104 protein-coding genes, 6 tRNA genes, 3 rRNA genes and 3 pseudogenes (2 of these 116 running past the window's edge) are annotated in these 115,343 nt (G+C 40.4%); 68 read left to right on the forward strand and 48 right to left on the reverse strand.

The genetic code is table 11. The annotated features are described in order from the left end of the window. The 7 genes from ASU1_RS10180 to ASU1_RS10210 all read left to right on the forward strand — a co-directional run. Positions 1–1,812: ribosomal RNA gene (locus ASU1_RS10180) — 23S ribosomal RNA — on the forward strand (it extends 1,088 nt beyond the left edge of the window). 65 nt (positions 1,813–1,877) lie between these two features. Then, positions 1,878–1,993: ribosomal RNA gene (rrf, locus tag ASU1_RS10185) — 5S ribosomal RNA — on the forward strand. Between the two features lie 56 nt (positions 1,994–2,049). After that, positions 2,050–2,165, forward strand: a 5S ribosomal RNA gene (gene rrf / locus ASU1_RS10190). 12 nt (positions 2,166–2,177) lie between these two features. Beyond that, positions 2,178–2,254, forward strand: a tRNA-Asp gene (locus ASU1_RS10195). A 50-nt stretch (positions 2,255–2,304) separates the two neighbouring features. After that, positions 2,305–2,380 (forward strand) — tRNA-Trp (locus ASU1_RS10200). 112 nt (positions 2,381–2,492) lie between these two features. Beyond that, a complete protein-coding gene (gene xerD, locus ASU1_RS10205; protein WP_015674282.1) occupies positions 2,493–3,386 on the forward strand; it encodes a site-specific tyrosine recombinase XerD in 894 nt (297 codons plus the stop codon). Between the two features lies 1 nt (position 3,387). Then, positions 3,388–3,678, forward strand: coding sequence for a DUF5389 family protein (locus tag ASU1_RS10210; protein ID WP_015674283.1), 291 nt, complete (start codon positions 3,388–3,390; stop codon positions 3,676–3,678). Positions 3,679–3,811: 133 nt separating this feature from the next. Here ASU1_RS10210 and tnpA read toward each other — a convergent pair whose 3' ends face one another. The 3 genes from tnpA to ompA (ASU1_RS10225) all read right to left on the reverse strand — a co-directional run bounded on the left by tnpA (position 3,812) and on the right by ompA (ASU1_RS10225) (position 6,961). Next, positions 3,812–4,276, reverse strand: coding sequence for an IS200/IS605 family transposase (gene tnpA / locus ASU1_RS10215; protein ID WP_014990946.1), 465 nt, complete (start codon positions 4,274–4,276; stop codon positions 3,812–3,814). 195 nt (positions 4,277–4,471) lie between these two features. After that, positions 4,472–5,554 (reverse strand): porin OmpA, encoded by a 1,083-nt coding sequence (ompA, locus tag ASU1_RS10220; protein WP_015674284.1) that lies wholly within the window; start codon positions 5,552–5,554, stop codon positions 4,472–4,474. A 285-nt stretch (positions 5,555–5,839) separates the two neighbouring features. Further along, entirely contained in the window at positions 5,840–6,961 is a 1,122-nt protein-coding gene (gene ompA / locus ASU1_RS10225; RefSeq protein WP_015674285.1) for a porin OmpA, read from the reverse strand. 418 nt (positions 6,962–7,379) lie between these two features. On the opposite strand from ompA (ASU1_RS10225), the gene ydiJ reads away from it, so the two are divergent. Next, positions 7,380–10,469, forward strand: a complete 3,090-nt coding sequence (gene ydiJ, locus ASU1_RS10230; protein ID WP_015674286.1) for a D-2-hydroxyglutarate dehydrogenase YdiJ — start codon at positions 7,380–7,382, stop codon at positions 10,467–10,469. 242 nt (positions 10,470–10,711) lie between these two features. Beyond that, a complete protein-coding gene (locus tag ASU1_RS10235; RefSeq protein WP_015674287.1) occupies positions 10,712–11,137 on the forward strand; it encodes a hotdog fold thioesterase in 426 nt (141 codons plus the stop codon). An 83-nt stretch (positions 11,138–11,220) separates the two neighbouring features. On the opposite strand, the gene ASU1_RS10240 is transcribed toward ASU1_RS10235, so the two are convergent. Together ASU1_RS10240 and ASU1_RS10245 are read right to left on the reverse strand one after the other, a co-directional pair. Further along, a complete protein-coding gene (locus tag ASU1_RS10240) occupies positions 11,221–11,673 on the reverse strand; it encodes a DMT family transporter (protein ID WP_015674288.1) in 453 nt (150 codons plus the stop codon). Continuing rightward, positions 11,673–12,113 carry a DMT family transporter gene (locus tag ASU1_RS10245; RefSeq protein ID WP_015674289.1) on the reverse strand — a complete coding sequence of 147 codons (441 nt, stop codon included), beginning with the start codon at positions 12,111–12,113 and terminating at the stop codon, positions 11,673–11,675. Before ASU1_RS10245 ends, ASU1_RS10240 begins: the two co-directional genes overlap by 1 nt. A gap of 100 nt (positions 12,114–12,213) precedes the next feature. Between ASU1_RS10245 and ASU1_RS10250 the strand changes: the two genes are divergently transcribed. The 4 genes from ASU1_RS10250 to mioC all read left to right on the forward strand — a co-directional run bounded on the left by ASU1_RS10250 (position 12,214) and on the right by mioC (position 16,915). Next, positions 12,214–13,089, forward strand: coding sequence for a LysR substrate-binding domain-containing protein (locus tag ASU1_RS10250; RefSeq protein ID WP_015674290.1), 876 nt, complete (start codon positions 12,214–12,216; stop codon positions 13,087–13,089). Between the two features lie 136 nt (positions 13,090–13,225). Then, positions 13,226–14,854 carry a membrane protein insertase YidC gene (gene yidC, locus ASU1_RS10255; protein ID WP_015674291.1) on the forward strand — a complete coding sequence of 543 codons (1,629 nt, stop codon included), beginning with the start codon at positions 13,226–13,228 and terminating at the stop codon, positions 14,852–14,854. Between the two features lie 138 nt (positions 14,855–14,992). After that, complete coding sequence (mnmE, locus tag ASU1_RS10260; RefSeq protein ID WP_039195550.1) at positions 14,993–16,351, forward strand: tRNA uridine-5-carboxymethylaminomethyl(34) synthesis GTPase MnmE; 1,359 nt, start codon at positions 14,993–14,995, stop codon at positions 16,349–16,351. Positions 16,352–16,471: 120 nt separating this feature from the next. After that, positions 16,472–16,915, forward strand: coding sequence for an FMN-binding protein MioC (gene mioC / locus ASU1_RS10265; protein ID WP_015674293.1), 444 nt, complete (start codon positions 16,472–16,474; stop codon positions 16,913–16,915). A 70-nt stretch (positions 16,916–16,985) separates the two neighbouring features. Here mioC and ASU1_RS10270 read toward each other — a convergent pair. The 11 genes and pseudogenes from ASU1_RS10270 to yiaK all read right to left on the reverse strand — a co-directional run bounded on the left by ASU1_RS10270 (position 16,986) and on the right by yiaK (position 28,120). Further along, positions 16,986–18,443: pseudogene (locus ASU1_RS10270) on the reverse strand (FGGY-family carbohydrate kinase). An 83-nt stretch (positions 18,444–18,526) separates the two neighbouring features. Further along, positions 18,527–18,901, reverse strand: a pseudogene (locus ASU1_RS10275) (SMP-30/gluconolactonase/LRE family protein); the annotation flags it as partial. Between the two features lie 374 nt (positions 18,902–19,275). Further along, positions 19,276–19,458, reverse strand: a complete 183-nt coding sequence (locus ASU1_RS10280; protein WP_005598897.1) for a hypothetical protein — start codon at positions 19,456–19,458, stop codon at positions 19,276–19,278. A 254-nt stretch (positions 19,459–19,712) separates the two neighbouring features. Continuing rightward, positions 19,713–19,787 carry a hypothetical protein gene (locus ASU1_RS12130; protein WP_414973569.1) on the reverse strand — a complete coding sequence of 25 codons (75 nt, stop codon included), beginning with the start codon at positions 19,785–19,787 and terminating at the stop codon, positions 19,713–19,715. 164 nt (positions 19,788–19,951) lie between these two features. Then, the gene (locus ASU1_RS10285) at positions 19,952–22,759 is read right to left on the reverse strand and encodes a lactoferrin/transferrin family TonB-dependent receptor (protein ID WP_015674295.1); all 2,808 of its coding nucleotides are present in this window, start codon (positions 22,757–22,759) and stop codon (positions 19,952–19,954) included. A gap of 13 nt (positions 22,760–22,772) precedes the next feature. Beyond that, a complete protein-coding gene (locus tag ASU1_RS10290; protein ID WP_015674296.1) occupies positions 22,773–24,563 on the reverse strand; it encodes a transferrin-binding protein-like solute binding protein in 1,791 nt (596 codons plus the stop codon). A gap of 27 nt (positions 24,564–24,590) precedes the next feature. Further along, positions 24,591–25,001 carry an ExbD/TolR family protein gene (locus tag ASU1_RS10295; RefSeq protein ID WP_005598906.1) on the reverse strand — a complete coding sequence of 137 codons (411 nt, stop codon included), beginning with the start codon at positions 24,999–25,001 and terminating at the stop codon, positions 24,591–24,593. Then, positions 25,001–25,669, reverse strand: coding sequence for a MotA/TolQ/ExbB proton channel family protein (locus ASU1_RS10300; RefSeq protein WP_005602270.1), 669 nt, complete (start codon positions 25,667–25,669; stop codon positions 25,001–25,003). Before ASU1_RS10300 ends, ASU1_RS10295 begins: the two co-directional genes overlap by 1 nt. Before the next feature lie 21 nt (positions 25,670–25,690). After that, complete coding sequence (locus ASU1_RS10305; RefSeq protein WP_005598910.1) at positions 25,691–26,431, reverse strand: energy transducer TonB; 741 nt, start codon at positions 26,429–26,431, stop codon at positions 25,691–25,693. A gap of 275 nt (positions 26,432–26,706) precedes the next feature. Beyond that, positions 26,707–27,051, reverse strand: a pseudogene (locus ASU1_RS10310) (LysO family transporter); the annotation flags it as partial. Between the two features lie 70 nt (positions 27,052–27,121). After that, positions 27,122–28,120: a 3-dehydro-L-gulonate 2-dehydrogenase gene (yiaK, locus tag ASU1_RS10315; RefSeq protein ID WP_015674298.1), complete on the reverse strand. Its 999-nt coding sequence runs from the start codon at positions 28,118–28,120 to the stop codon at positions 27,122–27,124. 229 nt (positions 28,121–28,349) lie between these two features. On the opposite strand from yiaK, the gene ASU1_RS10320 reads away from it, so the two are divergent. Beyond that, positions 28,350–28,892, forward strand: coding sequence for an RBBP9/YdeN family alpha/beta hydrolase (locus tag ASU1_RS10320; RefSeq protein WP_015674299.1), 543 nt, complete (start codon positions 28,350–28,352; stop codon positions 28,890–28,892). A 42-nt stretch (positions 28,893–28,934) separates the two neighbouring features. Here the strand turns inward: ASU1_RS10320 and ASU1_RS10325 are convergent, their stop codons facing one another. From ASU1_RS10325 to lptM, 5 genes are all read right to left on the reverse strand, one after another. Continuing rightward, on the reverse strand, positions 28,935–29,534 hold the full coding sequence (locus ASU1_RS10325) for an NAD(P)-dependent oxidoreductase (protein WP_015674300.1): 600 nt from the start codon (positions 29,532–29,534) through the stop codon (positions 28,935–28,937). Beyond that, positions 29,534–31,351 (reverse strand): heme anaerobic degradation radical SAM methyltransferase ChuW/HutW, encoded by a 1,818-nt coding sequence (hutW, locus tag ASU1_RS10330; protein ID WP_015674301.1) that lies wholly within the window; start codon positions 31,349–31,351, stop codon positions 29,534–29,536. Before hutW ends, ASU1_RS10325 begins: the two co-directional genes overlap by 1 nt. Before the next feature lie 157 nt (positions 31,352–31,508). Beyond that, a complete protein-coding gene (locus ASU1_RS10335; RefSeq protein WP_015674302.1) occupies positions 31,509–32,126 on the reverse strand; it encodes a glutathione S-transferase family protein in 618 nt (205 codons plus the stop codon). Between the two features lie 54 nt (positions 32,127–32,180). After that, entirely contained in the window at positions 32,181–33,431 is a 1,251-nt protein-coding gene (gene lysA, locus ASU1_RS10340; RefSeq protein ID WP_015674303.1) for a diaminopimelate decarboxylase, read from the reverse strand. 126 nt (positions 33,432–33,557) lie between these two features. Further along, entirely contained in the window at positions 33,558–33,671 is a 114-nt protein-coding gene (gene lptM, locus ASU1_RS11840; protein WP_015674304.1) for an LPS translocon maturation chaperone LptM, read from the reverse strand. 641 nt (positions 33,672–34,312) lie between these two features. Here lptM and ASU1_RS10350 point away from each other — a divergent pair. Beyond that, on the forward strand, positions 34,313–34,492 hold the full coding sequence (locus tag ASU1_RS10350; protein ID WP_039195556.1) for a hypothetical protein: 180 nt from the start codon (positions 34,313–34,315) through the stop codon (positions 34,490–34,492). 119 nt (positions 34,493–34,611) lie between these two features. On the opposite strand, the gene ASU1_RS10355 is transcribed toward ASU1_RS10350, so the two are convergent. The 7 genes from ASU1_RS10355 to ASU1_RS10385 all read right to left on the reverse strand — a co-directional run bounded on the left by ASU1_RS10355 (position 34,612) and on the right by ASU1_RS10385 (position 44,704). Beyond that, the gene (locus ASU1_RS10355) at positions 34,612–36,171 is read right to left on the reverse strand and encodes an aminoglycoside phosphotransferase family protein (RefSeq protein WP_015674305.1); all 1,560 of its coding nucleotides are present in this window, start codon (positions 36,169–36,171) and stop codon (positions 34,612–34,614) included. Next, a complete protein-coding gene (locus ASU1_RS10360) occupies positions 36,158–36,529 on the reverse strand; it encodes an HAD-IIIC family phosphatase (RefSeq protein WP_343205480.1) in 372 nt (123 codons plus the stop codon). Before ASU1_RS10360 ends, ASU1_RS10355 begins: the two co-directional genes overlap by 14 nt. Before the next feature lie 11 nt (positions 36,530–36,540). After that, positions 36,541–37,257, reverse strand: coding sequence for a glycosyltransferase family 2 protein (locus ASU1_RS10365; protein WP_015674307.1), 717 nt, complete (start codon positions 37,255–37,257; stop codon positions 36,541–36,543). 61 nt (positions 37,258–37,318) lie between these two features. Continuing rightward, complete coding sequence (locus ASU1_RS10370; protein WP_015674308.1) at positions 37,319–38,968, reverse strand: hypothetical protein; 1,650 nt, start codon at positions 38,966–38,968, stop codon at positions 37,319–37,321. Between the two features lie 13 nt (positions 38,969–38,981). Beyond that, entirely contained in the window at positions 38,982–40,214 is a 1,233-nt protein-coding gene (locus ASU1_RS10375; RefSeq protein ID WP_015674309.1) for an accessory Sec system protein Asp2, read from the reverse strand. 64 nt (positions 40,215–40,278) lie between these two features. Further along, entirely contained in the window at positions 40,279–43,581 is a 3,303-nt protein-coding gene (locus ASU1_RS10380) for a CDP-glycerol glycerophosphotransferase family protein (protein ID WP_039195559.1), read from the reverse strand. A 10-nt stretch (positions 43,582–43,591) separates the two neighbouring features. Then, positions 43,592–44,704 (reverse strand): stealth family protein, encoded by a 1,113-nt coding sequence (locus ASU1_RS10385; RefSeq protein ID WP_039195563.1) that lies wholly within the window; start codon positions 44,702–44,704, stop codon positions 43,592–43,594. Between the two features lie 235 nt (positions 44,705–44,939). Here ASU1_RS10385 and ASU1_RS10390 point away from each other — a divergent pair, with 235 nt between their 5' ends. The 4 genes from ASU1_RS10390 to ASU1_RS10405 are packed head-to-tail and all read left to right on the forward strand — an operon-like array spanning position 44,940 to position 48,754. Continuing rightward, positions 44,940–46,121, forward strand: a complete 1,182-nt coding sequence (locus ASU1_RS10390) for a polysaccharide biosynthesis/export family protein (protein WP_015674312.1) — start codon at positions 44,940–44,942, stop codon at positions 46,119–46,121. Between the two features lie 49 nt (positions 46,122–46,170). Beyond that, entirely contained in the window at positions 46,171–47,310 is a 1,140-nt protein-coding gene (locus ASU1_RS10395) for a capsule polysaccharide transporter (RefSeq protein ID WP_015674313.1), read from the forward strand. Continuing rightward, positions 47,310–48,107: an ABC transporter permease gene (locus ASU1_RS10400; protein ID WP_015674314.1), complete on the forward strand. Its 798-nt coding sequence runs from the start codon at positions 47,310–47,312 to the stop codon at positions 48,105–48,107. Before ASU1_RS10395 ends, ASU1_RS10400 begins: the two co-directional genes overlap by 1 nt. Beyond that, positions 48,104–48,754, forward strand: a complete 651-nt coding sequence (locus ASU1_RS10405; protein WP_015674315.1) for an ABC transporter ATP-binding protein — start codon at positions 48,104–48,106, stop codon at positions 48,752–48,754. Before ASU1_RS10400 ends, ASU1_RS10405 begins: the two co-directional genes overlap by 4 nt. 209 nt (positions 48,755–48,963) lie before the next feature. On the opposite strand, the gene modF is transcribed toward ASU1_RS10405, so the two are convergent. The 3 genes from modF to ASU1_RS10420 form a co-directional block, all read right to left on the reverse strand. Continuing rightward, entirely contained in the window at positions 48,964–50,421 is a 1,458-nt protein-coding gene (gene modF, locus ASU1_RS10410) for a molybdate ABC transporter ATP-binding protein ModF (protein ID WP_015674316.1), read from the reverse strand. Between the two features lie 96 nt (positions 50,422–50,517). Continuing rightward, positions 50,518–51,468 carry a methionyl-tRNA formyltransferase gene (gene fmt / locus ASU1_RS10415; protein ID WP_015674317.1) on the reverse strand — a complete coding sequence of 317 codons (951 nt, stop codon included), beginning with the start codon at positions 51,466–51,468 and terminating at the stop codon, positions 50,518–50,520. 313 nt (positions 51,469–51,781) lie between these two features. Further along, complete coding sequence (locus ASU1_RS10420) at positions 51,782–52,732, reverse strand: TAXI family TRAP transporter solute-binding subunit (protein WP_015674318.1); 951 nt, start codon at positions 52,730–52,732, stop codon at positions 51,782–51,784. A 161-nt stretch (positions 52,733–52,893) separates the two neighbouring features. Between ASU1_RS10420 and ASU1_RS10425 the strand changes: the two genes are divergently transcribed. The 4 genes from ASU1_RS10425 (at position 52,894) to mscL (ending at position 56,098) form a co-directional block, all read left to right on the forward strand. Further along, on the forward strand, positions 52,894–53,502 hold the full coding sequence (locus tag ASU1_RS10425; protein WP_015674319.1) for a YigZ family protein: 609 nt from the start codon (positions 52,894–52,896) through the stop codon (positions 53,500–53,502). 71 nt (positions 53,503–53,573) lie between these two features. Beyond that, a complete protein-coding gene (locus tag ASU1_RS10430; protein WP_015674320.1) occupies positions 53,574–55,052 on the forward strand; it encodes a TrkH family potassium uptake protein in 1,479 nt (492 codons plus the stop codon). A gap of 21 nt (positions 55,053–55,073) precedes the next feature. Then, positions 55,074–55,601 (forward strand): menaquinone-dependent protoporphyrinogen IX dehydrogenase, encoded by a 528-nt coding sequence (gene hemG / locus ASU1_RS10435; RefSeq protein WP_015674321.1) that lies wholly within the window; start codon positions 55,074–55,076, stop codon positions 55,599–55,601. 107 nt (positions 55,602–55,708) lie between these two features. Further along, positions 55,709–56,098, forward strand: coding sequence for a large-conductance mechanosensitive channel protein MscL (gene mscL / locus ASU1_RS10440; RefSeq protein ID WP_015674322.1), 390 nt, complete (start codon positions 55,709–55,711; stop codon positions 56,096–56,098). An 83-nt stretch (positions 56,099–56,181) separates the two neighbouring features. Here the strand turns inward: mscL and ASU1_RS10445 are convergent, their stop codons facing one another. From ASU1_RS10445 to gloA2, 5 genes are all read right to left on the reverse strand, one after another. Continuing rightward, complete coding sequence (locus ASU1_RS10445) at positions 56,182–56,598, reverse strand: DUF417 family protein (RefSeq protein ID WP_015674323.1); 417 nt, start codon at positions 56,596–56,598, stop codon at positions 56,182–56,184. Positions 56,599–56,954: 356 nt separating this feature from the next. Further along, the gene (hslU, locus tag ASU1_RS10450; RefSeq protein WP_015674324.1) at positions 56,955–58,277 is read right to left on the reverse strand and encodes an HslU--HslV peptidase ATPase subunit; all 1,323 of its coding nucleotides are present in this window, start codon (positions 58,275–58,277) and stop codon (positions 56,955–56,957) included. Positions 58,278–58,422: 145 nt separating this feature from the next. Then, complete coding sequence (hslV, locus tag ASU1_RS10455) at positions 58,423–58,944, reverse strand: ATP-dependent protease subunit HslV (protein ID WP_005613306.1); 522 nt, start codon at positions 58,942–58,944, stop codon at positions 58,423–58,425. 78 nt (positions 58,945–59,022) lie between these two features. Continuing rightward, positions 59,023–59,736, reverse strand: coding sequence for a DNA/RNA nuclease SfsA (sfsA, locus tag ASU1_RS10460; RefSeq protein ID WP_015674325.1), 714 nt, complete (start codon positions 59,734–59,736; stop codon positions 59,023–59,025). Positions 59,737–60,042: 306 nt separating this feature from the next. Continuing rightward, entirely contained in the window at positions 60,043–60,435 is a 393-nt protein-coding gene (gene gloA2 / locus ASU1_RS10465; protein WP_015674326.1) for an SMU1112c/YaeR family gloxylase I-like metalloprotein, read from the reverse strand. Positions 60,436–60,532: 97 nt separating this feature from the next. Here gloA2 and mutY point away from each other — a divergent pair, with 97 nt between their 5' ends. The 8 genes from mutY (at position 60,533) to ffh (ending at position 65,448) form a co-directional block, all read left to right on the forward strand. Further along, the gene (mutY, locus tag ASU1_RS10470) at positions 60,533–61,678 is read left to right on the forward strand and encodes an A/G-specific adenine glycosylase (protein ID WP_015674327.1); all 1,146 of its coding nucleotides are present in this window, start codon (positions 60,533–60,535) and stop codon (positions 61,676–61,678) included. A gap of 3 nt (positions 61,679–61,681) precedes the next feature. Continuing rightward, on the forward strand, positions 61,682–61,957 hold the full coding sequence (locus tag ASU1_RS10475) for an oxidative damage protection protein (RefSeq protein ID WP_015674328.1): 276 nt from the start codon (positions 61,682–61,684) through the stop codon (positions 61,955–61,957). A 17-nt stretch (positions 61,958–61,974) separates the two neighbouring features. Continuing rightward, positions 61,975–63,066 (forward strand): membrane-bound lytic murein transglycosylase MltC, encoded by a 1,092-nt coding sequence (gene mltC / locus ASU1_RS10480; protein WP_015674329.1) that lies wholly within the window; start codon positions 61,975–61,977, stop codon positions 63,064–63,066. A gap of 124 nt (positions 63,067–63,190) precedes the next feature. After that, positions 63,191–63,266: transfer RNA gene (locus ASU1_RS10485), tRNA-Phe, on the forward strand. Between the two features lie 5 nt (positions 63,267–63,271). Then, positions 63,272–63,347, forward strand: a tRNA-Asn gene (locus tag ASU1_RS10490). A 139-nt stretch (positions 63,348–63,486) separates the two neighbouring features. After that, a tRNA-Phe gene (locus ASU1_RS10495) sits at positions 63,487–63,562 on the forward strand. Positions 63,563–63,581: 19 nt separating this feature from the next. Continuing rightward, a tRNA-Asn gene (locus tag ASU1_RS10500) sits at positions 63,582–63,657 on the forward strand. 393 nt (positions 63,658–64,050) lie between these two features. Continuing rightward, a complete protein-coding gene (gene ffh / locus ASU1_RS10505; protein ID WP_015674330.1) occupies positions 64,051–65,448 on the forward strand; it encodes a signal recognition particle protein in 1,398 nt (465 codons plus the stop codon). 65 nt (positions 65,449–65,513) lie between these two features. Here the strand turns inward: ffh and murQ are convergent, their stop codons facing one another. Beyond that, positions 65,514–66,428 (reverse strand): N-acetylmuramic acid 6-phosphate etherase, encoded by a 915-nt coding sequence (gene murQ / locus ASU1_RS10510; RefSeq protein ID WP_015674331.1) that lies wholly within the window; start codon positions 66,426–66,428, stop codon positions 65,514–65,516. A gap of 53 nt (positions 66,429–66,481) precedes the next feature. Beyond that, positions 66,482–67,591, reverse strand: a complete 1,110-nt coding sequence (locus ASU1_RS10515; protein WP_015674332.1) for an anhydro-N-acetylmuramic acid kinase — start codon at positions 67,589–67,591, stop codon at positions 66,482–66,484. Between the two features lie 94 nt (positions 67,592–67,685). Between ASU1_RS10515 and ASU1_RS10520 the strand changes: the two genes are divergently transcribed. Next, complete coding sequence (locus tag ASU1_RS10520; RefSeq protein ID WP_015674333.1) at positions 67,686–68,750, forward strand: MFS transporter; 1,065 nt, start codon at positions 67,686–67,688, stop codon at positions 68,748–68,750. A gap of 2 nt (positions 68,751–68,752) precedes the next feature. After that, positions 68,753–69,124: a fluoride efflux transporter FluC gene (locus ASU1_RS10525; RefSeq protein WP_015674334.1), complete on the forward strand. Its 372-nt coding sequence runs from the start codon at positions 68,753–68,755 to the stop codon at positions 69,122–69,124. 59 nt (positions 69,125–69,183) lie between these two features. Here ASU1_RS10525 and ASU1_RS10530 read toward each other — a convergent pair whose 3' ends face one another. Continuing rightward, positions 69,184–70,506: an anaerobic C4-dicarboxylate transporter gene (locus ASU1_RS10530; protein ID WP_015674335.1), complete on the reverse strand. Its 1,323-nt coding sequence runs from the start codon at positions 70,504–70,506 to the stop codon at positions 69,184–69,186. A 178-nt stretch (positions 70,507–70,684) separates the two neighbouring features. Here ASU1_RS10530 and dapF point away from each other — a divergent pair, with 178 nt between their 5' ends. Further along, complete coding sequence (gene dapF, locus ASU1_RS10535; protein ID WP_015674336.1) at positions 70,685–71,509, forward strand: diaminopimelate epimerase; 825 nt, start codon at positions 70,685–70,687, stop codon at positions 71,507–71,509. Positions 71,510–71,698: 189 nt separating this feature from the next. Here the strand turns inward: dapF and epmA are convergent, their stop codons facing one another. Next, complete coding sequence (gene epmA / locus ASU1_RS10540; RefSeq protein WP_015674337.1) at positions 71,699–72,682, reverse strand: elongation factor P--(R)-beta-lysine ligase; 984 nt, start codon at positions 72,680–72,682, stop codon at positions 71,699–71,701. Positions 72,683–73,028: 346 nt separating this feature from the next. On the opposite strand from epmA, the gene frdA reads away from it, so the two are divergent. Genes frdA through frdD form a run of 4 tightly spaced genes read left to right on the forward strand, consistent with a single transcriptional unit; the run spans position 73,029 to position 76,334 of the window. After that, a complete protein-coding gene (gene frdA, locus ASU1_RS10545; protein WP_015674338.1) occupies positions 73,029–74,828 on the forward strand; it encodes a fumarate reductase (quinol) flavoprotein subunit in 1,800 nt (599 codons plus the stop codon). A gap of 12 nt (positions 74,829–74,840) precedes the next feature. Further along, entirely contained in the window at positions 74,841–75,575 is a 735-nt protein-coding gene (locus tag ASU1_RS10550; protein ID WP_015674339.1) for a succinate dehydrogenase/fumarate reductase iron-sulfur subunit, read from the forward strand. A gap of 8 nt (positions 75,576–75,583) precedes the next feature. Further along, on the forward strand, positions 75,584–75,976 hold the full coding sequence (gene frdC / locus ASU1_RS10555; RefSeq protein ID WP_015674340.1) for a fumarate reductase subunit FrdC: 393 nt from the start codon (positions 75,584–75,586) through the stop codon (positions 75,974–75,976). A 13-nt stretch (positions 75,977–75,989) separates the two neighbouring features. Next, on the forward strand, positions 75,990–76,334 hold the full coding sequence (frdD, locus tag ASU1_RS10560) for a fumarate reductase subunit FrdD (protein WP_015674341.1): 345 nt from the start codon (positions 75,990–75,992) through the stop codon (positions 76,332–76,334). A 107-nt stretch (positions 76,335–76,441) separates the two neighbouring features. Here frdD and ASU1_RS10565 read toward each other — a convergent pair whose 3' ends face one another. Beyond that, positions 76,442–77,017, reverse strand: coding sequence for an NAD(P)H-dependent oxidoreductase (locus ASU1_RS10565; RefSeq protein WP_015674342.1), 576 nt, complete (start codon positions 77,015–77,017; stop codon positions 76,442–76,444). A 199-nt stretch (positions 77,018–77,216) separates the two neighbouring features. On the opposite strand from ASU1_RS10565, the gene napF reads away from it, so the two are divergent. The 11 genes from napF to ASU1_RS10620 all read left to right on the forward strand — a co-directional run bounded on the left by napF (position 77,217) and on the right by ASU1_RS10620 (position 87,193). Beyond that, entirely contained in the window at positions 77,217–77,750 is a 534-nt protein-coding gene (gene napF, locus ASU1_RS10570; protein WP_015674343.1) for a ferredoxin-type protein NapF, read from the forward strand. After that, positions 77,743–78,003, forward strand: a complete 261-nt coding sequence (locus tag ASU1_RS10575; protein ID WP_015674344.1) for a chaperone NapD — start codon at positions 77,743–77,745, stop codon at positions 78,001–78,003. Before napF ends, ASU1_RS10575 begins: the two co-directional genes overlap by 8 nt. A 33-nt stretch (positions 78,004–78,036) precedes the next feature. After that, entirely contained in the window at positions 78,037–80,520 is a 2,484-nt protein-coding gene (napA, locus tag ASU1_RS10580; RefSeq protein ID WP_015674345.1) for a nitrate reductase catalytic subunit NapA, read from the forward strand. 186 nt (positions 80,521–80,706) lie between these two features. Then, a complete protein-coding gene (gene napG, locus ASU1_RS10585; protein ID WP_015674346.1) occupies positions 80,707–81,612 on the forward strand; it encodes a ferredoxin-type protein NapG in 906 nt (301 codons plus the stop codon). Beyond that, the gene (napH, locus tag ASU1_RS10590; RefSeq protein ID WP_015674347.1) at positions 81,612–82,505 is read left to right on the forward strand and encodes a quinol dehydrogenase ferredoxin subunit NapH; all 894 of its coding nucleotides are present in this window, start codon (positions 81,612–81,614) and stop codon (positions 82,503–82,505) included. Before napG ends, napH begins: the two co-directional genes overlap by 1 nt. Positions 82,506–82,667: 162 nt before the next feature. Next, on the forward strand, positions 82,668–83,093 hold the full coding sequence (locus tag ASU1_RS10595) for a nitrate reductase cytochrome c-type subunit (protein WP_005625247.1): 426 nt from the start codon (positions 82,668–82,670) through the stop codon (positions 83,091–83,093). 11 nt (positions 83,094–83,104) lie between these two features. After that, positions 83,105–83,719 (forward strand): cytochrome c3 family protein, encoded by a 615-nt coding sequence (locus tag ASU1_RS10600; RefSeq protein WP_015674348.1) that lies wholly within the window; start codon positions 83,105–83,107, stop codon positions 83,717–83,719. Positions 83,720–83,830: 111 nt separating this feature from the next. Then, positions 83,831–84,859 (forward strand): UDP-N-acetylmuramate dehydrogenase, encoded by a 1,029-nt coding sequence (gene murB, locus ASU1_RS10605; protein WP_015674349.1) that lies wholly within the window; start codon positions 83,831–83,833, stop codon positions 84,857–84,859. Positions 84,860–84,867: 8 nt separating this feature from the next. Further along, a complete protein-coding gene (locus ASU1_RS10610) occupies positions 84,868–85,638 on the forward strand; it encodes a biotin--[acetyl-CoA-carboxylase] ligase (protein ID WP_015674350.1) in 771 nt (256 codons plus the stop codon). A 102-nt stretch (positions 85,639–85,740) separates the two neighbouring features. After that, positions 85,741–86,880, forward strand: coding sequence for an NADH-dependent flavin oxidoreductase (locus ASU1_RS10615; RefSeq protein WP_015674351.1), 1,140 nt, complete (start codon positions 85,741–85,743; stop codon positions 86,878–86,880). A 19-nt stretch (positions 86,881–86,899) separates the two neighbouring features. Further along, the gene (locus tag ASU1_RS10620; protein WP_015674352.1) at positions 86,900–87,193 is read left to right on the forward strand and encodes a YfcZ/YiiS family protein; all 294 of its coding nucleotides are present in this window, start codon (positions 86,900–86,902) and stop codon (positions 87,191–87,193) included. Between the two features lie 47 nt (positions 87,194–87,240). Here the strand turns inward: ASU1_RS10620 and ASU1_RS10625 are convergent, their stop codons facing one another. Then, positions 87,241–88,443 carry an aromatic amino acid transporter gene (locus ASU1_RS10625; RefSeq protein WP_015674353.1) on the reverse strand — a complete coding sequence of 401 codons (1,203 nt, stop codon included), beginning with the start codon at positions 88,441–88,443 and terminating at the stop codon, positions 87,241–87,243. Between the two features lie 199 nt (positions 88,444–88,642). Between ASU1_RS10625 and ASU1_RS10630 the strand changes: the two genes are divergently transcribed. Then, positions 88,643–89,263, forward strand: coding sequence for a MerR family transcriptional regulator (locus tag ASU1_RS10630; RefSeq protein WP_015674354.1), 621 nt, complete (start codon positions 88,643–88,645; stop codon positions 89,261–89,263). Between the two features lie 91 nt (positions 89,264–89,354). Here ASU1_RS10630 and gshAB read toward each other — a convergent pair whose 3' ends face one another. From gshAB to ASU1_RS10645, 3 genes are all read right to left on the reverse strand, one after another. Continuing rightward, entirely contained in the window at positions 89,355–91,628 is a 2,274-nt protein-coding gene (gene gshAB, locus ASU1_RS10635) for a bifunctional glutamate--cysteine ligase GshA/glutathione synthetase GshB (protein WP_015674355.1), read from the reverse strand. Between the two features lie 150 nt (positions 91,629–91,778). Further along, positions 91,779–92,672, reverse strand: coding sequence for an archaetidylserine decarboxylase (gene asd / locus ASU1_RS10640; protein WP_015674356.1), 894 nt, complete (start codon positions 92,670–92,672; stop codon positions 91,779–91,781). 178 nt (positions 92,673–92,850) lie between these two features. Next, positions 92,851–93,216 (reverse strand): ComEA family DNA-binding protein, encoded by a 366-nt coding sequence (locus ASU1_RS10645; protein WP_015674357.1) that lies wholly within the window; start codon positions 93,214–93,216, stop codon positions 92,851–92,853. Between the two features lie 338 nt (positions 93,217–93,554). On the opposite strand from ASU1_RS10645, the gene ASU1_RS10650 reads away from it, so the two are divergent. From ASU1_RS10650 to tuf, 8 genes are all read left to right on the forward strand, one after another. Beyond that, positions 93,555–94,940, forward strand: a complete 1,386-nt coding sequence (locus ASU1_RS10650; RefSeq protein WP_015674358.1) for a LysM-like peptidoglycan-binding domain-containing protein — start codon at positions 93,555–93,557, stop codon at positions 94,938–94,940. A 73-nt stretch (positions 94,941–95,013) separates the two neighbouring features. Next, positions 95,014–95,469, forward strand: coding sequence for an MliC family protein (locus tag ASU1_RS10655; protein WP_081541476.1), 456 nt, complete (start codon positions 95,014–95,016; stop codon positions 95,467–95,469). Positions 95,470–95,551: 82 nt separating this feature from the next. Continuing rightward, positions 95,552–96,589: a lipopolysaccharide heptosyltransferase II gene (gene waaF, locus ASU1_RS10660; protein ID WP_015674360.1), complete on the forward strand. Its 1,038-nt coding sequence runs from the start codon at positions 95,552–95,554 to the stop codon at positions 96,587–96,589. A gap of 75 nt (positions 96,590–96,664) precedes the next feature. Beyond that, entirely contained in the window at positions 96,665–97,624 is a 960-nt protein-coding gene (rfaC, locus tag ASU1_RS10665; RefSeq protein WP_015674361.1) for a lipopolysaccharide heptosyltransferase RfaC, read from the forward strand. A gap of 123 nt (positions 97,625–97,747) precedes the next feature. Continuing rightward, positions 97,748–98,122 carry a 30S ribosomal protein S12 gene (gene rpsL / locus ASU1_RS10670; protein WP_005543325.1) on the forward strand — a complete coding sequence of 125 codons (375 nt, stop codon included), beginning with the start codon at positions 97,748–97,750 and terminating at the stop codon, positions 98,120–98,122. Positions 98,123–98,259: 137 nt separating this feature from the next. Next, the gene (gene rpsG, locus ASU1_RS10675; protein ID WP_015674362.1) at positions 98,260–98,730 is read left to right on the forward strand and encodes a 30S ribosomal protein S7; all 471 of its coding nucleotides are present in this window, start codon (positions 98,260–98,262) and stop codon (positions 98,728–98,730) included. A 101-nt stretch (positions 98,731–98,831) separates the two neighbouring features. Further along, entirely contained in the window at positions 98,832–100,937 is a 2,106-nt protein-coding gene (gene fusA / locus ASU1_RS10680) for an elongation factor G (RefSeq protein WP_015674363.1), read from the forward strand. 62 nt (positions 100,938–100,999) lie between these two features. Continuing rightward, positions 101,000–102,184, forward strand: coding sequence for an elongation factor Tu (tuf, locus tag ASU1_RS10685; RefSeq protein ID WP_015674055.1), 1,185 nt, complete (start codon positions 101,000–101,002; stop codon positions 102,182–102,184). A gap of 245 nt (positions 102,185–102,429) precedes the next feature. On the opposite strand, the gene ASU1_RS10690 is transcribed toward tuf, so the two are convergent. Both ASU1_RS10690 and ASU1_RS10695 read right to left on the reverse strand, forming a co-directional pair. After that, the gene (locus tag ASU1_RS10690) at positions 102,430–103,338 is read right to left on the reverse strand and encodes a 1,4-dihydroxy-2-naphthoate polyprenyltransferase (RefSeq protein ID WP_015674364.1); all 909 of its coding nucleotides are present in this window, start codon (positions 103,336–103,338) and stop codon (positions 102,430–102,432) included. Continuing rightward, positions 103,338–104,354 (reverse strand): PDDEXK nuclease domain-containing protein, encoded by a 1,017-nt coding sequence (locus ASU1_RS10695; protein WP_015674365.1) that lies wholly within the window; start codon positions 104,352–104,354, stop codon positions 103,338–103,340. Before ASU1_RS10695 ends, ASU1_RS10690 begins: the two co-directional genes overlap by 1 nt. A 47-nt stretch (positions 104,355–104,401) precedes the next feature. On the opposite strand from ASU1_RS10695, the gene tsaA reads away from it, so the two are divergent. From tsaA to serA, 9 genes are all read left to right on the forward strand, one after another. Beyond that, the gene (tsaA, locus tag ASU1_RS10700) at positions 104,402–105,157 is read left to right on the forward strand and encodes a tRNA (N6-threonylcarbamoyladenosine(37)-N6)-methyltransferase TrmO (protein ID WP_015674366.1); all 756 of its coding nucleotides are present in this window, start codon (positions 104,402–104,404) and stop codon (positions 105,155–105,157) included. 42 nt (positions 105,158–105,199) lie between these two features. After that, positions 105,200–105,910, forward strand: a complete 711-nt coding sequence (locus ASU1_RS10705; protein ID WP_015674367.1) for an SIMPL domain-containing protein — start codon at positions 105,200–105,202, stop codon at positions 105,908–105,910. 142 nt (positions 105,911–106,052) lie between these two features. Further along, complete coding sequence (aqpZ, locus tag ASU1_RS10710) at positions 106,053–106,739, forward strand: aquaporin Z (protein WP_015674368.1); 687 nt, start codon at positions 106,053–106,055, stop codon at positions 106,737–106,739. A gap of 78 nt (positions 106,740–106,817) precedes the next feature. Continuing rightward, positions 106,818–106,958, forward strand: a complete 141-nt coding sequence (locus ASU1_RS11950) for a hypothetical protein (protein ID WP_162859657.1) — start codon at positions 106,818–106,820, stop codon at positions 106,956–106,958. Between the two features lie 145 nt (positions 106,959–107,103). Beyond that, complete coding sequence (gene slyD / locus ASU1_RS10715; protein ID WP_015674369.1) at positions 107,104–107,697, forward strand: peptidylprolyl isomerase; 594 nt, start codon at positions 107,104–107,106, stop codon at positions 107,695–107,697. A 131-nt stretch (positions 107,698–107,828) separates the two neighbouring features. Continuing rightward, the gene (gene ilvA, locus ASU1_RS10720) at positions 107,829–109,355 is read left to right on the forward strand and encodes a threonine ammonia-lyase, biosynthetic (RefSeq protein WP_015674370.1); all 1,527 of its coding nucleotides are present in this window, start codon (positions 107,829–107,831) and stop codon (positions 109,353–109,355) included. A 101-nt stretch (positions 109,356–109,456) separates the two neighbouring features. After that, a complete protein-coding gene (gene glmM / locus ASU1_RS10725; protein ID WP_015674371.1) occupies positions 109,457–110,791 on the forward strand; it encodes a phosphoglucosamine mutase in 1,335 nt (444 codons plus the stop codon). Positions 110,792–110,934: 143 nt separating this feature from the next. Continuing rightward, positions 110,935–111,594 (forward strand): ribose-5-phosphate isomerase RpiA, encoded by a 660-nt coding sequence (gene rpiA, locus ASU1_RS10730; protein WP_015674372.1) that lies wholly within the window; start codon positions 110,935–110,937, stop codon positions 111,592–111,594. Positions 111,595–111,727: 133 nt separating this feature from the next. Then, the gene (serA, locus tag ASU1_RS10735; protein WP_015674373.1) at positions 111,728–112,957 is read left to right on the forward strand and encodes a phosphoglycerate dehydrogenase; all 1,230 of its coding nucleotides are present in this window, start codon (positions 111,728–111,730) and stop codon (positions 112,955–112,957) included. 75 nt (positions 112,958–113,032) lie between these two features. Here the strand turns inward: serA and znuA are convergent, their stop codons facing one another. Further along, positions 113,033–114,040, reverse strand: coding sequence for a zinc ABC transporter substrate-binding protein ZnuA (znuA, locus tag ASU1_RS10740; protein WP_015674374.1), 1,008 nt, complete (start codon positions 114,038–114,040; stop codon positions 113,033–113,035). A gap of 145 nt (positions 114,041–114,185) precedes the next feature. Here znuA and ubiD point away from each other — a divergent pair, with 145 nt between their 5' ends. After that, positions 114,186–115,343, forward strand: partial view of a 4-hydroxy-3-polyprenylbenzoate decarboxylase gene (gene ubiD, locus ASU1_RS10745; protein ID WP_015674375.1) — the 5' portion only. It continues 306 nt past the right edge of the window; the window shows 1,158 of its 1,464 coding nt (coding positions 1–1,158); it begins with the start codon at positions 114,186–114,188; the stop codon falls past the right edge of the window.

Genomic DNA, 115,343 nt, shown 5'->3' on the forward strand with positions numbered 1-115,343 from the left:
AAAGCGTAATAGCTCACTAGTCGAGTCGGCCTGCGCGGAAGATGTAACGGGGCTAAAACTAGTCACCGAAGCTGCGGCATCAGTCGAAAGACTGTTGGGTAGGGGAGCGTTCTGTAAGCGGATGAAGCTGAATTGAGAAGTTTGGTGGACGTATCAGAAGTGCGAATGCTGACATAAGTAACGACAAAACGAGTGAAAAACTCGTTCGCCGGAAGACCAAGGGTTCCTGTCCAACGTTAATCGGGGCAGGGTGAGTCGGCCCCTAAGGCGAGGCTGAAAAGCGTAGTCGATGGGAAACGGGTTAATATTCCCGTACTTGGTATAACTGCGATGTGGGGACGGAGAAGGTTAGGTTATCAGACTGTTGGATGTCTGTTTAAGCCGGTAGGTGGGAATTTTAGGCAAATCCGGAATTCCGTTAACACCGAGAAGTGATGACGAGTCTCTACGGAGATGAAGTAACCGATACCACGCTTCCAGGAAAAGCCACTAAGCTTCAGGTTATACTAAACCGTACTATAAACCGACACAGGTGGTCAGGTAGAGAATACTCAGGCGCTTGAGAGAACTCGGGTGAAGGAACTAGGCAAAATAGCACCGTAACTTCGGGAGAAGGTGCGCCGGCGTAGATTGTAGAGATTTACTCTCGAAGGTTGAACCGGTCGAAGATACCAGCTGGCTGCAACTGTTTATTAAAAACACAGCACTCTGCAAACACGAAAGTGGACGTATAGGGTGTGATGCCTGCCCGGTGCTGGAAGGTTAATTGATGGTGTTATCGAAAGAGAAGCTCCTGATCGAAGCCCCAGTAAACGGCGGCCGTAACTATAACGGTCCTAAGGTAGCGAAATTCCTTGTCGGGTAAGTTCCGACCTGCACGAATGGCATAATGATGGCCAGGCTGTCTCCACCCGAGACTCAGTGAAATTGAAATCGCCGTGAAGATGCGGTGTACCCGCGGCTAGACGGAAAGACCCCGTGAACCTTTACTATAGCTTGACACTGAACATTGAATTTTGATGTGTAGGATAGGTGGGAGCCTTTGAAGATGACACGCCAGTGTTGTTGGAGGCGTCCTTGAAATACCACCCTTTAACGTTTGATGTTCTAACGAAGATTGCGGAACGCGGTCTCGGACAGTGTCTGGTGGGTAGTTTGACTGGGGCGGTCTCCTCCCAAAGAGTAACGGAGGAGCACGAAGGTTTGCTAATCACGGTCGGACATCGTGAGGTTAGTGCAATGGTATAAGCAAGCTTAACTGCGAGACAGACAAGTCAAGCAGGTGCGAAAGCAGGTCATAGTGATCCGGTGGTTCTGAATGGAAGGGCCATCGCTCAACGGATAAAAGGTACTCCGGGGATAACAGGCTGATACCGCCCAAGAGTTCATATCGACGGCGGTGTTTGGCACCTCGATGTCGGCTCATCACATCCTGGGGCTGAAGTAGGTCCCAAGGGTATGGCTGTTCGCCATTTAAAGTGGTACGCGAGCTGGGTTTAGAACGTCGTGAGACAGTTCGGTCCCTATCTGCCGTGGGCGTTGGAGAATTGAGAGGGGCTGCTCCTAGTACGAGAGGACCGGAGTGGACGCATCACTGGTGTTCCAGTTGTCTCGCCAGAGGCATTGCTGGGTAGCTACATGCGGAAGAGATAAGTGCTGAAAGCATCTAAGCACGAAACTTGCCTCAAGATGAGTTCTCCCCGACTATAAGTCGGTAAGGGTTGTTGGAGACTACGACGTAGATAGGTCTGGTGTGTAAGTGGTGTGAGCCATTGAGCTAACAGATACTAATTGCCCGAGAGGCTTAACTATACAACGCTCAAGTGTTTTTGAGCACTACACTCAGTAGCAGCTTGTTTCGAATTTAAACCGAATTTCCCGACGACAATAGTGCGGTTGTCCCACCTGAATCCATTCCGAACTCAGAAGTGAAAAGCCGTTACGTCGATGGTAGTGTGGGGCTTCCCCATGTGAGAGTAGAGCATCGTCGGGTTTTATTACCTTAGCTTATTTTAACTAAGTGAGTTAAGTTAATAAGTACAGAATTTGATTAACAGCCATAGTGCCGTGGCTCTACCTGACTCCATTCCGAACTCAGAAGTAAAACGCGGTAACGCCGATGGTAGTGTGGGGCTTCCCCATGTGAGAGTAGGGCACTGTTAATCTACTAAATTTGCGGAGCGGTAGTTCAGCTGGTTAGAATACCTGCCTGTCACGCAGGGGGTCGCGGGTTCGAGTCCCGTCCGTTCCGCCACTTATCTAAAAGCGAGTTAGTTACTCGCTTTATCTATATATGATATCAATAGGGGCGTAGTTCAATTGGTAGAGCACCGGTCTCCAAAACCGGGTGTTGGGAGTTCGAGCCTCTCCGCCCCTGCCATATTTAAGAAGCCGATTAGTTTATACTAATCGGCTTTTTGCATATTTATACTTTTTTTTGAAGTTATATTTTCTGTTAAAATAATAAAATATTCCGAAACAAAAGTAGCTTTATGAAGAGTTTAGATCCTATTATTGAACAATTTCTAGATACCTTATGGCAAGAACATGGGTTATCTGAAAATACCTCAGCTTCATATCGTTTAGATTTAGAACGTTTTTCTGAATGGTTACCTACGCCCAAAGCATTTCTTACTTTAGATCATTTTGATTTACAGTCTTTTCTTGGTGAAAGACTAGAGCAGGGCTATAAGGCAACAAGTTCAGCTCGAATGTTAAGTTGTCTACGTAAGTTTTTTCGCTTTTTATATATAGAGAATTATCGACAAGATGATCCTACCCTAACTTTAACTTCTCCACGTAAGCCGACGAATTTACCTAAATCTTTAAGTGAAGAGCAAGTAATGGATTTATTGGATTGTCCTAATCCATTAGATCCTATCGAATTACGGGATAAAGCAATGTTAGAATTACTTTATGCAACAGGATTACGTGTTACCGAGCTCGTTTCTCTTACGACAGATAACTTGAATTTACGGCAAGGTGTTGTGCGTATTGTAGGTAAGGGTGATAAAGAAAGATTAGTTCCAATCGGCGAAGAAGCAAGTTATTGGATTCAAGAATTTTTTCAATATGGGCGTGCAATATTATTGAATAATATACAATCAGATGTTGTATTTCCAAGCCGTAGAGGATTACAAATGACTCGTCAGACATTCTGGCATAGAATCAAACATTATGCTGTTTTAGCTGGTATTGATAGTGAGAAATTGTCTCCACACGTATTGCGCCATGCTTTTGCAACGCATTTAGTCAATCATGGTGCTGATTTAAGAGTGGTACAAATGCTTCTGGGGCATAGTGATCTTTCTACTACTCAAATTTATACTCATATTGCTAAAGCACGTTTAAAATCACTACATCAACGATTTCACCCAAGAGGATAATATGCAAAAATCATCATCTAAATTTAATTGGGCATTGGCATTCTTTTGCTTGCCTTGTGCATTATGGCCACTTGCATTATTGGTTTCACCAAGATTTTCCAGTTTAGCGTTAAGTCCAGCACAGATTAATTGGTTTTCCACAGCATTTTGGATCTATCCGCTTGTTTTATTTGCAATTACATTAATTTTATATAAGTTGCATCAGTCACAGAAAGTATTAGCTAGAGGTCTATTAATGGTTGCCTTTATTGGATTTTATGTATTACTTGGTTATATTCTTCAATCTCTATAGTAAACTTGTTATCTACTAATAACAATCCGCCCGTAAAACGGGCGGTTTTTAGGCTCCCCTATAAGGGCCTAGGACTTCACAAGCCCCTCAAGGGGCATGTGAAAGACTGACAACAGCACAATGACACTATAGCTTACCCCTTAAAGGGGTCTATATATTCTTTCTTCGATAAACTATCCGAAACCATATCCTCCTTCTCTTGATTCCTGATATATTCTTCAACAACTTTTGTATTTAAACCTACCGTACTGACATAGTATCCTTTCGCCCAAAAGTTTCTGTTCCCATACTTATATTTCAAATTCGCATGCCTTTCAAATATCATCAGTGAAGATTTTCCTTTCAGATAGCCCATAAAACTTGATACGGCTAATTTGGGCGGTATTTTTACTAGCATATGAATATGATCTTTCATCGCGTGAGCTTCGAGGATTTCTACATTTTTGTAGTTACATAATTGCCTTAATATGCCGCCTATATCTATACGTAACTTTCCATAAATTGTCTTTCTCCTGTATTTCGGGATAAAAACAATATGATACTTACAGTTCCACTTTGTGTGTGATAGACTTGAATCGTCATTGGATTTACTTGCCATGACTTCTCCTCCTATATGTTGAATTTTGGTTGCCAGCCTGATTCATTATAGGAGGATTTTTTATTCTGCTCGCCGCTTAAGCTCTTTGATTCCATACGCATAGCGTATGGTTTTTATAGCTAGACGTTGTCTAGCTATAAATAAAAAAGCCACCTTCTCTGAAGGTGGCTTTTGCTATTTAGTCTAAAATAACTATTACATAGTTACTTCTTTAGAACCTTGAACTTGAACTTCAACACGACGGTCTGGTGCTAAACAAGCGATTAACGCTTTACGACCTTTAACTGCATCACATGTTGCGCCAGTTACTGGATTTGCTTCACCGTAACCTACCGCTGTTACGTTAGCTGCTGGAGCGCCTTTAGAAACGATGTAGTTAGCTACAGTTTCTGCACGGCGTTGTGAAAGTTTTAAGTTTGAAGCTTCTTTACCGATACGGTCTGTATAGCCATTAACTTGGATCGCAGCATTTGCTAGACCAGCGTTATTGATTTCAGCTTGCATTGCATCTAAAGCTTGAGCTGCAGCTGGTTTTAAGTTTGATTTGCCGAATGCGAATAATACATCAGAGCTGAATGCAAAGTTTTTAGTTTCGATTGCTGGAGCTGCAACAGGCGCTGCACCTTGACCGAAACGATATGATAAGCCTGCCGATACAGAGCTGATATCTGGGCGATAATCAGTTGCACCCATACGGTTTAATGTTGAGTAGCTTGCTTTACCAGCGTTATTTAACCATTGGTATTCTACGCGAGCTGCTAATTCCGGAAGAATTGCATATTCAACACCAGCACCTAAAATTAAAGAGCTTTGGAAACGACGAGTTTTTACTTTCTCTTGTGCTGCGTTAAATGTTTTATATGTATTATTTACTAATGCGATACCCGCTTTACCGTAAATATCTAAATTAGGCAATACTTCGTAGCTTGGTTTTAATGCGATTGTTGCACCGTGAGCTGCGTGACGGAAAGTTTTCTTGTCCGCTTTGCCGTTAGGTTTTTCTGTACCGCGTACACGACCAAAATAGTCATAGCCAACTTCTGCGGCTAAACCTAATTTATCTTGGTTTAAGATTTGATAACCACCGAATACACCGTAAGTTACAGAGTTTCTGTTGATACCATATTTACCACCTTTAGCTGCATCTAATTGTTCGATGCCATCGTGGAATGATGCCCAGCCTGCTTTTGCACCTGCATAGAAAGTATTTGCTTGTGGTGCTGCTTGAGCTACTGCTGCAGCTGATAATACTGCTAAAGCAACTAATGATTTTTTCATATTGATGTCCTCTAAATTTTATCGTCATCCATTAAATACCCCCGTCATGGGGACAATGAATACCAGTTTTGGATACTTTCTTGCGCGCTATGTAAGAAAGAAAACTGCTATTACTATTCTATTTTATCAAATTATGAGCTAAAAATACAATAAAACCGCTATATCCTGTAGATAAGCAAAGGTTTGTGATAAATATTTGTGATTTGTTGATACGATTAGATAATAAAAAACGCCCACATTATTGCGGGCGTTTTTTTATTCTTTAGTTACAAAGAACGCGCTAAATTACATAGTTACGTTTTTAGAACCTTGAACTTGAACTTCAACACGACGGTCAGGTGCTAAGCAAGCGATTAATGCTTTACGACCTTTAACAGCGTCACATGTAGCGCCAGTTACAGGGTTTGCTTCACCGTAACCTACAGCAGTTACGTTAGCAGGGTTTTGACCTTTAGAAACTAAGTAGTTAGCTACAGTTTCTGCACGGCGTTGTGAAAGTTTTAAGTTTGAAGCTTCTTTACCGATACGGTCTGTATAACCGTTAACTTGGATAGCTGGAGTCGCTAAACCTAAGTTAGCGATTTCAGTGTTAGCTGCATCTAAAGCTGTTGCTGCTGCTGGTTTTAAGCTTGATTTACCGAAATCAAATAAAACGTCTGAGCTGAATGCGAAGTTTTTAGTTACAACTTCTGGCTCAACAACTGGTGCTACAGCGCCTTGACCGAAACGGTATGATAAACCTGCTGTTACAGAGTGGATATCAGGAGCATATTGGAAGTCCACATCTTGTGTGCCTGAACGAACTAATGCTTTATTGAAGTTACCCGCTTTGTTTAAGTATTGGTATTCGATACGTGCTGCTAATTCAGGAAGAATTGCGTATTCAACACCTGCACCTAAGATTGTAGATGCTTTTAATTTGTGGAATTTCTCTGTTGGTTCGTTAGTGTTTTCTGCACCGTAGAATTTGTAGTCGTTACGAACAACTGCAACACCTACTTTACCGTAAACGTCTAAGTTAGGTAATACTTCGTAGCTTGGTTTTAACGCAAAGTTTAAACCGTGAGCAGAATGTTTGAATTCACGGAAATCACCAACGTTACCACGAACACGACCGTAGTAATCGTAACCTAATTCAGCTGCTAAACCAAAGTTATTTTGGTTTAAGATTTGGTAACCACCGAATACACCGTAAGTTACTGAGTTACGGTTGATACCGTAAGCTGTTGTATCTGAGTTATAACGAGCATCGTTTGAATATTTGTCATTAAATTGACGAACGCCTTCGTGGAATGACGCCCAACCTACTTTAGCACCTGCGTATGCAGTGTTTTGCTGTGGAGCTGCTTGAGCTACTGAAGCTAATGCTAAGCCAGATACTGCTAATGCAATTACTGTTTTTTTCATTTTGATGATCCTCTAGATTGTCATCGATTAAAAAAATAAATAACTTCAATACCACTTGGTACTAAAGCTTAACTTATATGCTTCCGCCTCATTAGAGAAGAAAGATAGTTAATTTTCTAGGATACTGAGCAAAAGTACAACAAAAATTTGTGATTTTGCTAAAAAAAGTTGCAATATCCCTATACAACATATTCTTGTTCTCTAATCAAATGAGCAAGAATATATTTATTATCGGAGTTCAAATTCACAAAATCAATAACCCACCCCTCCTAAAAGTGTAAGAAAGTGTATAGAACTGTTGATTTAATAAGCTATGTGTAATAATTTCAATCATTCAAGTTGTTTTCTTCACTTTCATTTTCAATATTCACAAATCTTGTTAATATCGTTTTACCTCGAATTTATACCTATAATTAATATGCTTCCACAATTGTCGACAACGCCAGAACTGAATAAAACAGTTATACAGTTTTTAGCAGAACTCAAACAGCAACATTTTAGTGGCGATATCGCTTCTCATTATGCGGATCGCCTTTCTTTAGCCACCGATAACAGCGTTTACCAACAGTTACCGCAGGCGATTTTATTTCCTAAATCGGTTTCGGATGTGGTTATTCTCACTAAGCTGGCACAACGCCCTCACTTCCAATATCTGACATTTACCCCTCGGGGCGGTGGCACGGGTACGAACGGGCAATCGTTGAATAACAATATTATTGTCGATCTCTCTCGCCATCTAAATCAAATCCTCGAATTAAATGTAGAAGAACGTTGGGTGCGAGTGCAAGCCGGTGTGGTTAAAGATCAGCTTAACCAATTTCTAAAACCGCATGGTTTGTTTTTCTCACCGGAGCTCTCCACCAGTAACCGCGCGACCTTAGGCGGTATGATTAACACCGATGCTTCCGGGCAAGGCTCACTGCAATACGGCAAAACCTCCGATCATGTTTTAGCGATTAAATCGGTATTGATGAACGGCGAAGTGTTGGAAACACAAGCGGTTAAATCTTGCGATTTTTTTGCAGAAATCGGCCGCTTGGGCTTAACTGCTACCGGTAAACAGCTCCACCGTGAAATTTTTAGCCGTTGTCGTGAGTTACGTCCGACCGTTCTTGCCGAGTTGCCGCAACTCAATCGCTTTTTAACCGGTTACGATTTAAAAAATGTATTCAACGCAGACGAGAGCGAATTCAATCTGACTCGCATTTTAACCGGCTCGGAAGGGTCACTTGCTTTTATTTGTGAGGCGAAGCTCAATTTACTGCCGCTGCCGAAATTCCGCACCTTAATAAACATTAAATATAATTCATTTGATGCGGCATTGCGTTCTGCGCCGTTTATGCTGAAAGCCAATGCGCTGTCGGTTGAAACAGTCGATTCTAAAGTGCTGAACTTGGCTAAACAGGACATTATTTGGCATTCGGTGTCCGATTTATTAACCGAAGATCCGAATAACCCGATTCTCGGTATTAATATTGTGGAATATGCTGGCAGCGATCAGACACTAATAGAACAACAAGTCGCAGACCTCATTAAAGCGTTAGATAAAAAACTGGCAGATTCAACCAGCGGTATTATTGGCTATCAAATTTGCAACGATATTGCCTCCATCGAAAAAATTTATGCAATGCGTAAAAAAGCGGTCGGTCTATTGGGAAATGCCAAAGGTTGGGCGAAGCCGATTGCGTTTGTGGAAGACACCTGTGTGCCGCCGGAGCATCTTGCCGATTACATCGCTGAGTTCCGCCAATTATTAGATGATCACGGTTTGGAATACGGTATGTTCGGTCATGTGGATGCCGGTGTGCTACACGTGCGCCCAGCATTAGATTTAACCGACCGTACACAAGTGCAAAAATTTAAAGTGATTTCCGATCAAGTGGTTGAACTTACCGCAAAATATGGCGGTTTGATTTGGGGAGAACACGGCAAAGGTATGCGTTCGGTGTATGGCGAGAAATTCTTTGGCGAAACATTATGGCGAGAATTACGTTATATCAAACAGTTGTTTGACCCGCAAAACCGCTTGAATCCGGGCAAAATTTGTACACCGCTTAACAGCAATGCGGCGCTTTACCCGATCGACTCATCAATGCGTGCCGATTTTGATCGCCAAATTCCAATTCAAGTGCGTGAAGAATTTAAAGGCGCAATGAACTGTAACGGCAACGGGCTATGCTTTAACTTTGATGTACATAGTACGATGTGTCCGTCAATGAAAGTATCGGGTAACCGCCTTTATTCGCCGAAAGGGCGTGCGACTTTGATTCGAGAATGGCTCAGATTGCTTGCCGAACAAAACGTATCACCGGACGATTTGATCTTCAAACCGCGTAAACAAGCGGTCAAATTAACCGATTTTGTTGCAAAAATTCGCAACACGCTGAATAAACAGAAAGAATACGATTTTTCGCACGAAGTGAAAGCGGCAATGGATACTTGCCTTGCATGTAAAGCCTGTGCCAGCCAATGTCCGATCAAAATTGACGTGCCGACGTTTAGATCGCAATTTAATGAGCTGTACCATAGCCGTTATTTGCGTCCGGCAAAAGATTATCTGGTTTCCAATCTTGAATTTGTTGCGCCGATGATGGCGAAAGCCCCGAAGTTTTTTAACTTTTTCAGTCGTTCAAAATTAGCGGAAACTGTGGCGAACAAAACGATCGGCATGACTTATTTACCTGCGCTTTCCGTGCCGAACTTGCAGCAACAGTTGGTCGAGATTGGTTATCAGGGGGTGACCTTAGAGGCTTTGGAAACACAAGCAAGCGGTCAAAAATCAGCGGAATTTTGCAAAACCGTGCTGGTAGTGCAAGACCCGTTCACTTCGTTCTATGATGCGAAAGTAGTGGCGGATTTTGTTCGATTGCTGCAAAAACTTGGTTTCCGCCCAGTGGTGCTACCGTTTAAACCGAGCGGTAAGGCGCAACATATTAAGGGTTTTTTAAACAAGTTTGCTAAAACTGCACGCAATCAGGCGGAATTTCTCAATCGTGTCGCCCAACTCGGCTTACCGATGGTGGCAGTTGATCCTGCTCTGACCTTAGTTTACCGTGACGAATATCGTGATATCTTAAAAGCCGCGCGTGGCGATTTCAAAGTGCAACTGGCTCACGAATGGCTACGAGATGTGATTCAAGCCGGTGAGTTGGAGCATTGCAAAAAATCACCGAATTCTGACCGCTTGAGCTGGCATTTATTCGCACACTGTACCGAAGCGACCGAATTGCCAAATGCACCGAAAGAGTGGCAAGCGATTTTTGCCCATTTCGGTGAACAGTTGGTAAATGAAAATGTCGGTTGTTGCGGTATGGCGGGCACGTTCGGACACGAAACCAAACACCTTGAAATGTCGACAGCGATTTATCAGCAATCATGGCAAATTAAATTGAAAAATAAACCGCTTGAGCGTTGCCTCGCTACCGGCTATTCCTGCCGTTCGCAAGTAAAACGTTTTGAGCATTATTCGGTTAAACACCCGATTCAGGCGTTGCTTGAGGTGGTGTAGATTTTAAATCCTCCGTATATCCCTCACCCCTTGTGGGAGAGGGATAGATTTTTCTTCGTTCAGAAGAAAAATCAGGGAGAGGAGGAATCGTGGAAAAACTAGGCGTATTTTCCCCTCTCTCTGCAAAAAATTACCTAACGTAATTTTTCGCTGTCTCTCTCCCGCAAGGGGAGAGAGTGATATTTAACAAACTTTTTCTTCTATAAAGAGCACTTGGAAAGATTTTTCATAAAGGAAACATAATGACTATTTGGAAGCAAACTGCAACTTGTGAACAATTAAACGCACTTAGCCAAAAATCGGCGGTAGCGCATTTAGGTATCGAATTTACCGCAATCGGTGAAGATTGGATTGAAGCACAACTTATGGTGGACGAGCGTACTCAACAGCCGTTCGGTGTATTGCATGGCGGCGTGTCGGCTGCTTTAGCGGAAACCACCGCCAATGCCGGTGCGTTAATGGTGTGTGAAGCGCATCAAATTGCGGTCGGAATGGAACTGAATATCAGCCATTTAAAATCAGTACCAGCAGGTACAAAGGCAATTGCCCGTGCGAATCCGCTTAAATTAGGACGTGAAGTGCAGGTGTGGAATATCGAGATTAAAGACGAACAAGGTAATCTATGTGCGGTGGCTCGTCTTTCGACTAAAACCTTAGATAAACGTTAGTTTCTTATCAACGACAAGCGGTCAAATTCTCCGAAAATTTTGCAAAAAATCCGGAAAATTTGACTGCTTGTTCATTTAGGCATTTATTCAGCCGTTTGGCGGTTGCTTTGGTAGATAAAATAGAGTGCAATACCTAAACAAATTACCGCTAATAAGCGAGGGATTGAAAACGCAATCGCTTCATTATGAAACCAACCGAAGGTATCAATCAGTAAGCTCATTGCTAATTGCCCGAAAATCACGGCGACTGTTGCTACCGCCGTGCCGATTTTTCCCACTGCAAGTACCATAATCACGATATAAGGTACGCCAAGCAATGCGCCCATGAGCTGCCATTTTGGCACGTCAAATAGGGTTAATTCGTGCTTTGGCTCGAAGAAAAATACCAATAAACCGGTGACTAATGCCCCGACCGAGAAAGTCAAAAACGCACTTTTAAATACACCTACCTGTGCGCCTAATTTGCCGTTTACGCTCGCTTGAATGGCTAATGCAACACCACCGAGTAAGGCTAAACATAACATGATGAAAATCATTACATCTCTCCCCAAATAATAAAGCCCAACGCCAATACGATAAAACCGAGCGCAATTAAACGGTGTTTATTGATCTTATGATGTTGTGATCCGAACAGCGCAAAATGGTCATTTAATAAACTTTGAAAAATTTGTCCGACCAAGACACCAATCATCGTCATTGCCACACCGATGACTGGTGTCGCGAGAGTTAAGATCACCACATAAACTGGTCCTAGGATACCGCCGGTCAGTTGCCAACCGGGTAGTGAAAAATAAGATGGCGTATTGCGTGGTGAGAAAAATAGCATCAGTAAAAAGGTTAAACAGGCTCCGACACCGAAAATACTCAAAGTTGCCCAAAGTTTGCCGACTTGTTGCCCTAACGGCCCAAGTAAACCGGCTTCCACCGACAACCCGGCACCGGCAAGAATGGTCGCTAAAATTAAAATGATTTGCATAATGTTCTCAGTTGATAAAAAAAGAGAGCATTATATTTGTACAAATTACCTTATCAATAGGTAAAATATGGCAATACTATCCATAAAATGGAATAATCAAATGAATCATATTCAAGCAATGCAGGCTTTTGTACGAGTGGTTGAAAGCCTTTCTTTCCATAAATCCGCCGAACAACTTGGGATTCCTCGTTCTACATTAAGTAAATGGATCAGCGATTTAGAACAGCATTATGCAGTGAAATTGCTACATCGCTCCACCAGAACCGTGATGCCGACCGCCGAAGGGCAGGCGTATTATTTGCAAGCGGTCAGATTATTGGCGGAATTTGATGAATTGGAACAACAGATGCACGATAAACATCGTGTTGTAAAAGGACACTTACGGGTGGATATGCCGATGCTGTTTGCCGAGCAACTTTTTATTCCCAAATTACCTGATTTTTATCAGCGTTATCCGCAAATTAAGCTGACATTAGGCATTAGCGATCGGGCGGTGAATATTGCTCAAGACGGGGTGGATTGTGTGATTCGGATTGGTGAAGTTCATGATCAAACATTAATTGGACGAAAATTTGCTAATTTTGACTTTGTCACTTGCGCTTCGCCGGCCTATCTAACCGAATACGGCATACCGCAAACACCGAGTGAATTGGAAAATCATCGCTTAATCGGGTATTTTTCCGATATAAACGGCACGCGGCCGTTATGTTTTCCACAAATGGAAATAAATCAATTTCACTATTCGGCAAATGGGGCGAACGGGATTGTCGCGATGTTAAAAGCCGGTTTAGGTATCGGGCAACCGTTGCGTGCTTTGGTACAAACTTGGCTGGATACTGGAGAACTGGTAGAAATTTTAGCTGATTATCCACGCCCGAGTTTGCCGGCTTATTTGCTGACGCACGAACGCAAACAAAGCGCAAGATTACGTGCGTTTAGCGATTGGGTATGGGAACAGTTTGCTCACTCATCATAAGCGGTCGACTTTGATCAACTTTTTGCAAAATTCTTGCTAAATCCGACCGCTATTCGCAAAAGGCGGTTGGATCTAGTGCCAACCTATTATAAAATGCCTTTCTTTTTATCTGTCCTTAACCCAAGAGAAACTCAACATGAATTCAAATCGTAGTTTACTGGTACTGGGGCTGTTATTGGTGTCTTTCCTTGTGTTCACTCAGTGGCAACAAGATTTTAACCCTGAAATTCAGGCGCAAAAACAAGCACAACAACAAGCTCAAGTTGCATCACAATCAGGCGATGTGCCTGCTGCATCTAACGCAAATACCGTTATTGCGGAGAATGCAACCCAAGGTAAAACCATCACTATCCAAAGTGATGTATTACGTTTAACCATCGACACTTTAGGTGGCGATGTGATTGCTTCGGATTTATTAGCGCATAATGCGGAATTAAATTCTGAAACACCATTTAAATTATTACAAACCGGTGCAACAACTTATGTTGCTCAGAGTGGTTTAGTGGGTAAAAACGGTATTGATACCAATACAGGTCGTCCGCAATACCAAGTTGCGCAAGACGCATTTGTATTAGCTGAAGGTCAAAATGAAATCAGTGTACCAATGACATTTGAAAAAGACGGTGTGCTTTACACCAAAACTTTCGTGTTAAAACGTGGTAGCTATGATGTTGCAGTGAACTTCAATGTGAAAAACCAATCTGCGCAAGCAATCGAAGTTCAGCCTTACGGTCAGTTAAAACATACTTTAGTAGAAAGTTCTGGCAGTTTAACTATGCCAACTTATACCGGCGGTGCGTATTCTTCATCGGAAACCAACTATAAAAAATATAGTTTTGATGAAATGGCAAAAGCGAATTTAAACATTGATACGAAAGCCGGTTGGGTTGCAGTATTACAACACTACTTCGTTTCTGCTTGGGTACCGAATCAAGATGCACAAAACTCACTTTACTCTCGTACGAACAACGGTATTGCGACTATTGGCTACCGTGGTCCGGTAACAGAAGTGGCGCCAAACAGCGAAGCGACGATTACCAGCCAATTATGGACCGGTCCGAAAGACCAAAAAGAGATGGAAGCGACTGCGGCAAACCTTGATTTAACCGTAGATTACGGTTGGGCGTGGTTTATCGCAAAACCGTTATTTGCGTTACTCACTTTCATTCAAAGCATCGTGACTAACTGGGGCTTAGCGATTATCGGTGTAACGCTTGTGGTTAAAACGATTCTTTATCCGTTAACCAAAGCGCAATACACTTCTATGGCGAAAATGCGTATGTTACAGCCGAAAATCCAAGAAATGCGTGAGCGTTTCGGTGATGATCGTCAACGTATGAGCCAAGAAATGATGAAGCTCTATAAAGATGAGAAAGTAAACCCGATGGGCGGCTGTTTACCGATTCTTATCCAAATGCCAATTTTCATCGCATTATATTGGACGTTTATGGAAGCGGTAGAACTTCGTCACGCACCGTTCTTCGGTTGGATTCAAGACTTATCGGCACAAGACCCGTACTACATTCTTCCATTATTAATGGGTGGTTCGATGTTCTTGTTACAAAAAATGTCGCCGACACCAGTGGCAGATCCGGTACAACAAAAAGTGATGACTTTTATGCCGGTTTTATTCACGGTATTCTTCCTCTGGTTCCCATCAGGCTTAGTGCTTTACTGGTTAACTTCAAACTTAATCACGATTGCACAACAATGGTTGATTTACCGTAACCTTGAGAAAAAAGGCTTACACTCTCGTAAAAAATAAACGAGCGTTTTAACTAAAAAAGCACTGTTCGCCAACGGTGCTTTTTTGTTTTTATGGTATGATAAAGCAACGACAAGCGGTCCGATTTGCAAATTTTTTTGCAAAAACGACCGCTTCTTTAATAGAAAAGGATACCAAATGAAAGATACGATTGTCGCCCAGGCAACCCCGATTGGTCGTGGGGGTGTGGGCATTTTACGCATCTCGGGGCCATTGGCTCAAGAGGTGGCAAAAGAAGTGCTGGGCAAAGAGCTAAAACCCCGCCTTGCCAACTATTTGCCGTTTAAAGATCAAGACGGCACGGTGTTAGACCAAGGCATTGCATTGTTCTTTAAAGCGCCGAATTCGTTTACCGGCGAAGACGTGTTAGAGCTGCAAGGGCATGGCGGTCAAGTGATCTTAGATATTTTACTGAAACGTATTTTAGCGGTTAAAGGCGTGCGTATTGCCCGTGCCGGTGAGTTTTCCGAGCAAGCGTTTTTAAACGATAAACTCGACCTTGCACAAGCGGAAGCGATTGCCGATTTAATTGATGCGACCAGCGAACAGGCAGCACGTTCGGCATTAAAATCGCTACAAGGTGAATTTTCCAATAAAATTAATCAGTTAGTTGATTCGGTTATTTATCTACGTACTTATGTGGAAGCGGCGATTGATTTCCCCGATGAAGAAATCGACTTTTTAGCGGACGGCAAAATCGAAGGGCATTTAAACGATATTATTCGCCAACTGAACGGCGTACGCAAAGAAGCGAAACAAGGTGCGATTTTGCGTGAAGGGATGAAAGTGGTGATTGCCGGTCGCCCGAATGCCGGTAAATCGAGCCTGTTAAACGCTTTAGCGGGCAGAGAAGCGGCGATTGTAACAAATATCGCCGGTACTACCCGTGACGTATTGCGTGAGCATATTCACATTGACGGTATGCCGCTGCATATTATTGATACCGCCGGTTTACGTGAAGCGAGCGATGAGGTGGAGAAAATCGGGATCCAACGTGCGTGGGACGAGATCGAACAGGCGGATCACGTATTATTGATGATCGACAGCACCGAACAAACGGCGGAAGCATTTAAGACCGAATGGGCGGACTTTTTAGCCAAATTACCGCAAAACATTCCGGTTACCGTGATTCGTAACAAAGTGGATTTATCCGGCGAGGCTGAAGGCTTACAAGAGTTGGACGGTTTTACTTTGATTCGTTTATCGGCACAAACCAAAGTGGGCGTGGACTTACTGCGTGAGCACCTTAAAAAATCAATGGGTTATCAAAGCTCGACCGAGGGCGGCTTCTTAGCTCGCCGCCGTCACTTACAGGCGTTGGAAACCGCCGCAGAGCATTTAGAACGCGGTCATATCCAATTAACCCAATTTTTCGCCGGCGAATTACTCGCAGAAGAATTGCGTATGGTACAAAATGCGTTAAGCGAAATTACCGGTCAATTTACCTCGGATGATCTGCTAGGCAATATCTTCAGTTCATTCTGTATCGGTAAATAATCATGAAACAAGCGGTCGATTTTCGCCAAAATTTTGCAAAAAATTTCAAGAAAATGACCGCTTGCTCTCCATTCAATATTGGTTACAATGGCTTAATTTTCATTCTTACTCGAGAACATTATGACTAAATCAATTTGCATTATTACAGGTAGTACATTAGGCGGTGCGGAATACGTTGCCGATCACCTCGAAAGCTGTTTAAAAGCGCAAGATTTTGAAGTGGAATTATTCAACCAAGCAACCTTGGCGGATATTCAGCAGCAAGCGCATTTAATTGTGGTGACTTCAACCCATGGCGCAGGCGAATTGCCGGATAACATCAAACCGTTATTTGACGAACTGACGGCAAGCGATTTAGATCTCAGCGGTATGAAATTCGGTGTGGTCGGTTTAGGCAGTACCGATTACGACACATTCTGCCATTCGGTGGATATCGTTGAAAACAGCTTGACCGCCAAAGGTGCGAAGCTGGTATGTGAATCGGTTCGCATTGATGTGGCAAACAATTTTGACCACGACGGCACCGCAGAAGAATGGCTGCCAAGTTTTGTTGAGCAGTTATAACGAACAATTTGAAATGACAAGCGGTCGAAATTTGTAAAAAATTTGCAGATTCCGACCGCTTTTTTTACGCTTAAAGCATCGCTTTTAACGCTTCGGTGAGTTGTTGATAACGCTGATATTTTTGTTGGTAAGCGGCAAAATTTGCCGGATTCGGTTGTACTTTTAACATTTCTATTTTCAATACTTGTACTTGTGAAATCTCTGCGCCGGTACCTTGCATTGCCATTAATGCCGCGCCTAAACAGCCGGTTTCTTCCACTTGCGGAATTTCCAATTGCATACCGGTTAAATCGGCAAGCATTTGTAGCCAAATCGGAGATTTGGTCGGTCCGCCGGTCACACGTAATACGTTTGCATTCGGGAAACGTTGCTTCATACGGTTGAGGTGGTGCATAAGGCTAAACAGCACGCCTTCATAAATCGCCTGTAATAAATGCGCTTGGCTATGATGCGCTTGCAAGCCGTAGAAGCCCGCTTGCATAACTAAGCCGGCATTCGAGCCGTATAAAAACGGCACAAATAACACGGAACTGGCTGCCGGCGGTAAACTCGCTACTTGTTGATTAATTTCCGCATAATCCAATTTCCATTGTTTCACAAACCATTCCAAATTTCCGGCGGAAGTCGGGCTGGCTTCATGAATGATAAATTTGCCTTCATCCGTATAACGACCATAGACAAACGGTAAGGTTTGAGTCAAGTCGATATTATCAGTGATACCGCTGACAACCGACCACGTGCCTAATACCGCACTCAGTTTGCTTTCGTCATCTAAGTCAGCACAACGTGCAGTTGAAACCACATCAAATAAACCACCGACCACCGGCGTTCCCGCCGCTAAGCCGGTTAGTTCGGCTGCCGCTTCGGTAACATAGCCGGCAATTTGATTCGGCTTAATCACAGGCGGTAGCTTTTCTAAAATATTTTGCAAACCGAGTAAATCGGCAAGCGTCTGGTCGTATTCGCCGGTTGCCATATTGTAGAGATTGCTTTCGGAAATATTGGTTTCTTCGGCAAATAATTCGCCGGTTAGACAGAATCGTAAATAGTCGTGCGATATCAGCACCGAGCCGATTTGCGCATAGCGTTCCGGCTCGTTGTCTTGTACCCAACGCAAAATCGAAACAGGGTGTCCGGTCCATAACGTCTGGCGGGTAATCGGATAAAGTTGTTCCGGAATACCGTCCGCCTGCCACTGTTTCACAATTGAAAGCGAACGTTGATCGGAAGATAAAATCGCTCTGCCAAGCGGTTGGTTTTGCTGATCAAGTAAAAATGCGCCTTTACCCTGTGCCGAAATGCCGACCCCTTTGATAGCGTTCGGATTTACCCCGCTTTTTGCAATGGTTTGACGTACTACCTCGGCACACACCTGCCAGAGTTGTTGCATATCACGCTCAGCATAGCCTGCGGTTTCGCTGATTACCGATACATTTTCTCAATGTAACGCCTTAATATTGCCTTGATTATCAAAAAGTGCGGCTTTAATAAAAGTGCCACCGCAGTCAATGCCAAGAGTATAGTTCATTTTATTTCCCATAATTATGAGGACGAAGTTCGTCCGTTTTTGTAAAAAATTTCGAAAAAATAACCGCTTGTAGGACGAAATGGTTTGCCTTCGTTGTCGGACAAAATGCCGTACGGCGGATCGGTAAACCAGATTGTGCCGTCCGATTTGACCACCACATCATTCGGCGAGTTAAGCCGGTTACCGTGCTCGCAGGTAATCAGGTTGTCGTTGGCATCAAAGGCATTGCCGTTGGAAAAGTGCGACGGCTGGCGGAAAATTTGCGTGCCGGTTTCGGCTGTCCAGCGGTACATCGTGCAGCCTTTCACATCGCTGAAATAGAGTGCCTGTTGAGCCTTGCTCCAAGCTGGGCTTTCTGCCCAGATGGCTTTATCAAAAAGTTCTTCGATTTCAAAAGTGTTGCCGACCAACTCTGCAAAACGTGGGTCGGAGATTTGGGGGATAAATTTCTTGCTCATTTTTTATACTGAACTCCGTTTTTGATTCTGCCAAATCGAAGAAATTATTTCATTTTTCATTACAAGCGGTCAGATCTTGCAAAAAATTGCAGTATTATGTAGCAATTGCACAAAACCCAAAATGCAATCTTAACCGCAGTAAAATTTTTGATGCTCTTAACTCTAAAAACAGAGCTAAATCGTTATTGGCGACATTACAAAAGAAATCCTAATTGCAAATAATCAACCGAATACCCCAGTAAATCGGACTTATGTCAAGAATGTTCATGCTGCAATGGATAGGCTACTCAAGAAAGGTATTGTAGAACGACAATCAGATAAAGCACATAAAGAGGCTTTATGGCGATTAAAAACCGAAAAATAGTGGCTATGCTCTACGCAACAATCTCTTTTAAGCGCCACTGAATTACCTTAACTAACGGTTTTTCTTGCAATTTCTGCCACTCAACAATTCCTTTCCCTTGCAACCGTCTTAATGCATGTGAAAAGCCAGTCGCAATCGAATGATGTTGAGATTTATGTGCAATTCTCCCTTCAATTTCAAATGCCTTAAACATTATCTCTTTTACAGACATCCATTGATTTGGGTAATGCTTAGCCTTTTTCACGAAGTATGTTCAATGCGAGTTTATAATAGAGGTCTTTTTCTGTTTTGATGACACGGTGATAAACGACTTTTTAGATAGGTTTGTTGTAAAAGAATAAATTCAGCTTTAGGGGATTTTTTAATATAACATTGAATAGTTCTGATTGAAAATTGACATTTTTCAGCTAATTGTTTATAGGTTTGTTTTCCTATTGTGTAATCAATTCAAATATTTATTGGATTTAATTTCTTTGTGGAAGAAAAGGTTTTATTGCAGGGCGAACAAAGGTATCTCTGAATATTATTTTTCTTTCCATGCTTTTAGATATTGCTCTTAAAGCAAAAAGGACAGTTTTTTGTGCATATTTCAAAAAGCGGGCTTAAAGCCTTGTGCCATAAGGCTCTAGCTCACTTTTTACAACACTTTTGTCTACTATGCCTTTTAGAAACTAAGGTACTCTAAATTAGAATTTCATTTCGAATGAAACAACATAATTTCTACCCGGAGCCGCATATCTTGCGTAATCTTTCACATTAGTGTGCTGGTGAATAGCGTTAAGCGAAGATTGACGTACGGATTCCCAAGTGGTGTAACGGTAATTCATCAGATTATATACACCAGCTCGTACCGTTGTATGTTTCCAAGGGGTGATATATCCCGTTAAGTCAAAGGTATGCCAAGAACGTGTTCTTTTCTTCGTGGCAGTTCGCTCATAATTGGCAAAACCGACTTGTTCATTACCTCTTAACTCATCTGGATTTTTTCCACTGGAGTGTGTCATTGTTAGATTCACGCCCCATTTTTCATCTGGCTGATCGTACCCCACTCCTACAACATAGCGAGCAGGCTGAATGGTATCTAACAATGGAGAACGAATATTCATATACCCTTGATAGTTTTTCACCTCTTTTACTCGCATTTTGCTATAAGCCAATGTTGTGTAAATGCCCTCAGGAATTTTATCAAATACCCCATTCCAATCTAGCTTACCAATAAGATTAATGCCGTCCAATTTAATATCTTGCACATTAAAATAGTTAATCATTGATTGAGTTTGATGCATTCTTTCTGCTGGAGCAATTAACTGCTTATAGTCATTTTTGAAATAACTGACTTCAACGACACCAAAATCACCTTTGAAAGTCGCAGCAACCTCTTGGTTTAAGGATTTTTCAGGAGATAACTTCTCTGTTTTTTGGTAAGCATCGCTGGAGCCTTTCATTGCACCATCATAACGTAAGCCAAATAGCTCTTGGAAACTTGGCACTCTAAAGCCAGATGATGCTCGATAAGAGAGCGATAGGAATGACGTTGGTTTTGCGACTATGCCAATATTCCACGCACTGTTTTTATAATCGCCTTGATTTGCCCAGCGATGAGTGCTACGGAATTTATGCTTATCGAAACGGTAACCCAAACCAATATCCAAATACTTGGTTATGGCAAAATTATCTCTCAGAGCGATGTAGTGATTATGCCCTTTGATTTTACTTGTAGCACAATCAGCCCTACCTGCAATAGTGCCACTATAATCACATTCATTTTTACTATAAATTGCCTGATCTTTTAGCTCATACACATAAGGATTATTGTAAGATCCATTTCGATAGCCAATGTCTCTAACAAGCCCCCAACTCCCTACAGAAAATTCACTCAAAATTTCGTGGCGTTTTAAGGTGGAATTGAAACGGTCTGAACCTAATAACATATTTAATTGATGTTTACCCAATCCCGTTTGTACGGTTTTATCTAACGAGAGCTGAATAGTGTCGTGTTTTTCTTCATAAGAACTTTGCTCATTTTTAGTAGAAGACCAAAGTTTATCAAGAGTTGCACGGCAATTCTTATCTATGGTTGGATATTCCGAACAGTTGTTTTCTCTCAAGCGGGTAGATAAATTAATTTTTTGCTGATCGAAACTCAAGGATAGTCTATCAATCAGACGATTTCCATCTTGATTAGTATAACGATATAAAGCACCTAAGCGATCACGAGTGTGCCACTCGTCAATAAAACGAGCTTTTGCCCAACGTAAACCTTTTGAGGATTTCACACCATCTTCCGTAAAGTAGTCAATAGCAACACCATCTAAAGCATTATCACGATATAATCCTTTAGCATTATTCATTGGATACCAATTTCTACCAGTTCTAAGTAAATCCGATGGTTGCCAATAAGCGGTATAGGTCATATCTCGGGTGTCGTAACGCTGTTTGCTATGTTCATAAGTACCAGCGACATAATGTTTCGGAGAGAATGTGTATCCCAATTTAACCAGCCAAGAATCAGATTTATATTTAAGCGGATCAGGTAAAGCTCTATATTCACCAGTGTAATCCTGAGCATTTAGACGCTCTGTAATATGTTTTTGGTTCTCATAAGCCTGTTTTTCCTCAGGAGTATATTCAGGGTAAGAACGGAAAGATGGCGTATCTTTTGTCACCCTAGCCATCTGTTTCGGCGTACAATCTAACGTTGGACATTCATCTTTAATCAAAAACCAGCCATAAGTATGTTGATTATTCGTCGTCGCAGTATATCTATTTGAGGTATCAAGCTCGTTGGTTTCCACTCCTACTCGGGTGATATTCTGAGAACGACTCTCTGCATCTTTATGAGCTTTCGTTTCCTTACCATCACGGTGAGTGTAAATCACAAGAGCATCAAAGCCATTGTGAGTACCCGCAAAAGCAAGTGAGTTTAACCATTGTTGATTTTTGCTACTGTAGGCACTTTTGGTATCTAATCCCCAAGATTGCCCTGGCTTAATAATGTCGCTTACCTCTTTGGTACGGAATTGCACCGAACCGCCTAGTGAGCCACTACCAAACTCAGAAGAACTAGCCCCTTTACTAATTTGGATCGAACGCAGATTTTCGTATTCTATTTCATTAATGGCACCGCTTGAGGAACGTGAATATTGGCTTACATAGGATTGAATCTGTGGCAAACCGTCTAATGCCAAGCCCACACGATTACGATCTACCCCGCGAATTGAGTAGCCTGTCGTTGCACCTCTCCCTTGTTCTACGACAGAAATACCGGGGTCGTAACGAGTCAGATCTCGTATTCCTAACACTTGCTCCTTACTAAGAGTATCTGGTGTTTTAACTACTTTCCCTAAGCCTGTGACTTCGTTCTCTTTTTTATGTGCTTTCTTTTTGGTACCTGTGACATAAACATCATTTAATTGTACCGCTTGTTCTGCATAGCTTTGTACGGCAAATAGGCTAAGAAGAGCAAGGCTAATCAGATTTAATTTATTTTTCATAGCAAATTCCTTATTATTTTTCTATTTGTCGTTTTGCACCAAAGACAGCGCCAACACTGCCATTGTCTGATTTATGATGGAATTGTCCGCCAAGTTCTCCAGCGGTTGGACCATAGAAGCCACCATTGACTTTTATATCACTAAATACCGCATTTCCGTGTTGGCTAGAGCCTGCATCTAAAGCAAAGCCACTATCAGAGGTTTTCGCACTGCCGATAAAGCCATTACCATTAATTGTCGCATCTACGGTAAATACAGGATTTACACCGCCTTTATCAAATAACTTACCGTTTACTTTTTTATCACTAAAATTAACATCAAATTCAGTGCGATAGCCCGATTCTCGATTATTATCTGCTTCCGCTATCCAGTTCGTCCCTTTAGATACGAGTGCATCCCAAGTTCCAACATACTTATAGTTACCTCCTGCGGGCATTTTATCCGTTGCAGTACGTTCACCTTGTAGGAATAAACTATTATCTTTAACTTGTTGTTTGCCCTCTTTTTGCCACAATTGACCAAATTTCATATATTCCAGATTACTACAGCAAGCTACGGCTACCATTGTTTTGCCGTTGATTTCAACCGTTTTACTATTTTTAAAATTGACACCTGCTAGATCTATTTTTTGTCCATCAATAATTAAAACAGAGGCATCACCAAAATTGTTGAGTTCTTTAGCATTAAATTGGGTTAAATCAATTTTAGTTGCATCAATGATTCGTTCTGTGGTCGTCTCGCCGTTTTCACTTTTAGCTGCAAATACTGCAAAGAGAGATTTATTATTTGTGAAAAATTTCCCTGCCATTTCTTCAGCTTTAGGACCATAGAATCCCCCTTCAAGATAATTTGAATCAGTAAAGATCGGATCACCTGCTTTTTCTGCTTTGGCTTTTCCTCTAAAACGGTTGCCTGTTATATCAGCTTCAATGCTATAGCGTTTCGTTACTTCTTGCGCTTTATTTCTGTTGATATAACCATTACGATATAAACTACCTGTCAATTTTTTGTTATCAAAATCTACTGCAAATTCACTAGAATGAGCTACCCCTTTAACTTCATTATCACCTAGTTTTTCACCAACTTTATGATCTCGATTGACATTATCCGAAATAGATGTAGCTGCAACATTTTTACCATTACCAGCATCACTAAATCCACTTAACTCGTAGCTTGTTTTAACATCGCTGGTGAAATCCCAAGTACCTTTATAGGTAACTTTATTTCCTTTAGGGAGTTCTTTTGACGGGCTTGTCCCTAAATAGTAAATGTAACCATCGATCCCATTTTTAAAAATATAGGGTACACCATTCTTATTTTTTACTATTTCACTATAAGATTCATCGAAAACATAGCCTGAACGCACATATTGTAAATTTCGTTTTTTGTCCTCCTGTTTACCATCGTGAGAGTGATAAATTAAACCACTCGTTGTTTTATCGTTTAACTCTTTCAAGTGAGGAATTTCATCTATATTTTCATTCCAAATCGCCATAATTTGTGCTTCAGATAATTCATCAGTTGTATCAGGTGTTGCTTTTCGATTTCCTTCTTTATCAAATAAAGCTCTATTCCGGCGAGGTATCTTTGCCTCAACTCCCAAAGTAGGCTCCATCAACTTATCTAATTCTTCCTTTGTCTTTTTCTTCGTTTCCTCATCTTGATAAGAGGTTGTTGCTTTTTCTGCTTTTGCAGTTTGATTTGGCCGAACATCTTCTAAATCAAAACCTCCTTTTCCGCCAGAACAAGCGACAAGAAACAGCGAAGTAAACGCTAACGCATAGGGATTAAGTTTAAAATGCATATTGCCTCCAATATAAAATTTCTGCTTTTATTTACTAGGTTGAGTCACAAAGCCTATTTTCGTTAGCCCGACGTTTTGAGCTAATTCAAGGACTTTCACGATATGTTGATATTCCACGGAAATATCCGCAGAAATAGCAATAACGGTATTTTTATTTTCCTGAAATTTTGTCAGAAAAGATTGTTTTAATTCTTCTTCATTCACTAGCTTCTCGCCTAAATAAATGCCCGTAGGATTAATCGCCACTCTGAAGATATCTTTTGGCTCATCTTTTTTCTCAATACTGGAGGTTGGTAATTCAAGTGGAATAGATTGGGTTAATATTGGCATTGTGATCATAAAAACAATTAATAACACCAACATTACATCAACTAATGGCGTAACATTAATTTCTGACATTACCGAATTTTCATTTTTATCAAAACTTCCAAATGCCATTATTTATTTTCTCCATAGTGATGTAATAAATAGATAAATAACTCGTTTGCGTAATGATCTAAATCTTGAGAAAGATTACGGTTAAGGCGAGCAATTAAGTTATAAGCAAGTACTGCCGGAATTGCGACAAATAGTCCCATTGCTGTTGCAACTAATGCTTCTCCTATAGGTGCAGATACAGTTGCGATACTGACTTGTCCTTGCTGACTGATGTCCATAAGTGCATTAAAAATTCCCCAGACCGTTCCAAATAACCCAATGAACGGTGCAACCGCACCAATAGAAGCAAGTGCAACTAAACCACCATCATATTTACGAAGGGACTGTGTTATTGCATTTCGTAAATGTAAGGTTAAAAAATCTTTAAAAGGAAGTTGATGAGATAAATTATATTTCCCATTTAATTGATAAAGTTCGCATTGTTTAAAAGTGGTTTGCAAAATTTCAGAAATATCAGACCGCTTATTTTGAGTGTATTTCTTTGCTTGATTCATATTTTCATCAGATTTAATAAGATTAAATGTTACCTGATTGTTTTTCTTTACTCCGATTATTTTAATTAATCTTATTAAAATAATACTCCAAGATAAAATACTCATAAAAACTAATATGAAGAAAGATACCGAGAGTACAATATCTTGTTGTTTGATAAGTTCTGTTAAATTCATAAATTAATTTCCTCAAATAATTTAGGCTGCTGCACCACATTTAAAATGAATATTGAAAGTTACACTGCCTACAATAGTATTCCCATTAATTTTTGCCGGTTGATACGTATGTCCTGTTGCCATTCTGCTAGCTTGGTTATCTAGGCGTTTGATGCCTGAAGAAGATAAAATTTCAACATTGATTGCTTTGCCGTTTGCTCCAATAGTAACTTTCAATTTCACACTACCGACATCATCAGATTCATCTGAAATATCAGAGCAACGCCCTCGCATTGCATTGCCATAACCAGCACCAAGGGAGGCATCGACTTTGGCATTTCCATAGGTTGATTTGCTTCCATTTATACCATTTGGATTTCCTTGTTGGATCGGCTGCTGAGTACGACTGCTTTTGTTTGTTGGAGAAACATCTTTCTTTGTCTCATGTTTTTTCATGATCTTTTCAGGCGCTTTTTTTACTTCCTTTGAGGGAGGCTTTTTTTTAGGAACTGCTAATTTGGGGGCTAAGTTTGACTGAGTTACATCTTTTACTGTAGTATTTAAAAATTCTTCAGGTGGTTCTGCTATTTTAGGTTTTAAGGGTGTATTTACCGTAAGGGACTCTTCAACACCTAAATTAACTTCTATCATGTGTAAATTTTTTAGTCCTCCAAAGAGAGCAAGATTTTTGTCCCAGGAAAATCGTGAGATTGAATATGCTACTCCTAGATGGATCAGACTTACAGCCAAGATGATAAAAAAATGATAAAAACTTCTTTTCATATCTCTATTTTTACTTGCATCTTAAGTTAATGAAAATCATTATCGTTTATTTTAAATTGAAAATTGTAAGATTTGCAAATGTTTTTTGCTTTTTATGTAAATAATGTTTGTTCGGGCTAGATTTGAGGTATTGTGAGCTGTGTGATTAATGGCTATAGCGAAGAGTATCAGTTAGGTTAGTTAGGGTTTTATGATCTAATTACGTTAGCGTAAGATTCAATAAGCAGTCTGTTTTTGTAAAATTTCCACAAAAACAGATCGCTTGAGCGTATTTGTTATGTTAATCCAATAAAAAATGCTAATAAAATTGGCACGACTAAGTTGATGATAAAGCCAAAGCTGATGGCTAATGGCACAACTTGAATACTACCTGACTTTTGGATAATCGGCAACGTTGCATCTAATGCGGTTGCGCCACCGAGTCCAACAGCGGTCGATGGAAAGTAGCGCATAAAAAATGGGATGGCAAATAAACAGAAAATTTCACGAGACAGTTCGTTAAAAAATGCAATGCTGCCGTACATTGGTCCTCAGGCATCATAAACTAATACGCTTGAAAGAGAGTACCAACCAAAGCCAGAGGCAAAGGTTTTAATTATCGACAAATCTAATACACAAGCACAAACGTTGTCCCCCATACGAGCCATGTGGGGTTTACGCATTCCTCAGAGGCTCCGCCTCTGTCCTAAATTATAGCGACTGTAATTTAGCCCATACGGTGTCATCTACCGGAATACCATTTGCTTTGTTATCCGCCAGAATTTGGGTAAATTCGTGGCCCGGTAAACGTACAGCCACTTCTGGGTCTGCACGCTCTGCGGTGCGAACGTAATCCATAATACGGTTAAGTTTTTCGTCTTTGGTTTTGCCGTCAATCAGTCTATCGACTTCAATTGCAATAAACACCTGGGAAACGCAGTATTCGTCATCTTTATCTTCGGTAACCGCAGCGGTGGATTCACCGTTAGAAAGCAGGGTTGCGATCATATCTAACACAATCGATAAGCCCGAACCTTTCCAGAAGCCCATTGGCATTAAGTGGCGGTTTTTCTCCACGGTTGCCGGATCACGAGTTGGGTTACCGTCATCATCAAAACCCGCATCAACAAAGGTTTGGCGACCGGCTAAGCGGTGCACTTCGAGCATTCCGTAGGAGTACATTGAGCAAGACATATCGACCATGGTAATTGGCGTAGTTGGCACTGCAACAATTAACGGGTTAGTTCCGATACGGTACTCTTTCTCCCCCCAAGGTGGCATAACGGCTAAAGCGTTTGTCCAACAGATACCGATATAGCCTTTTTCCGCTGCTTGCCAGCCGTAAGAACCACCACGCATCCAGTGGTTTGCATTACGCAACGCCACCGCACCGATACCGTTTTGTGAAGCGAGTTCCATCGCTCTGTCCATCATTTTTTTCGCAGTGAGGTTACCGATGGCTTGATGAGCGTCCCATTGTTCGATTGCACCCAATGAAAGCACTTTAGTCGGAACGGCTTCCGGTACAATATCACCGTTTTCCAACTGCTGAATAAAACGTGGGAAGCGGTTTACCCCGTGTGAATACGCACCCGCCTGAGTGGTATCGGCAAATACGGTTGCACATTCTTCTGCAATTTCTTCACGTACGTTACGAGCCAATAAAACACGTTTAAATTCAGCTTTTAAATCTTGATAAGAAACTCTCATTGGACACCTCTAATTTATGTCGTTTCAAATAGTAAAATGGTGTTTCATAAGTTACGCTTCGCCACTAAGGAAGTCAATTAAATGAGAAAAATAAAAGTTCTTTATAATCAAGCAGTTATAAAATTTTTTGTCAATTTGTGACAGAGATCTCACTTTCCAAAGTCAATTTTTTGGGCTAAATTAAGTACAAAGCAAACGTTTTCGCAATGACAAGTAAAAAGGATAAATAATGAAAAAAGTATATGTAACTCATGGTTATACGGCGAATCCGAGCCGAAATTGGTTTCCGTGGTTAAAACAAGCATTGGAAAAATTGGGGGTTGAGTGTGAGTGTTTGACAATGCCGGATGCCAATAACCCGAATCCGCAAGCGTGGTTGGAGCATCATAAAAATACGCTTAAATTAAATGAAGAGACGGTGTTGATCGGGCATAGTTTGGGTTGTATTGCGTTACTGAATTATCTGGCGGTAACGCAACAAAAAGTGAATACCGCAATTTTTGTTTCCGGCTTTTATGAAAAATTACCAACTTTGCCGGAGCTGGATACATTTGCAACTTTTTACGCAAATCAGACCGCTTGTTTGCCGACAAAATCTTATGTGATTTCTGCTTTAGATGATGAGATTGTGCCGCATTTATTCAGCGACAGATTGGCGCAATATTTACAAGCGGATTATATTCGTTTGGCGCAGGGCGGGCATTTTATTGATCGAGACGGAATAACCGAATTACCGGTTTTATTAGAACTCTTAAAACAAATTTTGAAATAGGCACAAGCGGGCGGCTTGTGCCAAAGTGAGGAGAGTACGAAGTTAGGCACAGACTGAGAAGATTTTATGGTTTGTGTTTTCACTGTTAAGCACGGACAAGACCGCATTGGCTAATGCTTTACGGCTCATATAACTGCCGGGCAGTTCAGCCGCATTTTCAATTAAACGGAAGGTTTCGCCTTCCGTGGTATTTAGCCCGCACGGACGTAAAATCGTCCAGTTTAGCGAGCTTTCACGCAGTAAGTTTTCCGCCTGTGTTTTTTCTTGTAGCGCTTCACCCAACACTTGTTTTACCGGCTCAGGTAAAAATGCCCATTGTTCACCGCAACCCATACTGGTAATAAAAATAAAACGAGCGGCAGGTGCATATTTCAGCATGGCACGAATAATATTGATATTGCCAGCAGCATCGCTACGTACACCGTCTTTTTTGCCACCGATATAGCTGATCACCACTTTTGGCGAATATTGCTGCATCACAGCTTCACAAGCTTCTAAAGACATCACATCGGCAACCGCTGTTTGGCGATCCGTAAAAAACGGATCTGCCGAAGGTTGGCGCAACACCGAGACGATTGGCTGATCAGCCGCCGCCAGTAATGCGCGTCCGGCTAGGCCGTTGGCTCCAAATAATAAAATCATTATTCACCCTTGATTAATTGACGCATAAAGTCGATTTGGTTTTGACGTAAGTTACGTGCTTCATCACGTCCGACAAAGATTTTAAACATTGCGCCGCCTTGATGGTTAATAAAGTTAAGCGATACGGTATGTTTGCCCATAAACGGACGCTCAAGTAAATAAATCGCCGCACAGTTTTCATAACGTAGGTGGCCGTGTACGCCGCCTTCCTGAGCGTGATCAAAATTGTAAAAACCTCTGCCGATTTGACCGCTTGGTAGCTTGCCGGTGACCTCAACCACCGCATCCGGCGTATGTGCAATAAAGGTCACCGCATCTTCTAGAGTCGCTAATGCTTGCATGATTTCCACAAAACGTGCGCCGTCCGTTTTTGTAACCATTTCCGCCGGTAAGCAACTAATTACTTCTTCTAAGCTGCATTGTTTCATACCGGCAACCATTTCTAAAATTTGTCCCGGATTTTCGGCAAGTGATTGACGTAATTCGCTTAATTGTTCTTCACTTAATTTAACCATGCTGTTCTCCTTTTTATCTTCTGTGGGTAGCGTGAGCATTAATTTGCGGATCAAGGTCGGTGACCAGTATCGACCGCTAATATTCAAGCGAGCGATGCCTTCTTGATCAATGTTTAATAAGGATAATTGCTGCCATTGCATCAGCAATTTCATTGCTTTTGGGTTATGTCTAAATAACTTAATATCCAGATAACCCAGTTCTAAATCGTGTTGCACGACACCAAGCAACGGCTTATTTGCACCGTGTTTACTTAAAAACGATAGTGCTTTCTTATCTGCCGGTGTGTCTAAATAAGTTTGTAGTGTGGAATGTACTTGGAAACTATAACCGCCGAAATTACCGCCTGCACCGGAGCCGAAAGCCAGACACGGCATATTGGATTTAACTAACGTGTTATAACGGTTTCGTTCCCCTCGATTCGGGAAAGCAAAGTGGTTATTACTTACTTGTTGCCAACCGGCTTTTTGTAAATTCTCTACCGCATAGGCGTAATGTTGCGCTTGTACCTCAAAACTTGCGGCAGCAGGCAGAGAACCGTGTTCAATCATTTTATTAATCGGTAAAAACGGATAGTTATTAAACGCATAAATATCCAAACCGGATAACGGCAGGCTACTTGCCACTTGAATATCATTCGCCCAAACTTCATCCGTTTGATTCGGTAAACCGAAAATCAAATCGGCAACGACAACCGCATCCAATTCACACAAGGCTTTGAGGTATTCGTAAGCTTCCTCGCCGCTATGTTTACGTCCTAAACGTTTACGAATTTTTGAGTTAAAGGTTTGAATACCGATTGAAATACGATTCACGCCGGCGGCTACGCAAGCACAAGCCTTTTCAATATCAAAATGACTAATACGACCTTCAATCGTAAATTCGCAATCGTCCGCTAACGGTAAATATTGATAGCACGCTTTGATTAAGCGGACTAAATCTTCGGTATCCAGTGCGGTCGGTGTTCCGCCGCCAAAATAAACCGCTTTGATTTTACCGTTACCTTGGCGGATACTTGCTTCGTACGCTAACTCTTCAATCAGTTTATCGGTATAGATTTTGCTATAGTCTTGTTTCCACGCATTGCGGTAAAAACCACAGAAAATACAATGACTGGCACAAAAAGGAATATGGAAATACGCTAAACCGTCTTCTTTGAGTGCATGAATAGCAGCTTGTCCCCATACGTTCTGCCATTCTTCTTGCGGCACAGCTTCACCACCCCAGATCGGCATTAATGCCTGACGTTCAGGGAATGCTTTTGGAGCAGCTTGGGTTGTCCGCCAATTTGTTGTTGTAATCATAATCACTCTCTCGATCAGTAATAGAAGAAGGGGAGAGTTATACCGAATCTAGTTGTAAATGATATTGATTTTTATCAACTTTTGTCAAGTTAACAGGAATTATTCGCATAAAAAAAGCAGAGTATTTTGCTCTGCTTTTTCACTTACTTATAAAGAGTTAGCCTTTTAAACCTTCGGCAATACGTACCGCATCTACGCCGGCATTTGCTTCTACACGTTGCATAAACGGAGAAAGTTGCTCAAGGTGTGAGAAATCCAATCCTAACAGGCGACACCAATTTAACATGATGTAAAGATACACATCTGCGACCGAAATATTTTCACCGAAGAAAATATGGCTTTCTAAATGCTCATTGGCGGTCGCTAGCTGATTTAAAATCTGTTCTGCCGCTTGCTGACGAATAATACGAGTTAACTCTTCATTACCTTCCGCATAGCTCGGTAAACGGAATAACGGTACAAATGATTTATGTACATCACTATTAAAAAAGGCTAACCAACGAGCCGCTTTCGCTTTATCACGTAAGGTTTTGCTACCGAATAATTTCGCTTCCGGATATTTCTCATCTAAATAGTGCAAAATCGCTTGGTTTTGTGAAAGCGCTAAATCGCCGTCCACTAATAACGGTACTGCACCACGTGGATTCAACGCTAAAAATTCCGCTGATTTAATAAAATCACGGCTCACTAGCTCCGCTTGATATTCCGCACCCGTCCATTCTAATGCAACGTGGGGAACAAATGAGCAAGCACCTTTTAAACAATAAAGTTTCATATCTTTCTCCAAATCAAATATCCTCGACCATGACTAGCCGAGGAAGTAGAAATCTTATGGCAATAATTTCTCTAAACGCCATAAATCCGCAAAACTTGCACGTGCTTTAATTAGGTGTGCTTGATCGCCGTCAACCATAATTTCGACCGCTTGCGGACGTGAATTATAGGTTGAAGACATCGCTGCTCCGTAAGCACCTGCCGAACGCATTGCAATCAGATCACCTTGTTCAATCGCCAATTCTCTACCTTTACCTAAAAAGTCTGAGGTTTCACAAATCGGACCAACTACGTCATAAACCGCTTTTTCACGTACAAGTGATTGATCTACCTCGGTAATTTGCATATAAGCTTCATAAAGCGCCGGACGAATCATATCGTTCATACCGGTATCAACAATCGCGAAATTACGATCTTCATTCGCTTTAAGGTATTCCACTTTAGTGACTAAGATCCCCGCATTTGCCGTGATCGCACGACCCGGCTCTAAAATGATCTCAAGATCTGCATAGCCTTTTAATTTTTCGAGTAATGCTTTGGCATATTCGGTTGGGTGCGGCGGCTCTTCACCGTTATACGGCACGCCTAAACCACCGCCTAAATCCAAGTGATGCAACTCAATACCGTCTTCTTTTAATTGTTCCATTAACACAATCAGGCGATCAGTGGCATCTAAAAACGGTTGTAATTCGGTTAATTGCGAACCGATATGGCAATCCATACCGGTAATTTTCACGTTTGGTAAGCTTTTCGCTAAACGATACACCTCACGTGCTTGAGTTACGCTTACCCCAAATTTATTTTCTTTTAAACCGGTGGAAATATAAGGGTGAGTATGTGCATCCACATCTGGATTTACACGCAATGAAATCGGTGCGATTTTACCTAATTGACCGGCAACTTCATTAATGCGGTGTAGCTCGGCGATTGATTCGATATTAAAGCAACGAATGCCAACTTCTAACGCACGCTGAATTTCACTATGTGACTTTGCCACACCGGAAAATACCACTTTGCTCGGCTCGCCACCTGCAGCAAGCACACGTTCAAGTTCACCTTGCGACACAATATCAAAGCCCGAACCCAGGCGTGCCATTACATTTAATAAAGCAATATTGGAATTGGATTTCACCGCAAAACAAATTAAGTGCGGGTGTGAGCCAAACGCTTTATCAAAAGCGTGCCAGTGGCGCTCAAGTGTGGCACGAGAGTAGATATAAGCCGGTGTACCGTATTGATTAATGATGTCGGAGACAGAAACATCTTCCGCAAAAAGCTGTTGGTTTTTATAGTCGAAATGATTCATTTATTTACTTGTCCGTTGTGTTTGAAAAATAAAACCACGGCAAAATAGCTACACTCGTATTTGCAAAAAATCGGATAAATTTAACCGCTTGTTACACAGGTGCTTCTCAATTGCCGTGGTTAGAAATTATTTTGTTTGCTGTTGAGCCGGTTGCTGCTCAGGAAAATAAAGCGGGCCTTTTACACCACAAGCAGCCAACCCGAACGAAGCAACCAAAGCCACTAAAAGTAATTTTTTCATGATAAATCCTTGAGAGTGAATTGTCTGCTGATTCTAAAACAAATTGCGGTAATGAAAAAGTAAAAAAGCCGTTTCGCCTGTTTTTAAATAATCACCCAATAGCCACGCACGGCAAGCCGTACGTGGTTACGATCAGCCTACGGCTGAGTGAGCCACGCTGTGGCTCCAAATTTCTCTAAGATGGCGCTCGTCTTTGACGAATGTTTTTATTTTCCTTATATATCGACCATTTACCTGAATCTATTGAGAGACCAAAGCTATTCGAAAAATCATAGCTTGTTAATATCTAAAGGAAATCCCCCTCTTTAGTAAAGAGGGGATAGGGGAGATTTGGCAGAATTAAATAACGAAGAAAATAACAGTTTAATATTTAAAAAACGAAAAAATAAATTTGATTAAGATAATGTTAAATTGAGTGGAGTATATAAATATTGAATGGATTTTAAATAAGATTAAATATAAAAGGCTTATTTTAAACAGACAATTTAGACATAATTTCTTATTCTTTGTTCATTAAAAATAGTAATAATGTGGTCTAATTTCAATTATACAAATTAATAATAAAATGAAGTTGCATATTACTTAATCTAAAGTTGTGTGCATTTTAGTCATTGTTGTATTGCTACATTAAGGAGCATTTTATGAAGAAAACATTTTTATCAAAAGCACTTATCGCAATTGCTGCGTGTTCAGTCTTTTTCTCTGCTACTGCTGCAAATGCAGAAGCAGGTAAGTGGAGAAAAACAGGCTTCCACTTTCTCGGATTATATCAATATTGCTATACCGCATATCCTTATGATTGTATGTGGTTACGCCCATAATAAACCCTAATTTTATATAAGAGTATGAATAAAATAAGCGGTCTTATTTTTCCTAAACTTTGCAAGTTTTAAGAAAAATTTGACCGCTTGTTCTAGAAAGATAAATAAATATTAAATTATTATAACCATTCAGAATATAAGCGTAATGCATTAGCTAACATTGCTTCTTGCCTATGTGGTTTATCGAAATGCAATGGGATCATTGACAAGAAAAGAAGTATTGTTGGAGCAATAATATCTTTATTACTAATATTTGGTAATAAAGTTTTTCTCATAAATACATCTTGAATTGCTTCTAAGCGAGAATCAATATTAAAGTGTAATTTCACTCCTAATGATTCTGATTTTTCTAATTTAAATGAATCCGCAATAATGAAATCATATAAACCAATAAATGAGTGGCAAAGTTTTGCTAAATCATAACTTTGGTTTCCATAGATTGTTAATTCTTGCTGAATATTTAATCCTCTCGGATCAATAACTTTAATATTATTGCTACGAGAGTCATACATTACATTACTGAAGCATAAATCCCCGTGTACTATAGCTGGGATTTCAGGTAGTTTTAATGTTCTTGTTACACACTCAGTTGCGATTTCTCTCAAAGATGGTAAATCAATGCCGTTATAGCGAGTCGATTGATCTAGATCTATACCGCTTTGTTCAGCATATTTTTCTAATCGTTCATAAGTCTTATCTGAATAGAGTGATAAAGAATCTACGTGTATTTTCTCCAATAGATCTTTATTTTCTTTAGGTAAATGTGCTCGAGATTCACTCATATAAAATGTAATTAAATTGAGTACCTTTTCCCAAAAAGCAACAGGGTTTTTCCCATGAACGAAAATCTCATTTAGAGGAAGAATTGGGAGATATTCTGTCTCATAAAATGGATTTCCCTTAAGTACACCAGCATTGATTAATTGAGGAGTAAAGCGTTTTAGTTGTGCGGGCAAATTGGCAAACCAATGTGCTTCAGCTTCAATTTTTCTAGCAGGTGTACCAGATTTCCAAACAACGCCATTTCCAATTTTTAATGAATTGAATGCTCTTTGTGTCGTAATAGAAGAACGAGATCTAAAATAAGTATTAATATGACCTAAGTCATACCATTCATTAACCTCTTTATGAATGGTATTTGGTTCTTCCTTAGCATACATATGCACAGATTGGACAAAATCCCCCTGGGTTGTAGCAAGAGCCTTAATAAATTTTTGGCTTGATGTAAAAGAGAAGTAACCACACCAAACGAGTGGAATATTTGTATTTGAATCCACTTCCCATTCGTAATCTTCTTGTGTACTAACAAGTGCAATGCAGTCATTTTCGAGAGGAATATTATTTAGGAGAGTATCTCCATGAAGTAATCTTAGTACTTCTTCATTATGACCAACAGTGTTCAATACATAGAGAACAGCCATACCTAATGATATTCCTTCAGGTATAAAAACAGGCTGAATATTTAAATTCTGAATTAATTCTTTCTCATCAATGCTTAGTGAATAATTCATAGGTAAAGAAACCACGATATGTTGGTCATTACCTAGGTTTTCTCGTAAAGCATTAACTTGAAAGGTTAATAGTTTACGATTACCAATTGGTAAAAAACATGGGGGAATAGCGCCAAACTCATTACGAAATTCAGCATTCACGTATGCAGCGGAGTTAATTAGAATCATATTCACCATCCATTTTTGTTAGTTTTCGAATTTCTTCGTAACTCATTGTAGCAAATTCATCTGGTCTGATAGCTCTATCATCAACATAAAAGCCATCATGTCCACACCAAGGTTTACCAACATAGATTTCATCATATGGCACATTATGGCGATTTAGCCAATCTATAATAATTGGTAATGTGTTAACATTAATTTTTCCCACATTTCCTTCATAAGTACGCATATTACGACTTGAACTAATAATAATTTCAAAGCCTTGTTTCTTATATTCTCGTAATTTCTCAATTACATCTAAAATTGGTTTAGCATTACGATAATCACCATTCTCTGTTAGAGTAATTGTATTATCTAAATCCATTATTAAGCGCTTCATTTTTCATTTCCTAATAAAGTAATATATTCATCTGGTGTGCCACAAAATAAAATATCTTCTTTTTCAATAAGATCATAAAGAACCAATCCATTTTGTTTTATGAGATCATTATAAAGAGGGGCTATATAATATTCATTCTTTGATGTTATATTATTTTTTCTTGCATTTAAAAATAATGATTCAAAAATTGATTTCTTTTTAAAATAATATAATCCATCACTACAGAGTTCAGATATTCTTTCTTTTTCTGTTGTGCGAATTACACGTTTAGAATTATTTTCAGCAAGAGCAAATGACCAGTGATCACCTTCTCCCTTAAAGACTTCTAAATAGCCATCGCATTCATTTACCCATTCTGGTTTTATAAATTCAATAATTTTAGAATCAATATTAAATATATAAATTTCCTCATCACTAGGTAAATGGTTAATACCTTGATACACAGTATCTGCCTGCCCTAAAGTTTCTTCTGGTAAACAGATTAATTCATAATCTGAGATACCTAATTTTTCGATTTCTTGCTTTAGGAAGTCTTGCGTTTCATATACATCACGATAGATAAAGATAAATTTATCTGTTGTAAAGTAACGTTCAAAAGATCGCACAGACCATGAAAATACTGTTTCATTACCAATTTCTAATTGGTATTTTGGTTTTGTATAACCGGCCTTAAAAAAGCGGGAACTTAATCCTGCCATGGGAATAATAAACATATTGTATCCTTTTATTAAAAATTAAAACCAAAAGGCGAGAAGTGATCTCGCCTTTTATTTATTATTTAGCTTTATCTTTGAGAAACTCCATTAACCATTTAGTTTCCTCAGGGAATTTGTTTCGATTCTCTTGAGTATTATCTTTTTCTAGGGCTGCTAATAGACCTGGTACTTTTAAAGTTTCACCACCAAAAATAGTTCCACAAGAGAATTTACAAGGTACAGGTCTTATATCATTTTTTAGCAACCATAACCCTAATAATTTATGCGCATCCCAATCTCTGAATTCTTCAAAAGGACTTAATCTATTAGCTATTTTCATTTTTTTCCATAAGGATATAACTCGCTCATATACGCTTCTATTTGCATAAAAGAAACCATCAGATATACCCCATCCAGCACCTGCTGGAACAGCTAAAGAGCTATTATCTAAGGCATATAGATGTTCTGGAGATATAGAGTTAGAATTTACAATAGTATCTGCTCGTAAGCGTATAAAATAATCATATCTAAATCCTTCTATATCTTCTTTCCTCTTAGCTAACTCAAAGCATTTATATAGCCCATAGAACATTTTTATCTGATTGAATGTTTCTCTAGATTTGAAATTATCATTTATATGATGTTCTCGCATAAAATTATTTTCATTTTCAATCAATATACTTTTAGAAATTATATTATTTTTAACCTGATTAATATCGAGTGATGAAAATACAGAAGATAAGAGACATGAGTATACATTGCTGTAGTTTTTTTCTAAAAAAGATAAATTTTGGATATTTTTAGGCACTAACGAATTACTTATATTAAATACTCTAGGCCAAAAGTTATATCTACGAACATCTCCCATCCAATCTTGCTGTCGATCCCAAGTATGGATAAAAACATCAGCATTTAGAGGGATTGCTAGTTTAGTTTGAATAGTTTTTAAGTTGGTCAAATCTGACTTAAACATACCACTAATACAGATAGCTATTCTTGGTTTTTCTGTATTTAGCATATTCAAATTATTATTATCTTGAATTAATGAATATACTTTAGACATTAATGATTTTGCACCATTTTCATTATTTGAGATGGCATAAATTAAAGGAATAAGCCTAATATGAATAGTATAGATATGCTTTAAATCAAATAGCTCCTTAGATAGATCATGATTTTTGGCAATGAAATCTATCATGGATTTTAGTAAATATTTTTTTCTTTGATTATTTATTTTGTTTGAATTTGCAAGATGGATAATAATTTCTCTTGATATATCTACATCTAACCTGTTCTTCTCAATAAGCTTATTTAACGCAAAGTTAATAATCATATTATTTTCTGCAGAGGTAGAAGAGTTTATATGTCCACCTCTATAAGTGGTTAATAGTGAAAATACTTTATCAATATTTCCAGTAAGAGAAAACATATATAGTTTACAAAAGTAATCTGGATTGTTTGCGTATTCATTTAGTTTCTTATTAAAGAAAGAATTCAAATTACGGCAGACAGAAAAATTTTCATCATTTGATAATTTTTTATATAGCACAGGATTGGATTTTATACTATCTATTAATGATTTAGCTATATCTAAATGTCCCGTGTCTGCTAAATACCTACAATAGTTTGGTATTTGATCCGAATTATTATCAGAGATATATCTATGCCATTCTAGAGCAGCATCAAAATCCCAATTTTCTAAACAGTTCTCTATTTGATAGTGAGTCATATCATATTCCTTATTATAAGATTTCTAAGTATAAAATATTATTTTCTGATAATAGTTTATATTTATTTTCTGTATCTGTTCTAACAATATTTCTACTATCTTTTAGCACAGAAACTTTACTAAGCCCTTTACTTAATTGAATACCGAGTGATAATTGATATTTCCCTTTAGGTAATACAGATATATCTATTCCCTTATATTGATAAGTTGTAAACCAAGCTTTATCATATATAGTTAATGATTTTCCATTGAAAAATTCTCTTGTCAATGCTGGTCTGTGAGCTTTAGCTAAATCTAATTTAATATTAGATTCTCCTAATTTTAATACTAAATAGTAATTAACATCAGAATATTCAATGAGATCATTTCCTTGCAAAAAAGATACTCCTTCTAAAAATAAATGACTATTAATAATTTTAGCTACACGTAAATCTATGACCATTTCATTTGTAGGATTTTTATCACTAAATAATAAACGTCCAAAGAAATTCACCTCTCCACCACTATAAGTAGGGATAGCATCGGTTGCTAATGCATAATAAATACTTAATAACAATGGAACATGATGACTAGTAACCTGATTATGTTCTCTAACAAAAGCTGAATGTGTTTTTAATAAATTAAAGTTAGTATATTTTTGGAAAAAGCTTAAATATGGAACAATTTCCGTTGAATACTGTACATCTTTTTCAGATGTTAGTAGATAGATATTACGTGAAAGAAAAGTATCCTGACATAATAGTTTATATAGGATATTATCTAAATAATTCTTATCTACTATTGTATAGTTTTTGCCCATCATATGGGATGCTACTTGTTTCCAATTGTTTTCAATATAACTACCAATTTTCATTTGAGGAACACTAACTACAATATTAGAAAAATTTAATTTAAGCCCATAATATAAAGCAGCACTCCCTCCTTTGGAAAATCCTGTTAGAGTAGCCTGATTCTTATTCAATCCTAACTCAGATATTTTGCTATATATAAATTCGGTGATCGCTTCTTCCACTTTAAAATCCATATTAATACACATGTAATATGTGTACATTTTTTCAAACTCATCATTTATCCAAATGATATCGCAAGGGCAATCATTTAATGCATTAGAAAAATCATAGTTTCCAGGTGATGCGTTTAAGAAACCTGAAAATACAAAAATGACGTGATTGAAATCATATTTGGATTTTTTATGCTTATATTTAACTACTATATTATTTGTAGCATTAAAGTTCATTTCTTTCATTTAATTAATGTCCTATTTTGATTAAATTATTATTAATAATTTATTTTTGTAATTTATTCTTTGATTAGATATATTTTCTTTTGCTTTCTTCTGGAAGATATTCTAAAGAAAATTTAAAGACCTTATTTAACTGATCGATACATTTTTTATAATCTGCGCGTTCATATGCTAAGTGAGAAATTTCTATCCTACATCTAGAGCAATCTTTAGTATGTTTTTCAAAAGCAACTAGCATATTATGGGCTTCATTATATCTTTTTAAATGCCTATATGATTTAGCTAATAATAGTTGTGGCTCATATTTTTTTAGTTCCTCTTTAGTAAACATGGATATTTTTTTACTTAATAAGAATATTACATTTTCCCAATTTTTTTGACTCGCAGATACATAGGCTAAAATAATTGGGTATAAATTTTCATTGACCTTATTAAGCATCTTAATAGATATTTTTTTTGCGTTGAAAAAGTCATATAAATTAGAATAAGAGTATAAAAGCATGAATAAATCAGGTTCAGGGCTTTGACTTAATAATTCTAAGGCCTTCTCATGTTGATGAGTTTCATAGTAAAGCGATAGGATTATATCGCTATATTTATTATTAGGTATAAATTTTTCTATCTCATTAAAATGCCTAATTTTTATTATTGATGCTAGATAAATTCTAGTTACCCATTCTTTATCTTCTTCTCTAATTAAATTTAATTTAGATAAATAATTTACTCTATTATAGATTACACCCCAAGCTTCATTCTGGTATGCTTTTTTTATGGATTCCAATATAATTTCGTAACAAAACTTTTGCTCATCTGGTATATTTGAATCTAGCTTAACTATAGCTTCATAGACTCTTTTGCAATTATCTTGATCTCTATGAATAAAGGTGTTTCTAATTCTAGAGGAGTAGATATAATCAAAATTATCAGATTTATTAATTAAGAATCTTTCTAAAATAGCATTTAGTTCATCTTCTGTTCTTGCTACAGGTCCAAAACCATGCTTGTCATATTCAAAATATCCTTTTCTATATGTATGCGAGCCAGAAAAAACTTCTTTCTCGTCAAATTGATAATAAATGGTATATTTTTCTAGGTAAGCCATATCAAATGCAACTGATGAATAATCAGTAATTAGCATCATTCCTTCTTGGAATAATTTTTGAATATTTCCTTCTGAATAACGCCATGTATTAATGTATTTGGGAATAGTAAATACATCCAAATATTCTTGAATATTAGGATGAGGAGCAAATATTATATTATATCCATATTGATTAACTAGTTTTTTTACCATATCTCCATTTAAGAAATTATGCCAATGCTTAGCATAATTTGTTTCCATAAAATCTGAATTGAAGTTTCGTTTAGAACCATTTACTGAATTACCTATAATATTTTGTCGCCAAGTTGGCATAACTAAAATATTTTTAGTATTGAAAGTATTTTTAGATAATAAGGAATCATATCTTGGAAAACCTAAGAATTTTACTTCTTTTTTTGTAAATCGATATGGAGAACCATCTTCACTAATAGAGTTATATTCATCTTTTGTTGTTGTAATAAAAATAGATATATTTTCTTTCGTATTTAACCAAGGGGACATATCATCTTTTGTTACTCCATGTTGTAGAAATATATAATCTTTATCTAATAAACTATTGTCACCAAAGTAATGAGTAATATACCCATCTATATGGCTACTAATAATTTTACTGCAATTTTTTAATTTATTTTCAAATTCTTTAGATTTAAATTCTAGTAATTTGAACCCTTCTTTATTTAATCTATCCCAGTCTTTTGAGTTTTTATTTAAAGCAAAATATATATCTTTTTCAGGATGGTTATTCATCACATATCTATATAAATGTTCTGCATTATCATCAGCTTGATTATCTCTGTCTATAAAGATCCAACTATTTTCTTTTTTAGTTGATTTACTCTGATAAAACTCTCGCACAACTTTCATCGATAAAGTGTTATACCATTTTCCATTAAAAGATAATTTTGCTATTTTACCATTTAGTAAAATAGAAAGATTTCCTAGCTCTTGAACATTTAGCCAAATTCTATATTCATTTGTAAAGCGTTCGTTTAAAAAGTTATAATGAATATCTTTTTTAAAGCTAGGCATTCTATCTTCTCCGTTAATAAGTAGCGAATAGTTTGCGTCCTGGTACGAGAAGAAGCTAATTAGTACTTGATTTTTTATTAAATCAAATTTTTTGATATAGGCAATCTGGAAACTAGGTTCAGCTTTTTTGAATAGCCCTAAAAATCCCACTTTATGATAAAACCAAGCCCCTCCTAAGTTAAATTTTTCTATAGTACTTTTGTCTATTTTATTAAATATTCTATGAACAATTTGTGAGAATTCTAGTTTTTCATATTCTGTTAAATGAGATAGAGCATTCTCATTGTTAACGATTCTCCCAAAATACCAATATAAATGATAAAGTACTGATCGTTGAATATATGTCGGAATTTTACCAAATTGCTGTTCTGCTGATTCTAGAATAGAGAGGCAGCCATGCTTTAATACCTTACTAAATAGATTTTTATTTTGCCACGCGCCATCTAGGGTTGAGCTACCATCTTCTCGTTTACGGTAAAAATACTGAATATCAGAAATAAATCCTACTTTCCCAATAATTCTATTTGTTATTAGATAATCCATTACAAATTTAGCGTCTTCAAATGAGGGTTTCATTTCCTCATCGAATTTAATATTATTTATTAATCTAGTTTTAAATAGAGCAGTGCTGGCAGATAGCTGAATGAAATTCTCTAGATCATTTGTTGGAAAAATTTTATTACCATTAGAGAATCTGTATTTTAATGGATGAGTATCTTTATAGATTTTTTTATCTTCAAAATAAAATATTAACGGAATTCCAACTAAGACTAACTCGTTATTCATGCTTAAGAAATTATCTAGCTCTCTAAAGTAGTTGTTGCTAATAAAATCATCCGGATCAATAAAGGTAACCCATTCTGTTTGTACGTATTTTAGTCCTAAATTACGAGCAGAGGCTTGCCCACCATTTTCTTTATAATAATAGTGGATATTATTTGGATATTTTTTTTGCCATTTTTTGATGATGTTTGCTGATGAATCTTTTGAGCCGTCATCAACTAAGATAATCTGTATGTGTTTTTTAAATGATAAATTTTGTTTAACGATACTATCAAAGAAATCATCAAGATATTTTTCTACATTATATACAGCGGAAACAATCGTAAATTGATGTTTTCCTTCATATTTAACAGGTAAATGTTTTTTTATTTTTATAGAATGTTTGAAATACATATCACTAAAAAACAACTTAGGATCACGTAGTAATTTTCTAAATTTACGTTTTACTTTATTCATTATATTATCCTTAACTGTAATAGGAGTTTAAAAAAGAAAACAATTGATTTTGATAGTTGTTAATACTTTTTTGACTATTAAAATCATTTGCGCAAAATGAATTAGGCTGTTCGCCTATGTTTTTTTTATTTAAAAGTTTTTTATATTGTGTAAGTGCATTTGGAGATCTAATATTAAAATAATAACAAATATCTATTTTAGGCATTGCTTTCCCTTCGAAATACATTAACCAAGGAATAAGAAAGTTTGCAAAATTTAAATCGTGATTTGTTCTTAATTTATTGGGTAAAAATCCAAGAATTTCTTTCTCATAACGCTGCCATGCCAATTCATACATACTTTTTTTCAATGGGATATAAGTGTGTACGAGTGGTGAGTCAATATTTGTGTTGTAATATTTGTTTAGTAAGCGAATACTATATTCCGAAGCAGAAAGAGTCGGTGTAATAGTGCCTCTATCACGCATTTGAGTGAGGCTTTTTTCCGACATAAATATAGAGGCAATGCCATTTGCTTGGAAAAAGTGTTCAGCTTGTAGTTCTCGTGCAATAAAGACATCATCATTAAAATAGATAAAATTCTCGCTTAAATTAGGAATTTTATGTAGAAATGCTTCAATTACATGTGAATTAAATGTAGGAAGATATTCTTTATCTATAATATCCTGATGGCTAATTAACGTAATTTTTTCTTGGTAAGCCTCATCCAACCACTTTGGCTTTTGATTATCTGTTACAATAAATATATGTCTGACCCAAGGCATAAATTTAAGTACAGCATGTACTGAATAATATAATTCATTATGATCTTCAAATCGGGCGATATCTGTTGCATACAGAGCAGAATTTGCTTGGTAATTTGGAGCATACTGATGATATTTGGATTGCCATAGTGGATCAGATCCATCTACCCAAGTAAATACCACGTCAATATCAGACTGACGGAGAGTATTCTTTTGAATAATCTTATCTAGCTTTTGATGTGCTTCGATTAGATTCGCTTCTTCAGACTCCGCAAATGGTAGTTCTGTATTTTTTATAGGGTATTTTTTGTTTAGAAAATCCCTAAAAAAAATATGTGGATTTTTTAGTAACTTAGAAAATTTTCTATTCATTTTGTTCATTATATTATCGATTATATTTTATATAAATTTTGGATTATAATGCTTATCTGCAGGGCTCTCCTCTTAATTTACTTTCTTTGCAAATGATTTGTTTTTATACATCTTGGTTCTTTTATGTAAATTTTTTATATTTAATTTCTCTTGATTAGGTAACTTATTAAAATCAATATTTATGTAGATTTTAAGGTGTACCCTATTATGGGTATTTTTCCTTAATATATTGAAGAGATATTAGATGAAACCCATCAAATTTAGATTACTCCTTTCTGGGCTGGTTGCCAGTTTAGCTGCCTGCTCAAGCTTACCCACTTCAGGCCCTAGCCATAGTGCGATTTTAGAGGCTAATTCCCAGAATTCAGATAAACCTTTACCGGAAGTTAATTTAGTGGAGTTAGATAATGGCTTAGTTCAGCAGTTGTATCAGACTCAGCAAAGTCAGCAATTTTCCGGCTTTTTAGGCACGGCTGGCGGTGCTGGATATGCCGGTGCGGTCAATGTAGGGGACGTGCTTGAAATTTCGATTTGGGAAGCGCCGCCGGCAGTGTTGTTTGGCGGTACTTTCAGTTCTGAAGGGCAGGGTAGTGGGCATTTAACCCAATTACCGGCGCAAATGGTTAACCAAAACGGTACGGTTACTGTGCCGTTTGTCGGCAATATTCGTGTAGCGGGTAAAACACCGGAAGCGATTCAGTCTCAAATTGTCGGTGCGTTGCAGCGTAAGGCAAATCAGCCGCAGGTATTAGTTAAAATAGCCAATAATAACTCTGCGGATGTGACGGTTATTCGTCAGGGCAACAGTATTCGTATGCCGTTAACTGCAAATAATGAGCGTGTGTTAGATGCGGTGGCAGCGGTAGGCGGGACAACGGAAAACATTGAAGATGTGACGGTTAAATTAACTCGTGGCTCTCAAGTAAAAACGTTGGCGTTTGAAACCTTAATTTCTGATCCGGCACAAAATATTATGTTACGTGCCGGCGATGTGGTTTCGCTGTTGAATACACCTTATAGCTTTACCGGTTTAGGTGCAGTGGGTAATAACCAGCAAATGAAATTCTCCAGTAAGGGTATTACGCTTGCCGAGGCTATCGGTAAGATGGGCGGTTTAATTGATACCCGTTCGGATCCGAGAGGGGTATTTGTGTTTCGCCATGTGCCTTTTGCCCAGTTGAGTTTAGATCAACAAGCACAATGGGAGGCAAAAGGTTATGGTATCGGCATGGATGTGCCGACGGTTTATCGTGTGAATTTACTCGAGCCGCAATCAATGTTTTTATTACAGCGTTTCCCAATGCAGGATAAAGATATTGTGTATGTTTCGAATGCACCATTGTCTGAGTTCCAAAAATTCTTAAGAATGATTTTCTCAGTAACATCACCGATTACGAGTACTACTAACAGTATTCGTAGCTATTAATTGCGGTCAATAGACCTTATAACGATAAATCTATTTAGAGGAAAGGATAATGGTAGCGATTACCGCAGAAAAACCGAATAAACCTAAGAAAAAAAGCTTATTAAGAAAGTTAAATCCATTGCTTTGGTTAACGGTTATTTTTCCAACATTATTTTCAGCCATTTATTTTGGGCTGTTTGCTTCGGATATTTATGTTTCCGAATCAAGTTTTGTGGTGCGTTCGCCACGTAATCAGTCTTCGCTTTCGGGCGTGGGAGCGTTGTTACAAGGAACAGGTTTTACTCGTTCGCAAGACGACACGTATTCAGTGCAAGAATATATGCGTTCTCGTACGGCATTAGAACAATTACAAACCGAATTACCGGTTCGTGATTTCTATGCAACAAAAGGCGATATTCTGAGCCGTTTTAACGGTTTCGGTTTAAATGATACGCAAGAGGCGTTTTTCCGCTATTTTAAAGATCGTTTAAGCATTGATGTGGATTCCGTATCAGGGATTGCGACTTTACGTGTACAAGCGTTTGAAGCGAGTGAGGGGCAGCAGTTAAATGAGAAATTGTTAAGACTGGGTGAAGACTTGATTAACCGTTTAAATGCTCGAGGTCGTAAAGATACGCTCGAGTTTGCTGCTCAAGCGGTGCAAGAAGCGGAAAAAAATGTTAATGAAACTGCGGAAGCGTTAAGTAAATATCGTATCAAAAATAAAATTTTTGATCTGCCGGCACAATCGGGCGTACAGCTTTCTTTAATTTCGAGTCTGAAAAGTGAACTGATTCGTGTGGAAACGCAATTGGCGCAGTTGCAGTCAATTACACCAGATAACCCTCAGGTTGATGCACTACTGATGCGCCAAAAAAGTTTACGTAAAGAAATTGATGAGCAGTCAAAACAGCTTTCGGGTAATACGGGTAGCTCGGTTGCGAATCAATCGGCGGATTATCAGCGTTTAGTGTTAGCTAATGAATTAGCGCAGCAACAACTGACCGCAGCAATGGCATCATTACATAACACCCGAGGCGAAGCCGACCGTCAGCAACTTTATTTAGAAGTTATCAGTCAACCAAGTAAACCGGACTGGGCTTTGGCACCAAGCCGTTTATATAACATTATTGCGACTTTTATTATCGGTTTAATGTTATATGGAATTTTCGGTTTATTAATCACAAGTGTGAGAGAGCATAAAAACTAATGCAATATGGTGACCAAACAACGTTTCGACAATCGTTAGCCATTCAGGGGCGTGTGATTTATGCGCTGTTGATGCGGGAGATTATTACCCGCTATGGGCGTAAGAACTTAGGCTTTTTATGGTTGTTTATTGAGCCGTTGCTATTAACATTTTTGATTGTGTTAATGTGGAAGTTTTTCCGAGCGGATAAGGTTTCTACGTTAAATATTGTAGCGTTTACGATTACCGGCTATCCGATGGCAATGATGTGGCGAAATGTATCAAATCGAGCAATTGGCTCAATTTCCGCTAACTTAAGCCTTCTATATCACCGTAACGTACGGGTATTAGATACGATTTTTGCTCGTATGTTATTGGAAGTTGCCGGTGCGACTGTTGCCCAGATTCTTATAACGGCGGTTTTAGTTTTTATCGGCTGGATAGATCCGCCGAAAGATGTGTTTTACATGGTGCTGGCTTGGACTTTAATGGCATTTTTTGCCTTTGGGTTAGGTCTGATTATTTGTTCGTTAGCACAAAAGATTGAGGTGTTTGGCAAAATTTGGAACACGTTAAGTTTTGTATTATTACCGCTGTCCGGTGCATTTTTCTTCGTACATTCACTACCATCACAAATTCGTGAAATTGCCCAATGGGTGCCGATGATTAGTGGTACGGAAATGTTTCGTCACGGCTATTTTGGCGATTTAGTCCCAACGTATGAAAATATCGGTTTTTTAGTAGTATGCGATTTGGCAATGCTGTTATTGGGGCTGATTCTCGTGCGAAACTTCAGTAAAGGAATTGAACCGCAATGATCAGTGTAAAAGATGTGAGCAAGCGCTATCATACTAATAGCGGTTGGAAAACCGTGTTACAGAATATCAATTTTGACCTGCATAAAGGCGAAAAAATCGGTATTCTGGGGCGTAACGGTGCAGGTAAGTCAACCTTAATTCGCTTAATGAGCGGTGTTGAGCCACCAACAACCGGTACGATTGAACGCCATATGTCGATTTCTTGGCCGCTTGCGTTTAGTGGAGCATTTCAAGGCAGTTTAACCGGTATGGATAACCTGCGTTTTATTTGTCGGATTTATAATGCTGATTTCGATTATGTGAAAGCATTTACCGAAGAGTTCTCCGAGCTTGGCGATTATTTATATGAGCCGGTTAAGAAATATTCCTCCGGTATGAAAGCCCGACTGGCTTTTGCTTTGTCGCTTTCGGTGGAGTTTGATTGCTACTTAATTGATGAAGTGATTGCGGTAGGTGACTCTCGTTTTGCGGCAAAATGTAAGCATGAGTTATTTGAGAAGCGTAAAGACCGTTCGATTATTTTAGTTTCGCATAGCCCGTCTGCAATGAAGGAATATTGCGATAATGCAATGGTGCTTGATAAGGGCATTATGCATAAATTCGAAAATATGGATGAGGCTTATAAGTTTTATAATGCCACGCAATAGCTCTTAGCTAACCCCACGCACGGCGAGCCGTACGTGGTTATGATCAGCCTACGGCTGAGTGAGCCACGCTGTGGCTTTCAATCTTTCCTCGTTGTTATTTTATCTATGGCGAATACCTTTTAAATGATCACCCTCTCCCCTTGTGGGAGAGGGACAGATTTTTCTTCGTTTAGAAGAAAAAGCAGGGAGAGGGGGGAAATGTGAAAAAGCTAATTTAAAGCCATCTGTACGTATCGATAACCACCATTCTCTTGCGGAACAAATTCAAATAAATGCGTAATGCAATTTGGGGCGTCCGCATCTTGATGCGAAACAAATAGCAACAGGGTTTGACTATTAGTCACAAGCTGTTCGATAAACTGTTTAACTAATTTGCGGTTTACGCCGTCCAAACCTTGCAGCGGTTCGTCTAAAATCAAAATCGGCGGATGTTTTACCATAGCTCGAGTAATCAATAATAAACGTTGTTGCCCCCATGAAAGTGAACGGAACGGTTTTTTCGCCAGATTAGCTAAATGCAAGCGTTCTAGCCATTCCATTGCTTTTAGCTGTAAGGCACTTGGCACTTGTTGGTAAACGCCGATTGAATCAAAAAAGCCGGATAAAATTACGTCTAACGCAGAGCAATTCACCCGATAATCCATATGTAATTGGCTGCTCACATAGCCGATATTTTTCTTAATATCCCAAATCGTTTCGCCCGAACCACGCTGACGTCCGAATAAATGTACGTAATTAGCATAGGCTTGCGGATGGTCACCGGTAATAATCGAAAGCAAGGTCGATTTGCCGGCTCCGTTCGGACCTTTAATCCACCAATGTTGCTTCGGCGCAACCGTCCAAGTTAAGTCATCAATAATGGTTTTATCGCCGTAACGAATCATCACGTTTTTTAGTTCGAACGGATTGGTATTCGGTGGGAGTTGAATCAGCGGTGCAGCACTGCCCGGTAACGGTGCATTCACATTCTGTTCTGCAAATTTTAGCTGAGAATAGACCGCTTGTTGCTCAATCGCTTGGCGTTCGCCTTGTAAAATCAGTTGCAGATTATCTAACAAAGCAATATGCGTGGCACAGTCCGGGATGTCGTTAAAGCGGTTAGAAATCAGAACCACCGCCATTTGCTTTCCGAGTTGCGCCATAACGTCTTGCCAATAAGCGACCGAGGCTTGGTCTAACCCTTCGAAAGGCTCATCTAGAATCAATAAATCCGGTTCACTAACCAACATTTGGCAAAATAACACTTTGCGGCTTTCGCCGGTGGAGAGCTGAATAAACGGGCAATCTAATAACAGCTGAATACGTAATTTAGCCGCATATTCCTCGCATAATTGCGTTTTTTCGCTACCGTTTAAGATAATTTGACGGGCAGTCAATCCGAAATCATCCGGTGAAACCATATCGTTGTTACGGTGTTTAAAGATTTGCTCGATGATTTTTTGTTGCTGCTCGAAGGAAAGTAAAGCGATATGGTGGAAATTGTTTTGATATTCGCCCGAATATAGTGAAAGTGAATTATGTAGTGCTTGGGCGAAGGCGGTTTTGCCCGAGCCGTTACCGCCGACAATTACCCAAAAATCGTGAGTATTGATTTCCAGTGATTCAATCGACAGTTTATTGTGTTGAGCAAGGGAAAATAAGGCGTTATGGATGTTGATGTTTGGCATATTGTGTTCCTGTTATGACGGAAAACACAACGCTAATGGAATAATTATGCTAAGTGTGTGCGTTATGTTTTCCGGTATCAGAGAGTTTTTATATTTTTAGAGTTGTTTGCCTACTGCAAACCAATCGGCACGTCCGTTAAGGAAGTCTTGCACGGACATTGGTTTTTTACCGGAAGGTTGTAATTGAGTGATATTTAACACACCGTCTTGCGTTGCAATTTGAATACCATTTTTATCCGCTTGTAATACTGTACCGGCAACCTTAGCTTGATGTGGTAACACATTCGCTTGATACACTTTCACGCTTTGTTCTACGCCGTCCACCTCTAACGTGAGGAAACTAATCGGCCATGGGTTAAACGCTCGAATATTGCGTTCCAGCTGACAAGCGGTCAAATTCCAGTCTAATTTTGCTTCTTCTTTTGAGAGTTTTTCCGCATAGTTGGAAAGCGCTTCATCTTGTTTTTCCGCTTTAAATGCTTGGCTTTCTAAACCGTTTAACACCTCTAATAACGCCGGCGGTGCAAGTTCGGCTAATTTGGCATATAACGAAGCGGAGGTTTCGTCTGCGGCAATCGGTGTGGTAACTTTGTGTAACATATCGCCGGTATCTAAGCCGATATCCATTTGCATAATGGTCACGCCGGTTTCCTGATCGCCCGCCCAAATCGAACGTTGAATCGGTGCCGCACCACGCCAGCGTGGTAACAGTGAACCATGTACATTTAAACAACCGTATTTCGGCGCATTCAGTACCGCTTCCGGTAAGATTAAACCGTAGGCTACCACTACCATCACATCGGCATTCAGTGCTTTTAATTCCGCTTGTGCTTCTTCTTTACGTAAGGATTTTGGTTGATATACCGGAATGTTATGTTGTTCGGCTAATTGTTTTACTGGGCTGGCTTGCAGTTTTTTACCTCTGCCGGCAGGTTTGTCCGGTTGGGTATAAACCGCAATTACATTATGTTCTGAATCTAATAATGCTTGTAAGTGTTGTGCGGCAAAATCAGGTGTGCCGGCAAAAATAATATTAAGTTTTGACATAATTTTTCGTTGATAAGTGAATGGATAACGGAATTGTAACAGAAGAAATGCAGCAGCTGTGTTTTGTGCGAAATATTTTTAACCACAGAAAACACGGATTGCACAGAAAGATAGTGACAGTCTCCCTGATAGATAATTGATTGATATATGAGAAAAATAAAGGTACTTGCCAAATACGAGAAGCATCGCAAAGAAGATTTAGAGCCACAGCCTGACTCACTCAGCTGAAAGCTGATCGTAACACGAAGAAAAATCTCGTCCTCTCCCACAAGGGGGAGAGGGTGATCATTTAAACGGTACTCGTCATTGGCAATTATAACCAACCACGCTCTTTATAATATTTCGCAGCGCCTGAATGAAGTGGGGCGGAGAGGGCGTTTTTGACCATTTCCGTTTCGGATAAATGAGCAAATGCCGGATGTGATTTTTTGAAGCGATCAAAGTTTTCAAATACCGCTTTTACTACTCGGTAAACTTGTTCCTCACTCACATCGCTTGAAGTCACTAAAGTTGCATAAACCCCGAAAGAATCGACCGCTTGTTCAACACCTTTATAAACTTTTGCTGGAATCGTCGCTTTCGCGTAATAGCCTTGTTCCGCTACTAATTTGCTCACCACTTCATCAGCCACCGGAATCAAGCGAATATCACAACTATTCGCGGTTTCTTTGAGTGCAGCATTCGGGTGACCGACATTATAGCTAATCGCATCCACATCTTTTTCGCATAATGCGTTACCCATTTCAGCCGGTGTGAGTTTTAACGCTTCTTTGAAATTCGCTTCAGTCCAGCCTTTGGTTTTTAGTAATACATTCATCGTTGCTTGTGTACCGGAACCGTCCACGCCGACATTGACTTTTTTACCTTGTAAATCATCGACCGATTGAATAGCGGAATCGTTGCGTACTACTAAGGTAAACGGCTCGGGATAAATTGAGAAAATCGCTCGTAGTTTGTCGTTCTGTTTGCCTTCAAATGAACTGGTGCCGTGATAAGCATGATATTGCCAATCCGACTGCACAATGCCCATTTCTAACTGACTGTTTGCAATTTTATTCAAATTATCGACCGAAGCATCGCTGGCAAGCGCTTTACAAGCGGTGTGATTTTCACTGCGATTTACAAATTGGCAAATCGCATTGCCGGCCACGAAATAAAGTCCGGTGTCACTGCCTGTGCCTAATTTAATTTGGGTTTGTTCCGCCTGTGCGAAGCCTGCAAGTAGCATGGTGGCTAAGAATGAGAGTTTTGGTGGGATTTTCATGGAAATTTCCTCAAAATAGAATGGTGTTTGCCGGTTGAAGATATCCTTTTTTGTACAATATATGCAACTTTTTTCTCCATTTTTTAACCGCAAGCGGTCAAAAATCGCCAATTTCTTGCAATTAGGGTATGATCTAATCTTTTATTTGAGCATGATGACATATGGAATACTTTATCCCTCAACAGCCGGTAATTTTTGAGGAAGAAATCAAAAAGAGTCGATTTATCACATACTTACGTCATACGGAAGGTATGGAACAGGCGAAAGCGTTTTGGGCGGAAATGAAAATGCTTCATCCTCAAGCACGCCATTGGTGCTGGGCCACGGTGGCGGGAATGCCGAATGATTCGCAACAATACGGTTTTTCGGATGACGGTGAGCCTTCCGGTACTGCCGGTAAACCGATGCTAAATTATTTATTAGGTTCAGGGCTGGGTGAAATTACCGCAGTTGTGGTGCGCTATTACGGCGGTATTCAATTAGGTACCGGTGGTTTGGTTAAAGCATACGGTGGCGGCGTGCAACAGGCGTTATTGCAAGTGGAAAAACAGCGCAAAGTATTGCGCCAAAATTACCGCTTGGTATGCGAATACGATCAATTCAACACCGTGCAACATTTGCTGAATAGCTACGATATTGAGTTGCTTGAGCAGCATTTTACCGAGGTAATTGAGTTGAATTTGGCGATTAATCCGGCAGATATTGCGCCGCTAAGTGAACAATTGACGCAACGTTTCTCCGGTAAGTTGCAGCTTAACAAACTGGATTAATTTATGTATGGGCGCTTTTTTGCTAAAATCCCGCCTTATTTAACCGCTTATAGAAACACTTTGAGGGCTTTGTGCAGTTTTTAACTATTATCCGCATTGTCGGAATTTTGGTAATGAGCTTTTCGGTTACGATGCTTTTACCGGCGTTTGTCGCACTGATTTATGGTGATGGTGGCGGTCGAGAATTTTTACAATCGTTCCTACTCACATTTTCGGTTGGCGCACTTTTATGGTGGTTTTGCCGAGATCGAAAAGAAGAACTCCGCTCACGGGAAGGTTTTTTAATCGTGGTCTTGTTCTGGGTGGTACTGGGCTCATTAGGGGCAGTACCTTTTATTATTTTAGAGCACCCGAATTTAAATATTAGTGAATCGATTTTCGAATCGTTTTCGGGACTTACCACCACCGGCGCAACGGTGATCACCGGTTTGGACAGCTTGCCGAAAGCGATTTTGTTCTATCGCCAATTCCTGCAATGGTTGGGCGGTATGGGGATCATCGTATTAGCGATTGCGATTATTCCGTTGATTGGTTTGGGTAAATTATATCGCGCCGAAATGCCGGGGCCGTTAAAAGACCAAAAAATGCGCCCTCGGATTGCGGAAATTTCCAAGTTACTTTGGCAGATTTATTTCACTTTAACCATCTTATGTACCCTTGCATTTAAAATGGCGGGGATGACATGGTTTGATGCGATTTGCCATAGTTTTGCTACGATTTCCATCGGTGGTTTTTCAACGCATGATGCAAGTATGGGCTACTTTAACAGTGGTGCAATTAATCTGATCACTGTGGTGTTTTTATTGATTTCGTCTTGTAACTTCGGGTTACATTTTGCCTTAATCGATCGCCTTAAAGATAAAAATAGTAAACGTTCCGGTAATCTGTTTAAGCGCTTATATTGGAAGGATTATGAGTTCCGTTCGTTTACCTTTATTCAGCTTGGCTTATTTCTAGTTTGTTTGGCAATTTTGAGCGGTTATAACTATTTTGAAGATTCGCAGATGACTTTCCAGCAAGCACTGTTCCAATCGGTCTCGATTTCAACCACAGCCGGTTTTACCACCAATGATTTCAGCCAATGGCCGTCATTTTTACCGATCTTATTGGTGATGGCGTCATTTATCGGTGGTTGTGCCGGCTCAACCGGTGGCGGCTTGAAAGTGATTCGTGTGATGTTACTGTATTTGCAAGCTAATCGAGAAATTCACCGTTTCGTACACCCAAATTCGGTTAAACCGATCAAGTTAGGTACGCATATTTTTTCAGATCGTATTGAGGAAGGGATTTGGGCGTTTTTCTCTGCTTATGTGTTTGTGTTTATTATGTGTTGGCTTGGCAGTATCGCCTTTGGTATGGAAACTTTTGATGCATTTAATGCGGTGATCGCCTCATTAAATAATTTGGGACCGGCACTAGGCAGCGTAAGCAGTAACTTTACCCAAGTACCGGACGGCGCTAAATGGGTGCTGACGATTGCGATGGTTTGCGGGCGTTTAGAAGTATTTACCTTATTAGTAATTCTAAGTCCGGTGTTTTGGAAAGATTAATCATAAAAACGGAATGAATAAATGAAAACCCTAATTCTCTATTTTACGACGGACGGGCAGACAGAGCGCATTGCGCAGGCGATTGCTGCTGAAATTGAGCATGAAGTGGAATTGGTTTCACTTAAGCAACAAGCGGTCGATTTTACCGAAAAACTTGCAAGTGCCGATCAAATTGTAATTGGTGCTTCGATTCGATACGGACATTTTGATCAAACGGTGTATAAGTTTATTGAGCGGTATCATCCACTGCTTAACCAAAAGCCTTCTGCATTTTTCAGCGTGAATCTGACTGCGCGTAAAGAGAATCGAAAGACACCGGAGACCAACGTTTATACTCGTAAGTTTCTCGCTAGAATTAAATGGAAGCCGACAAAAGTGGAAGTGATTGCCGGTGCGTTGTTATATCCTCGCTATACGTTATTTGATCGCCTTTGTATTCAGTTAATTATGAAATTAACTAAAGGCGAAACGGACGCAAGTCGAGAATATGAATATACAAATTGGCAACAAGTTGCGCAATTTGGACAAATGTTAAACAAACTCAGATGAGTGTAAATTTAGTTAAATATGTTAATCGGATTTTAACGTTTGCTTTATAATCGCCCGCCATTGCCTAATGGTGGGCATAGAGTGTTTTATTTTCAAAGGAAAAGCAAATGAGTATCTTAAAAGAGTTTCGTGAATTCGCCGTTAAAGGTAACGTAGTTGATATGGCTGTCGGTGTGATCATCGGTGGTGCATTCGGTAAAATCGTATCTTCATTAGTAAGCGATGTAGTAATGCCACCTATCGGTTGGTTAATTGGCGGCGTAGATTTTAAAGATCTTGCGGTTGAAATCGCACCAGCAAAAGAAGGTGCTGAAGCGGTAATGTTAAAATACGGCGCATTCATCCAAAACGTATTTGATTTCTTAATTATTGCAATCGCAGTATTCGGTATGGTTAAAGTGATCAACAAACTTAAAAAACCAGCAGAAGCTGCACCGGCTGAACCATCAGCAGAAGAAAAATTATTAACAGAAATCCGTGATTTATTGAAAAAATAATTCGGATAAAAAAGAGGGAGCGTAAGCTCACTTTACCTAAGGAATAAAAAATAGCGAGTAGATTACTCGCTATTTTTTTAGGGTTACGGATTGATACGATTTAACTCGTATTTTAATAACACAATTGCTCCACCGATTAGCAAGAAGTCTTTGAAAATAAAGCTATTAAAGCCGAGTTGGAATAACAAACTAAGCGTCACGACACCGGTACCTAATAAACCTAATGCACCGATAATTCCCGCTCTTGGTGAGAAAATTCCTGCAAATAAGCTTAGGTAAGTAATCCCTTCAATTGTCCCTAATACATAGCTTGTGCCATAGAAACCAAACCAATCATATAAAAAACTTAACCAGCTATTTGAAATCAACGGCTTGAGTGCCTCCACCTCAAAATCAAACCATTTAAATACCCCGAAAGTCGCAAATACAATAAAAAGCGATAAACGTAAGATCAGAATATCAATATCAGATTTTTGAAAACGACGAAGTAAGTTGTGCATAATGTCTCCTTATAAATAATTATGATACTTATAAGGGACGCAAGAATAGCTAGGCTCTTACACGGAAATTTGCAAGTGCCATTATAGAGAAATTTAGAGCCACAGCGTGACTCACTCAGCCTTAGGCTGATCGTAACCACGTACGGCTCCGTGCGTGGGCAATAAGCGTTTCCCTCTCTCCCTGATTTTTCTTCTGTACGAAGAAAAATCTGTCCTTCTCCCACAAGGGGGGAGGGTGATTATTTACTAAGGTGCTTGTATAGGCAAACGCCATTGTAGGCGTTCACTAGATATATATGAAAAGCGGTCAAAATCCGCAAAAAATTTGCAAATTTTGACCGCTTGTTATCCGTTAATTAAAGAATAAAACGACTTAAATCTTCATTCTCAACTACGTCATTTAACGCATCTTGTACGTATTTCTCATCAATTACAATTTTCTCGCCTGAGCGTTCGCTTGCGTCGAATGAGATACCGTCCATCAGGCGTTCTAACACTGTATGTAAACGGCGAGCGCCGATATTTTCGGTTTTTTCGTTTACACGGAATGCCGATTCGGCGATTTTGCTGATACCGTCTTTGGTGAATTCAATTTCCACCCCTTCAGTTTTCATTAACTCACGATATTGTAACGTTAATGAAGCGTTCGGTTCGGTGAGGATACGCTCGAAATCTTCTTTAGTCAGTGATTTTAATTCAACACGAATTGGTAAACGACCTTGTAATTCCGGTAATAAATCTGACGGGCGAGCTACTTGGAATGCACCTGAACAGATAAATAAAATATGGTCGGTTTTTACCATACCGTGTTTAGTATTGACCGTAGAACCTTCGATAATCGGTAGTAAATCACGTTGTACACCTTCACGAGAAACATCGCCACCAGAGTGTTCGCCTTTTTTACAGATTTTGTCGATCTCATCAATAAATACGATACCGTGTTGTTCAACCGCTTCAATCGCTTGTTGTTTTAGCTCTTCCGGATTTACCAGTTTTGCCGCTTCTTCATCCACCATCACTTTCAACGCATCTTTGATTTTCATTTTGCGTTTTTTGGTTTTGTTCGGCGACATACCTTCAAATAACGATTGAAGTTGCGAAGTCATTTCTTCCATACCCGGCGGTGTCATAATTTCTACGCTCACTTGTGCCGCAACATCGATTTCGATTTCTTTGTCATCAAGCTGACCTTCACGCAATTTTTTGCGGAATACTTGGCGGGTTGAGTTGTTATCGCTTTCTTGTACGTTACCCCATTGATCTTTTGCTGGCGGCAATAACACATCTAAAATACGATCTTCTGCCGCATCCTGCGCACGCATACGGTTTTTCTCGACCGCTTGTGATTTAACTAATTTCACCGCTACATCGGTCAGATCTTTGATAATCGAATCGACTTCTTTACCGACATAACCCACTTCGGTGAATTTAGTTGCTTCCACTTTAATAAAAGGTGCGTTAGCTAATTTTGCTAAACGGCGTGCGATTTCGGTTTTACCCACACCGGTCGGGCCGATCATCAGAATGTTTTTAGGCGTGACTTCTTGGCGGAGATCTTCCGGTAATTGCATTCTTCTCCAACGGTTACGTAGGGCAATTGCCACCGCACGTTTTGCTTCGTTTTGTCCGATAATATGCGCGTCTAATTCCGACACAATTTCACGAGGGGTCATTGACATATTTTTTGTTCCTTCTAAATAACTCCCCTCTTTAGCAAAGAGGGGCAGGGGGAGATTTGGCAGAATAGCATTACGCTCATACGAAAATTTGACCTTGTCATCAAATCTCCCCTAACCCCTCTTTTCTAAAGAGGGGGACATTTTTTTAAACTTCTTCGATTACGTGATTATGATTTGAGTAAATATCAATATCACCGGCGATTTTTAATGCTTCCGCCACGATTTCTTTTGCAGATAAATTATTTTGCGTGCGAAGTAGTGCAAGTGCTGCGGCTTTTGCATAATTACCGCCGGAGCCGATTGCTAACACATCTTGTTCCGGCTCAATTACATCGCCCGAGCCTGAAACTAATAAAAATTCGCTTTCGTTTGCTACAATCATCATCGCTTCTAATTTTCGTAGTGAACGTTCGGTACGCCATTCTTTTGCTAATTCCACCGCAGATTTGATTAAGTGACCTTGGTGTAATTCTAATTTTTTCTCGAATAAATCACGTAAGATAAACGCATCGGCAGTTGAACCTGCAAAGCCGGTTACCACTTTATCTTTGTACATACGGCGCACTTTGCGTACCGTGCCTTTTTCTACACAATTACCTAGCGTTGCTTGTCCGTCACCACCGATAGCGACTTTGCCATCTTTACGAACACATACGATCGTTGTCATATTAAATCCTTGTCCTTTCTTTTAGGGAAAACTGTGGTGTTAAATGGGGGGAAATTTGTCTTTTTCAAGGACAAGCGGTCAGATTTCACAAGAAAATTGCAAATTCATCGCCACTGGTTTGTCTTGTGCTAATTCGATCTGGGCTTTATACGCCAACACTTTTACCCCGGTTTTTTTCGCTTGTTCAAATAAAGCAGCATATTGTGGATCAATCTGTTTTGCCACGGCAAAACGTTGGATACCGGTATGTAAAATTGCAAAAAATATAACCGCTTGTTGCCCAGATTCAGCAATCTCAGCCAGTTCTCGCAAGTGTTTTTGTCCTCGTTCTGTTTTGGCATCAGGGAACATCCCCAAACCGTTTTCAGTAAGTAAGGTGGTGGATTTTACTTCTACAAAACAGTCGGGCTGATTGTCCGCTTTTAGTAAAAAATCAATGCGGCTGTTTTCCGAGCCGTATTTTTGTTCGGGTAATATAGTTTGATACTTGGCGAGTTCGGTGATCCAACGCTTTTCTAAGGCCTCTTGCACCAGCTGATTAGCTCGTTGAGTATTCACACAAATAAAATCGCCCGCTTGAGTTTGGGTCAGTTCCCAAGTGTAAGCATATTTGCGTTTCGGATTATCGGAAGTGGAAAACCAAACGATATCGCCGGTAGTGGCACAGCCGGTCATTGCACCGGTGTTCGGACAATGTAGGGTAATTTGCTCGCCGTTGGGCAGCAGAATATCGGCTAAAAAACGTTTATAACGTTTGATTAATATGCCGCAAGAAAGAGAAGGAAATTGCATAATAGTCTTTGATTTATAAAGAAAAAAACCGCTTTTTGCAAAGCGGTTTTTGTGTCAAGCTGATTAACGGTTGGTCAGGTTGTTATTACCTGACTGGCGGGTCAGGTAATAACTTAATCTCGATCAGCTTTGTTTAACAATCTGATATAAGGAGAACGAGAAATGAAAGCATTTTGGCTTATCATTATCTTTTTAGTGTTATTACTTGTTTGCTCACCAGCGCAGTAATAACCTAAAACCAACTACACGGCAGGTATTCACTTGCCGTGTTCTTACTATAAGTCGAGTTGCTTAAATTTTCAACCCTTAAATTTCATAAAATTCTAACGGTAAACCGTCCGGATCTTTAAAGAAAGTGAAGCGTTTACCGGTCAAATCATCAATTCGAATCGGTTCACATTCCACCGCATTTTTTGCTAAAAATTCGACCGCTTGTTGCACATCTTTCACACGAAACGCTAAATGGCGCAAGCCGCAGGCTTCTGGCGTATTCGGTCGCTTAGGCGGATTCGGGAAGCTAAATAATTCAATTTGCGAGCCGTCGGCAAAACGAAGATCGAGCTTATAGCTTTCACGTGCTGCACGGTAAGTTTCTTCAATAATTTCCGCACCGAGAATTTGCGTATAAAAATGTTTGGATTTGGCATAATCACCGGCAATAATCGCCACATGATGAAAGCCGAGAATGGGTGTTAGCATAAATTTCCTTGTAAAAGTTTTGCAAAAAAACTGTTAAATATGACCGCTTAGGTTATGATGCACGGCTTGATATTATTTTGATATTAAAAGGCTTCGAGTGAAAACAAAATTACAGTTTCCTTTAGCACAATCTGATCCGGCTCAGCCGTTTGCCAAAGCAGTATTAGCTTGGTTTGCACAGTATGGGCGTAAACATTTACCTTGGCAACAAAATAAAACCTTATATGGTGTTTGGTTGTCGGAAGTGATGTTACAACAAACCCAAGTTGTTACAGTTATTCCATATTTTGAACGTTTTATTGAACGTTTTCCAACGGTGACAGACTTAGCTGATGCACATATTGATGAAGTTTTGCATTTGTGGACAGGATTAGGTTATTACGCACGCGCCAGAAATTTGCATAAAGCCGCACAACAAATTCGAGATCAATTCGGTGGTGAATTTCCGACCGATTTTGATGATGTTTTGGCGCTTTCAGGTGTTGGGCGTAGTACGGCGGGTGCGATTTTATCGTCCGTGTTAAATGCACCGCATCCGATTTTAGACGGTAATGTAAAACGGGTGCTTTCTCGTGCATTTGCGGTGGAAGGCTGGAGCGGTGAAAAAAGCGTAGAAAATAAATTGTGGCAATTAACTGCAAGTGTTACGCCGAACAGCCAAGTTGCCGATTTTAATCAGGCGATGATGGATCTCGGAGCTATGGTATGTACTCGCAGCAAACCGAAATGCTCGCTATGCCCATTAGTGAATTTATGCGAAGCGAATCGGCTTGAAGCATGGGATAAATTTCCGGCAAAAAAACCGAAGAAAGTGTTGCCGGAACGACAGGCTTATTTTTTGATTATCAAATCGGGCAGCAAGATTTTATTGGAACAGCGTGAAGCAAAAGGGCTTTGGGGCGGATTATACGTGTTTCCGCAGTTTGAAGATGCGGATACGCTTAAGCGCTCACTTTCCGAACAGAGTTTGCAAATTTCCCAGCAGTTAATCGCATTTCGCCACACATTTAGCCATTTTCATTTGGATATTACCCCGATTTTGGTAGATCTGGATTTGCAAAAAAATGCTAAAAATCAACCGCTTGTCGTACAAGAAAATTGCGGAAATTATCGCCTTTCAGTATCTTCAACCGCTAATTATTGGTATGATTTACAATTACCGAGCGAAATAGGTTTGGCAACGCCCGTAAAACGTATTTTGGACGAACTCAGTTTAACGCTAACTAGCACTAATAAGGAATAAAAAATGGCTCGTATTGTATTTTGTGAGTATTTAAAACAAGAAGCTGAAGGCTTAGATTTTCAATTATATCCAGGCGAATTGGGTAAGCGTATTTTTGATTCTATTAGTAAACAAGCGTGGTCGGAATGGATTAAAAAACAAACTATGCTCGTGAATGAGAAAAAGTTAAGCATGATGAACCCAGAACACCGTAAATTGCTAGAAACAGAAATGGTAAATTTCTTGTTTGAAGGCAAAGAGGTTCAGATTGATGGTTATGTTCCTGTCGAACAGAAGTAATAAGGCATTGATTTTTAATGAAAAAATATACTAAGTATTTACCGTTGTTGTTGGTAATTCCGTTCTTAGCCGCTTGTGGTAGCAGTACCAAAAAAGTGAAAAGAACTAAAACGAAAGTTGATTACACCAAAGACACTAACGGTTTAGATATTTTAACCGGACAATTCTCGCATAATATTGATGATATTTGGGGAAGTAACGAGCTTTTAGTCGCAAGTAAAAAAGATTACGTAAAATATACGGATAAGTTTTACACTCGTAGCCACATTTCTTTCGAAGACGGTCAAATTACGATTGAAACTTTGGGCGATCAAAATCACTTACGTAATAGTATTATTCACACCTTATTAATGGGATCAGACCCTAAGGGGATCGACTTATTTGCTTCCGGTGATGCGCCGATTAGCAGCAATCCTTTCCTTGCCGGTCAGGTGAACGACCAATTCGGACGTGATATTAATAATGTTGCTATTGCCAATGACTTTGCGACCTATTTAATTCAAAATAAATTACAAACTCGCCGTCTTCAAAATGGTAGAACAGTGACTTATGTAACTATTAAAATGGTAGCAGGACATATTGAAGTGCGTGCACGCCAATATTTGCCGTTGGTACGTAAAATGGCGAAACGCTACGGCATCGAACCGAGCCTGATTTTAGGTATTATGGAAGTTGAATCGGCATTCAACCCGTATGCGGTAAGTTATGCGAATGCGATCGGTTTGATGCAGGTTGTGCCTCGTACTGCCGGACGTGATATTTTTGCTCGTAAAGGATTTGGTGGTCAGCCTGATCGCGCTTATTTGTATAATCCGACACAGAATATTGATGCAGGGACGTTATACTTAACCATTTTACGGGATGAATATTTAGACGGTATCACCAATCCGGTGGCAAAACGTTATGCAATGATCTCCGCTTATAACAGCGGTGCGGGAGCAGTGCTTAAAGTATTTGATTATGATAAATATGATGCGATTGATCGTATCAATGATTTATCTCCGGATGCGGTTTATCGTATTTTGACAACCGCGCACCCTTCAAGCCAAGCAAGAAATTATTTGAAGAAAGTAACGAAAGCGCGAGAAAAATATTTACACGTTCGATAATTTGTTGTTTTTTAAAGCAAAAAGTACAAAAAAAGCACGTTTAAACCAAGTTTTTTAAATTTTTAAAAAAAGTGTTTGACGAAGTGGGGTGAAATCAGCATAATGCACCCCGCAACAAGACGTTGCCTCGATAGCTCAGTCGGTAGAGCAGGGGATTGAAAATCCCCGTGTCGGTGGTTCGATTCCGCCTCGAGGCACCATCTATTCCTCCTTAGTTCAGTCGGTAGAACGGTGGACTGTTAATCCATATGTCGCAGGTTCGAGTCCCGCAGGAGGAGCCATATTTCGAAGCCCTGATGATTTTCATTAGGGCTTCACTTTATTAGCAATTTGCTTTTGCTAGCTTTTCAAAAAGTTATCTTGGAGAGCTTGACGCTGAGTTAAAATAATTGCATAATAAACTCTCGCAATCAACGAGATGCCTCGATAGCTCAGTCGGTAGAGCAGGGGATTGAAAATCCCCGTGTCGGTGGTTCGATTCCGCCTCGAGGCACCATTAATTGCAAAAATTCAATTCCTCCTTAGTTCAGTCGGTAGAACGGTGGACTGTTAATCCATATGTCGCAGGTTCGAGTCCCGCAGGAGGAGCCATATTCAGAAACCCTGATAGCTAAATAACTATCAGGGTTTCGCTTTTTCTAGAGGCTGAAAAGCGCATTTTCTATATGCTAAGTGCCATTGTTGAAATTTTGTGATCTCTCTCCAATTTTTGAAAAAAACTTGAAATTTCCCTTCGCAAAATTGTGTGAGACAGAGTATCATTAGCGAAACAATAAAAATGATTCCTCGAATATCGTCAATTTTGCGACATCACTTTTAATACGAGTGATGTCGCATTTTTTATACCTGAAAATCCACCTTTTATCCTGTCATAAAGGTGGATTTTTTGTATAATGAAAATAATTTTCCGCTGAAGCTCTCTTGGGCTTAAAACTTAAAAAGAAAAGCGGTCTGATTTTAGAAAAATTTTGCAAAGAGAAAATTATGTTTGAAAACCTATCTGACAGACTATCGAAAACCTTGCGTAACATTACCGGTAAAGGTCGTTTAACTGAAGATAATATTAAAGATACGCTGCGTGAAGTACGTATGGCGTTATTAGAAGCCGATGTAGCGTTACCGGTTGTGCGTGAATTCATTAATAAAGTGAAAGAGCGTGCGATTGGTGAAGAGGTAAATAAAAGTTTAACGCCGGGTCAGGAGTTTCTTAAGATCGTACAAAGCGAACTTGAGAAAGCGATGGGTGAGGCGAATGAGGAGTTAAATCTTGCGACCCAACCGCCGGCAGTAATTTTAATGGCGGGTTTACAAGGTGCGGGTAAAACTACTTCGGTCGGTAAATTAGCAAAATTCCTTAAAGAGCGCCACAAGAAGAAAGTATTAGTGGTTTCTGCCGACGTTTATCGTCCAGCGGCGATTAAACAGCTTCAAACCTTAGCGGAAGCATTAAAAGTCGATTTCTTCCCGACAGAGACAAGCCAAAAACCGGTTGAAATCGCGGAACTTGCCTTAAAGCACGCAAAACTGAATTTCTTTGATGTTTTAATTGTGGATACTGCAGGTCGTTTACACGTTGACGGTGAGATGATGGAAGAAATCCAGCAAATCCACAGCGTATTAAATCCGATTGAAACACTTTTCACCGTGGATGCGATGACCGGCCAAGATGCGGCGAATACGGCAAAAGCTTTCAACGAAGCATTACCACTTACCGGTGTAATCTTAACCAAAGTAGATGGTGATGCACGTGGTGGTGCGGCGTTATCTATTCGTCAAATCACCGGCAAGCCGATTAAATTCCTCGGTGTGGGTGAGAAAACTGATGCGTTAGAACCGTTCCATCCGGATCGTGTTGCTTCACGTATTCTGGGTATGGGCGATGTGCTATCGTTAATTGAAGATTTACAACGCTCGGTTGACCAAGAAAAAGCTGAGAAAATGGCACAGAAATTCAAGAAAGGTGATGACTTCACCCTTGAAGATTTCCGTGAACAGCTCATCGAAATGAAAAAAATGGGCGGTATGATGTCGATGCTGGATAAACTGCCTGGTGCGAAGAATTTACCTGATCATGTAAAAAATCAGGTGGATGATAAAATGTTCGTTAAAATGGAAGCAATCATCAACTCTATGACGCTGAAAGAGCGTGCGAATCCGGATATTATTAAAGGCTCTCGTCGTCGTCGTATTGCGTTAGGTTCGGGTACACAGGTGCAAGACGTAAACAAATTGCTTAAGCAATTCGATGAAATGCAGCGTATGATGAAGAAAATGCGTAAAGGCGGTATGGCGAAAATGATGCGTGGCATGAAAGGCTTAATGGGCGGAGGCGGTTTAGGCGGCCTCGGTGGCTTAGGCGGGATGTTTGGCGGTAAACGCTAATTAGCTACGTTCCAAGCGGTCGGATTTTGTAGAAAATTTGCAAAATCCGACCGCTTTTTTATGCCTTATTTGGCGAGTGCTTGACGCAACTTTCCGCGATGCACAGAAAGTAATTGTTCAGCAGTAGTTTTATCCGAATCACTCAAAATCATCATAATTGCTAATTTTGCGTTGTTTTCGGCAATTTTTAGCGCATTTTCGGCAACTGTTCGATCACATTCGGTGGCTTCCATCACGATTTTAATCGCACGGGCTTTGAGTTTTTCGTTGCTTGCCTGTACATCAACCATTAAATTGGAATAGCATTTGCCGATCATCACCATGGAGGCGGTGGTCAGCATATTCAACACCAGCTTTTGTGCCGTACCGGATTTCATACGACTTGAGCCAGTCAGCACCTCCGGCCCCACAATCGTATCAATCGCAATCTCTGCAATTTGTGCCATAGCTGAATTCGGGTTGCTGGCAATCGAAACGGTAGTCGAGCCCAAAGATTTGGCATATTCCAACGCACCAATCACATAAGGCGTGCGCCCGCTTGCTGCAATGCCGACCAATACATCTTTTTGTGAAAAATTGACCGCTTGTAAATCGGCTTTGCCTTGTTCCGTGTTATCTTCCGCACCTTCAATCGGGTGGCGTAACGCACGTTCGCCGCCGGCAATAATACCGACCACCATTTCCGGCGAAACACCGTAAGTTGGCGGACATTCTGAAGCATCCAATACACCTAAGCGCCCACTCGTACCGGCACCGATATAGACTAAACGTCCCCCATTTTGGAACGCTTGTACGATTTTTTCGACTGCTTGAGCAATTTGCGGCAAACATTTTTCCACCGCAAGTGGGACTTGTTTATCCTCTTGATTGATCACTTTCACTAGCTCAAGTGCAGAGAGCTGATCGATATTCATTGAGTGAGGATTGCGTTGTTCGGTAATCATTTTTGACAACGCGGTTAATAAATTTTTTTCTGACATTTTTATCTCCAACCACCTTTTACTTTTGGTGTTTTATACAAGTGAGGAAGTGATTACTTAGGATAAATTACCCCTAAACTCACCGGCTGTTTTGCTCCGGTTACACTTGGTAAGTTGCTCGTTAAATTATGCACTCGTTGATAAGCCAGCCAAGCAAAAGCAGCTGCTTCGACATAATCAATATCCAATCCGTACTCATCAGTGGTAGCCACCTGCCATTTTGGCAGTAATTCTGAAAATCTCTGCATTAACAATGGGTTGCGTGCGCCACCACCACACACAAGTAACAAGCATTGCTTTTCACTTTCTAAAGTTTTTAACTCGTTTACGACACTTTGTGCAGTAAATTCCGCCAGTGTCCGTTGTACGTCTTCAGGGCGATAAGCGGTTAAATTTGGCGATTTTTTTGCAAGCCATTCGAGATTAAATAATTCTCGTCCGGTGCTTTTCGGGGCAGGTAATTTGAAAAAAGGCTCATCAAGTAAACTGTTGAGCAATGCCGGAATTAGTGTCCCGGTTTTTGCCCATTCGGCATTTTTGTCATAGCGTTTAGCTTGGTGCAGCTCTATCCACGAATCCATCAGTGCATTGCCGACACTGACATCGTAGCCAATGGTCGGCTGCTGTGGCGCAAGTACCGAAATATTGGAAATACCGCCGATATTTAGCACTACGGTTAAGCGTTCCGGCGAGGCAAAAATCCCTTCGTGAAAAGCCGGCACTAATGGTGCCCCCTGTCCGCCGACCGCCATATCTTTGCGACGGAAATCCGCAATAGTGGTAATGCCGGTATGAGCGGCAACCAAATTCATATCACCGATTTGCATGGTAAATGGGAATTTGCCGTTTGGAGAATGCCATACAGTTTGTCCATGACAACCGATTGCTTGAATATCACTTGCAGTGAGATGATGTTCGACTAAAAAGCGATTGATACTTTCGGCATACAACAGGCCTAAACGGTGATCGATTTCACCTAATTTTTGTAAGGAAGTTTCACCGCTTTTGAGTAAGTGCGATAAATCGGTGCGTAAATCTTCCGGCATAGGTGTAAAGCTGCAAGCGGTCAGTTTTGGCGGATTTTTTGCAAAATCCATTACACATAAATCCACGCCGTCAAGACTGGTGCCGGACATCACGCCAAGGTAGAGGTTTTTAGTCATAAAAATGAAAGGAAAGGAAAATTTGTTGAATTATATCGAATATCCGCCACAAAAGCGGTAAGATCTCGGCTGATTTTTACAAATTTATCTCTTTATGAACCTTCAAAAACTTTTATTGATTCGACGATTTTTCTCCACTCTTGCATTTTTCTCAATGCAAACCGTGTTTTTTATCTATTTACAGAAAAAAGGCTTAAGCAATAGCGAAATCGCTTTTTCGTTGTCTTTATTATTCTTTTGTAATCAAGCATTGGCAATTTTAGCCGGCATTTGGGGCGATCGTTATGGCTTGGCTAAAATGATGTTACTAGGCTGTTTGCTGGACGTGTTGGCTTATATTTTCTTCCTCTCAGCGGATAATTACTGGTTATTATTGTTAGCTACTACTTGTTTCGGGCTAGGAAGCTGTTTGTTTGGTACCAATGCGAAGGCGTGTTTATTGGCTTTGGCAGGCGATGAATATAGTGAGAAAACCCGTTTGCAGGGTAAATATCTGAAAGTGACCAGTATGTCTTCGATGTTTGCACCGTTACTGGTGATTCCGTTTATTAAATTTGAGCAAATTGAGTTATTAATTTGGGTTTGTTTTGCGATGGAGGCGGTGCTATTTGCGCTGATGGTCAAGCCGTTTTATCAGATTCAAACCTTACAAACTTTAGTCAAATTCCGCTTCGGACAGATTCGAGAAATTATTACTAAAGAGTTTTTATTTGTGCATTTGATGCTGTTTATTCCGCTATCAATTGCCACTTCGTTTTTTGTGATTTTCCCGTTTTTATTTGATAACAAATTAGCTGCACCGGAACATAGCCCAATCGCATTATTTGTGAACGGTTTGATGACGGTATCGTTACAAAGCTACTTCTCGCGTAAAATTAATCTCACTGCGAAGCAAACCGTTTGGGTCGCACCGCTGTTGGCGATTGGTATCATTGTGCCGTGGTTTATTACCTTGCATTACATTTCGCTGTTTAGTGCTTATGTCTATTTGGTTATTTTTACCGTGATTGAGGTGTATGCGCTGACAGCAATGGCGAATCTGTTAGTGAAATTTGATAATGGTACCAATCGAGGCTTCATTTTTGGTGCATCACGTCTGCTGCTTTCGATTGCGACGGTAGTGGTGATGAATTTAATTCCTCATTTGTTTTTGGTGTAGCTATGACTATTCTTTGGATTACTCTCGGTGCGGTGTTAGGCGCAATTTCTCGCTGGCAATTAGGCGTATGGTTTAACGGTTTTCTCAGCCAGTTTGCCTTTGGTACATTGTTAGCCAATTTGCTCGGCTGCTTCTTAATTGGAATCGCCATTGGCTTGCATTTGAATGACGGGCAGAAATTATTGTTTATTACTGGTTTTCTAGGCAGCTTCACCACTTTTTCGAGCTTTTCATTAGAAGTAAGTGAAAAGTTACTGGCGGAGAAATATTACCAAGCCTTCGGTATTATCGGTTTGCATTTGGTTGGGGGAATTTTGTGTACAGTGATAGGAATTTTGCTAGTACGCCTTTTTACAAGCGGTCAAAATTACTAAATTTTTTGCAAAAAAATGCCCTCACGACTTAAAGTTGGAGGGCATTTTTCGTTAGCTAATTAAAGTAAAATATTTGCTAATAAAAGACCGAAGCCAATGCTGAAAATCATACTTAATAAGCCCGGTAACATAAAGCTGTGGTTAAAGATATATTTACCGATTTTGGTTGTACCGGTGGTATCGAAGTCAATTGAGGCGATAATCGGACCGTAGTTCGGAATAAAGAAATAACCGTTTACTGCCACGAATACCCCGATTAATACCGGTGCTGGAATGCCGATTGCAATCGCAAGCGGGAAGAGTGTTGCCACAGTTGCACCTTGGCTGTTTACTAATACCGATAAAACAAATAATGCGAAAGCAAATGCCCATGGTGCGGTTTCTACTAAGCCTTGTACCATGCCTTTCACTTCAGTCATATGACCTTGCATTAACGTATCACCTAACCATGCGATACCGAAAATCGCAATTACCGCACGCATACCGGCATGGAAAATCGAACCTTTAGTGATTTCATCGCCGTCCGGTTTGCAGAATAAGATAATTAATGCACCGACAGAAAGCATCACGATTTCAATCGTATGCGCCATACCCATCGGTTTGCCGTCAAACACAGGACGAAGTGACGGTACCGCACCCATTAATACAACTAATAATGCACCGAATAAGAATAAACCTACAGAAGTTTTTGCGGTTGATTTAATTTGAATATCTGCAGGATCGACAGAAGTGTGATTTTCTTTTACGTAATCAGGATCTTGTAATAATTTTTGGTAATGCGGATCGTCTTTTAACTCTTTACCCATTTTATTTACGAATACACAAGCAAGCATTAAACCAAGTAAAGTTGCCGGCACGGTTACCATTAATACATCGCCTAAAGTAATGCCTTGCGGCTCTAAAAATGCCACTACTGCAACTACCGCCGCCGCAATCGGGCTTGCTACGATCGCAAATTGTGAAGCGATTACTGCCATTGAGAGAGGACGCTCTGGACGAATACCGTTATGGCGACTAACTTCAGCGATAACAGGTAATACTGAATACGCTACGTGACCTGTACCCGCTAACACAGTGAATGTCCAAGTAACAAGCGGTGCGATAAAAGTAATATATTTTGGATTACGACGTAAAATGTTTGTCGCCAGTTTGATCATATAGTCTAAACCGCCGGCCGCTTGCATTGCCGCTGCGGCTGCAACTACCGCCATGATCATAAACATTACGTCAATCGGTAAGCCAGCTGGTTTTAAACCAAACACGAAAGAAAGGATCGCTAAGCCTAACCCGCCAAATACCCCTAAACCGATACCACCGACACGGGCACCAATCAAAATGCATAGTAAAACTATGGCAAATTGCAAAAGAAACATTGCAGACATAATTTGATTACTCCATTGTAATTCAGTAAAAAAATCCTCATACTTGAGGAAATAGTCCTTAGAGATAAGCCTTCTCAAAGCAGAATTAAACTCTTTGAAAAGGGTGCTTAATATAGCAATAAATAAAACTAATCGCTATAAGAATCAATAATTAAATTTTTTTATGATAGGAAATAATATGCAATTTTCAAAAATGCACGGGCTTGGCAATGACTTTATGGTGATTGATGGTGTAACGCAAAATGTCTATCTTACCGAGGATGTGATCCGAAAATTAGCTGATCGTCATACCGGCGTTGGTTTCGACCAATTATTGCTTGTAGAGCCGCCTTACGACCCGGATTTAGATTTCCATTACCGTATTTTTAATGCGGACGGTAGTGAAGTTGCACAATGCGGTAATGGTGCGCGCTGCTTTGCCCGTTTTGTCACGCTAAAAGGTTTAACCAATAAACAAGATATTCGCGTGAGTACTGCCAAAGGCAAAATGGTATTAACTTTAAAAGGTGAAGAAAAAGTTCGTGTGAATATGGGGGAACCGATTTGGGAACCGGCACAGGTTCCGTTTACGGCAAATAAATTTGAAAAAAATTATATTCTAAGAACGGATTTGCAAACGGTGTTATGCGGTGTGGTTTCAATGGGCAATCCGCATTGCGTGTTACAAGTTGAAGATATTAAGACAGCACCGGTAAATGAATTAGGACCTTTGTTGGAGAATCATGAACGTTTTCCTGAGCGCGCGAATATCGGCTTTATGCAAGTAGTGAATCGTAATCATATTAAATTACGAGTATTTGAACGTGGTGCCGGCGAAACGCAGGCATGCGGTAGTGGTGCTTGTGGTGCGGTTGCAGTAGGTATTATGCAAGGCTTGTTGGATAGTAATGTACAAGTCGACTTACCCGGTGGTTCACTCCAAATCGAGTGGGAAGGTGTCGGTCATCCGTTATATATGACCGGTGATGCTACCCATATTTATGACGGTTTTATTAAACTCTAAATTAAACTAAGTGCCTTTAACCACAGAATACACGGATAGCACGGAAATTTTGTTTTGTATCATTAGCGTATGCTGTGGTTTTTGTATCACTACAAGCGGTCAATTTTTTAGAAGATGTCGCCACGGAATTCACAGATAGCATGGAAATTTTATTCAGCGTAGTCCGTGTGTTCCGTGGTTTTTAATTATCTAAGCACTTTCCACACCAAATGCCATTACTTCATCAATTTTCTCAGCATTCATTGCAATCATCATCAAACGATCCACGCCTAACGCGACGCCGGAACAATTTGGAATCCCCGCTTTTAATGCAGCCAGAAAACGAGTGTCTAACTGCTGAGCCGGTAGGCCCATTTGTGCACGTTGTACGTTATCTTGTTCGAAGCGGCGCATTTGTTCTTTCGCATCACTTAGCTCATGGAAGCCGTTTGCCAATTCTAAGCCTTTGTAATAAACCTCAAAACGTTCCGCAACACGGTGATCTTCCGAACTGATTTGAGCCAGTGCCGCTTGCGACGACGGGAAATGATATACCGCAGTCGGGCGCTCTTTACCGATATTCGCTTCCACAATTTCACTGAATAGAAATTGCAACAAAGTATCTCGATTCTCGTCATCTTCACATGGGAAGCCGTGCTTACGGGCTTTTTCAACTAATTGTGCGCGAGTTGCCGAAAGCGGATCTAAACCGGCATAGGTTTGGAACACGAACTGATAGCTATAAGATTCCGCTGGTTCACAATCCAGAATTTGCTGAAGTAAATCGTCCACTTCATTGATTAAACGATACATATCAAAATGCGGGCGATACCATTCCAACATGGTAAATTCCGGATTATGACGCTTGCCGGCTTCTTCATTACGAAACACGCGGCACAATTGGAAAATTGAACCGCTACCCGCCGCCAATAGGCGTTTCATATGGTATTCGGGGCTTGTCATCAGATGCAGCGTTTTCGCTTCGCTGGCAAAGGGCGAAAGGAATTGAGTACTAAAAGTAGAAAGATGCACGTCTGTTACGGAAAACTCACTTAGCGCGGGTGTTTCCACTTCTAATACACCACGATCTTTAAAAAACTGGCGAATTTCCGCCATGATTTGGCTGCGTTTGATTAGGTTTTGGATGGAAGCAGTCGGTTTCCATTCAACATTTTCTAAAATTAATTCATTCATTACAGAGATCATCGAACGTTAAAAAAGAGATTGTAGCGGTATTTATTTTAGTTTGTGAAGTTTAATTTCAATTTTGTAGGCGGCTTACCGGCGAATTTCCCTAAAATTTTTGTTATATCATTGGTAAAATTTTGGTCAAATTTGACCGCTTAATGCGACAAATTCTTATCTGTAATTACGAGTAATTATCAATACCGCATAAAGGTTTTGTACCTTTTTTGAGGTAGATCACAAAACATATTTTTTGTGCCGTGAAAACGTAAAATAAACTTATATTGTGCAAAAAATAGTGGCAAAATGCGAACAAGTTATATTGATTAATTTATCTATTATTTTGGAGTGCATTATGCAAAGTGTTAATTTTGATGTCGCAATTATCGGTGCTGGCGGTGGCGGTTTACGTGCAGCAATCGCAGCAGCGGAAGCAAATCCAAATCTTAAAATTGCTTTAATTTCAAAAGTTTACCCGATGCGTAGCCATACTGTGGCAGCAGAAGGTGGTTCAGCGGCGGTAATTAAAGATACAGACTCTTTCGATAACCACTTTAATGATACCGTTGGTGGCGGTGACTGGTTATGTGAACAAGATATCGTAGAATATTTTGTTGAGCATTCACCGATTGAAATGACTCAATTAGAACGCTGGGGTTGTCCTTGGTCTCGTCGTCCGGATGGTGAAGTAAACGTACGTCGCTTCGGTGGTATGAAAATCGAACGTACTTGGTTTGCAGCGGACAAAACCGGTTTCCACTTATTACACACACTTTTCCAAACTTCAATCAAATATCCTAATATCGTACGTTTTGACGAACATTTCGTTTTAGATATTCTGACCGACAACGGCGAAGCTCGCGGTTGTGTGGCGATGAATATGATGGAAGGTACGCTCGTTCAAATCAACGCAAATGCAGTCGTTATCGCAACCGGTGGCGGTTGCCGTACTTATCGTTTCAATACTAACGGTGGTATCGTAACTGGTGACGGTTTATCAATGGCGTATCGTCACGGTGTGGCATTACGTGATATGGAATTCGTTCAATATCACCCGACCGGCTTACCGAATACCGGTATCTTAATGACTGAAGGTTGTCGTGGTGAAGGCGGTATCTTAGTTAATAAAGACGGTTATCGTTACTTACAAGATTACGGTCTAGGTCCTGAAACACCAATCGGCAAACCGGAAAACAAATATATGGAACTTGGTCCGCGTGATAAAGTTTCACAAGCATTCTGGCAAGAATGGAAAAAAGGTAACACTTTAAAAACTGACAAAGGTGTTGATGTTGTTCACTTAGACTTACGTCATTTAGGTGAAAAACACTTAACCGAACGTTTACCGTTTATTTGCGAGTTAGCGCGTGCTTATGAAGGTGTAGATCCGGTAACTTCACCAATTCCAGTTCGCCCGGTAGTTCACTACACCATGGGTGGTATTGAAGTGGATATGAATGCGGAAACTTCAATTAAAGGCTTATTTGCAGTAGGTGAGTGTGCGTCTTCAGGCTTACACGGTGCAAACCGTTTAGGTTCTAACTCTCTGGCGGAATTAGTGGTATTCGGTAAAGTAGCCGGTGAAAATGCGGCTCGCCGTGCACAAGAAGCTACACCTCGTAACCAAGCGCAAATTGATGCGCAAGCACAAGATGTCGTTGCACGCTTACACGCTTTAGCTCGTCAAGAAGGTAATGAATCTTGGGCGGATATTCGTAACCAAATGGGTGACGCAATGGAAGAAGGTTGTGGTATCTACCGTACACAAGAAAGTATGGAAGGTGCGGTAAACAAAATCCATGAGTTAAGAGAGCGTTACAAAAATATCAGCGTGAAAGATAAATCAAGCGTGTTTAACACCGATTTACTCTACAAAATCGAATTAGGCTTCATTTTAGATGTGGCGCAATCAATCGCTTGCTCGGCTGTTGAACGTAAAGAATCTCGTGGTGCACACCAACGTTTAGACTATACAGAACGTGACGATGTGAATTACTTAAAACACACCCAAGCATTCTACAACGCAGACGGCACACCGACCATTAAATATTCAGATGTGAAAATTACTAAATCACAACCTGCAAAACGTGTATATGGTGCGGAAGCAGAAGCGCAAGAAAAAGCGAAAAAAGCAGCAGAACAGGCACAAAAATAGGAGAGCGATAATATGGCAAATTTAAACAAAATGACCATCGAAGTGCTTCGCTACAATCCGGAAACAGATAGCGAACCACATTTAGACAAATATGAAGTGCCGTTCGATAGCCAAACTTCATTATTAGATGCACTCGGTTACATTAAAGACGAACTTGAGCCTGAGCTTTCTTATCGTTGGTCTTGCCGTATGGCGATCTGTGGCTCGTGCGGTATGATGGTAAACGGTAAACCGAAATTAGCATGTAAAACATTCTTACGTGATTACAGCGGCTTTATGCGAATCGAACCGCTTGCAAACTTCCCGATTGAGCGTGACTTAGTGGTGGATTTAAGCCATTTTATTGATAGCATCGAAGCAATCAAACCTTATGTTATCGATAATAAAGCACCGGAAGGTCAGCGTACTAAACAAACACCGGCACAATTAGAGAAATATCGTCAATTCTCAATGTGTATTAACTGTGGTCTATGCTATGCAGCTTGTCCGCAATTTGGTTTAAACCCTGAGTTTATCGGTCCGGCAGCGATTACCCTTGCTCACCGTTATAACTTGGATAACCGTGATAACGGTCGTGAGCAACGTATGAAACTCTTAAGCTCTAAAAACGGGGTATGGAGTTGTACTTTCGTCGGTTATTGTTCAGAAGTATGTCCGAAACATGTAGGTCCGGCTTCTGCAATTAACCAAGGTAAATTAGAAAGTGCGAAAGATTACGTAATTTCAATGCTTAAACCAAAAGGCTAGGGGGCAATATGACAACAGCAACTAAACGTAAAGCGTATGTACGCGAAATGAAAGCGAACTGGTGGACAAAACTCGGTTTCTACAAAATGTACATGGTACGTGAAGCAACCTGTTTAGCAACCGTATGGTTCTGCCTTGTATTGCTTTATGGTGTAATTAGTCTCGGTGGGGAAGGTTTAGAAAACTTTATTAGTTTCTTACAAAACCCAATCGTATTTATTTTAAACGTTATCAGTATTGCTGCATTGCTTTATCATGCAGCGACACTTTATGTGATGACACCGCAAGTGCTTACTTTCATTGTGAATAATGAACGTGTTAACCCAAACATTTTAAGAAATGTACTTTGGGCGGTAACCGGCGTAGTAAGCTTAGTTGCGTTAGTATTTACTTATATTTAGGGGAGGAATGGCAATGAGTAAACAAGATCCGAAACGTTCTAATGAGCCGCCTGTATGGTTAATGTTCAGTGCCGGCGGTACAATTAGTGCAATTTGCTTCCCTATATTAATCTTAATTTTAGGTGTGTTGTTACCGCTTGGTTTAGTGCCGGTGGATAATATCGTGGCATTTGCTCACACTTGGTTAGGTAAATTAGTGATTTTGGCGGTAACTATTTTCCCAATGTGGGCAGGTATGCACCGTGTACACCATGGTTTACATGACCTCAAAATTCACTTTCCTGCGGGTGGCTGGGTATTCTACGGATTATCGGCTCTCTACTCAGTGATTGTGTTCTTTGCAGTAATCGCACTGTAATCAATATAACGTGAATAAAGCCATCCGTCAGGATGGCTTTTTTGATGCGTGAAGTTTGCAAAAAATCGATCAATTTTGACCGCTTGTTATGTGCGATATTTATCGGTTTAACTTAAAATTTCACGACATTTATCCGTTACTTGCTGCAAAATAGCAGCGTAATCAGTGTCTTTTAAGCCAACACAACCGAAGTAGTGCATTTTTACTTGTTCAATACCGCAAAAGTTAAACAGCCCGTTACCCATGGTATGTTCGAAAGCTTGTAAAAAACCTTTTTGTTGATACTTTTCATTCGGATTACCTAAGGTAACGAATTGCTGCATTTTTTTACCTTTCAATAAACCGATGCTTTCAATTTCGCCATTTTGATAAGCGAATCCATAACTTAACACTCGGTCTAAGTAGCCTTTTAAGATTGCCGGAAAGCCCATCCACCATAGTGGGTAAATCAAGGTAATGACATCGGCTTGTTGCCAATATCGGTGTTCGATTTGGATTTCTGTCGGGTACTGCCTGGTGAGGCTGGACTGAAATTCTTGCCAAGCTAAGTTCGGATCAAAATTTAATTGATATAAATCCCGTACGATAACTTGGTGGCCTTGGCTTGCTTGAACGGCTTGCGAAAGAAGCGCGTGGTTAAAACTTTGCGGATTCGGATGTGCATAAATAATCAGATGGTTCATCATATTTCTCGGCTAAATAATAACGGTTCCTAATTATCGCTAAAATCTTGCTTTACATACAAAACTTCCTCTAATTATTCTTTGACAATTATCAATCTTTCCTGTTGTTCCTCAGCAAATACCTCCTTCGAGTAATAAAAGCAGACCAGTAAAAATCGGATAATGCCGACCATTTAATTAGACTTGTAATGGGGATGCTTTGTCCGATTTTAGCCAACAATCATTACCTCGGCGCAGTTTTTTACGTGGACATTTTTTAAACGCGTTACAAACGGAGCAGGTAAAGCAACAAGGACATAATGCGATTCGCCCGCCTTGGACAAATCTTGCAGATTTTTATCAAAAATGCACCGCTTGTAATAACTGCATATCTGCTTGCGAAACTCAAATTATCATCAAAGGCGCCGGCGGTTATCCGGAAATAGATTTTAACCGTGGCGAATGTACTTTTTGCCAAGCTTGTGTGAAAAGTTGTGAGACGGATGTTTTCTTAGCGATAACGGAACAACCTTGGACGCATAAAGTGGAAGTGCAAGACAGTTGTTTGCTAAAACAACGTGTTGAGTGCCGTTCTTGTGGTGATAGTTGCGAAAGTAGAGCCATTCGTTTTCGTCCGGCATTGGGCGGAATTGCAAATTTAGTGCTGGATTTGACCGCTTGTAATGGTTGTGGCGCTTGTTTGAGTGTTTGCCCGACCAAAGCAATTAGAATTAATAGGGAAAATAATGAGTAATTTAGAAAGCCAGAACTGGTATGTCTGCAGTCTTGTGGTACAAGCGAAGCCAGCCAAACTTGAGCAGGTGAAAGCGGATATCTTAACGATTCCTTATGCAGAGATTCATGGCGAGAAAGCCGAAGAAGGTAAATTAGTAGTCACGCTAGAAAGTGACAGACAGCTTGCGCTTGCCGATTTAATTGAACAAGTGAAAGATATTAGTGGTGTTATCGTAGTATCACTTATTTCAAATTATATTGATGAGCAATAATTTTTAATCATTTTAATAAACGTGGGAAACATTATGGAACTCAATCGTAGAGATTTTATGAAAGCAAACGCGGCAATTGCTGCGGCTGCTGCGGCAGGAATGACGATTCCGGTCAAAAATGTTTATGCTGCTGATGACGGTATTAAATGGGACAAAGCGCCATGCCGTTTCTGTGGTACGGGTTGTAGTGTACTTGTTGGTACTAAAGACGGTCGTGTGGTTGCAACGCAAGGTGACCCGGATGCAGAAGTAAACCGTGGTTTAAACTGTATCAAAGGTTACTTCCTTTCAAAAATTATGTACGGTGCAGACCGTGTACAAACGCCTTTATTACGTATGAAAGACGGCAAATTCCATAAAGAAGGTGATTTTACACCGGTTTCTTGGGAGCAAGCTTTCAGCATTATGGCGGAAAAAGTTAAAGCAACTTTAAAAGCGAAAGGCGGTAATGCTGTTGGTATGTTCTCTTCAGGTCAAACAACCATTTTCGAAGGTTATGCAAAAGTAAAACTTTGGAAAGGTGGTTTACGTTCTAACACAATTGACCCGAATGCACGTCACTGTATGGCGTCTGCGGCAGTGGCGTTTATGCGTACCTTTGGTATGGACGAACCAATGGGTTGTTATAACGACATTGAGAAAACCGATGCATTCGTGCTTTGGGGTTCAAATATGGCGGAAATGCACCCGATTTTATGGAGCCGTATTTCTGATCGCCGTTTATCTGACGATAAAGTAAAAGTCGTAGTGATGTCCACTTTTGAACATCGTTCGTTTGAACTTGCGGATACGCCGATTATCTTCAAACCGCATTCGGATTTAGCGATTCTTAACTATATCGCAAACTACATTATCCAAAACGATAAAGTGAACTGGGATTTCGTGAATAAACACACCAAGTTCAAACGTGGTGAAACCGACATCGGTTACGGTTTACGTCCGGAACATCCGCTCCAACAAGCGGCTAAAAATGCGAAAACTGCGGGCAAAATGTACGATTCTGATTTTGAAGAATTCAAGAAAATCGTTGCGCCTTATACATTAGAAAAAGCACATGAAATTTCTGGTGTACCGAAAGATCAGTTAGAAACTTTAGCGAAAATGTATGCGGATCCGGAACAAAAACTGGTTTCTTACTGGACAATGGGCTTTAACCAACACACTCGTGGTGTGTGGGTAAACCATATGATGTACAACGTACACTTACTCACTGGTAAGATTTCCATTCCGGGTTGTGGTCCATTCTCATTAACCGGTCAGCCGTCAGCTTGTGGTACGGCACGTGAAGTAGGTACTTTCGTACATCGTTTACCGGCAGACATGGTGGTAACCAATCCGAAACACGTTGAGATCGTAGAAAAAGCGTGGAAATTACCAAAAGGCACAATCCCGACTAAACCGGGTTACCCTGCGGTAATGCAAAGCCGTATGTTGAAAGACGGTAAATTAAATTTCTTATGGCAGCTTTGTACTAACAATATGCAAGGTGGTCCGAACATTAATGAAGAAATTTTCCCTGGATGGCGTAATCCTGAAAACTTTATCGTCGTTTCAGATCCGTATCCATCTGTAAGTGCGGTCGCGGCAGACTTAATTCTTCCAACTTGTATGTGGGTAGAAAAAGAAGGTGCTTACGGTAATGCGGAACGCCGTACCCAATTCTGGCGTCAGCAGGTGAAAGGCCCGGGCGAATCTCGTTCGGATTTATGGCAAATTGTTGAGTTCTCAAAATACTTCAAAACCGATGAAGTATGGGGCGAAGAACTATTAGCGCAAATGCCGGAATACCGTGGCAAAACCCTTTATGAAGTACTTTATCTCAACGGTGAAGTAAATAAATATAAAGTGCCGACTAACGTCCCAGGTTATATCAATGATGAAGCGGAGCACTTCGGTTTCTACTTACAAAAAGGTTTATTTGAAGAGTATGCACAATTCGGTCGTGGTCACGGTCACGATTTAGCTGATTTCGATACTTATCACCAAGTTCGCGGTTTACGTTGGCCGGTGGTTGACGGTAAAGAAACTTTATGGCGTTACCGTGAAGGTTTCGACCCGTATGTGAAAGCAGGCGAAGGTGTATCGTTCTACGGTTATCCGGATAAGAAGGCGATCATCTTAGGTGTACCTTACGAAGCACCGGCAGAAAGCCCGGATGAAGAATATGATTTATGGCTATGTACCGGTCGTGTACTTGAACATTGGCATACCGGTACGATGACACGTCGTGTGCCGGAATTACACCGTTCGTTCCCGAACAACTTATGTTGGATGCACCCGACAGATGCGAAAAAACGTGGTTTACGTCACGGTGACAAAGTGAAATTAATTACCCGCCGTGGTGAGATGATTACCCACTTAGATACACGTGGTCGTAATAAATGTCCGGAAGGTTTAGTTTATACCACCTTCTTTGATGCCGGTCAGTTAGCCAATAAATTAACTTTAGATGCGACAGACCCGATTTCAGGCGAAACCGATTACAAAAAATGTGCGGTTAAAGTGGTTAAGGCTTAATGAGACATTTTACTCTCTCCCTTTATGGGAGAGAGACAGGCTAACGAAACGTTTAGTGAGTTAGCCAGAGAGAGGGTAAGCGGTTAAATTTAATCTGAATTTTCCCTCTCCCTGATAAAAATTGTCTTACGCAATTTTTATCTGTCCCTCTCCCGCAAGGGGCGAGGGTAAGATAAGGATACTACTATGAAACTTGACCCAAATCGCCGTCAATTTTTGAAAAATGCCACTAGAACGGCAGCTGGTATTTGCGGTGTTGGTGTGATTCTCGGATTACAGCAACAACAAGCGAATGCAAAAGAAGGTGTAGCGCTTCGTCCACCGGGTGCATTACCTGAAAAAGACTTTTTAGCGGCTTGTACCCGCTGTGGGCAATGTGTGCAGGCTTGTCCGTACGATATGTTGCATTTGGCGAGCCTGATTTCACCGATGGAAGCTGGTACGCCTTACTTTGTGGCTCGTGATAAGCCGTGTGAGATGTGTGTGGATATTCCTTGTATGAATGCTTGCCCAAGCGGTGCATTGAGCGAGGAACTCACCGATATTAATAATGCTCGCATGGGATTAGCCGTGTTGCTTGACCACGAAACCTGTTTGAACTGGCAAGGTTTACGTTGTGATGTTTGCTATCGTGTTTGCCCTCTGATTGACAAAGCGATCACATTGGAAGAAGTACACAATAATCGTACTCAAATTCACGCGAAGTTGATTCCGACTGTACATTCCGATGCTTGTACTGGTTGCGGTAAGTGTGAACAGGCTTGCGTGTTAGAAGAAGCAGCAATCAAAGTATTACCGATGGATCTTGCCAAAGGCTTACTCGGCAGACATTACCGCTTAGGTTGGAAAGAAAAACAAAATGCAGGTAAGGCATTATTGGAGGATCAACATCCGGACGGGTTACGCCCAGCGTTAGATGCACGTATGCCGGAAGGAATGAGCGAACCGACTTACCAATTTATGCAGGTTCAGCCGAATCAGAAAGTAGCAACGCCAAATCGTGCCACTTACGATTACGTACCGAAATCCACCACCGTACCGGAAGCGGAACATTTCCCTAACTTAGATCTAAACATTAAGGGGGTGAAATAATGGCTGATGTGAAATACGTACCGAATAAACCTAAAGATGCTGGGCTTGAGGCTCGACAAAAATTAGGTTGGTGGCGAGCTTATCGCTTTCTCATTCTGCGCCGTTTGAGTCAATTAAGCATTATCTTAATGTTTTTAAGCGGGCCTTTTTGGAATGTTTGGATTTTAAAAGGTAACTATAGCGGCAGTATGCTGTTTGATAGCGTGCCAATGAGCGATCCGCTAATGACGGCAGAAAGCCTAGCGACCGGTTATCTACCGGAATGGACAACGATTTTAGGCGCACTGATTATCGTGGCATTTTATGCGATTGTGGCAAGTAAAGCCTTTTGTAGTTGGGTTTGCCCAATGAATATGGTGACCGATGCCGCTGCATGGCTGAGACGTAAGTTAGGTATTCGCCAGAGTGCGAAAATCTCACGCAATTTACGCTATGTAATTTTGGCGATGATTTTAGTCGGAAGTGCTATCTCAGGAAGGTTATTGTGGGAGTGGATTAACCCAGTTGCCGCATTAGGACGTGCCTTTGTCTTCGGTTTAGGCGCAACAGTCTGGTTAGTTGCAGTCATTTTCCTGTTTGACTTACTGGTTGTCGAACACGGCTGGTGCGGACATTTATGTCCAATCGGCGCAACTTATGCCTTGATCGGCGCGAAAAGTGTCGTAAAAGTAAATGTGGTGGATCGCAACCGCTGCGACCGCTGCATGGATTGTTATAACGTCTGCCCAGAACCGCAGGTGCTAAGACTCCCTTTACATGGCAAACCTGAAGATAGCCAAATTGTGCTTTCTAAAGACTGCATCACTTGCGGACGTTGTATCGATGTGTGCGCGGAGAAAGTCTTTGCATTCGGTACACGCTTTAAAGGCAGTATTGATGTGAAAAATGTTTAACAAAACTCCCCTCTTTGAAAAAGAGGGGCAGGGGGAGATTTAAAAATCTCAAATTTATAAAAATTTGGCGGAAATCCACCGCTTGTAAAATCTCCCCTAACCCCTCTTTACTAAAGAGGGGGACTTATAACCCTTTTTAATTTTAAAACGGAGTGATTTAACATGAGAAAATATCTCACCCTCTTATTGACCGCATTAGCGGGTTTTGCCGTGGCGGAAACGCAAGTGGCAAAAAGTATCGATAGTACAGTGGAAAGTGTTGCCCCTGCTTATACCAACGCACAGAAAGATGCGGGCAACATTCCTGTGACTTTCCCCCACCAACCGCCGCTTGTGCCACACAGTATTCGTGGCTTACAGGTAACCAAAAATACCAACCAATGTTTAGGTTGTCACAGCCCTGAAGTTGCACCGACAACCGGTGCGACACGCGTGCCGGCAAGCCACTTTATGGATCGTGACGGTAAACCGACCGAAGGTACTTCACCACGTCGTTACTTCTGTCTACAGTGCCACGTACAACAAACGGACGTAAATCCGATTATTCAAAACAAATTTGACACGATTCGTCAGACACAAAGTAAATAAGGAGAAAGGTGATGATTAAGAAATTTTGGAACTGGTTTCGTACGCCGAGTAAAATGGCTGCCGGTACACTCATTATCATTTCTGCGATTGGCGGTATTTTAGCGTGGGGCGGTTTTAACCAAGGTTTAGAACATACCAATACCGAGCAATTCTGTTCAGATTGTCATATGAATGACGTAGTACCTGAATATCGTGCTTCGGCTCACTATTCAAACCGTAGTGGTGTGAAAGCTATCTGTTCAGACTGTCACGTACCGCACGAATTTATTGATAAATGGAAACGTAAAATTATCGCTTCAAAAGAGGTTTACGCACACTTTACCGGTAAAGTGGATACCAAAGAAAAGTTTGAAGCACATCGTTTAGAAATGGCAGAGCGTGAATGGGCGCGTTTGAAAGCTAATGATTCGCAAGAGTGTCGTAACTGTCATAACTTTGAAGATATGGACTTCACTCAACAGAAAACTGTGGCGCAGCAAATGCATGCCATGGCACAAGATCAAGGTAAAACTTGTATCGACTGCCATAAAGGTATTGCACATAACCTTCCACATATGGAAAAAATTCAAAAGAGCTTCATTCCTGAAGATATGCTGAAAAAAGAACAACCAGCGGAAGGCAAATAACAAGCGGTCGGATTTTTATTCGATTTTACGATCCCCGAGTACGGTGTACTTGGGGATTTTTTTGCGAATTATGCTATACTTTGCGCAATTTTTGTTACGGATCAATCCTTTATGAAACACAGTTTAACTCCTTTCCATACATTTCATTTAGCGGCAAATGCAAGCAAAATCGTTGAATTCAGCAGTGCCGAACAATTACTTAACGAATGGCAAACCGCCGTAAACAATCATCAGCCGGTACTTATTTTAGGGCAGGGCTCAAATGTGATTTTCTTAGATGATTTTGACGGTTGCGTATTCATCAACAAATTAAAAGGTATCGAACATCACGAAGATGAACAATTCCATTATTTGCATGTGCAAGGCGGTGAAAATTGGCATGAGCTAGTAAAATGGAGCTTGGCAAATAATATCGCCGGATTGGAAAATTTAGCCTTAATTCCGGGCGTTGCCGGTTCTGCACCGATTCAAAATATCGGGGCTTACGGGGTGGAATTTGAGCGAGTATGTGATTTTGTCGAAGTACTGAATTTACGCACCGGCGACATTTTCCGTTTAACCAAACAAGAGTGCCAATTCGGTTATCGTGAAAGTGTGTTTAAACACCAGTACAAAGATGAATTTGCGATTCTGTCGGTCGGAATCAAATTGGCAAAAGCGTGGCAGCCGGTATTAAGTTACGGTTCATTAACTCAATTTGATCCGCAACGTGTAACGCCTCAACAAGTGTTTGACGAAGTGTGTGCGGTACGTTCGGCAAAATTACCGAATCCGGACGAGTTTGGTAATGCTGGTAGTTTCTTCAAGAACCCAGTGATTGATGCTGCAAAATTTGCGCAAATTCAGACCGCTTACCCGAATATTCCAAACTATCCGCAAGCAGACGGCACAGTAAAATTGGCGGCGGGTTGGTTGATTGACCAATGTGAATTGAAAGGCTTTCAATTAGGCGGTGCGGCGGTACATGAAAAACAAGCGTTGGTATTGATTAATAAGCAAGCGGCAGCTGGTTCAGATGTCGTGGCGTTAGCCAAAGAAGTACGCCGCCGTGTACGTGAAAAATTCGGGGTTGAACTGCATCCGGAAGTACGTTTTATGGGCAAAAATGGAGAAGTGAATAGCGAAGAAGTCACGAGATAACCAAAATAATGAGCAAATTAAACCAATCTCAGATCCAAACGGCGTTATTGTGTGGGCAAGCGTTGGTGTTTGATGAAATTGATTCGACCAACGAATATTTGCTTAAACACTATCAAACCTTGCCGCAAGGTTCAGTATGTTTGGCGGAGCAACAAACCGCCGGCAGAGGCAGACGTGGGCGCACTTGGTATTCGCCACAAAGTGAAAATGTCTATTTTTCGATTTTATGGCATTATCCCACTGAAGACGCTGCGCATATTTCTTCGCTGAGTTTGGTGATTTCGTTGATTATTGCCGAAAGTTTGCAAGCGCAACAGGTTGAAAATATCCAAATCAAATGGCCGAATGATATTTATTATTGTGGCAAAAAAATGGGCGGGATTCTGATTGAAACCAAAGCGGATCGCAGTGGTATCCATTTAGTGATCGGCATCGGTTTAAATTTGGGAATGACCAAAGTGGATGAAAATATTGTGGCCCAAGCGTGGTCTGATTTATCCGACTATCAATTTGATCGTAATGCACTGGTGTGTCGCCTCGCTTATGAATTGCAAAAAAATCTTAAAATTTACCCGCTTGTTGGCTTTGAACATTATGCCGAGCGTTGGCAAGCATTTGATATTTTTCGTGATCGACCGGTAAAACTGGTCACAGAAGGTAGTGAAATTCACGGTATTTCACGTGGTATCAATCAACACGGTGAATTACTGCTTGAGCAAAACAGTGTTATTACCCCGTTCGGCATTGGTGAAATGTCATTGCGCTCTGACGAAACTTAATAATCTTTAGACAAGCGGTCAATTTTTTGCAAAGTTTTGCAAGAATCAGACCGCTTACTTTTCCCTGATTTATAATTCATTTTTTACTAAGAGGAAAGCAACATGAATTCAACATTCTCTCCATTATTTGAAAGCTATAAATTAAATAACGGCGTTGAAATTAAAAATCGTTTAGTTGTGGCGCCGATGACCCATTTCGGTTCAAATCCGGATGGTACTTTAGGTCAAAACGAACATAAATTTATTGAAAACCGTGCCGGCGATATCGGTATGTTTATTTTAGCCGCTACACTGGTGCAAGACGGCGGTAAAGCGTTCCATGGTCAGCCGGAAGCGATTCATACCACCCAATTACCGAGTTTGAAACAAACCGCAGACTTAATTAAAGCACAAGGTGCGAAAGCGATTTTGCAAATTCATCACGGCGGTAAACTTGCTTTAACCGAATTACTGAACGGTAAAGATAAAATCTCGGCAAGTGCGGACGAAGAAACCGGCACACGTGCAGCGACGGTAGCGGAAATCGAATCATTAATTGCAGCATTTGCTAACGCAACCGCATTAGCGATTGAGGCTGGCTTTGACGGGGTGGAAATCCACGGTGCGAATAATTACTTAATTCAGCAATTCTATTCCGGCCATTCCAACCGCCGTGAAGACGAATGGGGCGGCTCAAGTGAAAAACGTATGCGTTTCCCATTAGCGGTGGTGGATGCAGTGGTTGCCGAAAAACAAAAAGCGGCAAAAGCGGATTTTATTATCGGCTATCGATTCTCGCCGGAAGAACCGGAAGAGTTAGGCTTAACGATGGAAGACACTTTCGCATTAGTTGATGCGCTAACCGCAAAACCATTGCAATACCTACATATTTCATTATGGGATTTCTACAAACAGGCGCGTCGTGGCGCAGATACTAACCTTAGTCGTATGCAGTTAATCCATGAGCGTATCGCAGGTAAATTACCGCTTATCGGTGTAGGTAACTTATTCAGTGCGGAGCAAATCGCACAAGCGTTTAATACCGGTTGGGCGGAATTTATCGCATTGGGTAAAACTGTAATGATTAATCCGACGATTGCAACCTTAATCAAACAAGGACGTGAAGCGGAAATCGTGACCGAGCTTGACCCGAATAAAGCGGATCAATATGGTATCCACGGTATTTTATGGGACTTATGTATTCAGGGCGGTGCTTGGTTACCACCGGTAAAAGGTCAAGAATGGCAACCGTTAGATAGATAAATAGCGATAGGAAATCTTTATGCATAAAACCATGCAACAAAAAGCGGCGGAAGCACATAATATGTGTAAGCTGAAAGGCGATTCAATGTTGGATAATAGCGACCGTCAAATTGCCTTTGAAGCGCTGTATGATAGTGAAGGACAAGCGCTACAAGCGGTCGAATTTTTTACAGAAAAAGCAAAATCGGTGGAAACCGAAGCTTGTGTTATTCAGCATAGCATTAGCCAAGTCGAAGATGGTTTTTTAATGCAAATGCAGATTGAATTTAGCTGTCAGGCGGAAGTGATATTATTCCAAATGGCAATCAGATAAAAAATAAGGGGCAACAAATGTTGTCCCTTATTTTTTTGTTTTATGATTTAACCTTTAAACATTGGTAACATTTCATACATTGAAAGGAAATGGAACACAGCGGTACAGACACCGAATAAGAAGACCAATCCAATCATAAACAGATTACCTTTTTTCGCTTTATAAGCTAATAATGCCGGAATCATACAAGTCCACAGTGTTGCTACCGCACCTGCATAACCAATCGCTTTTAAAAAGCCAAGCGGCGAGAGTAATGAGAATACTAGCGGAGGTAAGAAAGTCACCGCCCATGCTTTGGTTCTGCCTGATTTACTCTCATCAAATTTAAAGAAATCTGCTAAGAAATCAAATGTACCTAGTCCAACTCCGATAAAAGAAGACAGAATTGCCGCCATAGAAAACGCATTAATCGCTTGTTTCACATATGGTGACTGCACAACTTCACCAATCGTATTTAATAATACGTCTAAATCACCGTTACTTGCGATAACCGGTGCAAATTGCGCACGTGGCAGATTACCGAAAATGCTGATTACCCAAAGTAAATAAAGCACTAACGCAATAAAAGTCCCTCCAGCAATTGCATATTTTGCTTTTTTTACCTCACCATAATAGGCTCGCATTGAGGAGACTGAGTGGTGATAACCGAAAGAGGTCAATGCAACCGGCAACATTGCTAACGCATATTTAGCGTATTCGCCATTATCGTTTTGTTGATCGAATAAAACAGCAGTATCAATATTGCTGACTAAACCCGAAATACTGAATGTAAACGACAATGCCATAAAGATAATTAATAACACCGAAATACGATCAACTAAACGGGTAGAGTGCCATACAAAGAACGAGAAAATCAGCACGAATAGCACAGACCAAATGCGAGAGCCGAATTCACCGAAATCGATCGCTGATTTGGTTAAGTTTTCCAAAATTCCACCGGAAGCGGTGGTATAAGCATAAAGTAAAATTCCGCCGACAAAATAAACCGCAAGGTTATTTAACGCATTGATCTTATTGCCTAATAAGTCTTTGGTAACAGTATTGAATGAGGCACGTAAGTCATAGCTTTTATAGACATCAAGTAACAACCAGCCTGAAAATGTCATCACAACCATGGTAAAAGCAAGCGCAAGCACCGACCACATTGTCCAAGCACCCGCACCGGAAGTTGGAAGCCCGAGCATACCGGCTCCTACGCAGACACCTGCGATGATACAAGCGCCACCAAAAAGTGTTGGCTGTTTTTTCATAAAATATCCTATTGAAGTAGTACATTAAAGTAATAGTATTGTGCCATAAACTAACTTATTAAAAAATAGTCTTATAGAGAAAAAGTGTATTTTTATCATCGTAAAACGCTATTTTTACCTAAATAGTGAATACTAAAACTTTACGCTTTTATATGGATTATCTAAAATAGATCCAAAATTAGATCCAAAGGAACTTATTATGCTGAAGATGAACGATCTTTCTAAATTAACTAATACGCCTAAATCAACCATTCTTTATTACATTAAAGAGGGATTGTTACCGGAACCTTTGAAAGATAAACCGAACTTTCACTTATATGATGAAAGCAATATCCAATTAATTGAATTTATTAAATATCTTCAAGCAAACTTTAATGCAACCATTTCACAGATTAAAACGGTATTTGCTCAGCCGGATTTTGATCTGAATAATCCTTATAAAAGCTTAATGGGCTCGTTGGACATTCTAAACGGTACGGAAGGTGAACGCTTATTAGTGAGTGAGATCTGTTCGGAATTTGGTATTACCGAAGTTGAATTGAATGAATTTGTGGAAATGGGTTTAATTAATCCGACCCATGGCGACTTTAGTGCGAAAGATCGTGATATGTTGGCTATTCTTAGCCAATGTGATGCGCAGGAATTCCAATTATTAGAAAGTTATGCGGAAGTAGCGAAAAATTTAGCGCGTCAAGAAATGGCAATCGGCGGGGAAATCTTGATGCAAGAAGAAGGTCAAGAAGAGCGTTTGAAACACTTTTTTAATATTTTATTACTATTAAAGCCGTATATCCTAAATTCACAATTAGTTAAGTATTAACTCTTACTTTTCACTATTTTAGCGATATCTATCATGTTACAAACGGTCAAATTTGCAAAATTTTCTGCAAATTTGACCGCTTGATTTTTGATTAAGGCAGTTCTGGGAACAGCATTTTTAACACGGCCTTGGTTAAGCGGCGAGATTTTCCTTGGTAAGGGAAAATATGCATCATCATCATCGGATTAAAATTTGCTTCAATCACGCCCCATGAACGCAGAGACGGCTCGGCTGCTTTGGTTAAATCCGGAATGATTAAATCCACACCGCAGACTTTTGCCCCCATCGCTTTGGCAATACCGACTGCTAATTGTTTATAGCTGTCGTGCATTTGATCGGTCATATCAATTGAATCGCCACCGGTACTAATATTAGAGTTGGCACGTAATTGTACAATTTGTCCTTCAGCCGGAATTGAATCAGGTGTTAAACCTTGTTCTTTGAGCTGAAGCAATTCAATGTCACCTAGGGCAATTTTTTTCAATGGCGAACGAGAGCCGTCGCCTCGTAGCGGATCACTGTTTTTTGCGTCCACCAATTCACGCACCGTATGTATGCCGTCACCTTTTACATTCGCCGGTACACGTAACAATACCGCCAGTGTTTCATCACCTAGCACAAAGAAACGATATTCGGTACCGACTAAATAGTCTTCCACCATCACTTCTTTATCTTCACGGAACGCAATTTCAATCGCTTTGGCAAAATCGGCTTTATCCGTTACGCCTTGTTGGAAAATCGTAATGCCCAAACCGTAATTGGTCGATTTCGGCTTAATCACCACCGCTTTACCTTCAAATAACGGATAGTGCGCCACCGCTTGTTCTACCGAGGTAAATTCAACGCTTTTCGGCACATTAAAACCGGCTTTCGCCAACACTTTTTTGGTCACGACTTTATTTTCCATAATTAATGGCGAAATGTACTGATCGTGACTGGTCATATTGCCGTTTTTTACATATTCGAGATGATCACCGAATTTGAGTGCAAGGAACTGATCGTTTTCATCCAGCAATTCGATCTGTAAGCCTTGTTGGGTCGCATCAAATAATAAAGCCTGTGTAGAAAGCTCCATATTATCGAAAGCGGAAATCGCATAAAAACGCTCGAACGCTTGTGCTTTATATTGTTGAGCAAGTTGTGCACCGAGTGCTTTATAGCTGCCGGCTTGTTCAATTGCTGCTAATAAACGACCGTTTACCGTTTGGCTTGGATCAGCAAATTGAGCTAGTTTTTGTTGTAATAACTCTTTCTCGCTTTGTGGCACTGAAAGATCTTCTAACATTGCCAGCATTAGGTTAAGGATAGCTTCACCCTCTGCTTGGAATACAGTGTGCGAACGAGGATCTTCAAGTGCAACTTGGTATAGTTTTTGTTTACCAAGTTCGACTTCTTTTTGACCGCTTGTTTCATCTATCCATAACATAGCAAGTAAGAACAGATGAATAAATTTGGCATCGGCGAGCTCGATACCGTAAGGCGAGAACGGGTTGAGATCAAATAAACGGAATTCCGCATATTTAACCCCTTTTTCAAGTAATTCACGTGCTTTTTTCGCGCCACGTAAACGTACGTTTGAATAGAATTCTTTTTCCGCTAATAAATCACCGTTTGCCACAAAATGTTCTAATGATTCAACATATTCTTGCAAGCTATCGTGATTGATTACTACATGAGGCGCATTTACATAGCCATACGGGCTAGAGCGTAAACTACGCACTAATTGTCCTTCTGCAAGCGGTCGATTTTCGCCAAAATATTGCGCTTCTACGGTTGGTGTTGCAGCAAGCAAATAGACAAGAATCCATTGATAACGTAAAAAGTTATTGGCTAATTTCATATATAACGCATTGCGGAACGCAATTTTATCACTGTATTCCGTTTGTAACGCAAAAGCGCTCTCGACAAACTCGTCAGAAATCTGGAAATTGTAGTGAATACCGCTCACCATCTGTTTGTATTTGCCATAAATGGCAGAAAGGTGTTCACGATATTTCACATCCCATTCGTTATCTAATTGTGCTTCTTTGATCTCGGATTCCGGTGGTAAACCGGCAGGCATACTGAATGGGAAAATATATTCATCATCAGGTAATGAACGTAACGTTACCTCGTGAATAGCCGATAGCCAACGATATGTGTCTTCCAATTTATCGTTTGGCGGTGTGATTAGCTCAAGTTGGCTTTCTGCAAAATCGGTTTGAATATATGGGTGATAACTGCGGTTACCAAAAACGCTAGGATGAGCAGTAGTAACAATATTCCCTTGATTATCAATACGTTGGCTTTCTTTTTCAATGCCGAATTTGCCTTGTTGAAACAGCAAACCGAGTTGATGAGTTTTAATTAGTTGTTGTAATTTCATAGCTTTCCCTTTCGCGATAAATGCGTTAGACGAAGTTCTGCCCCTAAAATAACATACTTTTTTGATTGGGTTTATAGCTGATTGATAAGAGAATAGATGATTTGGTTATAAAAAAGCACGATTATTATAATCGTGCTTAATTAAAAAAGATTATTTAATCACTTTTGCCAAGCGCTCGCCCATTCGAGTTTCTACGCCGGCTTGTAGGTGTGCTTCGAATTCAACGCAATCTTTCGGGAAGAGGTTAATTACGGTTGAACCTAAGCGGAAAGCCCCCATTTCCTGACCTTTTTTCAGGTGTACGGCGGTTTCACCAGTGGTTTCATAGTGATATACCACAACATCTTTGGCACGAGGCGGGTTAATTACACCTTCCCAAACCGTACTCATACTTGCTGTAATAGTTGCGCCCACTAAAATTTGTACCATCGGCCCGAATTCGGTTTCAAATTCACAGATTACACGTTCGTTACGCGCAAATAAATTTGGTACGTGTTCAGCTAAGAACGGATTTACTGAAAATAATTCACCCGGTACGTAAATCATTTTGCGTAAGGTCGCATCACACGGCATATGTACGCGGTGGTAATCGCGTGGTGATAAATAAGTGGTAATAAAATGACCGTCTTTAAACTTATTTGCCATTTCTTGATCATTCGCTAGTAAGGTTTCAAGTGTAAAGAAATGACCTTTTGCTTGTAGTAAACGATCGTCTTCAATCTTACCTGATTCACTTACTTTGCCGTCTGCCGGTAAACAAAGCGCCTGTGCATCTTGGTTAATCGGGCGAGCGTTTTCTTTTAACGGACGAATAAAGAATTCATTAAACGTTGCGTAGTCAGATGCATTGCTTTTTTGTGCTTCCGATAAATTAACATTATATTGTTTAGCGAATGCACGGATAATAAAGTGGGTCACAACACCCCATTTTTGTTCTGCCAGCCAACCTGCTAAACGGGTAACAGGTAATTGTGGGAAGATATATTGAAATGCGACTTTCGCACGTTGCCAATAAGTCGGCATCGAATAGGGTTTAAGAGACATTAAGTTGTATCCTTTTTATTCAATTATACAAAGAGGCGCGAAGTATAACAGAAAGAAAAGTGAATTACCTAATGTTATCAAAAAGTGACAAGGCGCTGAGTTAAGATGTGGCATAAAGATAGAGGAAGTAAGCCACATATTGCCTTAACTCAGCAAATGTTATACGAGAAGGAAGAGATTATTGCAATAGGATGCGATCACGATTTTTATCCAGTGTAGCTTTGCCGATACCGGATACATCGGTAAGTTGCTCTAGGCTACTAAATGCACCGTTTTTTGTACGGTATTCAACAATTGCTTGTGCTTTTTTAGCGCCAATACCGACTAATTTATCTTGGATTTCCGCTGCTGTTGCGATATTGATATTGACTAAATTTGCATTGTTTGTCATTTCAGCATGGCTATGTTCAGGGCTGGTTGCTTGTGCGTTTTGAACCACGGGAGTGGGTTCTGTGACACTAGGCTTTGTTTTTTCAGCAGCTAATACACCGGTAGATAACATACCGATTAACAGACTTAAGCCAAGTTTTGAAGGTGTTTTCATAAATGTCTCCTTTTCTTTTTAGATTGCTTTTTAAGATGATTTTGCTTGGAACTACTTTACAAGTTAAATAAATTAGAGAGCAATTCTAGGAAATTATTTTTGCGATCAAGATCGAGAAAATTGTTTATCTTATGGTCAGAAATAAGGAAGAGAGGATATAAATACGTGGTGAGCAGTGCTGATTTAGTGTTTTTGTAAAATATTTAATAAATATTACCGCTTGTAGGCATAATTTTCTGAAAAATCGTGTGCTGATTAAAGAGAAATACTTTAAAATGGGGATAATTTATTCAGCGGGAAATTTCCCATTATATTTTCACCTAAAATTGGAAAGTTAAATGTCACAAAATAATTTTCGTAAAGAGCCAACTTTTGGCGAGCCATCCGCTGCACAATCAGCGGAGCAAGTAGCAGAGGCAATCATTAATTCGGATAGTGCAAAAGCGGTTGAGGCGGTCAAAGCGGTTGCCACGAATGCAACTGTATCATTACATTCAAATAAAGCGCCAAGTTATACCTTTACACCGGTAATGAAGCGTTCTGTTGATGAAACTACGCCATTAAAATCGATTGAGGATGCTCAAAAGGTGAATAATACAGAAACGCCAGAGTCAGCTTTAACGGCGGAAGAGCCAAAAGTTGCACAAAATTCAGGTTTCGCTTTTTCTCCGGTAGCGGATGAAGCAACGGAAGAATCTAAAAAAGCAGAGCCGGAGCAAGTTGAAAAATTAGTTACAGAGGAAAAGCCAGCGATGAATACAAGTAATGAAGATCGTGTGATTCCTGCCGTGAATCCGACTACCGCCGCCGAAGCTGTTGCAGTTGCGAGCGTGCCGTCTAAATTCCGTCGTTTAGGTTTAGTTGCGATTTTAGCGGCAATTTTAGCAGCAATCTTCTTCTGGTTAAAACCAAGCGCACCGGAAACAGTTGAAGAATTACAGTCTCAACAAGGTAGCTCATTACCAATTGAATTCCGTCCGGTAGATGAAGAGGAAGCGAAACGAGCGGAAGCGCAAGCAAAAGCCGAGCAAGAAGCGATTGCTCAGCAACAAGCACAACAAGCTCAACAAATTCAGCAAGATATGAATGTTGCGACAACACAGCCGGCAACAACGGAGTCAGCAGCAACGACATCAGCAACTTCTACAACGGAAACAGCGGTAGCTCCAACTACGGATACGACAGTGGTTGCGGAAGAAGCGAAAACTGAACCGACTCCTGCTTCGGTTGTAAATAAACCGGTTGTACAACCAACAGCGGTTAAGCCTAAAACACAAGGCAGCGTGATTCATCAGTCTGAAACGCCTAAACAGCCGAAAGTGAAAGCAATTACTGCGGATGAATTCAACGCGAAAAAAGCGAAGAATGCACAATTAGATCAGCTTGTGAAGAACGTAGAAGCAGGTAAGCCTGTGGCAAAAACAGCTGCTCCTGCAGCAGCTAAAGCAGCGTCTGCACCGGCAAAACCTGCTGCGGCAGCATCAGTGGCAAGTAAAACAATGACAGTGCCAAAAGGTACATCACTCATGCAAGTATTCCGTGATAACGGTTTAAATATCTCGGATGTGAATGCGATGAGCAAAGTCAACAAAGTGGTAAGCAATCTTAAAGTAGGCGAGCGTGTAAGCGTGCGTTTAGATAAAAATAACCGCGTAGTTGAAATGAGTATCGGCTCCGGCGGTAAGTTTACTCGTCAAGCAGACGGTAGCTATAGCTTTAAATAATTAAAATCAAAGGGCAACGCTACAGACGTTGCTCTTTTTTTCTCAAAATTTTGAGAAGGAGAGTAGTTGTAAAATGAGTGTTTTTTTTAAGAAGCCGTTTTGCTTAGCCGTTTGTGCCGGAGTGATAGCGTTAACGGGTTGTAAGTCTTTAGAAGCGCCGATTGAACAGGTGCAGCGAGCTCAATCGGCCATACAACAGGCTCAAACGGAAATTAAGCCAACGGAAAAAGTGACAGTAGTCAAGAATCAGACCTCAATGCAGTTTATTTGTCAAAATGATGTTGTTGTGAAGGTACAGCGTTCTAAAGCCAAAAAGGTGAATAATAAAGCGAAACGAAAAGTGGTGAGCCAGCAAGCGATTTTGGTCACTTACGGTAACACAACGCATACGTTATCGCCGGCAGTCACGAGAGACGGTAAAAAGTATAGTAATATCCGCTGGACGTGGCGAGAAAGTCGAAATGGTGAAGCTTCTCTTACAGATAACAGCAATAATGTTCTCGCCAGCGAATGTAAACTTAAACCGTAGAGAGCAAGCGGTCATATTAGCTTAATTTTTTGCAAAAAGTGGGCTAAATTTGACCGCTTGTCATTTGAATGAAAGGAAGACAATGAATATCTTAATTATTGGCCCGTCTTGGGTCGGCGATATGATGATGTCGCACGCACTGTATCAACAACTTAAAATTCAATATCCGAATTGTCAAATTGATGTGATGGCACCGGATTGGTGTCGTCCGCTGCTCGCTCGAATGCCGGAAGTTCGAAAAGCGATTTCGATGCCGATTGGGCATGGTTCGTTCCGCCTGTGTGAGCGTTATCAATTAGGGAAATCGCTGAGAAATCAATATGATATGGCGATTGTTTTACCTAATTCGCTTAAATCGGCATTTATTCCGCTATTTGCCAAAATTGCGGTGCGCCGAGGTTGGAAAGGTGAAAGTCGCTATTTCTTTTTAAATGATTTGCGTAATAACAAGCAAGATTACCCGATGATGGTACAGCGTTATGTGGCGTTGGCTTTTGAGAAAAATGCTGTGCCGGATGCTAAAGCTTTGCCAATGCCGCTACCTTATCTACAAACGCAAGCGGCTGAGATCACCGCAACCAAAGCAAAATTTGCCAAACAGTTTGAATATGCTGAACAGCGTCCGGCAATCGGCTTCTGCCCAGGGGCGGAGTTCGGGCCGGCAAAACGTTGGCCACATTATCATTATGCAAAATTGGCAGAAATGCTGATTGAAAAAGGCTATGCGGTACATCTGTTCGGTTCAAATAAAGATAAAGAAGTCGGCGAGCAGATTCATGCAAGTTTAGCGGAGAATTTACAGCGTTATTGCATTAATTTGGCAGGGCAGACCGATTTGAATCAAGCGGTTGATTTAATTGCTGATTGCCATGCGGTGGTAAGTAATGATTCCGGATTAATGCACATTGCGGCTGCATTGGGTAAACCGCTGGTTGCACTTTATGGGCCAACCAGTCCGCAATATACGCCGCCGCTTTCCGATAAAGCGGTGATTATCCGTTTAATCGAAGGCGGTTTGATTAAGATTCGTAAAGGCGAAGCCGCCGAAGGCTATCATCAGAGCTTGATTGATATTCAGCCGGAAATAGTGATTGAGAAATTAGAGACGCTATTAGGCTAATTGCAAGCGGTCATTTTTTGCAAAAATTTTGCAGATTTCGACCGCTTGTTTGTATTCACAATAAAAGATAAGTAAATGAAAGTTTTAGTTGTAAAAACGTCCTCAATGGGGGATGTGATTCATACTTTGCCGGCATTGACGGATGCTAAAAATGCGCTTCCGAATATTCAATTCGATTGGGCGGTGGAAGAAAATTTTAGTGAAATTCCACATTGGCATTCGGCGGTAGATAAGGTTATTCCGTTAGCGATTCGCCGTTGGCGCAAGAACTTGTGTCAGCGGCAAACTTGGTTGGAATGGCAACATTACCTAAAGCAACTTCGCTCGGAAGAATATGATGCGGTGATTGATGCGCAAGGATTGATTAAAAGTGCGGTATTGGTAACCAAGCAGTCAAAGGGAACAAAATACGGCTACGACAAGCATTCTGCTCGAGAAGGGTTAAGCAGCCTGTTTTATGATCAAACTTTTAATATCGCTTACCAACAACACGCCGTAGAACGGATTCGAAAGTTATTTGCTAACTCTCTGAATTATGTACTTCCCGATGGATTAGGTGATTATGGCATTGCCACACATTTTGCAAAAAAATCTGAAAATTCAACCGCTTATCTGCTTGCGATTCATGCGACAACGAGAGCGGATAAGCATTGGAAAGAAGATTATTGGCGGGAAGTGATTCGAGAGCTAAGCATACAAGGGATTGAGATACGTTTACCTTGGGGCACTCAACAAGAAAAAGAGAGAGCCATGCGTTTGGCGGAAGCGAGTGCCAATGTGACGGTATTACCGAAATTGTCTCTCACTGAATTAGCGGAACAAATTGCCGGTGCGAAAGCCGTGTTGTCGGTGGATACCGGTTTGAGCCATTTAGCTGCGGCATTGGATAAACAAAACGTAATTTTATACGGCGCAACCGACCCGAAATTAATCGGCGCTTACGGCAAAAATCAACATTATCTGATCGGAAACGGTATGGCGAATATTTTACCTTATCGTGTCTTGCAAACCTTAGAAACGCTGATCACAGAATAATCAATTTATCCCGTGGCGAATACTTGACTTTTAGTCCGTATAACACTAGAATCTACCGTCCTTTCGTCTTTGAAAGGATGTTTTTTTAATTTTATTTTTAATAATTTTAACTGGAGCTTTTAAATGGCAACTATCAACCAATTAGTACGCAAACCGCGTGTGAAAAAGGTTGTAAAAAGCAACGTTCCTGCATTAGAGGCTTGCCCGCAGAAACGTGGCGTGTGTACTCGTGTATACACTACTACACCTAAGAAACCGAACTCAGCATTACGTAAAGTATGCCGTATTCGTTTAACAAATGGCTTTGAAGTAACTTCATACATCGGTGGTGAAGGTCATAACTTACAAGAACACAGTGTTGTATTAATCCGTGGTGGTCGTGTTAAAGACTTACCGGGTGTGCGTTATCACACTGTACGTGGTGCACTTGACTGTGCAGGCGTTAAAGACCGTAAACAAGGTCGTTCTAAATACGGCGTTAAACGTCCTAAAGCTTAATGGATCTCCGTTAAGTAAGGCCAAACGTCTAAATTAATCAAAAAATTTAAACCATAAACTCCAGTCAATCGTGATGTGCTATCACACACAATAGATGAGTTTTGGATTATCCTGAATATATAAACGGAGTATTTGCAATGCCACGTCGTCGTAGTGTTGAACCTCGCAAAATTCTTCCAGATCCGAAGTTCGGTTCAGAATTACTTGCAAAATTTATTAATGTTTTAATGGTAGATGGTAAAAAATCTACTGCAGAATCAATTATTTACGGTGCTTTAGAAACTTTAGCGCAACGTACTGGTAAAGAAGCTTTAGAAGCTTTCGAAGCAGCGTTAGAAAACGTGCGTCCAACAGTAGAGGTTAAATCTCGTCGTGTTGGTGGTTCTACTTACCAAGTACCAGTTGAAGTTCGTCCAGCTCGTCGTAACGCATTAGCTATGCGTTGGATTGTTGAAGCAGCTCGTAAACGTGGTGACAAATCAATGGCATTACGTTTAGCTAACGAACTTTCAGATGCGGCAGATAACAAAGGCTCAGCTGTTAAGAAACGTGAAGACGTTCACCGTATGGCTGAAGCGAACAAAGCGTTTGCTCACTACCGTTGGTAATCGCTTAGCGTTATATCTTAAAGGCTTCATCCAAATGTGTGGTGAAGCCTTACCCTTATTAAGAATTTTAATTTAAATCCCAAACAAGGTAATAAATAAAAATGGCTCGTACAACCCCTATTTCACTTTACCGTAATATCGGTATCAGTGCGCACATCGATGCGGGTAAAACAACTACTACAGAGCGTATCTTGTTCTATACAGGCGTAAGTCACAAAATCGGTGAAGTTCACGATGGTGCAGCAACAATGGACTGGATGGAACAAGAACAAGAACGTGGTATCACGATCACATCTGCTGCAACAACAGCATTCTGGTCTGGTATGTCACAACAATATCCACAACACCGTATCAACGTTATCGATACTCCGGGACACGTAGACTTCACAATCGAAGTAGAACGTTCTATGCGTGTTCTTGACGGTGCGGTAATGGTTTACTGTGCGGTTGGTGGCGTTCAGCCTCAATCAGAAACTGTATGGCGTCAAGCGAATAAATACGGTGTTCCACGTATCGCATTCGTAAACAAAATGGACCGTACAGGTGCAAACTTCTTACGTGTTGTTGAGCAAATCAAAACTCGTTTAGGTGGTAACGCAGTTGCATTACAACTTCCTATCGGTGCAGAAGACAGCTTCACAGGTGTGGTTGACTTAATCAAAATGAAAGCAATCAACTGGAACGAAGCTGACCAAGGTATGACTTTCACATACGAAGATATTCCGGCAAATATGGTTGCTGAATGTGAAGAGCGTCGTGCAATGTTAGTAGAAGCTGCAGCTGAAGCATCAGAAGAGTTAATGGAAAAATTCTTCGAAGAAGGCGATCTTTCTGAAGAAGAAATCAAAGCGGCATTACGTCAACGCGTATTAGCAAGCGAAATTATCCCAGTTTGCTGTGGTTCTGCATTCAAAAACAAAGGTGTTCAAGCAATGCTTGACGCGGTAATCGACTACTTACCGGCACCTACAGATATCCCAGCAATCAAAGGTATCAACGAAGACGAAACTGAAGGTGAGCGTCACGCAAGCGATGAAGAGCCATTTGCAGCTCTTGCATTCAAAATTGCAACAGACCCATTCGTTGGTAACTTAACATTCTTCCGTGTTTACTCAGGTGTAATCAACTCTGGTGATACAGTTTACAACTCAGTTAAACAAAAACGTGAACGTTTCGGTCGTATCGTACAGATGCACGCTAACAAACGTGAAGAAATCAAAGAAGTTCGTGCGGGCGATATCGCAGCGGCAATCGGCTTAAAAGAAGTGGGTACAGGTGACACATTATGTGCACAAGATGCGCCAATCATTCTTGAGCGTATGGAATTCCCAGAGCCAGTAATCTCTGTAGCGGTAGAACCAAAAACTAAAGCTGACCAAGAGAAAATGGGCTTAGCGTTAGGTCGTCTTGCACAAGAAGACCCTTCATTCCGTGTTCACACAGATGAAGAGTCAGGTGAAACTATCATCTCAGGTATGGGTGAGTTACACTTGGATATCATCGTTGACCGTATGCGTCGTGAATTCAAAGTTGAAGCGAACATTGGTAAACCACAAGTATCTTACCGTGAAACTATCCGTACACGTGTTAACGATGTTGAAGGTAAACACGCAAAACAATCTGGTGGTCGCGGTCAATACGGTCACGTTGTAATCGACTTATATCCATTAGACCCAGAAGGTCCTGGTTACGAGTTCGTGAACGAGATCAAAGGTGGTGTGATTCCTGGTGAATTTATCCCAGCGGTTGATAAAGGTATCCAAGAACAACTTAAATCTGGTCCATTAGCGGGTTACCCAGTAGAAGACATCGGTGTACGTTTACACTTCGGTTCATACCACGATGTTGACTCATCTGAGTTAGCGTTCAAACTTGCAGCGTCATTAGCGTTTAAAGCAGCGTTCGCAAAAGCTAACCCAGTATTACTTGAGCCAATCATGAAAGTTGAAGTGGAAACTCCACCAGACTACGTTGGTGATGTAATCGGTGACTTAAGCCGTCGTCGTGCAATGGTTAATGGTCAAGAAGCGAATGAGTTCGTTGTTAAGATTAATGCAGAAGTTCCATTATCAGAAATGTTTGGTTATGCAACAGACTTACGTTCACAAACTCAAGGTCGTGCATCTTACTCAATGGAACCATTAAAATACGCAGAAGCACCTACAAGTGTTGCTAATGCAATTATTGAAGCTCGTAAAGCTAAATAATTTATCTTTTAACTTAAAGCCTCAGCAATAGGGCGGAGGCTTATTTCTAGGAAGCTATCAAAGTGTCTAAAGAAAAATTTGAACGTACAAAACCCCATGTAAACGTGGGTACAATCGGTCACGTTGACCATGGTAAAACAACTTTAACAGCAGCGATCACAACTGTATTGGCGAAACACTTCGGTGGTGCAGCTCGTGCATTCGACCAAATCGATAACGCACCGGAAGAAAAAGCGCGTGGTATCACCATCAACACTTCACACGTTGAGTACGATACAGAAACACGTCACTACGCACACGTAGACTGCCCGGGACACGCGGACTATGTTAAAAACATGATTACTGGTGCGGCGCAAATGGACGGTGCAATCTTAGTAGTAGCAGCGACAGACGGTCCAATGCCACAAACTCGTGAGCACATCTTATTAGGTCGCCAAGTAGGTGTACCATACATCATCGTATTCTTAAACAAATGCGACATGGTAGATGACGAAGAGTTATTAGAATTAGTAGAAATGGAAGTTCGTGAACTTCTTTCTCAATACGACTTCCCAGGTGATGATACACCAATCGTACGTGGTTCAGCGTTACAAGCGTTAAACGGCGTAGCAGAGTGGGAAGAAAAAATTCTTGAGTTAGCGAACCACTTAGATACATACATTCCAGAGCCAGAGCGTGCGATTGATAAACCATTCTTATTACCAATCGAAGACGTATTCTCAATCTCAGGTCGTGGTACAGTAGTAACAGGTCGTGTAGAGCGCGGTATCATCAAATCAGGTGAAGAAGTTGAAATCGTAGGTATCAAAGAAACTACGAAAACAACAGTAACTGGTGTTGAGATGTTCCGTAAATTATTAGACGAAGGTCGTGCGGGTGAAAACGTTGGTGCATTATTACGTGGTACAAAACGTGAAGAAATCGAACGTGGTCAAGTATTAGCGAAACCAGGTACAATCACACCACACACAGACTTCGAATCAGAAGTTTACGTATTATCAAAAGAAGAAGGTGGTCGTCATACTCCATTCTTCAAAGGTTACCGTCCACAGTTCTACTTCCGTACAACAGACGTAACAGGTACAATCGAATTACCTGAAGGCGTAGAGATGGTAATGCCAGGCGACAACATCAAAATGACTGTTAGCTTAATTCACCCAATCGCGATGGACGAAGGTTTACGTTTCGCGATTCGTGAAGGTGGCCGTACAGTAGGTGCAGGCGTTGTAGCGAAAATCATCAAATAATTAGGTTTTAGGCTTAATATTTGAGAGCGAAATGCTCGAGAAAGGCGTGTCGAAAGGCACGCCTTTTTTGCTTTGCTATTAGGCTATACCCTAAGGCTTAAAATGATCATTTGTAATAAATGATCCTAATATTTTTTGATACTACTTGTTTATGTTTTCTCTCAAATTAAAAAAGCAGAGTTTAATAATATCAAACTCTGCCGAGAAGATTTGGTTCTAGTGCTAGAAGCACTATGTAATACGAATTATCCTAAAAAAATACCTAAGCTAAACAGCAAGTTAGTGATCAGAGCAAGTCCTGCCATTTGACCTAAAATCGGGAGTAGCTCAATCGGGTCTTTATGACGATAGACAAACAATCCGTGTTTTGCCAGTAACGGCACGGCAAGCAAGAAAAGGAAGCTATACCAATGCTGAAATTCACTGATTGCAAAAATCAGATAAGAAACGACCGCTAGTATTAATAGCGTAACATGATAAATTCGCCCGTTTTGGCTACCGATACGGACAATTAAGGTATTTTTACCCGCCTGTTTATCTTGGTTAATATCACGTAAGTTATTGATATTTAAAACCGCTACTGATAACAAACCACAGCCGAATGCCGGAATAAAAATCATCGCTGGAATGCTATGCGCTTGTAAGTAGAATGTACCGATGACAGCGACAAACCCAAAGAAAATCAATACGAATAAATCGCCTAATCCTAGATAGCCATAAGCTTTTTTACCAACCGTATAGGTAATTGCCGCTACAATTGAAATAACACCTAAACTGATAAACACAATTAAATCTTGAATAGATTGGTAAGCGTAAACCGTCAGCCCTACGCCAGCAATAAAGGATAAAATACTGAGCAGAATCACTGCATTTCTTAATTGCCCACCGGTAATTGCACCGTGCTGAATTGCTCGCAAAGGCCCGATTCGTTCTTTAGTGTCGGAACCTTTTACATGATCACCATAGTCATTAGCAAAATTAGACAATACTTGTAATAAAATGGTGGTAATAAAAGCAAGTAGTGTTGTGATTACATCAAAATGTCCCGCCCAGTATGCAAGTGCCGATCCTACGATGATAGACGCCAGAGCCAAAGGCAATGTTCTTGGGCGAGCGGTAGTAAACCAAATTGAAAAAGCGGAGTGTTTATCCATTAATCATTCTCTTCCTGTTTTTGTTTGAACTGTTGAATCTCTTTCTGAACTTCTTCTAAAAGTCGTTGTTCACTCGGTAGATAGAGGTGGTATTGACTCGCATAAATTTGCTGCTGATGTTCAGGCAGCGTAAATTTTACCACAGCATCGTTTTTATGCGTACAGAGTAAAATGCCAATTGTTGGTGTTTCATGAGGGAGTTTTTCAATTCGATCAAAATAATTGACATACATTTGTAATTGCCCGATATCTTGATGCGTTAATTTATGTGTTTTAATTTCAACTAGTACGAAACATTGTAACAAGCGATTATATAATACTAAATCGACAAAAAATTCATCGCCTTCAATATGTAATCGTTTTTGACGGGCCACAAAAGAAAATCCATTACCAAGCTCTAATAGAAAATCTTGTAAATGGGTTAAAATGGCACTTTCTAAATCTTTCTCATAGTAAGCGCTTTCTCGTTTAAGCCCGAGGAATTCCAATACAATCGGATCTTTAATAATTTGTTTCGGATCACTGGGGATAACTTGATTTTTCGCCACGGCTAAAACGCTTTCTTTATCATTACTTAATAATAAGCGTTCATAGAGATTACTGTAAATTTGGCGTTCAAGTTGTCGAGAGGACCAATTATTTTTTACCGTTTCTGCAATATAAAATTCTCTTTTAACTTGATCTGAAATACTTAAAAGTAACTTATATTGAGTCCAATTTAATTGCGTCCGCAGTGCGGACACAATTGGGAAAGTACGATAAAACTGACGGTAACGCTCTAATTGTCTTTTAGAAAATCCGCTGCCATACTCAGGTTCTAGCTGCTCGGCGAGTGATTTAATTAAATATTTACCATATTCGGCACGTTCTTGTTCTTGTTGCTCTTCTTTAAAAATTCGTTCTCCGATATGCCAATACATAATGACGCGCTGAAAATCAACCGAGCGAATCGCTTGTTCACGAGCTTGATGAATAATGGTTTTGATATCGCTAACAATAAGTGGATTTGCTAACATATTTGTCTCCTTTTGATTTTTAATTATATTGTAAATAAATACAGCTAATGAGTTTATCACAATTAACCTTAACTCCAATAGGGATTATTCATAGCCCTTATGATGAAAAGTTTTCAGTGCCACGCCAACCGAATTTGGTTAAAGAAGGCAAAGGCATACTGAAACTATTGCCACCTTATAATTCGCCTGATGCCGTAAGAGGGCTTGAGCAATTTAGTCATTTGTGGCTGATTTTCCAATTTCATCAGATTCCTGAGCGAGAATGGCATGCTACGGTACGCCCGCCTCGTTTAGGTGGGAATGAACGAGTTGGAGTATTTGCCAGCCGAGCGACACATCGTCCAAATCCAATTGGTTTATCTAAAGTAGCGTTAGAAGGCATTGAGATAAATAATGGAGAAGTGTTATTAAAACTTGGCAGTGTGGATTTGGTTAACGGCACCCCGATTCTAGATATCAAACCTTATATTGCTTATGCGGATAGTGAACCTGATGCGCGTTCCGGCTTTGCGCAAGATAAACCACAAGTCAAACTGGTGGTTGAGTTCTCGGAACAAGCATTACAAGCGGTCAAATTTTGCCAAAATTTTGCAAATTTCGGTATTACACAGCCACTTGATTTTATTCGCAATGTGATTGAGCAAGACCCTCGTCCGGCTTATCAACAAGGTAAAATCACTGAGCGGATTTATGGTATGAACCTTGCGGGCTATAATATTCGTTGGCAAATTTGTATGCAAAATGCCAATAAAGCCATTGTTCTGAGCATCGAAAATGAACTTAACGAGAAAACACACCTCTAAGCTAACACTTTGAGTTGAACTCATAATCATCAAGGAGACAGGATGAAATTACAAAAAATTCTTGCAATTCTACCGCTTGCTTTCACCAGTATGGTAAGTCATGCCGAAGAAAAAGAGATAACAACAAACAGTATGCCAACTCAATTTTCTTTCTCTACGGAAGTGAGTCGTACGGTAGAAAAAGACTTAATGCGAGCAATGGTTTATAGCCAGAAAGTCGGCAAGTCATTATCAGAACTCAAATCAACGATATCGACAAATCTGAACAAAGTGATTGCGGATGCTAAGCCTTATATGGGCATTAAAATTCAGACGGAAGGTGTAAGTAGTTATCCTAATTATAATCAGAAAAATAAAGTAGATGGATGGGTGGTAGAAGGCCGAATTCTATTTGAATCCAAAGATTTTGCTGCGATGGCGAAAGTTCTGGACAATTTAGGCGATGACGTAGCGATTAGTCATATTTCATTTAGTGTTTCGCCGGAAAAAATGGCGGCGCTGGAAGATGAAATGACCTTAGATATTATTAAACAATTTCAGCATAAAGCGGAAGTGGTGCAGAAAGGCTTAAATGCAAAACGTTATACCTTAAGCCAAGTACAATTAGAAACGCCGAATGGCGAAGGAATGCACCAGCGTCCGATGATGGCAATGGCAAAAAGCAGTTACGCTGCACAGGAAAGCGGCTTACCGCTGGAAGCAGGCAGTGAAACGATTTCAGCAAGAGCCTCCGGTACGGTGACATTTGAGTAAAATTTATCTTTTTCTAAGAAAATGTGTAATGTTATTAGCATTAGACGTTTTTTAGAATGGCTATTCAATTTAACTTAAGTGGATAGCATTGGAAAGCACAGACACATCTGTGTCATTTAATTTTATTTTTAAGGAAAATATAATGAAAAAATATTTCGCCGAGTTTTTCGGTACATTTTGGTTAGTATTTGGTGGCTGCGGTAGTGCAGTTTTAGCAGCAGGTATTCCTGAGTTAGGCATTGGTTATGCAGGCGTATCACTTGCATTCGGTTTAACCGTATTAACCATGGCTTATGCAGTAGGTCATATTTCAGGTGGTCACTTTAACCCGGCAGTTTCGATCGGTTTATTAATCGGTGGTCGTTTTAATGCAAAAGATTTAGTACCTTATATTATTGCACAAGTTGCCGGCGCAATTGCGGCTTCAGCGGTATTATATACAATTGCTTCAGGTGCGGCAGGCTTTGATGTCACGGCTGGTTTTGCAAGTAACGGTTTTGCAGAGCATTCTCCACACGGTTATTCAATGGTGGCGGCACTTGTGATTGAAGTGGTATTAACTGCATTCTTCTTAATTATCATTATGGGTGCAACCGACAAACGTGCACCGGCAGGTTTTGCACCGATTGCGATTGGTTTAGGTTTAACGTTAATTCACCTAATTTCAATTCCGGTAACCAATACTTCGGTAAATCCGGCTCGTTCAACCGGTGTTGCGTTATTCCAAGGTTCTTGGGCAATTGAGCAATTATGGTTGTTCTGGGTTGCACCAATTTTAGGCGCAATTATCGGTGCATTAGTGTATCGTTTTATTGCTGAAGAAAAATAAACTTTAGTATCGTATAATGATAAATGCAGCGCTATTTCGGTAGCGCTGCATTTTGTATATAAGAGATATGGGATAAATATGAAATCATTATTCAAAATTTTGGTGCTTACTGTAGGCAGTGGTCTATTAAGCGGTTGTTTAGTCACTTCGGTTGTGAGTGGTGTTGTCGGTACGGCTGTTGATGTGGTTGATACGGTTACACCGGATATTATTGATTAAATTTGCAAATTTCGTGCAAAATCAGACCGTTTGTTTTAACTAAGCGGTCATTTTATTTCTATATTTTTGCAAACCTTTTGCAAATCTGTGATAAACCGCTACAATGAATCGTATTTTTACCTAAATATATAAAAAGGAATCTTTAATGAAAATCGCAAAAAATGTTGTTCCAAGCATTGCTTATCAAGTTCGTACACAAGACGGTGTATTAGTTGATGAAGCACCGGTAAATCAACCGTTAGAATATTTACACGGTCATAACAACCTTGTTGAAGGTTTAGAAAAAGCGCTTGAAGGCAAAGCGGTAGGCGATGTTTTTGAAGTTCGCGTTAAACCGGAAGAAGGTTACGGCGAATACAACGAAAACATGGTTCAACGCGTACCAAAAGATGTATTCATGGGCGTTGATGAATTAGAAGTTGGTATGCGTTTTATCGCTGATACGGATTTAGGCCCGTTACCGGTAGTAATCACTGAAGTTGACGGTGATGAAGTTGTGGTAGACGGTAACCATATGTTAGCAGGTCAAGAGTTATTATTCTCTGTTGAAGTGGTTGCAACACGTGAAGCGACATTAGAAGAAATCGCACACGGTCACATTCATTCTGGCCACGAACACGGCGGTTGCTGTGGCGGTCATGGCGAAGAAGGCGGCTGCGGATGTGGCGGTCACGGACATGACCATGATCACGACCATCACCACGGCCACGGCGGTTGTGGCTGCGGCGGTCACCACTAATTTCGATTGATATCATTATTGGCGCAAGCGGTTATCGCTTGTGCCTTTTTAGTTTTTTCAAATCAACCTGACGTACCTCTCAATACGCCGATAGTTAAAGTATAAAAATATAAAAAATACAGAGCAGTGTTATGAGCAATCCAACAATTCAATCCGGCACCGATTATCTGCGTGCTATCTTAAGTTCCAATATCTACGACCTTGCACAAGTGACGCCACTCCAGAAAATGGAAAAGCTTTCCGAGCGTCTCGGCAACCAAATTCTTATCAAACGTGAAGATCGCCAACCGGTACATAGCTTCAAATTGCGTGGCGCTTTTGCGATGATCTCAAATCTTTCAGCTAGTCAAAAGGCGGCAGGTGTAATTACCGCTTCAGCGGGCAATCATGCTCAAGGTGTTGCGCTTTCGGCAAAACATTTAGGGCTTCGTGCACTTATCGTGATGCCGCAGAATACACCGGCAATTAAAGTGGATGCAGTAAGAGGATTCGGCGGAGAAGCATTGTTATTTGGTGCGAATTTTGATGAAGCGAAAGCGAAAGCATTAGAACTTTCCGAAGAACTCGGTATGACTTTTGTACCGCCTTTTGATCACCCGATGGTGATTGCCGGACAAGGTACAATCGGTATGGAATTAGTACAGCAACGTTCCGATTTAGATTATGTGTTTGTGCCGGTCGGCGGTGGCGGTTTAGCGGCGGGTATTGCGGTGTTGATTAAACAGGTTTTACCGAATGTAAAAGTGATTGGTGTTGAATCCAAAGATTCCGCTTGTTTGCAACATGCGTTGAAAGTCGGTAAGCCGGATAACTTGGAACGTGTCGGATTATTTGCAGACGGGATTGCGGTAAGACGTATCGGCGATGAAACTTTCCGCTTATGTCAGCAGTACATTGATGAAGTGGTGTTGGTCGATAATGATCAAATTTGTGCGGCAATGAAAGATATTTTTGAAAACGTACGTGCGGTGGCAGAACCTTCCGGTGCGACTTCGTTAGCCGGCTTAAAAAAATATGTGAAAGAACATCAGCTTGAAGGCAAAAATTTAGCTTGCGTGCTTTCCGGTGCGAATTTGAATTTCCATACATTACGTTATGTTTCGGAACGTTGTGAAATCGGTGAGAAACATGAAGCCTTATTAGCAGTAACCATTCCGGAACAAAAAGGTAGTTTCTTAAAATTCTGTGAAATTTTAGGTAATCGTGCGGTGACCGAATTTAATTACCGCCATGCAGATGATCATCAAGCTTGCATTTTTGTCGGTGTGCGTATTACCGGCAGCACAGAAAAGGCTGAGATTATTCGGGATTTACAACAAAACGGCTACGATGTCACGGATCTTTCAGATGATGATATTGCGAAAACACATATTCGTTATATGGTGGGCGGACGTCCAACCAATCTTGCGAATGAGCAGCTTTATAGCTTTGAATTCCCTGAACAAAAAGGTGCATTATTAAAATTCTTACAAACGCTAACCGATTGGGATATTTCCTTATTCCACTATCGTGCGCACGGGGCGGACTACGGTGATATTTTGGCGGCGTTTGCGTTAAATAGTGAAGATGAAACCAAATTTAAACAACATTTGGAACAACTTGGATACCGTTATCAGAATGTAACGGAGAGCCCAGCGTATCGTTATTTTTTAAAATAACCGGCTAGCAGCGAATTTTTTGTTTAAATTGTTGTCTAAGCTTTTGCAATTTATAGCTTTTTTCTTATTAATTTTTTCTACTCTCTTTCGAGGATTTAAATATGGCAGAACGTAAATATTTTGGTACGGACGGTGTACGTGGCAAAGTAGGTCAATTTCCTATTACTCCGGATTTCGCATTAAAACTAGGCTGGGCAGCAGGTAAAATTCTTGCAACACAAGGCACAAAAAAAGTTTTAATCGGTAAAGATACTCGTATTTCTGGCTATATGTTGGAGTCAGCATTAGAAGCAGGTCTTGCGGCAGCAGGTCTTTCAGCTGCATTTGTAGGCCCTATGCCAACACCAGCGATTGCTTACCTTACCCGTACTTTCCGTGCTGAAGCGGGGATTGTGATTTCAGCATCACATAACCCATATTACGATAATGGTATTAAGTTTTTCTCGAATGTCGGTGAGAAATTACCGGATGAAGTAGAAGAAGCGATTGAAGCACTTTTAGATCAACCGATGGATTGTGTTGAGTCAGCACAATTAGGTCGTGCAACGCGAATCAATGATGCGGCAGGCCGTTATATTGAATTCTGTAAAGGAACCTTCCCGGCAAACGCAAGCTTGAAAGGCTATAAAATTGTAGTGGATTGTGCGCACGGTGCAACTTACCATATCGCACCTAATGTCATGCGTGAGCTTGGTGCGGAAGTGATTGAGATCGGTACGAAACCGGACGGTTTAAATATCAATGAAAAATGTGGTGCAACCGATATTACCGCATTACAAAAAGTTGTCGTTGAATCAGGTGCGGACGTAGGTCTTGCTTATGACGGTGACGGCGACCGTATCATGATGGTTGACCATTTAGGTAATAAAGTAGATGGTGACCAAATCCTATTTATTATTGCTCGTGAAGCATTACGTTCAGGCAAATTACACGGTGGTGTAGTCGGTACGTTAATGAGTAATATGGGCTTAGAAGTGGCATTAAAACACTTAGCGATTCCATTTACTCGTGCGAATGTCGGTGACCGTTACGTATTAGAACAATTAAAAGAAAAAGGCTGGAAACTGGGTGGCGAAAACTCAGGTCACATTATCGTGTTAGATAAAAACACCACTGGTGACGGTATTATCGCTTCTCTTGAAGTACTTGCAGCGATGGAAGCGCATAAAATGAGCTTAAATGATCTTGCGCGTGCAGTGCCGTTATTCCCACAAGTGTTACTTAACGTTCGTTTTGAAGGCGGTAAAAATCCGTTGGAAAGCGATGCGGTAAAAGCGGTGGCGGCAGACGTGGAAAAACGTCTAGCAGGCAAAGGACGTATTCTTCTGCGTAAGTCTGGTACAGAGCCACTCATTCGTGTTATGGTGGAATGTGAAGACGGTGCATTAGCACAAAGCTGTGCGGAAGAAATCGTTGAAGCGGTTAAAAATAACTAACTAATGACAAGCGGTCGAATTTTTGCAAAAATTTGCGGAAATTCGACCGCTTTTCTTATTGCGACTTTCTTGGTCAGTAGCCGAAAAGAAGCATAGCGTTTTACTCTCATCTTAAAATAATACTAACTAAAAAAGGATTCATTATGACCCAACAAGAAATGAAAAAAATTGCTGCTCAAGCTGCGCTTCAATTCGTAAAACCGGATACTATCGTGGGGGTGGGGAGCGGTTCTACCGTAAATTGTTTTATTGATGCATTAGCGTCAATGAAAGATCAAATTAAAGGTGCGGTGGCAGCATCAAAAGCTTCTGAAGATCGCTTACGCGCGATCGGTATTGAAGTGTTTAACGCAAATGAAGTGATTGAATTAGACGTATATATTGACGGTGCGGATGAAATTACTCCTCAAGGCGCAATGATCAAAGGCGGTGGTGCGGCATTAACCCGTGAGAAAATCGTTAGTTCATTAGCGAAGAAATTTGTTTGTATCGTAGATAGCTCAAAACAAGTGGATGTACTAGGTTCAACCTTCCCGTTACCGGTGGAAGTGATTCCAATGGCACGTTCTTACGTTGCTCGCCAATTGGTAGCGTTAGGCGGTTCACCGGAATATCGTGAAGGCGTAGTGACTGATAATGGCAATGTTATTTTGGATGTACACAATTTCCAAATTCTTGAGCCATTAAAAATGGAACATACCATCAATAATATTGCCGGTGTCGTGACAAACGGAATCTTTGCACAGCGCTATGCAAACGTAACTATTGTCGGTACTCCTGAAGGTGCAAAAATTATCGAATAATCGTACTCTTTGATACACGGAATGTAATGATAAAGCTTATAACGATAAGTTCTGTTAAAGTGAAAAATATTCCGTGTATTTCGTTAGGCAATGTGATAAAAGTAAAAGCAAACAAAACACACAAGGACCTAAAATGACAACTCCTATCGACAAATCTCAAATAAAATTTCTTTTGCTAGAAGGCGTTCATCAAAATGCATTAGACGTGCTACAGGCGGCCGGTTATACCAATATTGAATATCATAAAAAAGCGTTAGACGGTGATGACTTAATTAATGCCATTAAAGATGCGCATTTTGTAGGCTTACGTTCTCGTACTCATTTAACTAAAGAAGTATTAGCGCATGCGAAAAACCTAGTGTCGATCGGCTGTTTTTGTATCGGTACCAACCAAGTCGATTTAAATGAAGCGAAACGTCTCGGTATTCCGGTGTTTAATGCACCGTTCTCAAATACTCGTTCGGTAGCAGAATTAGTATTAGCCGAAATTATTCTCTTAATGCGCCAAGTGCCGAAAGCGAATGCGGAAGTACATCGTGGCGTATGGAACAAATCCGCAGCCGGCTCAAATGAAGTACGTGGTAAAAAATTAGGGATTGTAGGTTACGGTCATATCGGTTCGCAATTAAGCGTGATGGCGGAATCTATCGGTATGCAAGTGTATTTTTATGATATTGAAAATAAACTGCCGTTAGGTAACGCACAACAAATTGCAAGCCTCGATGAGTTGCTTGCTAGCTGCGATGCGGTTTCATTACACGTACCGGAAAATGCTTCAACCAAAAATTTAATGAATGCGGCTCGTATTGCGCAATTAAAAGAAGATTCGGTGTTGATCAATGCGGCGCGTGGTACGGTGGTTGATATTGACGCTTTAGCAGCACGTTTAGCGCAAGGTACGTTACGTGGGGCGGCGATTGATGTATTCCCTGTAGAGCCGGCTTCAGTTAATGATCCGTTTGAATCACCGCTATGCCAATTCGATAATGTGATTTTGACTCCGCATATCGGTGGTTCAACTGCAGAAGCACAAGCGAATATCGGTACGGAAGTGGCAAGCAAATTCGTTAAATATGCGGATAACGGCTCAACTCTTTCAGCGGTTAACTTCCCTGAAGTATCGTTACCGATTCTGCACAGCGATGCGAAACGTTTGTTACATATTCACGAAAACCGCCCGGGTATTCTGAATAAGATCAACCAAGTATTCGTAGATGGCAACGTGAATATTGCCGGTCAGTATCTACAAACCGATCCGAATATCGGTTATGTGGTCATTGATGTGGAATTAGACGATGCAAGCGAAGCGTTAGAACGCTTACAACAAATTGACGGCACAATTAAAGCCCGTGTGATTTCATAATATTTATATCAAATGACAAGCGGTGAAATTTGCAAAGTTTTCTGCAAATTTCACCGCTTATTTTTTATCTTTCGATTACTTCAAACATTGACTGAATTCATCAGCAATCGCTTGTAAGAATTGCGGATAAGCGGTTTGACTTAATTCGATTTTTGCGCCAAGCGGATCTAATTGTCCGACTTTAACTTGCGTACCTTTGCTGAGGCTTTCAATCACTTTCGGTGTGAATTGAGGTTCGGCAAATAAACATTGCGCCTTGTGTTCAGCGATATTTTTCTTAATTACGCTTAACGTTTTCGCACCCGGTGCTACACTTGGGTTAATGGTGAATGAACCTAATGAATTTAAATCGTAGGTACGCTCAAAATAGCCATAAGCATCGTGGAAAGTATAATAACCTTTACCTTTCACTACAGCTAATTGTTGACGAATTTGTTCACTCTTAGTGGTTAAATTTGCTTTAAATGTTGCAAGATTCTCCGCAATTTTCGCTTTTTGCTCCGGTAATTGTACGCTTAGGCGTGCTGCGATCTGTTCTGCTGCGGCAAGGCTTGCTTCAGGCGAGAACCAAATGTGCCAGTCTTTATCATGGCTGTGGCCTTCGTGATCATGGTGATGATCATGACCTTCATGAGCGTGTTCATGATGCTCATGTTTGTGATCGTGGTGTTCGTGTTTATGACCGTGTTCATGCTTATGGTCGTGATCATGCTCATGTTTTTTATCGTCATCATGATCATCATGTTTTTCAGTCGCATCGACAATTGCTTTAATTGCCGGTACATCATCTAAACTAAGCACTTTCTCTTTCGGTAATTTGTCGATACTTTTTTCTAAAAACGTTTCTAAATCTTCACCCACCCAAACCACAAGTTGCGCAGATTTTAACTGCTCTACATCAGATGGCTTTAAGCTGTAATCATGCGGAGATGCGGTCACCGGCAATAACACCTTGCTCTCTGTAACGCCTTCTGTGATTGCGCTTGCGATAAAGCCTAATGGTTTGACCGTAGTAAGTACATCGGCATTTGCGACTGCGGTTGTGCCTAGCATAGCTAATGCTAAAGCGGTTTTCTTAAACATAGTATTCTCCTTTTGGATTAAAGTTGAGCGATTCTATCAAACTTTCGTAAAATTGCTATATAGTTTAGCATAAATTTTTTATGGGTATTTTTCATTTGTTGTTTTCTATATACTAGCGGTCAGATTTTTCTGATTTTTTACCAATATGAAATACAAAGATTTACGTGAATTTTTAGTGCTGTTGGAAAGCCAAGGCGAATTAGTGCGAGTTAAGCAGGAAATCGATCCTTATCTTGAAATGGCGGAAATTTCCGATCGCACATTACGCAAAGGCGGACCGGCGATTTTATTTGAAAACCCAAAAGATTATCAAATGCCGGTACTCTGTAATCTGTTCGGTACACCAAAACGTGTTGCGTTAGGTATGGGGCAAGAAGATACACACGCCTTACGAGAGCTGGGGAAATTATTAGCGTTTCTCAAAGAGCCTGAGCCACCGAAAGGTTTTAAAGAGCTGATCGGGCAATTACCGCAATGGAAACAAGTGTTGAATATGCCGAGTAAAGTCTTGGGTAAAGCGGATTGCCAACAAATAGTATTAAGTGGCGATGAAGTTGATCTGTATAAATTACCGATTATGCATTGTCACGAAGGCGATGTTGCACCGCTTGTCACTTGGGGATTAACCATTACCCAAGGGCCTTATAAAAAACGCCAAAATCTTGGGATTTATCGCCAGCAGCTGATCGGCAAGAACAAGCTGATTATGCGTTGGTTATCGCATCGTGGCGGTGCGTTGGATTTCCATGAATGGAAGGAAGCTAATCCGGATAAACCGTTTCCGGTTTCGGTGGCTATTGGTGCCGATCCGGCAACTATTTTAGCCGCGGTCACACCGATTCCCGATACTTTATCGGAATATGCGTTCGCTGGTTTATTACGAGGTCAGAAAACTGAGGTGGCCAAGTCCATTAGTAATGATTTGGAAATACCGGCAAGTGCAGAAATAGTGTTGGAGGGTTATATCGACCCGAATGAAACGGCACTAGAAGGCCCGTACGGCGATCATACCGGCTATTATAATGAACAAGAGTATTTTCCGGTATTTACCGTGACGCATATCACCATGCGTCGTGATGCGATTTATCACTCGACTTACACCGGTCGTCCGCCGGATGAGCCGGCAGTTCTTGGCGAAGCGTTAAACGAAGTATTTATTCCGATTTTGCAAAAGCAATTTCCGGAAATCGTGGACTTCTATCTACCGCCGGAAGGATGTTCTTATCGCCTTGCAGTGGTGACGATTAAAAAACAATACGCCGGCCATGCAAAACGGGTAATGATGGGCGTTTGGTCGTTCCTT

The organism is Actinobacillus suis ATCC 33415, assembly GCF_000739435.1.
Classification (GTDB): domain Bacteria; phylum Pseudomonadota; class Gammaproteobacteria; order Enterobacterales; family Pasteurellaceae; genus Actinobacillus; species Actinobacillus suis.

Coding starts and splice junctions, on each gene's coding strand:
- ASU1_RS10520 (WP_015674333.1), top strand. CDS start 67,686: ATGAACCTTCAAAAACTTTTATTGATTCGACGATTTTTCTCCACTCTT.
- yiaK (WP_015674298.1), bottom strand. CDS start 28,120: ATGAGAGTTTCTTATCAAGATTTAAAAGCTGAATTTAAACGTGTTTTA.
- ASU1_RS10565 (WP_015674342.1), bottom strand. CDS start 77,017: ATGAACCATCTGATTATTTATGCACATCCGAATCCGCAAAGTTTTAAC.
- ASU1_RS10595 (WP_005625247.1), top strand. CDS start 82,668: ATGAGAAAATATCTCACCCTCTTATTGACCGCATTAGCGGGTTTTGCC.
- mioC (WP_015674293.1), top strand. CDS start 16,472: ATGACTAAATCAATTTGCATTATTACAGGTAGTACATTAGGCGGTGCG.
- ASU1_RS10620 (WP_015674352.1), top strand. CDS start 86,900: ATGCATAAAACCATGCAACAAAAAGCGGCGGAAGCACATAATATGTGT.
- modF (WP_015674316.1), bottom strand. CDS start 50,421: ATGCCAAACATCAACATCCATAACGCCTTATTTTCCCTTGCTCAACAC.
- ASU1_RS10385 (WP_039195563.1), bottom strand. CDS start 44,704: ATGAACAAAATGAATAGAAAATTTTCTAAGTTACTAAAAAATCCACAT.
- ASU1_RS10395 (WP_015674313.1), top strand. CDS start 46,171: ATGGTAGCGATTACCGCAGAAAAACCGAATAAACCTAAGAAAAAAAGC.
- ASU1_RS10695 (WP_015674365.1), bottom strand. CDS start 104,354: ATGTTAGCAAATCCACTTATTGTTAGCGATATCAAAACCATTATTCAT.
- ompA (WP_015674285.1), bottom strand. CDS start 6,961: ATGAAAAAAACAGTAATTGCATTAGCAGTATCTGGCTTAGCATTAGCT.
- ASU1_RS10630 (WP_015674354.1), top strand. CDS start 88,643: ATGCTGAAGATGAACGATCTTTCTAAATTAACTAATACGCCTAAATCA.
- fmt (WP_015674317.1), bottom strand. CDS start 51,468: ATGTCAAAACTTAATATTATTTTTGCCGGCACACCTGATTTTGCCGCA.
- ASU1_RS10380 (WP_039195559.1), bottom strand. CDS start 43,581: ATGAATAAAGTAAAACGTAAATTTAGAAAATTACTACGTGATCCTAAG.
- hutW (WP_015674301.1), bottom strand. CDS start 31,351: ATGATTACAACAACAAATTGGCGGACAACCCAAGCTGCTCCAAAAGCA.
- ASU1_RS10360 (WP_343205480.1), bottom strand. CDS start 36,529: ATGGATTTAGATAATACAATTACTCTAACAGAGAATGGTGATTATCGT.
- ASU1_RS10600 (WP_015674348.1), top strand. CDS start 83,105: ATGATTAAGAAATTTTGGAACTGGTTTCGTACGCCGAGTAAAATGGCT.
- ASU1_RS10250 (WP_015674290.1), top strand. CDS start 12,214: ATGAATCATATTCAAGCAATGCAGGCTTTTGTACGAGTGGTTGAAAGC.
- ASU1_RS10375 (WP_015674309.1), bottom strand. CDS start 40,214: ATGAAAGAAATGAACTTTAATGCTACAAATAATATAGTAGTTAAATAT.
- ASU1_RS10615 (WP_015674351.1), top strand. CDS start 85,741: ATGAATTCAACATTCTCTCCATTATTTGAAAGCTATAAATTAAATAAC.
- ASU1_RS10335 (WP_015674302.1), bottom strand. CDS start 32,126: ATGAAACTTTATTGTTTAAAAGGTGCTTGCTCATTTGTTCCCCACGTT.
- ASU1_RS11950 (WP_162859657.1), top strand. CDS start 106,818: ATGAAATCATTATTCAAAATTTTGGTGCTTACTGTAGGCAGTGGTCTA.
- ASU1_RS10655 (WP_081541476.1), top strand. CDS start 95,014: ATGAGTGTTTTTTTTAAGAAGCCGTTTTGCTTAGCCGTTTGTGCCGGA.
- znuA (WP_015674374.1), bottom strand. CDS start 114,040: ATGTTTAAGAAAACCGCTTTAGCATTAGCTATGCTAGGCACAACCGCA.
- ASU1_RS10705 (WP_015674367.1), top strand. CDS start 105,200: ATGAAATTACAAAAAATTCTTGCAATTCTACCGCTTGCTTTCACCAGT.
- gloA2 (WP_015674326.1), bottom strand. CDS start 60,435: ATGCTAACACCCATTCTCGGCTTTCATCATGTGGCGATTATTGCCGGT.
- ompA (WP_015674284.1), bottom strand. CDS start 5,554: ATGAAAAAATCATTAGTTGCTTTAGCAGTATTATCAGCTGCAGCAGTA.
- epmA (WP_015674337.1), bottom strand. CDS start 72,682: ATGAATGAATTAATTTTAGAAAATGTTGAATGGAAACCGACTGCTTCC.
- frdC (WP_015674340.1), top strand. CDS start 75,584: ATGACAACAGCAACTAAACGTAAAGCGTATGTACGCGAAATGAAAGCG.
- ASU1_RS10575 (WP_015674344.1), top strand. CDS start 77,743: ATGAGTAATTTAGAAAGCCAGAACTGGTATGTCTGCAGTCTTGTGGTA.
- ASU1_RS10550 (WP_015674339.1), top strand. CDS start 74,841: ATGGCAAATTTAAACAAAATGACCATCGAAGTGCTTCGCTACAATCCG.
- aqpZ (WP_015674368.1), top strand. CDS start 106,053: ATGAAAAAATATTTCGCCGAGTTTTTCGGTACATTTTGGTTAGTATTT.
- ASU1_RS10400 (WP_015674314.1), top strand. CDS start 47,310: ATGCAATATGGTGACCAAACAACGTTTCGACAATCGTTAGCCATTCAG.
- rpiA (WP_015674372.1), top strand. CDS start 110,935: ATGACCCAACAAGAAATGAAAAAAATTGCTGCTCAAGCTGCGCTTCAA.
- ASU1_RS10240 (WP_015674288.1), bottom strand. CDS start 11,673: ATGATTTTCATCATGTTATGTTTAGCCTTACTCGGTGGTGTTGCATTA.
- slyD (WP_015674369.1), top strand. CDS start 107,104: ATGAAAATCGCAAAAAATGTTGTTCCAAGCATTGCTTATCAAGTTCGT.
- tsaA (WP_015674366.1), top strand. CDS start 104,402: ATGAGTTTATCACAATTAACCTTAACTCCAATAGGGATTATTCATAGC.
- rfaC (WP_015674361.1), top strand. CDS start 96,665: ATGAAAGTTTTAGTTGTAAAAACGTCCTCAATGGGGGATGTGATTCAT.
- ASU1_RS10645 (WP_015674357.1), bottom strand. CDS start 93,216: ATGAAAACACCTTCAAAACTTGGCTTAAGTCTGTTAATCGGTATGTTA.
- rpsG (WP_015674362.1), top strand. CDS start 98,260: ATGCCACGTCGTCGTAGTGTTGAACCTCGCAAAATTCTTCCAGATCCG.
- ASU1_RS10530 (WP_015674335.1), bottom strand. CDS start 70,506: ATGTCTGCAATGTTTCTTTTGCAATTTGCCATAGTTTTACTATGCATT.
- rpsL (WP_005543325.1), top strand. CDS start 97,748: ATGGCAACTATCAACCAATTAGTACGCAAACCGCGTGTGAAAAAGGTT.
- hslU (WP_015674324.1), bottom strand. CDS start 58,277: ATGTCAATGACCCCTCGTGAAATTGTGTCGGAATTAGACGCGCATATT.
- ASU1_RS10280 (WP_005598897.1), bottom strand. CDS start 19,458: ATGTTTAAGGCATTTGAAATTGAAGGGAGAATTGCACATAAATCTCAA.
- ASU1_RS10245 (WP_015674289.1), bottom strand. CDS start 12,113: ATGCAAATCATTTTAATTTTAGCGACCATTCTTGCCGGTGCCGGGTTG.
- ASU1_RS10405 (WP_015674315.1), top strand. CDS start 48,104: ATGATCAGTGTAAAAGATGTGAGCAAGCGCTATCATACTAATAGCGGT.
- serA (WP_015674373.1), top strand. CDS start 111,728: ATGACAACTCCTATCGACAAATCTCAAATAAAATTTCTTTTGCTAGAA.
- ASU1_RS10610 (WP_015674350.1), top strand. CDS start 84,868: ATGAGCAAATTAAACCAATCTCAGATCCAAACGGCGTTATTGTGTGGG.
- ASU1_RS10235 (WP_015674287.1), top strand. CDS start 10,712: ATGACTATTTGGAAGCAAACTGCAACTTGTGAACAATTAAACGCACTT.
- ASU1_RS10650 (WP_015674358.1), top strand. CDS start 93,555: ATGTCACAAAATAATTTTCGTAAAGAGCCAACTTTTGGCGAGCCATCC.
- gshAB (WP_015674355.1), bottom strand. CDS start 91,628: ATGAAATTACAACAACTAATTAAAACTCATCAACTCGGTTTGCTGTTT.
- asd (WP_015674356.1), bottom strand. CDS start 92,672: ATGTCTCTTAAACCCTATTCGATGCCGACTTATTGGCAACGTGCGAAA.
- ASU1_RS10370 (WP_015674308.1), bottom strand. CDS start 38,968: ATGACTCACTATCAAATAGAGAACTGTTTAGAAAATTGGGATTTTGAT.
- frdD (WP_015674341.1), top strand. CDS start 75,990: ATGAGTAAACAAGATCCGAAACGTTCTAATGAGCCGCCTGTATGGTTA.
- ASU1_RS10210 (WP_015674283.1), top strand. CDS start 3,388: ATGCAAAAATCATCATCTAAATTTAATTGGGCATTGGCATTCTTTTGC.
- ASU1_RS10625 (WP_015674353.1), bottom strand. CDS start 88,443: ATGAAAAAACAGCCAACACTTTTTGGTGGCGCTTGTATCATCGCAGGT.
- ASU1_RS10425 (WP_015674319.1), top strand. CDS start 52,894: ATGGAATACTTTATCCCTCAACAGCCGGTAATTTTTGAGGAAGAAATC.
- murB (WP_015674349.1), top strand. CDS start 83,831: ATGAAACACAGTTTAACTCCTTTCCATACATTTCATTTAGCGGCAAAT.
- sfsA (WP_015674325.1), bottom strand. CDS start 59,736: ATGCAATTTCCTTCTCTTTCTTGCGGCATATTAATCAAACGTTATAAA.
- ASU1_RS10365 (WP_015674307.1), bottom strand. CDS start 37,257: ATGTTTATTATTCCCATGGCAGGATTAAGTTCCCGCTTTTTTAAGGCC.
- ASU1_RS10350 (WP_039195556.1), top strand. CDS start 34,313: ATGAAGAAAACATTTTTATCAAAAGCACTTATCGCAATTGCTGCGTGT.
- waaF (WP_015674360.1), top strand. CDS start 95,552: ATGAATATCTTAATTATTGGCCCGTCTTGGGTCGGCGATATGATGATG.
- ASU1_RS10390 (WP_015674312.1), top strand. CDS start 44,940: ATGAAACCCATCAAATTTAGATTACTCCTTTCTGGGCTGGTTGCCAGT.
- ffh (WP_015674330.1), top strand. CDS start 64,051: ATGTTTGAAAACCTATCTGACAGACTATCGAAAACCTTGCGTAACATT.
- ASU1_RS10420 (WP_015674318.1), bottom strand. CDS start 52,732: ATGAAAATCCCACCAAAACTCTCATTCTTAGCCACCATGCTACTTGCA.
- mscL (WP_015674322.1), top strand. CDS start 55,709: ATGAGTATCTTAAAAGAGTTTCGTGAATTCGCCGTTAAAGGTAACGTA.
- ASU1_RS10525 (WP_015674334.1), top strand. CDS start 68,753: ATGACTATTCTTTGGATTACTCTCGGTGCGGTGTTAGGCGCAATTTCT.
- ASU1_RS10305 (WP_005598910.1), bottom strand. CDS start 26,431: ATGAAAAGAAGTTTTTATCATTTTTTTATCATCTTGGCTGTAAGTCTG.
- ASU1_RS10475 (WP_015674328.1), top strand. CDS start 61,682: ATGGCTCGTATTGTATTTTGTGAGTATTTAAAACAAGAAGCTGAAGGC.
- murQ (WP_015674331.1), bottom strand. CDS start 66,428: ATGTCAGAAAAAAATTTATTAACCGCGTTGTCAAAAATGATTACCGAA.
- ydiJ (WP_015674286.1), top strand. CDS start 7,380: ATGCTTCCACAATTGTCGACAACGCCAGAACTGAATAAAACAGTTATA.
- ASU1_RS10320 (WP_015674299.1), top strand. CDS start 28,350: ATGAAAAAAGTATATGTAACTCATGGTTATACGGCGAATCCGAGCCGA.
- frdA (WP_015674338.1), top strand. CDS start 73,029: ATGCAAAGTGTTAATTTTGATGTCGCAATTATCGGTGCTGGCGGTGGC.
- napH (WP_015674347.1), top strand. CDS start 81,612: ATGGCTGATGTGAAATACGTACCGAATAAACCTAAAGATGCTGGGCTT.
- ASU1_RS10325 (WP_015674300.1), bottom strand. CDS start 29,534: ATGATTTTATTATTTGGAGCCAACGGCCTAGCCGGACGCGCATTACTG.
- ASU1_RS10285 (WP_015674295.1), bottom strand. CDS start 22,759: ATGAAAAATAAATTAAATCTGATTAGCCTTGCTCTTCTTAGCCTATTT.
- tnpA (WP_014990946.1), bottom strand. CDS start 4,276: ATGGCAAGTAAATCCAATGACGATTCAAGTCTATCACACACAAAGTGG.
- dapF (WP_015674336.1), top strand. CDS start 70,685: ATGCAATTTTCAAAAATGCACGGGCTTGGCAATGACTTTATGGTGATT.
- mnmE (WP_039195550.1), top strand. CDS start 14,993: ATGAAAGATACGATTGTCGCCCAGGCAACCCCGATTGGTCGTGGGGGT.
- hslV (WP_005613306.1), bottom strand. CDS start 58,944: ATGACAACGATCGTATGTGTTCGTAAAGATGGCAAAGTCGCTATCGGT.
- glmM (WP_015674371.1), top strand. CDS start 109,457: ATGGCAGAACGTAAATATTTTGGTACGGACGGTGTACGTGGCAAAGTA.
- ASU1_RS10355 (WP_015674305.1), bottom strand. CDS start 36,171: ATGATTCTAATTAACTCCGCTGCATACGTGAATGCTGAATTTCGTAAT.
- lysA (WP_015674303.1), bottom strand. CDS start 33,431: ATGAATCATTTCGACTATAAAAACCAACAGCTTTTTGCGGAAGATGTT.
- ASU1_RS10295 (WP_005598906.1), bottom strand. CDS start 25,001: ATGGCATTTGGAAGTTTTGATAAAAATGAAAATTCGGTAATGTCAGAA.
- napA (WP_015674345.1), top strand. CDS start 78,037: ATGGAACTCAATCGTAGAGATTTTATGAAAGCAAACGCGGCAATTGCT.
- ASU1_RS10515 (WP_015674332.1), bottom strand. CDS start 67,591: ATGACTAAAAACCTCTACCTTGGCGTGATGTCCGGCACCAGTCTTGAC.
- ASU1_RS10445 (WP_015674323.1), bottom strand. CDS start 56,598: ATGCACAACTTACTTCGTCGTTTTCAAAAATCTGATATTGATATTCTG.
- yidC (WP_015674291.1), top strand. CDS start 13,226: ATGAATTCAAATCGTAGTTTACTGGTACTGGGGCTGTTATTGGTGTCT.
- xerD (WP_015674282.1), top strand. CDS start 2,493: ATGAAGAGTTTAGATCCTATTATTGAACAATTTCTAGATACCTTATGG.
- ilvA (WP_015674370.1), top strand. CDS start 107,829: ATGAGCAATCCAACAATTCAATCCGGCACCGATTATCTGCGTGCTATC.
- hemG (WP_015674321.1), top strand. CDS start 55,074: ATGAAAACCCTAATTCTCTATTTTACGACGGACGGGCAGACAGAGCGC.
- napG (WP_015674346.1), top strand. CDS start 80,707: ATGAAACTTGACCCAAATCGCCGTCAATTTTTGAAAAATGCCACTAGA.
- mltC (WP_015674329.1), top strand. CDS start 61,975: ATGAAAAAATATACTAAGTATTTACCGTTGTTGTTGGTAATTCCGTTC.
- ASU1_RS10690 (WP_015674364.1), bottom strand. CDS start 103,338: ATGGATAAACACTCCGCTTTTTCAATTTGGTTTACTACCGCTCGCCCA.
- ASU1_RS10300 (WP_005602270.1), bottom strand. CDS start 25,669: ATGAATTTAACAGAACTTATCAAACAACAAGATATTGTACTCTCGGTA.
- lptM (WP_015674304.1), bottom strand. CDS start 33,671: ATGAAAAAATTACTTTTAGTGGCTTTGGTTGCTTCGTTCGGGTTGGCT.
- ASU1_RS10290 (WP_015674296.1), bottom strand. CDS start 24,563: ATGCATTTTAAACTTAATCCCTATGCGTTAGCGTTTACTTCGCTGTTT.
- fusA (WP_015674363.1), top strand. CDS start 98,832: ATGGCTCGTACAACCCCTATTTCACTTTACCGTAATATCGGTATCAGT.